Annotated in this window: 89 protein-coding genes, 1 other RNA gene and 1 other annotated feature (1 of these 91 only partly in view); of the genes, 84 read left to right on the top strand and 6 right to left on the bottom strand. The window is 48.0% G+C overall.

Features of this window, described 5'->3' with window-relative positions:
• The first annotated feature begins 227 nt into the window (after positions 1–227).
• From AB3N00_RS17470 to rnpB, 31 genes are all read left to right on the top strand, one after another.
• Entirely contained in the window at positions 228–1,607 is a 1,380-nt protein-coding gene (locus AB3N00_RS17470; protein ID WP_413035707.1) for a class I SAM-dependent rRNA methyltransferase, read from the top strand.
• A 181-nt stretch (positions 1,608–1,788) separates the two neighbouring features.
• Positions 1,789–5,292, top strand: a complete 3,504-nt coding sequence (addB, locus tag AB3N00_RS17465) for a helicase-exonuclease AddAB subunit AddB (RefSeq protein ID WP_413035706.1) — start codon at positions 1,789–1,791, stop codon at positions 5,290–5,292.
• 5 nt (positions 5,293–5,297) lie between these two features.
• Positions 5,298–9,554, top strand: a complete 4,257-nt coding sequence (gene addA / locus AB3N00_RS17460) for a helicase-exonuclease AddAB subunit AddA (RefSeq protein ID WP_413036066.1) — start codon at positions 5,298–5,300, stop codon at positions 9,552–9,554.
• Between the two features lie 201 nt (positions 9,555–9,755).
• Positions 9,756–10,940 (top strand): exonuclease SbcCD subunit D, encoded by a 1,185-nt coding sequence (locus AB3N00_RS17455; protein WP_413035705.1) that lies wholly within the window; start codon positions 9,756–9,758, stop codon positions 10,938–10,940.
• The gene (locus tag AB3N00_RS17450) at positions 10,937–14,356 is read left to right on the top strand and encodes an AAA family ATPase (RefSeq protein ID WP_413035704.1); all 3,420 of its coding nucleotides are present in this window, start codon (positions 10,937–10,939) and stop codon (positions 14,354–14,356) included. Before AB3N00_RS17455 ends, AB3N00_RS17450 begins: the two co-directional genes overlap by 4 nt.
• A gap of 374 nt (positions 14,357–14,730) precedes the next feature.
• A complete protein-coding gene (locus tag AB3N00_RS17445; RefSeq protein ID WP_413035703.1) occupies positions 14,731–15,081 on the top strand; it encodes a hypothetical protein in 351 nt (116 codons plus the stop codon).
• Between the two features lie 279 nt (positions 15,082–15,360).
• A complete protein-coding gene (locus AB3N00_RS17440) occupies positions 15,361–15,723 on the top strand; it encodes a histidine triad nucleotide-binding protein (protein WP_413035702.1) in 363 nt (120 codons plus the stop codon).
• Between the two features lie 175 nt (positions 15,724–15,898).
• Entirely contained in the window at positions 15,899–16,072 is a 174-nt protein-coding gene (gene rpsU, locus AB3N00_RS17435) for a 30S ribosomal protein S21 (protein ID WP_005547957.1), read from the top strand.
• Positions 16,073–16,087: 15 nt separating this feature from the next.
• The gene (locus AB3N00_RS17430; protein ID WP_413035701.1) at positions 16,088–16,531 is read left to right on the top strand and encodes a GatB/YqeY domain-containing protein; all 444 of its coding nucleotides are present in this window, start codon (positions 16,088–16,090) and stop codon (positions 16,529–16,531) included.
• A 324-nt stretch (positions 16,532–16,855) separates the two neighbouring features.
• Positions 16,856–18,196, top strand: a complete 1,341-nt coding sequence (locus AB3N00_RS17425) for an NfeD family protein (protein WP_413036065.1) — start codon at positions 16,856–16,858, stop codon at positions 18,194–18,196.
• Positions 18,197–18,357: 161 nt separating this feature from the next.
• Positions 18,358–19,365: a flotillin-like protein FloA gene (floA, locus tag AB3N00_RS17420; RefSeq protein WP_413035700.1), complete on the top strand. Its 1,008-nt coding sequence runs from the start codon at positions 18,358–18,360 to the stop codon at positions 19,363–19,365.
• A gap of 13 nt (positions 19,366–19,378) precedes the next feature.
• Positions 19,379–19,978 carry a hypothetical protein gene (locus AB3N00_RS17415; RefSeq protein ID WP_413035699.1) on the top strand — a complete coding sequence of 200 codons (600 nt, stop codon included), beginning with the start codon at positions 19,379–19,381 and terminating at the stop codon, positions 19,976–19,978.
• Positions 19,979–20,146: 168 nt separating this feature from the next.
• Positions 20,147–20,440, top strand: coding sequence for a sporulation protein YqfC (gene yqfC / locus AB3N00_RS17410; protein WP_413035698.1), 294 nt, complete (start codon positions 20,147–20,149; stop codon positions 20,438–20,440).
• Positions 20,437–21,630 carry a sporulation protein YqfD gene (gene yqfD / locus AB3N00_RS17405; protein WP_413035697.1) on the top strand — a complete coding sequence of 398 codons (1,194 nt, stop codon included), beginning with the start codon at positions 20,437–20,439 and terminating at the stop codon, positions 21,628–21,630. The genes yqfC and yqfD overlap by 4 nt, the downstream gene beginning before the upstream one ends.
• A 6-nt stretch (positions 21,631–21,636) precedes the next feature.
• On the top strand, positions 21,637–22,608 hold the full coding sequence (locus AB3N00_RS17400; protein ID WP_175397490.1) for a PhoH family protein: 972 nt from the start codon (positions 21,637–21,639) through the stop codon (positions 22,606–22,608).
• A gap of 15 nt (positions 22,609–22,623) precedes the next feature.
• The gene (locus AB3N00_RS17395; protein ID WP_413036064.1) at positions 22,624–24,873 is read left to right on the top strand and encodes an HD family phosphohydrolase; all 2,250 of its coding nucleotides are present in this window, start codon (positions 22,624–22,626) and stop codon (positions 24,871–24,873) included.
• Positions 24,874–24,907: 34 nt separating this feature from the next.
• A complete protein-coding gene (ybeY, locus tag AB3N00_RS17390; RefSeq protein ID WP_413035696.1) occupies positions 24,908–25,405 on the top strand; it encodes an rRNA maturation RNase YbeY in 498 nt (165 codons plus the stop codon).
• Complete coding sequence (locus AB3N00_RS17385) at positions 25,405–25,776, top strand: diacylglycerol kinase family protein (RefSeq protein WP_413035695.1); 372 nt, start codon at positions 25,405–25,407, stop codon at positions 25,774–25,776. The genes ybeY and AB3N00_RS17385 overlap by 1 nt, the downstream gene beginning before the upstream one ends.
• Before the next feature lie 44 nt (positions 25,777–25,820).
• Positions 25,821–26,234, top strand: a complete 414-nt coding sequence (locus tag AB3N00_RS17380; RefSeq protein WP_413035694.1) for a cytidine deaminase — start codon at positions 25,821–25,823, stop codon at positions 26,232–26,234.
• Between the two features lie 34 nt (positions 26,235–26,268).
• Positions 26,269–27,168, top strand: a complete 900-nt coding sequence (gene era, locus AB3N00_RS17375) for a GTPase Era (RefSeq protein WP_413035693.1) — start codon at positions 26,269–26,271, stop codon at positions 27,166–27,168.
• Between the two features lie 100 nt (positions 27,169–27,268).
• Positions 27,269–27,409, top strand: coding sequence for a YqzL family protein (locus AB3N00_RS17370; protein ID WP_175397496.1), 141 nt, complete (start codon positions 27,269–27,271; stop codon positions 27,407–27,409).
• Between the two features lie 33 nt (positions 27,410–27,442).
• Complete coding sequence (recO, locus tag AB3N00_RS17365; RefSeq protein ID WP_413035692.1) at positions 27,443–28,195, top strand: DNA repair protein RecO; 753 nt, start codon at positions 27,443–27,445, stop codon at positions 28,193–28,195.
• 140 nt (positions 28,196–28,335) lie between these two features.
• A complete protein-coding gene (locus tag AB3N00_RS17360) occupies positions 28,336–28,482 on the top strand; it encodes a hypothetical protein (RefSeq protein ID WP_413035691.1) in 147 nt (48 codons plus the stop codon).
• A 219-nt stretch (positions 28,483–28,701) separates the two neighbouring features.
• On the top strand, positions 28,702–29,589 hold the full coding sequence (gene glyQ / locus AB3N00_RS17355) for a glycine--tRNA ligase subunit alpha (protein ID WP_175397498.1): 888 nt from the start codon (positions 28,702–28,704) through the stop codon (positions 29,587–29,589).
• The gene (glyS, locus tag AB3N00_RS17350; protein ID WP_413035690.1) at positions 29,582–31,660 is read left to right on the top strand and encodes a glycine--tRNA ligase subunit beta; all 2,079 of its coding nucleotides are present in this window, start codon (positions 29,582–29,584) and stop codon (positions 31,658–31,660) included. The genes glyQ and glyS overlap by 8 nt, the downstream gene beginning before the upstream one ends.
• A 218-nt stretch (positions 31,661–31,878) precedes the next feature.
• Complete coding sequence (locus tag AB3N00_RS17345; protein ID WP_413035689.1) at positions 31,879–32,346, top strand: YaiI/YqxD family protein; 468 nt, start codon at positions 31,879–31,881, stop codon at positions 32,344–32,346.
• 48 nt (positions 32,347–32,394) lie between these two features.
• Positions 32,395–34,215 carry a DNA primase gene (dnaG, locus tag AB3N00_RS17340; RefSeq protein ID WP_413035688.1) on the top strand — a complete coding sequence of 607 codons (1,821 nt, stop codon included), beginning with the start codon at positions 32,395–32,397 and terminating at the stop codon, positions 34,213–34,215.
• Between the two features lie 43 nt (positions 34,216–34,258).
• Positions 34,259–35,398 (top strand): RNA polymerase sigma factor RpoD, encoded by a 1,140-nt coding sequence (gene rpoD / locus AB3N00_RS17335; protein WP_095289908.1) that lies wholly within the window; start codon positions 34,259–34,261, stop codon positions 35,396–35,398.
• A gap of 183 nt (positions 35,399–35,581) precedes the next feature.
• Positions 35,582–36,340, top strand: a complete 759-nt coding sequence (locus AB3N00_RS17330; protein WP_413035687.1) for a tRNA (adenine(22)-N(1))-methyltransferase — start codon at positions 35,582–35,584, stop codon at positions 36,338–36,340.
• A complete protein-coding gene (locus AB3N00_RS17325) occupies positions 36,316–37,431 on the top strand; it encodes a Nif3-like dinuclear metal center hexameric protein (RefSeq protein WP_413035686.1) in 1,116 nt (371 codons plus the stop codon). Before AB3N00_RS17330 ends, AB3N00_RS17325 begins: the two co-directional genes overlap by 25 nt.
• Before the next feature lie 82 nt (positions 37,432–37,513).
• Positions 37,514–37,922: RNase P RNA component class A (gene rnpB, locus AB3N00_RS17320), an RNA gene on the top strand.
• A gap of 177 nt (positions 37,923–38,099) precedes the next feature.
• Here the strand turns inward: rnpB and AB3N00_RS17315 are convergent.
• Positions 38,100–39,329 (bottom strand): PLP-dependent aminotransferase family protein, encoded by a 1,230-nt coding sequence (locus AB3N00_RS17315; RefSeq protein WP_413035685.1) that lies wholly within the window; start codon positions 39,327–39,329, stop codon positions 38,100–38,102.
• Positions 39,330–39,437: 108 nt separating this feature from the next.
• On the opposite strand from AB3N00_RS17315, the gene AB3N00_RS17310 reads away from it, so the two are divergent.
• Both AB3N00_RS17310 and AB3N00_RS17305 read left to right on the top strand, forming a co-directional pair.
• Complete coding sequence (locus AB3N00_RS17310) at positions 39,438–40,958, top strand: PLP-dependent aminotransferase family protein (protein WP_413035684.1); 1,521 nt, start codon at positions 39,438–39,440, stop codon at positions 40,956–40,958.
• An 85-nt stretch (positions 40,959–41,043) separates the two neighbouring features.
• Positions 41,044–41,301 carry a hypothetical protein gene (locus tag AB3N00_RS17305; protein WP_413035683.1) on the top strand — a complete coding sequence of 86 codons (258 nt, stop codon included), beginning with the start codon at positions 41,044–41,046 and terminating at the stop codon, positions 41,299–41,301.
• A gap of 115 nt (positions 41,302–41,416) precedes the next feature.
• Here AB3N00_RS17305 and AB3N00_RS17300 read toward each other — a convergent pair whose 3' ends face one another.
• The gene (locus AB3N00_RS17300) at positions 41,417–43,291 is read right to left on the bottom strand and encodes a S8 family peptidase (protein WP_413035682.1); all 1,875 of its coding nucleotides are present in this window, start codon (positions 43,289–43,291) and stop codon (positions 41,417–41,419) included.
• 285 nt (positions 43,292–43,576) lie between these two features.
• Here AB3N00_RS17300 and AB3N00_RS17295 point away from each other — a divergent pair, with 285 nt between their 5' ends.
• The 6 genes from AB3N00_RS17295 (at position 43,577) to thiI (ending at position 48,450) form a co-directional block, all read left to right on the top strand.
• Positions 43,577–44,083, top strand: a complete 507-nt coding sequence (locus AB3N00_RS17295; RefSeq protein WP_175397508.1) for a YpuI family protein — start codon at positions 43,577–43,579, stop codon at positions 44,081–44,083.
• Between the two features lie 167 nt (positions 44,084–44,250).
• Positions 44,251–44,469: a DUF1540 domain-containing protein gene (locus tag AB3N00_RS17290; RefSeq protein WP_095289916.1), complete on the top strand. Its 219-nt coding sequence runs from the start codon at positions 44,251–44,253 to the stop codon at positions 44,467–44,469.
• Positions 44,470–44,567: 98 nt separating this feature from the next.
• Positions 44,568–44,921: a hypothetical protein gene (locus AB3N00_RS17285; RefSeq protein ID WP_413036063.1), complete on the top strand. Its 354-nt coding sequence runs from the start codon at positions 44,568–44,570 to the stop codon at positions 44,919–44,921.
• Positions 44,922–45,146: 225 nt separating this feature from the next.
• Positions 45,147–45,893, top strand: a complete 747-nt coding sequence (locus tag AB3N00_RS17280; RefSeq protein ID WP_413035681.1) for a lytic transglycosylase domain-containing protein — start codon at positions 45,147–45,149, stop codon at positions 45,891–45,893.
• A gap of 160 nt (positions 45,894–46,053) precedes the next feature.
• Positions 46,054–47,202, top strand: a complete 1,149-nt coding sequence (locus AB3N00_RS17275; RefSeq protein WP_413035680.1) for a cysteine desulfurase family protein — start codon at positions 46,054–46,056, stop codon at positions 47,200–47,202.
• Between the two features lie 6 nt (positions 47,203–47,208).
• On the top strand, positions 47,209–48,450 hold the full coding sequence (thiI, locus tag AB3N00_RS17270) for a tRNA uracil 4-sulfurtransferase ThiI (protein WP_413035679.1): 1,242 nt from the start codon (positions 47,209–47,211) through the stop codon (positions 48,448–48,450).
• Between the two features lie 98 nt (positions 48,451–48,548).
• Here thiI and AB3N00_RS17265 read toward each other — a convergent pair whose 3' ends face one another.
• Complete coding sequence (locus AB3N00_RS17265) at positions 48,549–49,250, bottom strand: TerC family protein (protein ID WP_175397512.1); 702 nt, start codon at positions 49,248–49,250, stop codon at positions 48,549–48,551.
• 105 nt (positions 49,251–49,355) lie between these two features.
• Here AB3N00_RS17265 and AB3N00_RS17260 point away from each other — a divergent pair, with 105 nt between their 5' ends.
• From AB3N00_RS17260 to AB3N00_RS17235, 6 genes are all read left to right on the top strand, one after another.
• Positions 49,356–50,015 carry a TerC family protein gene (locus AB3N00_RS17260; protein ID WP_413035678.1) on the top strand — a complete coding sequence of 220 codons (660 nt, stop codon included), beginning with the start codon at positions 49,356–49,358 and terminating at the stop codon, positions 50,013–50,015.
• A gap of 301 nt (positions 50,016–50,316) precedes the next feature.
• Entirely contained in the window at positions 50,317–50,811 is a 495-nt protein-coding gene (locus AB3N00_RS17255) for a hypothetical protein (RefSeq protein WP_413035677.1), read from the top strand.
• A 178-nt stretch (positions 50,812–50,989) separates the two neighbouring features.
• Entirely contained in the window at positions 50,990–52,831 is a 1,842-nt protein-coding gene (gene typA, locus AB3N00_RS17250) for a translational GTPase TypA (RefSeq protein ID WP_413035676.1), read from the top strand.
• A gap of 306 nt (positions 52,832–53,137) precedes the next feature.
• Positions 53,138–53,434, top strand: a complete 297-nt coding sequence (locus tag AB3N00_RS17245) for a YlaH-like family protein (RefSeq protein ID WP_175397516.1) — start codon at positions 53,138–53,140, stop codon at positions 53,432–53,434.
• 91 nt (positions 53,435–53,525) lie between these two features.
• Positions 53,526–54,587 (top strand): LCP family protein, encoded by a 1,062-nt coding sequence (locus AB3N00_RS17240; RefSeq protein ID WP_413035675.1) that lies wholly within the window; start codon positions 53,526–53,528, stop codon positions 54,585–54,587.
• Between the two features lie 92 nt (positions 54,588–54,679).
• Positions 54,680–55,132, top strand: a complete 453-nt coding sequence (locus tag AB3N00_RS17235) for a pyridoxamine 5'-phosphate oxidase family protein (RefSeq protein ID WP_413035674.1) — start codon at positions 54,680–54,682, stop codon at positions 55,130–55,132.
• A 7-nt stretch (positions 55,133–55,139) separates the two neighbouring features.
• Here the strand turns inward: AB3N00_RS17235 and AB3N00_RS17230 are convergent, their stop codons facing one another.
• On the bottom strand, positions 55,140–55,835 hold the full coding sequence (locus AB3N00_RS17230) for a YhcN/YlaJ family sporulation lipoprotein (RefSeq protein WP_413035673.1): 696 nt from the start codon (positions 55,833–55,835) through the stop codon (positions 55,140–55,142).
• 241 nt (positions 55,836–56,076) lie between these two features.
• On the opposite strand from AB3N00_RS17230, the gene AB3N00_RS17225 reads away from it, so the two are divergent.
• Both AB3N00_RS17225 and AB3N00_RS17220 read left to right on the top strand, forming a co-directional pair.
• A complete protein-coding gene (locus tag AB3N00_RS17225; RefSeq protein WP_413035672.1) occupies positions 56,077–57,411 on the top strand; it encodes a PhoH family protein in 1,335 nt (444 codons plus the stop codon).
• A gap of 222 nt (positions 57,412–57,633) precedes the next feature.
• Positions 57,634–58,917: an ABC transporter substrate-binding protein gene (locus tag AB3N00_RS17220; protein WP_413035671.1), complete on the top strand. Its 1,284-nt coding sequence runs from the start codon at positions 57,634–57,636 to the stop codon at positions 58,915–58,917.
• On the opposite strand, the gene AB3N00_RS17215 is transcribed toward AB3N00_RS17220, so the two are convergent.
• Both AB3N00_RS17215 and AB3N00_RS17210 read right to left on the bottom strand, forming a co-directional pair.
• Positions 58,909–59,988, bottom strand: a complete 1,080-nt coding sequence (locus tag AB3N00_RS17215; RefSeq protein WP_413035670.1) for a coiled-coil domain-containing protein — start codon at positions 59,986–59,988, stop codon at positions 58,909–58,911. The genes AB3N00_RS17220 and AB3N00_RS17215 overlap by 9 nt on opposite strands.
• Before the next feature lie 200 nt (positions 59,989–60,188).
• On the bottom strand, positions 60,189–60,425 hold the full coding sequence (locus tag AB3N00_RS17210) for a DUF2626 domain-containing protein (RefSeq protein ID WP_095289941.1): 237 nt from the start codon (positions 60,423–60,425) through the stop codon (positions 60,189–60,191).
• 314 nt (positions 60,426–60,739) lie between these two features.
• On the opposite strand from AB3N00_RS17210, the gene AB3N00_RS17205 reads away from it, so the two are divergent.
• From AB3N00_RS17205 to ileS, 37 genes are all read left to right on the top strand, one after another.
• Positions 60,740–61,390 carry an RsfA family transcriptional regulator gene (locus AB3N00_RS17205; RefSeq protein WP_413035669.1) on the top strand — a complete coding sequence of 217 codons (651 nt, stop codon included), beginning with the start codon at positions 60,740–60,742 and terminating at the stop codon, positions 61,388–61,390.
• A gap of 142 nt (positions 61,391–61,532) precedes the next feature.
• Entirely contained in the window at positions 61,533–62,495 is a 963-nt protein-coding gene (locus tag AB3N00_RS17200) for a ketopantoate reductase family protein (protein ID WP_413035668.1), read from the top strand.
• Entirely contained in the window at positions 62,495–62,869 is a 375-nt protein-coding gene (locus AB3N00_RS17195; RefSeq protein WP_413035667.1) for a DUF3397 domain-containing protein, read from the top strand. The genes AB3N00_RS17200 and AB3N00_RS17195 overlap by 1 nt, the downstream gene beginning before the upstream one ends.
• Before the next feature lie 151 nt (positions 62,870–63,020).
• A complete protein-coding gene (locus AB3N00_RS17190; protein WP_413035666.1) occupies positions 63,021–64,721 on the top strand; it encodes a peptide ABC transporter substrate-binding protein in 1,701 nt (566 codons plus the stop codon).
• Between the two features lie 189 nt (positions 64,722–64,910).
• Positions 64,911–65,843, top strand: coding sequence for an ABC transporter permease (locus tag AB3N00_RS17185; RefSeq protein ID WP_413035665.1), 933 nt, complete (start codon positions 64,911–64,913; stop codon positions 65,841–65,843).
• A gap of 47 nt (positions 65,844–65,890) precedes the next feature.
• Entirely contained in the window at positions 65,891–66,772 is an 882-nt protein-coding gene (locus AB3N00_RS17180) for an ABC transporter permease (RefSeq protein ID WP_371859956.1), read from the top strand.
• A gap of 17 nt (positions 66,773–66,789) precedes the next feature.
• The gene (locus tag AB3N00_RS17175; protein ID WP_413035664.1) at positions 66,790–68,559 is read left to right on the top strand and encodes a dipeptide ABC transporter ATP-binding protein; all 1,770 of its coding nucleotides are present in this window, start codon (positions 66,790–66,792) and stop codon (positions 68,557–68,559) included.
• A 153-nt stretch (positions 68,560–68,712) separates the two neighbouring features.
• Positions 68,713–70,344, top strand: coding sequence for a bacillithiol biosynthesis cysteine-adding enzyme BshC (gene bshC, locus AB3N00_RS17170; protein ID WP_413035663.1), 1,632 nt, complete (start codon positions 68,713–68,715; stop codon positions 70,342–70,344).
• A 59-nt stretch (positions 70,345–70,403) separates the two neighbouring features.
• On the top strand, positions 70,404–71,669 hold the full coding sequence (locus tag AB3N00_RS17165) for an adenosylhomocysteinase (protein ID WP_413035662.1): 1,266 nt from the start codon (positions 70,404–70,406) through the stop codon (positions 71,667–71,669).
• A gap of 272 nt (positions 71,670–71,941) precedes the next feature.
• On the top strand, positions 71,942–72,379 hold the full coding sequence (gene mraZ, locus AB3N00_RS17160) for a division/cell wall cluster transcriptional repressor MraZ (RefSeq protein WP_249912229.1): 438 nt from the start codon (positions 71,942–71,944) through the stop codon (positions 72,377–72,379).
• Between the two features lie 18 nt (positions 72,380–72,397).
• On the top strand, positions 72,398–73,348 hold the full coding sequence (gene rsmH / locus AB3N00_RS17155) for a 16S rRNA (cytosine(1402)-N(4))-methyltransferase RsmH (protein WP_413035661.1): 951 nt from the start codon (positions 72,398–72,400) through the stop codon (positions 73,346–73,348).
• A 27-nt stretch (positions 73,349–73,375) separates the two neighbouring features.
• Positions 73,376–73,804 carry a hypothetical protein gene (locus AB3N00_RS17150; RefSeq protein ID WP_413035660.1) on the top strand — a complete coding sequence of 143 codons (429 nt, stop codon included), beginning with the start codon at positions 73,376–73,378 and terminating at the stop codon, positions 73,802–73,804.
• A gap of 12 nt (positions 73,805–73,816) precedes the next feature.
• Entirely contained in the window at positions 73,817–76,135 is a 2,319-nt protein-coding gene (locus AB3N00_RS17145; RefSeq protein WP_413035659.1) for a penicillin-binding transpeptidase domain-containing protein, read from the top strand.
• A gap of 92 nt (positions 76,136–76,227) precedes the next feature.
• Positions 76,228–78,192, top strand: a complete 1,965-nt coding sequence (locus AB3N00_RS17140) for a stage V sporulation protein D (RefSeq protein WP_413035658.1) — start codon at positions 76,228–76,230, stop codon at positions 78,190–78,192.
• A gap of 120 nt (positions 78,193–78,312) precedes the next feature.
• On the top strand, positions 78,313–79,800 hold the full coding sequence (locus AB3N00_RS17135) for a UDP-N-acetylmuramoyl-L-alanyl-D-glutamate--2,6-diaminopimelate ligase (RefSeq protein WP_413035657.1): 1,488 nt from the start codon (positions 78,313–78,315) through the stop codon (positions 79,798–79,800).
• Positions 79,800–81,215 carry a UDP-N-acetylmuramoyl-tripeptide--D-alanyl-D-alanine ligase gene (locus AB3N00_RS17130; RefSeq protein WP_413036062.1) on the top strand — a complete coding sequence of 472 codons (1,416 nt, stop codon included), beginning with the start codon at positions 79,800–79,802 and terminating at the stop codon, positions 81,213–81,215. The genes AB3N00_RS17135 and AB3N00_RS17130 overlap by 1 nt, the downstream gene beginning before the upstream one ends.
• 12 nt (positions 81,216–81,227) lie before the next feature.
• Complete coding sequence (mraY, locus tag AB3N00_RS17125; protein WP_095289967.1) at positions 81,228–82,196, top strand: phospho-N-acetylmuramoyl-pentapeptide-transferase; 969 nt, start codon at positions 81,228–81,230, stop codon at positions 82,194–82,196.
• A 3-nt stretch (positions 82,197–82,199) separates the two neighbouring features.
• Positions 82,200–83,621 (top strand): UDP-N-acetylmuramoyl-L-alanine--D-glutamate ligase, encoded by a 1,422-nt coding sequence (gene murD / locus AB3N00_RS17120; protein ID WP_413035656.1) that lies wholly within the window; start codon positions 82,200–82,202, stop codon positions 83,619–83,621.
• A gap of 48 nt (positions 83,622–83,669) precedes the next feature.
• Entirely contained in the window at positions 83,670–84,767 is a 1,098-nt protein-coding gene (gene spoVE / locus AB3N00_RS17115; protein WP_413035655.1) for a stage V sporulation protein E, read from the top strand.
• Between the two features lie 7 nt (positions 84,768–84,774).
• The gene (gene murG, locus AB3N00_RS17110; protein ID WP_413035654.1) at positions 84,775–85,884 is read left to right on the top strand and encodes an undecaprenyldiphospho-muramoylpentapeptide beta-N-acetylglucosaminyltransferase; all 1,110 of its coding nucleotides are present in this window, start codon (positions 84,775–84,777) and stop codon (positions 85,882–85,884) included.
• A gap of 140 nt (positions 85,885–86,024) precedes the next feature.
• Positions 86,025–86,930, top strand: a complete 906-nt coding sequence (gene murB / locus AB3N00_RS17105) for a UDP-N-acetylmuramate dehydrogenase (protein WP_413035653.1) — start codon at positions 86,025–86,027, stop codon at positions 86,928–86,930.
• A gap of 17 nt (positions 86,931–86,947) precedes the next feature.
• Positions 86,948–88,231, top strand: a complete 1,284-nt coding sequence (murA, locus tag AB3N00_RS17100) for a UDP-N-acetylglucosamine 1-carboxyvinyltransferase (RefSeq protein ID WP_413035652.1) — start codon at positions 86,948–86,950, stop codon at positions 88,229–88,231.
• Positions 88,232–88,296: 65 nt separating this feature from the next.
• Positions 88,297–89,064 (top strand): cell division protein FtsQ/DivIB, encoded by a 768-nt coding sequence (locus AB3N00_RS17095; protein WP_413035651.1) that lies wholly within the window; start codon positions 88,297–88,299, stop codon positions 89,062–89,064.
• 295 nt (positions 89,065–89,359) lie between these two features.
• On the top strand, positions 89,360–90,643 hold the full coding sequence (gene ftsA, locus AB3N00_RS17090) for a cell division protein FtsA (RefSeq protein WP_175397543.1): 1,284 nt from the start codon (positions 89,360–89,362) through the stop codon (positions 90,641–90,643).
• 148 nt (positions 90,644–90,791) lie between these two features.
• The gene (gene ftsZ, locus AB3N00_RS17085) at positions 90,792–91,904 is read left to right on the top strand and encodes a cell division protein FtsZ (protein WP_175397544.1); all 1,113 of its coding nucleotides are present in this window, start codon (positions 90,792–90,794) and stop codon (positions 91,902–91,904) included.
• Between the two features lie 251 nt (positions 91,905–92,155).
• Positions 92,156–93,136 (top strand): sigma-E processing peptidase SpoIIGA, encoded by a 981-nt coding sequence (gene spoIIGA / locus AB3N00_RS17080; RefSeq protein ID WP_413035650.1) that lies wholly within the window; start codon positions 92,156–92,158, stop codon positions 93,134–93,136.
• An 11-nt stretch (positions 93,137–93,147) separates the two neighbouring features.
• Positions 93,148–93,870: an RNA polymerase sporulation sigma factor SigE gene (gene sigE / locus AB3N00_RS17075; protein WP_095289983.1), complete on the top strand. Its 723-nt coding sequence runs from the start codon at positions 93,148–93,150 to the stop codon at positions 93,868–93,870.
• Between the two features lie 111 nt (positions 93,871–93,981).
• Positions 93,982–94,764, top strand: coding sequence for an RNA polymerase sporulation sigma factor SigG (gene sigG, locus AB3N00_RS17070; protein WP_095289985.1), 783 nt, complete (start codon positions 93,982–93,984; stop codon positions 94,762–94,764).
• 255 nt (positions 94,765–95,019) lie between these two features.
• On the top strand, positions 95,020–95,412 hold the full coding sequence (locus tag AB3N00_RS17065) for a YlmC/YmxH family sporulation protein (protein WP_413035649.1): 393 nt from the start codon (positions 95,020–95,022) through the stop codon (positions 95,410–95,412).
• Between the two features lie 51 nt (positions 95,413–95,463).
• Positions 95,464–96,363, top strand: coding sequence for a peptidoglycan editing factor PgeF (gene pgeF, locus AB3N00_RS17060; protein ID WP_413035648.1), 900 nt, complete (start codon positions 95,464–95,466; stop codon positions 96,361–96,363).
• A gap of 6 nt (positions 96,364–96,369) precedes the next feature.
• The gene (locus tag AB3N00_RS17055; RefSeq protein WP_413035647.1) at positions 96,370–97,071 is read left to right on the top strand and encodes a YggS family pyridoxal phosphate-dependent enzyme; all 702 of its coding nucleotides are present in this window, start codon (positions 96,370–96,372) and stop codon (positions 97,069–97,071) included.
• Positions 97,062–97,529 (top strand): cell division protein SepF, encoded by a 468-nt coding sequence (locus AB3N00_RS17050; protein WP_413035646.1) that lies wholly within the window; start codon positions 97,062–97,064, stop codon positions 97,527–97,529. Before AB3N00_RS17055 ends, AB3N00_RS17050 begins: the two co-directional genes overlap by 10 nt.
• 7 nt (positions 97,530–97,536) lie before the next feature.
• On the top strand, positions 97,537–97,800 hold the full coding sequence (locus AB3N00_RS17045; protein WP_281366150.1) for a YggT family protein: 264 nt from the start codon (positions 97,537–97,539) through the stop codon (positions 97,798–97,800).
• Positions 97,801–97,819: 19 nt separating this feature from the next.
• Positions 97,820–98,602 carry an RNA-binding protein gene (locus tag AB3N00_RS17040; protein ID WP_413035645.1) on the top strand — a complete coding sequence of 261 codons (783 nt, stop codon included), beginning with the start codon at positions 97,820–97,822 and terminating at the stop codon, positions 98,600–98,602.
• A gap of 121 nt (positions 98,603–98,723) precedes the next feature.
• Complete coding sequence (locus tag AB3N00_RS17035; RefSeq protein WP_413035644.1) at positions 98,724–98,876, top strand: hypothetical protein; 153 nt, start codon at positions 98,724–98,726, stop codon at positions 98,874–98,876.
• Positions 98,848–99,357, top strand: a complete 510-nt coding sequence (locus AB3N00_RS17030) for a DivIVA domain-containing protein (RefSeq protein WP_056696170.1) — start codon at positions 98,848–98,850, stop codon at positions 99,355–99,357. The genes AB3N00_RS17035 and AB3N00_RS17030 overlap by 29 nt, the downstream gene beginning before the upstream one ends.
• 58 nt (positions 99,358–99,415) lie before the next feature.
• Positions 99,416–99,706, top strand: a binding site (T-box leader).
• A gap of 84 nt (positions 99,707–99,790) precedes the next feature.
• Positions 99,791–102,551, top strand: partial view of an isoleucine--tRNA ligase gene (gene ileS / locus AB3N00_RS17025; protein WP_413035643.1) — the 5' portion only. The gene runs 338 nt beyond the window's last position; the window shows 2,761 of its 3,099 coding nt (coding positions 1–2,761); its start codon is at positions 99,791–99,793; its stop codon lies off the right edge, out of view.

Below are 102,551 nucleotides of genomic sequence, written 5' to 3'. Positions count from 1 at the left end.
ACAATTCAAACGATACGGTGATTCGTGCAAACGGAGCGGAGGGGACGGAATTGGATCTGAAGAAGCGAAGCGTTCGCCTTTATCCCCGGATTTTCCCTTAGAGAAAAGGGGATCGAAAAAAAATCTGGGGATAACAGCGATCGGAAGACCAAGCCGACCCCGTAGCGTCTCCCTTTGCACTAAACCTATCTTTTCAACTAACTAACAACAAAGGAAGTGGATTTACCTTGCCATCGGTTACACTGGAACGCAGTCGCAAAAAGCGGCTTGAACATGCACATCCATGGATATATAACAACGAAATTGCCTCAGTTGACGGGAACCCGGAACCGGGAGATCTGGTCAATGTACTGAATCATCAAGGCCGCTATCTGGCAACGGGGTACTACAACCCGGCATCACAAATTACAGTGAGAGTCGTCTCCTATCAACCGCTGGAGTTTGAACAAATGGACACGGCTTTTTTCGCTGCTCGTTTCAGTGACTGCTTGCGTCACCGGGAACGCTTTATTCGGGATGGTGAGGCCTATCGTCTGGTTTATGGCGAAGCTGATTTTCTGCCGGGTCTGATCGTTGATCGTTTTGGCAGTATTCTCGTTGTGCAGCTGCTTACGCTGGGAATGGACCGCTGCCGTGAAGCCATCGTACAGGCTCTGATCGAAGTGATGCAGCCGGAGGGGATCTATGAGCGCAGTGACGTGCCTATTCGTGAGTTGGAAGGTTTGGAGCAGACGAAAGGACCGCTGTATGGGGACTGTCCACGCCATGTGACGGTAACCGAAAATGGATTACTCATTAAAGTGGATATCGTAGAAGGTCAGAAAACGGGTTATTTCTTCGACCAGCGTGAGAATCGGGCAGCGATTGAACCTCTCATGAAGGGCTGGGGTTACAAAAGCGGAATCACCATGCAGCACGTGGAACAAGATGGAAGTGAGCAGCTGTTACCCGTGAATAAAAGCGGTAAAGTGGTGACCTTCCCGTACTGGGACGGCGCTACAGTACTGGAATGTTTTTCACACACAGGCAGCTTCACATTGAACGCTTGTAAATATGGGGCCAAAAAAGTGACATGCCTTGATATTTCAGAGCATGCTATTGAAAGTGCCCGCACCAATGTAGAATTAAACGGCTTCACAGATCGGGTAGAGTTTGTTGTCGCTGATGCATTCCAATACTTACGTGAACAGGTCAAAGGAATAGATGATCGCTCCGTACGCGCACGGGCAGCTGAACAGAAAGTGGATACCTCCAAAGCGCTTGCAGCCGGCGGCGGTAAAACATTTGATGTGGTCATCCTTGACCCACCTGCCTTTGCCAAAACGAAATCCGCAGTTAAAGGAGCATGCCGTGGCTACAAGGATATTAACCTGCATGGCATGAAGCTTGTTAATGAGGGTGGATATTTGGTAACGGCAAGCTGTTCGTACCATATGCGCCCTGATCTCTTCCTGGAAACGATTGCGGATGCAGCCGAAGATGCAGGCAAAGTGCTGCGTTTGATCGAATGGAAAGCTGCAGGTAAGGATCACCCGCAAATTCTGGGTGTTGATGAGGGCCATTACTTGAAATTTGCCATTTTTGAAGTGCGCAGCAAAACAAACTGATTCCTCCTGGTTTATTAGATTACATCACGAAACAAGTCCACGGTTATAAGCTGTGGGCTTTTTCTTGTTACAGGAGATCATCTTGGCTTTACCGGATTGTGGCAAACGTATGTTCCGAACCAGGTCAGATATGTTATACTGAGAATTAAAATCTTGTTCGTGACGGTTTGGAGGATTAAACATGTCCGTACGCTTTATTATTGGCCGGGCAGGCAGCGGGAAGACGACGCTGATTACCCGGGAAATTACGTCTCAGCTTCAACAGGAACCCCAAGGTAAACCTCTCATTTGGCTGGTTCCGGAGCAGAGTTCGTTTCGTTCTGAGCAGGCCTTGGTTTCTTCGGGTGCGATCAAAGGTACCATGCGCGCCGAAGTGCTGGGTTTTCGCCGATTGGCCTATCGTGTTATGCAGGAAGCTGGTGGTTCTGCACGTATTCCAATCGGAGCCGAGGGGAAAAAGATGCTGCTCTATAAAGTGCTTCAGCGGCGCAAGGAAGAGTTGAAGCTTTTTGGTGCCTCTGGCAACCAGTTGGGATTTATCGGGCATTTGAATGATTTATATAGCGAATTTAAGCGATATGAACTTGATCCCGGTTCATTGGAAGTAGGGCTTTCTACATGGAGTTCATCTTCTTCGGCACCAATTTTGGGGGATAAGTTACATGATCTGCTTCTTATATATCGTGACTATGAACAGGAACTAACGGAACTCTACATCGATGATGAAGACACGCTGACAGAATTGAATGATCGTTTGTCAGAAAGTGCGCTTCTTCAGGATGCTCAGATATGGATCGATGGTTTTCAGGGGTTTACCCCGCAGGAAATGAGTGTGATTGGACGGTTGATGCTTCAGGCTTCTTCCGTAACCATTACACTGACCCTGGATCGACCGTATGATCATGGGGCACTGCCCAGTGAACTGGATCTCTTCCATCCAACCGCGAGTGCTTACGCGCGGCTCAAAGGTATGGCGGATGATCTGGGCGTTGGGAGCGAGACGTCAGTGCTTGAGCCGGATGTTTTACCAAGATATGAGGAAAGTCCGGGTCTTGCCCATCTGGAATCAGGATTCGACCGCCGAATTCGTTGGAGAAGCGATGGCCGTGATGCTGGCATCAAAATGTACGCAGCTGAAAACCGCAGGGCAGAGATGGAAGGGGCCCTGCGGGAAATGCGCAGATTAGCTCAGGATGAAGGTGTGCGTTACCGTGACATGGCGGTGCTCGTTCGTCAGTTGGATGCCTATGCCGATATCGCTGAACCATTGTTCAGAGACTATGACGTGCCAGTCTTCCTGGATCGCAGAAGAAGTGAGCTTCATCACCCGCTCGCCGAATTCATTCGTTCTGCAATTGATGTCGTTCGTCGTCGCTGGCGTTATGAAGATGTATTTCGCTGTGTTAAAACGGATCTGCTGCTTCCTCGTGATGGCTCCATTACCCGTGAAGATATGGACCAGCTCGAAAACTATATTCTTGCCTGTGGGATCCACGGATACCGCTGGACAGACGGAAAACCATGGAAATATGTTCCGAGTCTGTCCCTGGAAGACAACGGCCAGGAAGGTCGAAGCCGAGGCCGTGAACAAATGCTGTCGTTGATGGAAAAATGCCGAACGGTCATTACGGATCCGATGGGTGTTTTTGAAAAACGCATGATGAAGGCCAAGACTGCCAGAGAACAGTGTGCTGCCCTGTATGGATTGCTGGAAGATGCAGAGATTCCATGGAAGCTGGAAGTGATGTCTGCTGAAGCAACAGCGCAGGGTGATCCGGAACGTTCGCGGGAACATCGTCAGATGTGGGGAGCAGTCCTGGATCTGCTGGACCAGATGGTGGACATGATGGGAGCCGAACGACTGGATATCAATTTGTTCGCTGGTCTGATGGAGACAGGTTTAACCGAACTGAAGCTCGGACTCGTTCCGCCGGCGCTGGATCAGGTGCTGGTCGGTTCCATGGATCGGACGCGGCTGCAGGATATCCAATATGTATTTATTCTGGGTGCCGTGGATGGTGAACTGCCGGCTGTACCGCAGGAGGATGGGGTATTAACCGAGCAGGAACGGGAGCTGCTGACCGAACGGGGCCTGGGCCTTGGACCGGGAACAACAAGACGAATGCTGGACGAGCGTTTTCTGATATATACCGCCCTGACTGCGGCCAGCAGGCAATTGTGGCTAAGTTACCCTGTGGCTGACGATGAGGGGAAAACGCTGCTGCCATCGGAGATTGTAAGGCATGTACGCAAAATGTTTGGTTTGAATGAATCACCATTGCTTGCCCAGCCACCGGTAACGGATTCAGAAGAGACCCACTGGCCTTATGTCATTCATCCGGAGCAGAGTCTGTCTGTTCTGATTGGACAATTGCGTAGATGGCGCCGTGGTGAGGAGATTCCTGAACTCTGGTGGTCGGTCTACAACTGGCATCTGTCCGATGAGGCTCGAAGACCCCAGTTGGAACGATTGTTGGGATCGATTTTTTATCGTAATCGGGCTCTACCATTGCGTACTTCGACGAGTCGCCGATTATATGGTACAGAGGTACGGACGAGTGTTTCGCGGATGGAACGATTTGTGGCGTGTCCGTTCTCCCATTTTGCCTCCCATGGATTACGTTTAAAAGAACGGCAATTATATCGACTTCAGGCACCGGATATTGGGCAGTTGTTCCATGCAGCTCTAAGTCAATTGGCTATACGGCTGCGCGAAGAGAACCGAAGCTGGGGCAGCCTCTCTCCGGAACAATGCCGGAAGGAAGCAGAGCAGACCGTGGAGCAGATTGCGCCACAGCTGCAGGGAGAGATTTTGCTCAGCACGAAGCGATACGGTTATATTTTCCGTAAGCTGAAGGATATTGTTAGCCGGGCTTCGATCATTCTGGGTGAGCAGTCCAGGCGGGGAAGTTTTGAACCCATTGGGCTTGAACTGGATTTTGGGCCAGGGAAACCCCTGCCGCCACTGCGGTTCGAACTTGAGAATGGATGTGTGATGGAGATTGTGGGCCGAATTGACCGGGTTGATGTGGCTGAAGGGGAGAATGGTCTGCTGCTGCGGGTCATTGACTACAAATCGAGCCAGACCGATCTCAAATTGCACGAAGTGTACTATGGACTGTCCCTGCAGATGCTTACGTATCTGGAAGTGCTGCTTAGTGCGGCCGAAGAGTGGCTGGGAGAATCGGCGATGCCTGGAGGAACGCTGTATTTTCACGTGCATAATCCGCTGCTGCAATCAGCGAACGGCATGACGTCAGAACAGGCGGGACAGGAATTGCTGAAACGATTCAAAATGAAGGGCCTCCTTCTGGCAGACCGCGATGCCATTGCACAAATGGACAACACCCTGGATAAAGGCTACTCGGCAATTATCCCTGTCGCACTCAAGGCTGATGGCAGCTTCTATAGCAGTGCTGCTGTAGCTACGCCAGACCAGTGGGATACACTGCTTGCATCGGTTCGCAGTAATATCCAGGAGATCGGGACCCGGATTACGGATGGGGATGTGGCTATTGAACCTTATCGCATTCAGCAGGAGGTTGCGTGTACGTTCTGTCCGTATAAACCAGTTTGTCAATTTGATGAAAATATTGAAGGCAATGAATATAATCTGTTGTCCAAGCCGGGCAAACAGCAAATCTGGGACATGCTGTCACACAACAAGGGAGGGGATACGACGTGACGAATATGCCAAAACCGGAAGGCAGCTTCTGGAGTGATGACCAGTGGAGTGCGATCTCCCAGAGTGGGGAAGACATTCTGGTTGCCGCTGCAGCAGGTTCAGGGAAAACAGCTGTGTTGGTTGAACGGATTATTCGCAAAATAGCAGATCCTTCCCGTGGTTTCAGCGTGGATCGATTGCTGGTGGCTACCTTTACAAAGGCAGCGGCTGCTGAGATGAAACAGCGTATCCGGGAGGCACTCGAACAGGCGCTTGAGGAGCAGCCTGAGGAAGAGCATCTGCGCAAGCAGTTGTCGCTGCTCGGGAGAGCTTCGATAACAACTCTCCATTCATTTTGTATGGAAGTCATCCGTCGTTACTATCAGCAAATTCCGCTTAACCCGGCCTTCCGGATATTGAACGAGAATGAAGCCGAAATGCTGCGTCAGGAACTTCTGGAAGAGCTTTTTGAAGATAAATACGGAGAAGAAGGCGAAGGCAGTACATTCCGTGAGCTGGTGGATTGGTTCAGTGGGGAAAGGAACGATGATGCCATGCACCGGCTTGTGCAGCGGTTGTATGACTTCTCGCGCAGTCACTCCTGGCCTGATCACTGGCTCTCGGAAATGGCGTCTGCTTTTCAAGTTGAAAGTGTGGAGGCGCTGGGTCATTCAGCATGGGTACAGAGCATTTTACGCGATGCTGCACTGACTCTGAGCGGGGCGGCCGGACTACTGCGTCAAGGTATTGGCATTGCCATGCAGCCGGAAGGACCAAAACCGTATGCAGATACGCTGAAGGAAGATCTTGCAATGGTCGAGGATCTTCTGTCAGCAGTGGAGGTTATGCCTTGGGAGAGACTGCCTGAAGCATTTCAGCCAGCCGCTTTTGGCAAGCTGAAACCCTGCAAAAAGGACCAAACGGATGCGGCGCTTCAGGAGCAAGTGAAGGAGCTTCGGGAAGCAGCGAAAAAAGCAGTCACCGACCTGAAAGGTTCACTTTTTGGCCGGAGCGCGTTTTCGTTCTGGCAGGAGCTGGAGCAGGCTGCTCCGCTCATGCAGGAATTGTCCAAACTTGTAAGTGAGTTCGGTGAACGTTACAAGCTGGCCAAACAGGAACGTGGTCAGGTTGATTTCAGCGACCTGGAACACTACTGCCTTCACATTTTGCGTCATAAGGACTCCACGCCAGGGCTGTCAATGCCGTCAGATGCTGCGATGGAATACAGAGCACGTTTCGATGAAGTGCTGCTGGATGAATATCAGGATACCAATACCGTTCAGGAAGACATTGTCAGGTTGATCTCGAGGGAAAATCCGGGCAATCGCTTTATGGTAGGAGATGTCAAACAGAGTATTTACCGTTTTCGCTTGGCTGAGCCAGGGCTGTTTCTGAACAAGTATCGTCAATATGAGTCCGGCATCCAAGCGGATGGAGGACAAGAAAGTACACCGCGTACGGGTAGACGCATTGATCTGGCACGGAACTTCCGCAGTCGTGCAGAGGTGGTGCATTCCGTGAACATGCTTTTTCGTCAGCTCATGAATGAAGGAGTGGCCGAAATCGCCTATGACGAACGGGCCCAGCTCGCCTATGGGGCTTCGTTTCCACCGGAAACAGAGGGAAACGAAGCATATACGCCGGAATTAATGCTGATCGATCGACAAGGCGGAGGTCCTGATCTGAGCGAAAGTGTGGATGAAAATGGAGAACATCTCGCATCAGCTGAACTGGAAAGTGTTGAACTTGAAACGGCTCAATTGGAGGCCCGGGCCATGGCTCGCCGTATCCGGGAGATTGTAGGCGATACGGATCAGCCTGCGCTGAATGTGTACGATAAAGCATTAAAAACAATGCGTCCGGCCCGTTACGGTGACATTGTCATCCTGCTGCGTTCTGCCCTGATGTGGGCTCCACTGATGATTGAGGAATTCAGACAACAGGGAATTCCAGCCGGAGGAGAGCAGAGCAAGGGTTATTTTCAGGCAACGGAAGTGGAGATCATGTTGTCCCTGCTTCAGATTGTGGATAATCCGAGACAGGACATTCCGCTTGCTTCAGTGCTTCGTTCACCAATGGTTGGTCTGGATGAAGAGGATCTGGCACAAATCCGTCTGGGAGATAAAAGGCAGTCTTTCTATGACGCTGTTGTATCTGCTATTGAGGCCGAACAAGTGCGTGATCATGACTCATCCGCAATCCAGATGCAATGGCCGGAAGCATGGTCAGAGATTCAGCAGGCGGAGCGAGAGGCAGCTGTTTCGGCAGAGGCCCAGGTGCCGGAACCGAAATCTGGCGACAGAGAAACAAAAAACGATGAATATAAAGTGGGTGAAGAGCTTCCGGAAGATGCAGGCTCGGAATTAAAGCAAAAATTAATTCGTTTTATGCGCCAGCTGGAGCAATGGAGGCTCGAGGCACGCCAAGGCAGTCTGAGTGAACTCATCTGGCGTATATACAGGGAAACGGGCTATTTGGACTGGGTTGGTGGTCTTCCGGGAGGAATGCAGCGTCAAAGCAATCTGAAAGCTCTGTATGACCGTGCACGTCAATATGAAGAAGCGACGGCGAACCGGGGCTTGTTCCGCTTTTTGACCTACGTCTCCAGATTGCGTGAGAATGGCGGAGATTTGGGAACGGTGGCGGGATCAGGTGAACAGGATAATGCGGTACGAATTATGACGATTCACCGGAGTAAGGGGTTGGAATTTCCGGTTGTATTTGTGGCAGGCATCTCCAAGATGTTCAACCAACAAGACCTGAATGCACCATTTCTGATGCATAAGGAGCTTGGATTCGGTCCAAGGTTTGTGGATCGGGAGAACCGGGTGGCTTACCCCACACTGGCCAATCTGGCCATTCGCCGCCGCGCCCAGTTTGAATTGCTGGCGGAAGAGATGCGGGTGCTCTATGTGGCCCTCACCCGGCCCAAGGAGAAAATGATTCTGGTTGGGACGGTAAAAGATGCTGCCAAAAAAGCAGCGGCCTGGTCGCAGATAAAAGACAGTTCCGAACAGATTTTGCCTGATTACCTGCTCGCGGCAGGAAGGAGTTATCTCGACTGGATCGGACCTGCTTTGATTCGCCATCCGGCAGCTTCTTCATTGCGTGAACTGGCTGGTGTGCATGATTCATATGCTGCTTGCCTGATGGAGGACAAATCACGCTGGAGCATATCCGTCATTTCTGCCGATTGGGTATCCAAGGAGATCTTTGTGGATTTGAAACATGGTGACGAAGACGGGATGACGGAGATTCGTCAAGAGCGCATGAGTGCACTGCAAGCAGCGAAGCCGGTAAATCTACTCCCTTCTACAATCCACATTAACGAGATGGATGAGAGTACTCAAGATGGAACGTCACAAGAAGGCATGGATATCGATCAAGTCTCACTGGAAAAGCAATGGGTCCAAAAGGTTGATCAGCGACTGTCATGGACATACCCATATGAAGCGGCTACTCGGATCGCTGCAAGCACGTCTGTTTCGGAATTGAAGGCAGTGCTTGCCATACAGGACCATCAGCCTCTTCAGGTGATGGAAGAGCTTGAAAGACAAATGGATCATGCTGTCGTTCTTGAAGATCCGCAGCCAGAAGATAAAATTAGTGAAGTCTTTAATGATTCAACGGATAAAGCTAGAGAAACGTCCTTTAAGTTGCATTTGCGTCGTCCGAAGTTTATGGAAGAGAAACAATTGACGGGGGCTGAGCGAGGTACAGTGTACCACACGCTGATGCAGCACTTGCCATTGGACGGAGCGAATGTGGATGCCGCGGTGATTGAAGAGACACTGGCAAGACTGGTCACACTTCAGATTTTGCTGCCTCATCAGGCAGAAGTGATTGAACCTGCACATGTGGCGCAATTTTTCCATGCGGCACCAGGAACTGACCTGTTGCGTGCAGACTGGGTGAAACGGGAGATTCCGTTCATCTATGGACTGCCAGCAGATCATTCTCCAGCCGAGTGGCTCCGTAATCTGTCATCAAATTCAGGGATGCAAATGCTGGATGAAGGCAGTGGACTCCAGGCATCTTTGGATAACGAAACGGTCCTTGTACAAGGGATCATTGATTGCCTGTATGAGGTGGAAGGCGAGCTCACGCTGCTGGATTACAAAACCGATCGGGTGCTTGAACATCGCGGAGGTTTAAAAGTATTGACGAGTAACTATCGCTTTCAGCTGGAACTCTATGGCCGGGCGATTGAAGATATTTTGGGACGTAAGGTAGATCGGAAGTGGCTGTACTTCTTTGATGGCGGACATGCTGTAGAGCTTTAAAGAAATAGGTCAGGGTTAGGGTTTATGTAAGGTGTTTGATTTAGAACGGATGACATGAAGGGGACGGAATCGATTCTGAAGAAGCGATGGTGTCCCCTTTTGTTCCGGATGTTTAGCCGTAGAGAGAAATGATTCACAAAAGTTTGGAGACAGCAGAGATCTAATATAGAGGTCTTGCAGGGGAGAGGGGATGAACGGAACATGCGTATTTTGCACACAGGTGACTGGCATTTGGGGAAAACGCTGGAAGGACGAAGCAGGCTGCGTGAACAGGAGGATTTCGTCGATGAACTCGTCAAACTGGCGGATGAACAGCAAGCGGACGCAGTGTTAATGGCTGGTGACGTATATGATTCTGTCAATCCGCCTGCATCGGCAGAACAGCTGTTTTATGAAGCGGCTGCCCGGCTCACCGAGGGCGGAAGACCGCTGGTAGTCATCGCAGGCAATCATGATCAGCCGGAACGGGTAGCTTCTGTAACGCCACTTGTAAACAGACAGGGCATTACTCTGGTAGGCATGCCAACGGCAGAGGCAGTGACCATTCATGCACAGCGAACGGGCGAGACTGCCCGGATTGCAGCCTTGCCCTATCCATCGGAGGCACGACTGAATGAACTTCTCACAACCGATGGGGATGAAAATGTGCTCCGTCAGGCATACAGCCGCCGGGTAGGAATGTTGATGCAGCGGCTGGCGAGCTCATTCCGTCCGGATACGGTCAATCTGGCGATGAGTCACATTTACGTGCTGGGCGGGGTGGAAAGTGATTCGGAGCGCCCCATTCAGGTGGGTGGTGCCTATACGGTGGATCCATCCTCGTTATCAATCGGTGCGCAATATACAGCGCTTGGACATCTTCATCGGGCCCAGGCTGTAAAGGGGGACGGTGTGATCCGGTACAGTGGATCGCCACTAGCTTACAGCTTCTCGGAAGCGGGACAGAGCAAATCCGTTACGATGGTGGATCTGGCGCCAGGCGGGACTGCAAATGTGGAAGAAGTTCTGTTAACCTGTGGACGTCCACTTGTACGTTGGAAGGCACGCGGAGGACTGGCCGAGGTATATCGCTGGCTGGAAGAGGGGCGAGATGCCCAATCTTTTATCGATATGGAAGTATGGTTGGACGATGCCATGTCACTGAAAGAGATCCAGCAGCTGCGCAAGTCGCATGACGGCATCATTCATATCCGACCGGTTTATCCGGAGATGGCCGCAGCAGGATTGCTGGAACAGCGTTCCGAGCTGCCCGTGCACGAATTGTTTCGCAAGTTCTACCAGCGTCAGACAGGCGGGGCACAGCCGGAAGACAGTCTGGTGCAGCTGTTTCTGGAACTCGTGGATGAGGACGAACCGGGCGTGCGTGAGGAGGTTGAAGGAAGATGAAGCCGATTTTATTAAAAGTGGCCGGTCTGCAGAGCTACCGGGAGGCACAGGAAGTTGATTTTACGGTGCTGACGGAAACCGGATTGTTCGGCATCTTCGGTCCAACGGGGAGCGGGAAATCTTCCCTGCTGGATGCCATTACCCTTGCAATGTACGGCAAGGTGGAACGGGCGGTTAACGGGACGCAGGGCATCATGAATCACGCTGAGGATGCGCTCTCGGTGGCTTTTACCTTCGAACTGTCATCGGCTGAAGGAACACGGAGATTTCGGGTGGAACGGCGTTTTAAACGTAACAATGAAATATCTGTAAGCAATACGATCAGCAAATTCATTGAGACTGTAAACGGAGAGGAACAGGTGCTTGCTGATAAGCTGGCCGATGTTAACCGCTGCGTTGAAGAAGTGATTGGGCTTAAAATGGATGATTTTACGCGAGCTGTAGTGCTGCCGCAGGGTAAATTCGCCGAGTTTCTGTCCCTGAAAGGCAGTGAACGACGCCAGATGCTGCAACGTCTGTTCCATTTGGAAAAGTACGGAGATCAACTTGCCATTAAGCTGAGCCGGCGAGTGAAAGATAACGATATGGTTCATCAAGCTCTCCTGGCAGAGCAGCAGGGTCTTGGCAATGCGAGCAAGGAAACGTTGGAAGAAACCGGACGTCTTCTCCAAGAGGCTGTAAAGAATGCAGAACTTTCCCGGAAGATTCTGGATGAAGCAACGAAGGAAGCTGAGCAGCTGGGGAAAATACGTGAATTGAGTCATGAGCGCCAGAAGCGTCTGGAAGAACAGCAAAAGCTCAAAATCCTGGAACCGCAGATCGAAACAGGTGAACAACGGTTGAAACAGGCTGTTGCAGCAGAGGCCATATTGCCTGCACTTCAGACGATGCGGGATGCTGTAACAGAGCAGAAGCTGCGACAAACTGCTGCTGTGACTGCCCATGAACAAGCTGTGGAACACGAACGGTTATCTGTCCTTGAAGCAGAGAAGGCTGAAATGGCACGTAAGCAAATGGCTGAGGGTGAACCGAGACTATTGCTCCGGCTGGAACAGTTGGAACAGGCCAAAGAGCTGCAGCGGGAACGGGACGGTCTGCAAGAGGACGGTGCCCGCCTGAAACGGCTCCTGGAGCAGGGGCAGGCTGAGCAGGCTGCCCTTGGCCAGCAGCTGGAGAAGGAAAAAGAACTGCAGCAGCGTGGACGCAAACGCCGAGAAGAATTGCAGGAAAGTCTAAAGCCGAATGAAGTCAAGGCTGAAGAGCGAAGACAGCTGCAAGCTGCACTGGAGCTTCGGCATCGACTGGATACGGCAGCAGAACAGCTGCGACAGAATCAGGCTGAAATGGAAACCTACAAGCAGTCTGCGAATTTGGCAGCCGAGAAGCTCCAGACGGCGGCCGGCGAAGAGAGCCGCCTGAATGAACGGCGTCAGCTTCTGGTCGAACAGGCGTCAGCGGGTCTTGAGGCCCTGCTGGCCTGTGAGCAGGACATCGGCCGCGAACAGAGCCTGCTGGCCGGGGCGGAGGAGCAGTTGCGCGGCTCGATGCGCGAGCAGGAGCTGCACCGGCTATCCTCCGCCTTGCGCGCCGAGCTGCGTGACGGCGAGCCATGCCCGGTGTGCGGCTCCGCACACCACCCCCTCCCGGCTGCGCCGCCGGGAGAAGGTCCGCACGCAGGCGATGCGGACCTGGAACTGCTGCGCAGCCTGCAGGCGGAGCTGCAGGAGCTGCGCTTCGGGCTGCGCCAGCAGCTGCACGAACGTCGCAGCTTGCTGACGCAGCTTGGCGCTGCGGCCGGCGAAGCTCCGGCCGCAGCCGAGGCCGCGCCTGCGGCAGCGGAGCAAGAGCCCGCCGGTTCGCCCGCACACGGGCGAACCCCGGCGGACTGGGCAGCGCGTGCCACCGCACTGCGCGAAGCCGCGCGGGCGCTGGCTGACGCTGCAGCGCAAGTGCAAGCGGAAGCCGCTGCGCTGCAGCAGGCGGCTGTGGGTGCGCAGCAGCGCCGCATGGAAGCGGCTGCCGCGCAGGAGGCCGGCCGTACCGGGCTCGTCCAGGCGGAACGCAAGCTGGCCGAGAGTGAGGCGGCTGCCGCTGCACTGCAAGGCCGCTGGGCCGCCGAACTGCCGGGCATCGCCCAGGAGGAGGCTGTCGCCCTTCATCAGGCGATGCAGGAACGCGATGCACGTGCTGAAGACATTAAGGAACGGCTGAACAAAAGTGTCACCTTCCTGGAAGAGAAGGAGCAGTTGGTGCAGTCCCTTCACCAGAAACTTGTTGAACTGGACAAACAGCTGATCCAGTGGCAGACCGAGTGGCAGGGGAACAACAAACAGCTGGCTGAAAAGGAAGAACGACTGCGCCAGTGGGTCGGCGAGCAACGAGTGGAGGATTTGATAGCCACTGCCCAGTCCCATCTGGACGGATTACGGCAAGCAGCTGCCGACTCGGCCCAGCGTTTCAAAGAAGCGGACGCCCTGAAACAGGAGTCCGCCAAAAAAGACGTTATGGCTGGGCAGGCCTTGGCATCAGCGGCGGAACATCTGGAACAGGCAATTGCACGCTGGCAGCAATTGCTGGTTCAATCTCCATTTGACTCTGAACGAGACGTTCTGGAAGCGGCCATTCCTTCGGACGAGGCTGAGCGTTTGGCAGCACACATTCAGCATCATCGTGAACGCGAACGTGAACTGGCATCACAGCTGTGTGAACTTGAGCAGAAGCTCGGTGGAGCAGAAGTGTCCGAAGAGCAGTGGGTAGCCTGTACGGAACGTCTGAAGTTGAGACGCGCCGAGGATGAAGCGGCACTAAGTGCCAAGGCTCGTGCAGAACGGGATCTGGAGGACGTTCAGCAGCGTCATGTTCGCTGGACCGAACTGGAGAATAAACGGGTAGAAGTAAGTCATCAAGGGGAGCTGCTCAGCAAACTTCAGGCTGCCTTCAGGGGAAATGCTTTTGTAGAGTATATTGCTGAAGAACAACTCATGCAGGTGAGCCAGGCTGCCTCACAGCGCTTGCGATTTTTGACCAAACAGCGGTATTCGCTCGAAGTGGACTCGGGCGGGGGATTTGTTATCTGTGATGATGCAAACGGTGGGGTTAAACGTCCGGTATCCACCTTGTCAGGCGGCGAAACATTTTTGACCTCCTTGTCCCTGGCATTGGCCTTGTCTGCCCAGATTCAACTGCGTGGCCAGTATCCACTGCAATTTTTCTTCCTGGATGAAGGGTTTGGAACGCTGGACCCTGAACTGCTGGATACCGTAATTACATCGCTGGAGAAATTGCATGATGACCGTCTCGCTGTTGGAGTGATCAGCCACGTGCCGGAGCTGCGGGCTCGTCTGCCACGCAAGCTTGTCGTGATTCCTGCAAACGAAGCCGGGGGCGGCTCCCGCGTGGTGTTGGAAAGCCTGTAAAACGCGATATGCCTTTCATCCTAAGGTATGGAATGATGGAGTGACTTTCACTACATTAATCGCTCTTCTTCAGTTGACTTAATTTCATAGCGGAACTAGTAATTATATTTTTATGCTCTTCTGAACTGGAGTGAGATACCTCACAGATACAGGTTCAACCTGCTGTTATACTACAGTCAAGCCGACATACCTTATATTAAGTACCCCGGCGGACGTTTGATCAGGAAGCTTCCTGATTAGACGTCCGTGGCAGCAGATATCATTCGAAATCTGCTCACGGGGTACTTCTTTTTTGCGTGATCCTTGAGTGTCAATTCGCCCAGATCTGAATACCATGGAAGGGTGATGAAGCACAATAAGGGAGGCGTACTGAAGTGGAAAAGGTGGAAGCGAAGAAATTATGCAAGGAACACATGCATCGTTATGTTTGTGTGCAGATGAAGGACGGAAGCCATTATGATGGAATCATGGAAAATGTGGATGACGACATGATTTATTTGGCTGTCCCTGTCGGTCCTGAAGCCGCAGCGAATCATGCAAACTGGGGACCAAACGCAATGCCAGGAGCAGGCTATCCTGCCCCTCATGCTCGCGGATTCTATCCGGGATACGGGTACCCGTATCCATATCCCTATCCATACTACGGTTACGGTCGGAGACGTTTTAACAGACTGGTCCTTCCTTTGTTCGGGCTGGCCGCATTAACTTTACTGCCATATTATTGATAAGTGATTGCATAGCAGGGAATGTAAAACAATTCCTAGAACCTTTCTCATCCTTAAGGACATAACACGGTCCGCCGGGGTGCAGAAAGGTTTTTTATAATATTCATTGAAGGATCGAAGCATGAGGAATGTATTCAGCATTCGATGGCATGCTGGATGTTGTTATAGTTTGGTTGATTATAAAATGATTTTTTCATGTGAGATTGGACGTCACTTTTCACTTCCGGTATGATGGAGGAGTATACATAAATCTTTAAAAATCAAAGGAGGGTATGAACAATGGATTGCTTGTTTTGCAAAATTGTAGAGGGCAGCATTCCCTCCAACAAAGTTCTGGAGAATGACCATGTGGTTGTCTTTCATGACATCCAGCCCGCTGCACCGACACATGTTCTCGTTATTCCGAAGAAACATATTGCTTCGATGAATGATGTGACACCAGCTGATACACCGCTGATTGGCGAGATTCATCTGGCAGCACAGGAAGCAGCGAGACGTCTTGGGGTCGATGAGTCCGGTTATCGTTTGATTAATAACTGCGGCAAGGATGGAGAACAAACTGTCCATCACCTGCACTATCATCTGCTTGGAGGCACCAGACTTGGTGCACTGACAAGCCTGTCGGATTCGCACAAACAATAATGGGTCGATTGCTATGCTTTTTTTCCTCAAATGAGATTGAGATAGCACTGTGATTCGTTTAAAATAAAGTGATCATTACGTTAAGGTTGACACGTTTATTACCTTTCGCCTATAATGAAAGGTGATGAACCGTGTTATTGCTCTTGGACGGTCTGGTCGGAGGGAGGGAAAACTGGTGTCTGAAACTAAAGTTCGCAAAAACGAGACTATTGATGCTGCACTTCGTCGCTTTAAACGTTCCATCGCTAAAGATGGCGTCTTGGCTGAGGTGAAGAAACGTAAGCATTATGAGAAGCCAAGCGTAAAGCGCAAGAAAAAGTCCGAGGCTGCTCGTAAGAGAAAGTTTTAGGAGGATTTGAACAACATGAATCTTAGCGAACGATTGAACGAAGATATGAAGCAAGCGATGAAGAGCAAGGACAAGTTCAAGCTCTCCACCATTCGGTTGATTCGTTCGACGATCAAGAATCTTGAAATAGATTTGAAAAGAACTTTGGATGACAACGAAGTGCTTGATATCCTGAGTCGTGAAATCAAACAGCGCAAAGATGCCCTCCAAGAATTTGACAAAGCGGGCCGTGAAGAACTCGCGGCAAATGCAAAAGCGGAAATTGATATAATTGGTCAGTACCTTCCCGTACAGCTTACCGAAGAAGAAATTAAAGTTATTGTACAGCAGACCATCCAGGAAACCGGTGCTTCTTCGAAAGCCGAGATGGGGAAAGTCATGGCGGCCCTTATGCCGAAAGTGAAAGGCAAAGCGGACGGCAAACTGGTTAATCAAGCAGTTCAACAATTTCTGCAATAAAGCAAATCAATAAACACCTCCTGACTTGTCAGGGGGTGTTTTTTCCTGTTTACCGTTTTGATAAAATTGGTTCATTATTAAAACGAAAGAGTTAACATAATAGTCTGTGATACACAGCGCATGTTTGAAAAGAGTTCAAAATTTTACTTTAAAATGGTTATAATACATAATTTTAGATTTAATTTCTTGCAATTCCTCCGACTTTCAAATATAATTTTAAGATTTTGAAACGAAATGTTGCATTGTACGTAATAAATACCATAAGCTGGACAGTATAACAATAATGGAAAAGGGGGGATTATTGTGAAGGGAAAGCGCCGGAAGATGCTTGCGGGGCCATTGTTGCTCATGATGCTGCTGACGCTGCTGCTTCCTGTCTTGGTTGGATCGCCGTCTGCACATGCAGCTGAAAAGAGCGGCGCCGTATATATTATTCCGGTTGATAAACCAATCGAGCAGGGTTTAGGCAAGTTCATGGAGCGTGGTTTCAAGGAAGCCGAAGCGATGAACGCTGGCCTGATTGTTCTCGATATCAATACGCCGGGAGGACGTGTCGACACTGCGGAAGAACTGGGTAACCTGATTAAGGGAAGCCCTGTTCAGACTGTTGCTTTTGTCCGTGGAGATGCTGCTTCGGCTGGAAGTTTTCTGGCCTTGAATGCAGATAAGATCGTAATGTCGCCAGGCAGCATGATTGGTGCGGCAGCGATGGTAGACAGCACGGGCAAACATGTCGATGATCCGAAGCTGGTTGCATTCTGGAAGAGCAAAATGCAGGGAGCAGCGGAACAGGGCGGCCGTGACGGCAATATTGCAGCGGGAATGACCGATGTGAACATGGTTGTGGAAATGCCGGAGATCAATAAAACGAAGCAGAAGGGTGAAATTATTGCTTTGTCTGCCGAGGAAGCGCTGAAAGTGGGATATGCGGACCATATCAGCGAAACTCCGGAAGAAGCGGCAGCCTGGCTTGGTTACAGTCAGGATGATGTATTCACTGTAGAGAGAACTGCAGCAGAGAATATTTCTGCTTTTCTGACCAATCCTGTTGTCATGACTGTACTTCTGTTTTTGGGGATTGCCGGCGTGGTCATTGAATTGATCGTACCTGGATTTGGAGTGCCTGGTATTGTGGGTATCGTCTGCTTCATTCTCTACTTCTCAGGGAACTACATTGCCGGTTTTGCTGGAGCAGAGACCTGGATACTCTTTACTGTTGGACTCATCATGATGATTCTGGAGATGTTTATTCCAAGCTTTGGTATTCTGGGGATACTGGGATCCATTGCGCTTGTGGCCGGTGTTGTGCGTGCGGCATATGACACAAGTGATGCGTTTGTATCACTGGGGATTGCTTTCGGAGCAGCGCTAGTGGTTATAGCCATCGTGGTGATTCTGTTTAAGGACAGGGGCATATGGAATCGATTTATACTGAGTGACAAAATGTCTGCTGATCGAGGTTATTCATCTGCGACAGAACGTAAAGAACTGATTGGTCTTCAGGGGATCAGCCTGACTCCGCTTCGTCCATCTGGAACAGCATTGTTTAATGGGGAACGGGTCGATGTGGTTTCGGACGGAGATTTTATTCCAGTTGATACACCGATTATTGTGGTTAAAGCCGAAGGTACCCGGATTGTGGTCCAGCAAGCTTTGCCGGTGTAAACCGCTTGTTTTGCCGGAGTTCTTGTGGGCTTCGGCAGTGTACATAACCATGTGGCAGTGCTGCTTGCTGAATGGTGATTTTCTAAAATTAGCAGCATAATATCTGAGATCTGTTATGATGATTTTTACAAAATTAAAGTGCAAATGGAGGAATTTTGTCTATGGAACCAACCTTGATTACGGTTTTGCTCGTTGCGGTAGTTGCCATTATCGTATTGAGCGTATTCTTCAGCTTTTTCCCAGTAATGCTCTGGATCTCGGCTATTGCATCCGGTGTGCGTGTCGGAATTATTACACTGGTAGCGATGCGACTGAGACGTGTAACACCTAGCCGAATCGTAAATCCAATGATTAAAGCAACCAAAGCCGGTCTTCAAATCTCTATGAACCAACTGGAAAGCCATTTTCTTGCCGGTGGTAACGTGGACCGCGTTGTCAACGCTTTGATTGCCGCACAGCGTGCAAACATTCCACTCGAATTTGAGCGTGCTGCTGCGATCGACCTTGCGGGTCGAGATGTTTTGCAGGCTGTACAAATGAGTGTCAACCCGCGTGTCATTGAAACTCCAGTTGTATCTGCGGTAGCCAAAGATGGTATTGAAGTCAATGTAAGAGCTAGAATTACAGTTCGTGCAAACATTGATCGACTCGTCGGTGGTGCTGGTGAAGAGACAATTATTGCCCGTGTCGGTGAAGGTATCGTCAGTACGAATGGTTCCTCCAATTCACACAAAGAGGTTCTGGAAAACCCGGATCTGATCTCCCGTACCGTATTGTCTAAAGGTCTGGATTCAGGGACTGCTTTTGAGATTTTGTCCATTGATATTGCGGACGTAGATGTAGGTAAAAACATTGGTGCATTCCTGCAAACCGAGCAGGCTGAGGCGGATAAACGTATTGCACAGGCAAAAGCCGAAGAACGCCGCGCGATGGCCGTAGCCCAAGAACAAGAGATGAAAGCGCGCGTAGTGGAAATGAGAGCGCGTGTGGTTGAATCTGAATCCGAAGTACCACTAGCAATGGCAGAAGCTTTGCGAAGCGGTAAAATTGGCGTAATGGATTATATGAACCTGAAAAATATTGAAGCAGACACACAAATGCGTAACACATTAGGAAAACCTGGTGAAGGTAACTCCAATAATCAGGGTGATTCCAAAAACGAAAGATAGGCGGTGAGTATACATGGGCCTATTTGAATGGATTTTTGATAATCTGTATATTGTGGCAGTCGTTGGGTTTGCGCTCTTTTCCTTCCTTGGAAAAGCAGCCAAATCGGCTGACCCAAACAAGAGGCGTCCCAATAACGGAATGCCTACTTTCGGAGGAAGCGGAGAAGTGGACCGGAATGATCGCTCCCCGTCACAAACAGCGACTCAGCAATCTGCTGGTGATACCCGTTATGATGAGTCTTATGACGACGATAATCCGTACGAGGATGACCAGTACGATGATCGATATGATCAGCCGTATCCTGAGCCTGCGGCATCATCTCGCCAAGGCAACGATTTTGGTGGGAAAAACTTAATCGGTGGGATGGAAAGCTCGCTTGAACGACAAATGGAAGAAATGGAAAGACAGCAGCAATTGATCCAAAAGAGGCTGAATCGCTTTTCTTCTGCTAAAGCACCTGTAGTGTCAGATACCAGTTGGGATGAACCCTCAATTGGTGAATCGGGGCAGTCGCTTTTACGCAAAGAAGATATTCGAAGCGGTGTGTTATGGGCTGAAGTGTTAGGTCCTCCGCGTTCGAAGCAGCCTTTTGGCTCGAGGGGTAAGTTGTAATAAGAAATTAACAGGAAAAAGCCGTTTCTGGTGAGCAACATGCCGGAGACGGCTTTTTGCTGTGTCCTCCTTTTTTTTAGAATTTATGATCTAACACAAGCCGTAGTTTTCATAAAATCATGTCTCTCCGCATAAGTTGAACTGTAGAGGAAGGGGGAAGACCTTCGTATGACCCGGATCAGCCGCAAGCTGCGCAGATGGACCAGTGAGGTGCTGGATTTGCCGCAGGATGTGCTTTATGATATGCCACGGTTAACCCTGATCGGCAGCAAACAATTGTATATAGAAAATCATCGCGGTGTGATCCATTTTACGCCGAATCGCATTGTTCTGGCGTTATCCCAAGGACAATTAGAAATTAAAGGGGTCGATTTGATGATTCGTAATATTTTGCCGGATGAAGTGGCGGTTGAAGGAACGATTCTGGATATACATATGAATGGAGCGGAGGGGAACGGATGAAACAGCCCAGTCTGTATAAACTGCGAGGTGCAGTCCGAATCACGGTCACTGGGGGGGACATCGAAGCGCTGATCAACATGGTGGCAGAGCAGGGACTGGAAGTGTGGAACCTGCGTGCCCATGATGGACGCAAGGCAGAAATGAACATTCTGCTGCCGCATTTTTTTAGGCTGCGTCCTTTGTTGAAACGGACAGGCTGCAGGGTGAAAGTGACGCATCGAAGCGGGATTCCTTTTTTTATAGCCCGATTACTCAAAAGAAAGTTCTTCCTTGGGGGCATGGTGTTGTTCGTAATTGCGATGTTTGCACTATCATCAATGATTTGGAATGTGGAAGTGAAAGGAAATGTGAAAATTCCAACCGATGTGGTGCTTGCTGCAGCTAAAAAAGAAGGGATCTACCCTTTCCAATGGGGTTTCCGGCTGCAAAGTCAGGACAAGCTCTCCAGGCAGCTGGCATTGGCAATACCGGATGTAACCTGGATTGGTGTGAGCAAAGAGGGGACAACCATTACCATTCAGGTCGTGGAATCTGCACAGCCTCAGCGTGAACCACTGTTGAATCCTAGACACTTGGTGAGCAAGTCGGATGCGGTCGTTACCCAAATCTACGCAGAACAGGGACGTCCGGTTGTACAGAAGGACATGCGCGTCAAGAAAGGGCAGGTATTGATATCGGGTATTCTGGGGGATGAAGAGAATACGGAGAATGTGGTGGCCAAAGGCGAGGTTCGCGGGCTCGTATGGCGTGAATATGAGGTGGAAGTCCCCCTGGTTCAGAAACATAACACGATGACAGGAGAGAGTAAGGAACGTTTCTATATTGTGCTTGGCAATTGGGCTGTGCAGCTCTGGGGATATGGCAAGACTCCGTTCAGTTCCTTTAATACGGCAAGTGACCATAAGCCGCTGACGTGGCGGTCTTTCACGCTTCCTATGGGATGGTTGACCGAGACCGATATGGAGACCAGGGAACAGGAAGAGCAGCAGACGGTGGAATGGGCCAGAACAAAAGGACTAGAGGGAGCCAGAAACGATATAATCGCCAAAAATGGCAAGGGGACAAAAATTTTAAGTGAAAAAATTTTGCATGAGAAGAAAGAGAATGGTAAAGTTTATATGAAAGTATTATTTGAAGTGGAAGAAAGCATTGCGGAAGAACTTCCGCTAGTCCATAGTCAAGGAGAATGAGGCTATTTGTCAGAGCAAACACGCAGCATACGAATCTCCCTCCAGAGTGCGGGAGAGGGTCAATCTCTTTTTGGACCCCAAGATATTTTTCTGAAACTGATTGAATCCGAGATTCCCGCACAGATCGCTTCTCGTGAAGCGGAGATTGTCATTCATGGCAGCACGAAGCATGTGGAATCGCTTGAACAATTATTCGATGTGTTACTGCAATTGGTACGTAATGGGTATGTGTTAACCGAAAGGGACGTCAGCTATGCAATTGAACTGGCGAAGGATCTGCGTGCAGACCAGCTTCTCGACCTGTTCAAGGGTGAGATTACAACGACCTATCGTGGCAAACCGATCCGTGTCAAAACCATTGGACAGAAACACTATGTAACGACAATTAAGAAACGCGACGTCGTATTCGGGATCGGTCCTGCCGGTACAGGCAAAACCTACCTGGCGGTTGTGCTGGCGGTTGCAGCACTCAAGGAAGGAAGCGTCAAACGTATTGTGCTTACAAGGCCTGCTGTTGAAGCGGGTGAGAGCCTTGGTTTCCTGCCTGGAGATCTTCAGGAAAAGGTTGATCCTTATTTGCGGCCTTTGTATGATGCCTTGTACGATGTGATGGGGCAGGAGCAGACGGCCAAGGCACTGGAACGCGGTTTGATTGAGATTGCGCCACTCGCATATATGAGGGGACGTACACTTGATGACTCATTCATCATTTTGGATGAAGCTCAGAATACGACACCTGAACAGATGAAAATGTTTTTGACCCGTCTTGGTTTTGGCTCCAAAATGGTCATCACCGGAGACGTGACACAAATTGATTTACCTCGCGGCAAAAAGTCCGGGCTTGTGGAAGCGAAAACGATACTCAGTGAAGTTGAAGAGATTGGATTTGTCTATTTTGCCGAGCAGGATGTTGTACGGCATTCCCTTGTCCAAAAAATTATCGTTGCATACAACCACGCCGCAGAAAATCAAGAATAGAAGGGATTGTCTAAGGTGACCTCGAAGGAACTGTCAAAAGGCAAATCTTTTCAGAATAGAGCTACAGGATGGAAGTATAGCGTGTGGGCACGCTATCTTCTGTTTTTGTTTCTGGTGATTCTCTTCTACGTGAGTCTAGCTTCGAAGCTGCTCCCCGAGCGGTATGATATTCAGGAAGGCACACGGAGTGAAGTGGATATTGCTGCGCCGATGCAGATTCCAAATACGAAGGCTACACTAAAAGCGCAGGAAGAAGCTGCTGAACGTGTACAGCCGATCTTTCAGATTGTGCAGCTGCGAAACGAAAATTTGATGACCACCCTGCTGGATCGTATTGATCGTCTGAATCAGGATGATCAGATTTCCAGTCAGGACAAGATTGACATCTATCGTGATGAGATTCCGCAGCGCCAGAAGGACTTTGTGTCCAACTTTATCAACAACAATCGGAAAGCGGGTACATACTCCGAAACTCTTTTGGAAGAGATCAGAAACGTGGTGCAGGAGCAAAGTTACCGGATTCCGGAAGAAACCTATATCAAGATTTCACGCTTGACCTCCGATGATATCCAGGAGATGAAGTCCGTTGCCCGGGATATTGTCTCCAGGTTAATGACGGATCAGATCAGCGATGCTACAACGGCACGAGCAAAAGTGGCAGAGATGGTGAGTGTCAGCTCTCTAAGCAAGCGCACACAGCGTGAGGTGGTTCAGGAGCTTGCTCGTCTCGTGGTGACATCCAACCGCTTTTATGATGAAGAGGGAACGAAGGAAGCCAAGGTGCAGGCTCGTGAGAATACACAAACGGTCTATATCAAGCAGGGGGAAACTTTGGTTGCCAAAGGTGAAACGATCACTCCCGAGATCTATACGCTGCTTGATGAGAATGATTTGCTGAAAAACGAAGTGAACTACTGGCCGCAGTTGGGCCTGCTCATGCTGTCTTGTCTGTTATCGGCAGCAATTCTGATGTATATTCAGCAATACAGCGGAACCCATTTCAAATATAACAACGCACAGCTGCTGATGCTTGTACTTATCTTCATTATTACGATCGTGGTTATGCATGTGACAGCATTCATCCAGACAGCAGACAGGTCCTACGTGGGCTTTCTTGCACCGGTCGCGGTTGGTGCGATGTTAATTGCTTTACTGCTGGATACATCACTTGCTTTTGTTTGTTCAATCATTGTTGGCATGTTGTCAAGCATCATCTTAAATACACACCAGGGGCAGATTTTTGATTTTGAACTCGGTTTCTTCGCGGTGCTGGTTTCTTTTGTTTCCATATTTGCGACATACCGGGCAAGTCAGCGATCCACCATTTTAAAAGGTGCCATTATGGTCTGCCTGTTTGGTTCAATTGCCGTGTTTACACTGTCATTGATCGACACAGGCGACTGGAACCGGACAACTACGCTGTACGGTGTCGGATTTGCGTTTGCAGGCGGTGTATTAACGGCGATCCTCGTTATCGGGCTTATGCCGTTTTTCGAAACATCGTTCGGCATATTGTCAGCGTTGAAGCTGGTTGAGCTGTCTAATCCGAACCATCCGTTACTGCGCAAATTGCTGACAGAAACGCCGGGCACTTATCATCACAGTGTGATGGTAGGAAACCTGTCTGAAGCCGCAGCGGAAGCTATAGGAGCAAATGGTCTGCTCTGTCGGGTAGGTTCGTATTATCATGATATTGGCAAGACCAAGCGACCGATATATTTTATTGAAAATCAGAACAATATGGAGAACCCGCATGATTCCATTGATCCCAAACTGAGCAAATCGATTATCGTTGCACACGCACGGGATGGTGTGGAAATGCAGAAGGATTACAAGCTGCCAAAACCAATTCGGGATATCGCCGAACAGCATCATGGTACGACCTTTCTCCATTACTTCTATCACAAAGCGCTGCGCCAAGCCGAGGAAGCGGGAGTCCCGCCTGATTTTACGGAAGAGGATTTCCGTTATCCGGGTCCAAAAGCTCAATCCAAGGAATCTGCTATTGTCGGAATCGCGGACAGCGTAGAAGCTGCAGTACGCTCCCTGCGCAAACCGACCGTGGAACAAGTGGAATCCATGATTGAGAAAATTATCAAGGGGCGTCTCGATGATCATCAGTTCAACGACTGTGATCTGACAATGCGTGAGCTGGACATCGTAGCTAAGACGCTGAAAGAAACGGTAATGGGTATTTTCCACTCCCGAATTGAATACCCGGAAGAGATCAAGAAACCGAAACCGACTTCACCTGAAGCGGGTTGACTTACTATTATGAGCAGACAGGAGTTATGAAAGAATGAGTCTTAACCTAACATGGAATAATGAACAACAGGATAAAGAAATTACGGAGCCGATGATTGCAATGCTGGAGCAGCTGCTGAACCTTGCCGGGGAAGCAGAGGGCGTTGCGGACGGAGAGGTTGCCCTGACTTTTGTGGATGATGCACAGATTCATGAGCTGAACCGGGATTACCGCGGAATCGATCGTCCGACAGACGTGTTGTCTTTTGCGATGAATGAGACGATGGACGAGGAACTGGATATCATCTATGAACTGGATGAGGATGAAGAGATGGAAGAGATGCCTGACGTTCTTGGTGACATCATTATTTCCGTTCCTCGCACGATCCTGCAAAGTGAGGAATACGGGCATTCATTTGAACGTGAGCTTGGTTTCCTGTTTGTGCATGGTTTCCTGCACCTGCTCGGATACGACCATCAGGACGAAGCAAGTGAAGCTGAAATGATGGGCAAACAAGAAGCTGTATTGGCCCAGGCCGGGTTGACACGATAATGAAAGGGCGCTCCTGGAGTCTGGTGTTCCGCAATGCGGCAGAAGGAATCGTATACGGTTTTCGGACACAGCGAAATGTTAGGGTTCATTCGGGAGTAGCCGTCATCATGTGTTCGGCCGGATTTGTTTTCGGAATTTCCAGGACAGACTGGATGTTTGTACTGGCAGCCATCTTTTTGGTAATGGTGACAGAATTAATGAACACTGCCGTGGAGGCAGCGGTGGATTTGGCACATCCGCATATTCACCCGCTTGCAAAAGCGGCGAAAGACACCGCGGCTGGCGCAGTTTTGCTGGCTGCGGTGTTCGCCGTAGTCATCGGATGTATGGTGTTCGGCAAACCGGTGTTGAACTGGCTTGGTTTGCTATAAATACAAGTTTAATTTCAGATTTAACCTGAGGGAGAGATTGGATTATGGATAACAAACTGCTCATGCAAGAAGCCATTAAGGCACGTGCAAAAGCATATACACCTTATTCCCATTTTGGCGTAGGAGCGGCACTGCTGGACAGTGAAGGCAATGTGCATCACGGATGCAACATTGAAAATGCTGCCTATACACCGAGCAACTGTGCTGAACGAACAGCCCTTTTCAGTGCGATCGCAGGCGGGCATCAGCCCCGCAGCTTCAAGGCGATTGCTGTTGTCGGGGATACAGAAGGCCCGATTGCTCCATGTGGTGTGTGCCGTCAGGTCATGATTGAGTTGTGTGAACCGGATATGAAAGTCATTATGGGCAACCTTAAGGGTGATCTGCAGGAGACTACAGTTGCTGAGCTGCTGCCATGGGCTTTTGGTCCTTCGGATCTGGACTTTGCTAAAAAATAATACATTCCAGGCCTAGGCGCCTGAGGAGGAACATATGAAAAAACAAGCATTTAAATCGGGTTTTGTAGCCATTGTTGGACGTCCCAATGTTGGTAAATCAACCTTGATGAATCAGGTCATTGGACAAAAGATAGCAATTATGTCAGACAAGCCGCAAACCACTCGAAACAAAATACATGGAGTGTACACCTCCGAAGACAAACAAATTGTATTCCTGGATACACCAGGGATTCATAAACGTCAATCGAAGCTGGGCGACTACATGAATCAGACTGCTCTGAATACGCTCGGGGAAGTGGAAGCAGCCTTGTTCCTGATTGACGCTTCCGAGGGAATGGGGGGTGGTGATCGTTACATCGCTGAACAGCTTAAAAATGTACGAACACCTGTCATTCTGGTCATGAATAAGATTGACAAAATCGAACCGGAAGCGCTGCTGCCGCTTATTGAGGAGTATCGCAAACTGCATGATTTTGCTGAGATCGTGCCCGTCTCCGCCAAGCTTGGCAGCAATGTGAGTACATTGTTGGAACAGCTCGGCAAGTACTTGCCGGAAGGGCCGCAGTACTATCCGGAAGATCAAATTACCGACCACCCGGAACAGTTCGTTTGTGCGGAGCTGATTCGGGAGAAAATTCTGCAAATGACTCGGGAAGAGGTTCCACACTCCATTGCTGTAACCATTGAGGATATGAAAGTTCAGGACAACGGGGTTGTGTACATTTCGGCAGTTATTTTTGTCGAGCGTGATTCGCAAAAGGGGATCATTATCGGCAAGCAGGGTGCTCTATTGAAAGAAGTAGGCAAGCGAGCCAGAACGGATATTCAAAACCTGTTGGGTTCAAAAATCTTCATGGACCTATGGGTTAAGGTGAAAAAGGACTGGAGAAATCAGGATCGCGTGCTGCGTGATTTAGGCTTCGGTCGCGAATAAATAATTCAGTATCCATTAATTGCAACACATAGTTTGCCTTGCAAGACTCCATCCTACAGGTAGATGCAGACGTCATTTCTGATGAGAGGATGAAATTCTGATGCGAGATTTTTCGTGGAAGGTTTTTGCAATGACGGGGGATGTGGAGTCCTATTTGTTATATACCGAGGCTTGTGCTTCAACAGGACAGGAGTCTGATACTGCAGGGGAAGTGATAGAAGATGAAGAAGCCGAAGGTTAATTGGCTAATTCGGGAATGGTTAGGTGACGAGGCATGCTATACAGGGTGGAAGGGATTGTCATCCGCAGCATGGACTACGGCGAGGGAAACAAAATTATTACGCTTTGCACCGAAAGCGGTGGAAAAGTAGGTGTGCTCGTCCGTGGTGCCAAAAAGCCCAAAAGCCGACATGCTGCATTAGTGCAGCCGTTTACGTATGGCCAATACGTATATTTTCGGAACACGGGCCTCGGAACACTGAATGCGGGCGAAATCATCGAGTCGTATCATGAGCTGCGGGAAGATCTGGTCAAAGCCGCTTATGCATCCTACGCATGTGAACTGCTGGATCGGGTTCTGCAGGATGAGGAGACAGGTGCATTCTGGTTCAAACAGTTAAAGGCTTGTCTACAAGCGTTAAAGGAAGAGAAGGATCCGACCGTCATTACTAGTCTTTATGAGATGAAAATATTACAGGCGGCGGGCTACGGCCCGTCACTTGATGACTGCATTTCATGTGGTCAAGAGCGGCCGGATGAGCAGTTGTTTGTTAGCCCGAGGTTGGGTGGGGTTCTGTGCAGAGCATGTAAACACTTTGACCCGCCGGCTTTGTCTGTAAGTCCCAAAGCTCTGAGATTACTGCGATTGTTTGCACAGCTGGATTTGCAGCGATTGGGCAACATATCTGTCAGCGAGAGCACAAGAGATGAAATGAAGAAGATTATGAGAGCCTTCATGGATCATCAGCTCGGTCTCAATTTAAAAACCCGTTCTTTTCTCGATCAGATGGAGAAATACGGGATTTAACAAGTTGTTTTCAGTGGATCACAATTATCTTGACTTTGCAATCTTTTTTGTTTATTATGGATTATAATTTCTCTTTTTGGAGACATGCATTGAACGAGAAAGTAGGAGACTTGATTTAATGTTCTTCGTAGGTAGGCCGCATGGCCTTGAATACGGTGATTGAGCGAGCCTGGGATGGTGAAAGCCGGGATGAATCGGTCTGTGAAACGGCACTCGGGAGCATGAATGGACACGGAAAAGTGGGCTTGCGTGAACAGGTTATCCTGTTTTGTACACAAGCCAAGTAGGGTGGAACCGCGGGAATAGCTCTCGTCCCTACGTCTGGACAACAGGCGTAGGGCGAGGGTTTTTTGTATTGTGGAATTGTTTTCCCTGGAGAACAGGCCTCAAACTTAAAACACTCGCAAAAACGTAGCTTTGTCCATCCAACATCGGGCTTCGATTGATCTTGTGCTATTCGAAGCGTTCTAAGCTTGCCAACAATCCCATTGAAAAGGAGCATGATTATGAATTTTCAGCAGATGATTTTAACGCTGCAGCAATTCTGGGCCGAGCATAACTGTATTATTGTTCAGCCTTATGATACGGAAAAAGGGGCAGGTACGATGAACCCAATGACCTTTTTGCGTTCGCTTGGACCAGAACCTTGGAAAGTCGCTTATGTAGAGCCTTCCCGTCGTCCTTCGGATGGACGTTACGGAGAGAATCCGAACCGTCTGTACCAGCATCATCAGTTCCAAGTCATTATCAAGCCTTCACCGGACAACATTCAGGAAATTTACCTGGAAAGTCTGAAACGCCTGGGAATTGATCCACTGAAGCATGATATCCGTTTTGTTGAAGATAACTGGGAGAATCCTTCTCTTGGCTGCGCTGGTCTGGGCTGGGAAGTCTGGCTGGATGGTATGGAAATCACGCAATTTACATATTTCCAGCAAGTCGGTGGAATTGAGACAAATCCGGTAGCCGTTGAAATTACGTATGGTATGGAGCGTCTTGCTTCTTACATCCAGGAAAAAGAAAATGTGTTTGAACTGGAATGGGTAGAGGGAATCTCCTATGGTGATGTATTCCTTCAGCCTGAATTCGAACACTCCAAATATACGTTTGAAGTATCTGATGTGAAAATGCTGTTTACCCTCTTCAACATGCATGAAGAAGAAGCTAACAAAGCTATGGCACAGCATTTGGTATTCCCGGCATATGACTATGTGCTGAAATGTTCCCATACCTTCAACCTGCTGGACGCGCGTGGAGCAATCAGTGTAACGGAACGTACCGGTTACATTACCCGTGTCCGCAATCTGGCACGGCAAGTGGCTGCAACATATGTGGAAGAGCGCGAGAAGCTTGGCTTCCCGCTGATCAAGAAAGGGGGAGCCGAGCATGTCTAAGGATCTGTTGTTTGAAATTGGTCTGGAAGAAGTTCCTGCACGCTTCATGCGCGCAGCGATTGAACAGCTGCAGGATCGTATCGTGAAATGGCTGGATGCATCCCGCATAACACACGGTGAGGTAAATGCTTACGCTACACCGCGTCGATTGGCAGTCTTGATTCAGGATGTTGCCGAGAAGCAGGAGGATGTGGAGGAAGAAGTAAAAGGCCCATCCCGTAAAATTGCACTTGATGACAGCGGCAACTGGAGCAAAGCAGCACTGGGATTTGCCCGCAGTCAAGGAGTTGAACCGGATCAGTTTACGTTCAAGGAACTGAGCGGTGTCGAATATATCTATGCAACGAAGAGCAGCAAAGGCGTGGAGACTTCATCCGTGATTGGTGAAGGCTTGCTGTCTATATTGCACGCGATGACATTTCCAAAATTCATGCGCTGGGCTTCCTATGATTTCAAATTTGTGCGCCCGATTCGCTGGATTGTCGCTCTGCTCGGCAGTGAGGTCATCGAGATTGAAGTTGCTGGAGTGAAATCTGGCAACGTCACTCGTGGACATCGTTTTCTCGGCAAAGAGACCGTGATCTCTAATCCTGCCTCTTATGTTGAAGTGCTGCGTTCCGAACATGTTATCGCAGATATCCAGGAGCGCGAGCAGATGATTGTATCCCAAATTCAGACACTTGCTGCTGAGAAAAATTGGGATATCGCGATTAAGGAAGATTTGCTGGAGGAAGTACTGTTCCTCGTGGAAACACCAACCGTATTGTTCGGAACATTCGATCCTTCTTTCTTAAATATCCCTCAGGAAGTATTGATTACTTCGATGCGTGAGCATCAACGTTATTTCCCTGTCCTGGATAGTGAGGGTCAATTACTGCCTTACTTTGTAACAGTTCGTAATGGTGGCAGTGATTCACTTGATGTGATTGCCAAAGGTAACGAAAAAGTGCTGCGTGCACGTTTGTCCGATGCCAAGTTCTTCTATGAGGAGGACCAGAAGCTTGAAATCAAGGACGCACTGTCCAAACTGGAAAGCATCGTCTTTCAGGAAGAACTGGGTACAGTGGGTGACAAAGTGCGCCGCATTCGCAAAATTGCGGATGGTCTCGCAGCCAAACTGCAAGTTTCTGCGGATGTTGCCGAATCGGTGAGTCGCTCCGCTGATATCTGCAAATTTGACCTGGTTACACTGATGGTGGGTGAATTCCCTGAGCTGCAAGGTGTCATGGGTGAGGATTATGCCCGCAAGGCAGGCGAAAAGGAAGAAGTGGCCAAAGCGGTATTTGAACACTACCAACCGCGTTTTGCCGGGGATCAATCTCCTGCTTCGCTTGAAGGTGCTATCGTGAGTGCTGCCGACAAGATGGATACCATTGTAGGTTGTTTCTCCATCAATATCATCCCAACCGGATCTCAGGATCCTTACGCACTTCGTCGTCAGGCCGCAGGTATTGTACAAATTTTGCTGGATCACAATCTTCCGCTGACATTGTCCGATGTGTTTGGTGTTGCGCTTAAGGTACATGCTCAGATGAATCTGTTGAAACGTGCGGACGAAGAGGTTCGTAAAGATTTGCAGGACTTCTTCGGACTTCGTGTGAAAAAACTGTTGTCCGAGACGGTTCGTTATGATGTCGTTGATGCGGTGATTTCTGCCGGATTCGATGATATTAGTGCAATCGTTCCGAAAGGTGAAGCCTTGATGGCGGCTGTTCAAACCGGAGACGCGTTTAAAACGACAGTCGAGTCCTTCAATCGTGTTGGCAATCTTGCTGCCAAAGCTTCCAATTCTTCTGTGCATCCTGAACTATTCACCGAAGAGGGAGAGCGGCAGTTGCATGAGGCATGGAGCAGAACCAATGAGGAGTATCGCAATGCCCTTTCGCAGCACGCTGCTGCTGAAGCGCTGGCGATCGCATCGGCTTGGAAGGAAGCTATAACGGCATTCTTTGATTCCGTAATGGTAATGGCTGAAGATGAGGCTGTGCGTGCAAACCGTCTGGCTCTGCTTGCAGCCATCGACCGTGACTTGAAAGGATTTGCCGATTTCTCCAAATTGGTGGTAGTATAATAACCCCGTCCCCATCGGGTTAGAGGGTACGCATAAAATTCAGTATTAAAGAAGGATATATGAGGGTATAAATATACGGAACGGGTTGTGAGTTTTATTTTTAACAGCCGTTCCGTATTTTAGCCTTTGATTTACCTTGACTGGTCAGAAGGAATTTGGCTGGCGGAAGTCGTATATTACAATATGCAGCTATTTTATGAAACCGGGTGATCCTGAGGTTGAGTGAGTTGAATGTACGCCACATTGTTGTGGACGGTGATGCTTGCCCGGTGAAAACCGAGATTGCGGAAACGGCCCGCCGTTTTAATATCCCCGTACTGTTGGTATCTTCCTTTGATCATTTGCTTCAAGGCGGAGAAGGGGTACGTACGGTGCAAGTGGACCGCAGTGATCAGAGCGCGGATCTGTACATCGCCAACCATATCAAGCCCTGTGATGTAGTCATTACACAGGATTATGGACTGGCTGCGCTCGCGCTTGGCAAACGTTGTTATGTTTTATCATTTCGTGGTCGCGAATTTAATGATCGTGATATTGATTTTATGCTCGATTCCCGTCATACTGCCGCCAAAGCACGAAAAAGAGGGCATTATGGGAAGGGCCCAAAGCCTTTCACAGAGCAGGATCGGGAAATTTTTCAACATAAACTGACAAAACTTTTAAAAGATTTGCAGGAGAATGTGTAAGTTTAGCGAATTATATTTACGTGTTGAAAGAGATGAAGGTGGACCTAGATGAGTACCGGACAAGGCGGTATACCCGAAAGCATTATTGAATCGGTGTTACAGCAGCATGATATTGTCGATACGGTGAGCAGATTTGTGCATCTGACCAAGCAGGGGAAATACATGAAAGGCCTCTGCCCTTTTCATTCGGAGAAGACGCCTTCGTTCACAGTCACACCAGAGAAACAAATTTTCTATTGCTACGGTTGCGGCACGGGTGGAAATGCCATCAAATTCAGGATGGAAATCGAAGGGTTATCCTTTCCCGAGGCTGTCAAAACGATGGCAGAAGAAAGTCACATTTCCATGGGAGACTGGCAGGGGCGTGAATCCGCTCATGTGAATCCGGAGACCGAACGTCTGCTGGAGGCGTATGAGCTTACTGCAAAACTGTATCATTTCTTATTGAAAAATACAGAGCATGGAAAAGCAGCCATGGATTATTTGCGCTCACGCGGCTTTAGCGACAAACTGATTGACCAGTTCCAGATTGGCTATGCGCCGAATCGCTGGGACACGCTGGTGCAATTTCTGGAGAAACGCAACTTTCCACTTGAAGAGATGGAAAAGGGCGGCCTTCTGTCACAGCGGAATGAAGGTCAGGGCTATGTGGACCGCTTCCGAGACAGGGTCATGTTCCCGATTAATGGCAGAAGCGGAAAACCGATTGCATTTGCAGGTCGCATTTTGGGAGACGGGCAGCCGAAATACCTAAATTCACCGGAAACCCGGTTATTTAACAAAAGCCGTGTTCTCTATAATCTGCATCAGGCCAAAAATGCAATTCGCAAACAAAGACAAGCTATTTTGTTCGAAGGTTACGGGGACGTGATCTCCGCTTGGGATCAAGAGATCCAGAACGGAGTAGCGGCCATGGGTACAGCGCTAACCGAGAATCAGGCCCTCATGCTCAAGGGCATGTGCGACGAAGTCATTATCTGTTATGACGGGGACCGGGCGGGACAGGCTGCTGCACTCAAGAACTTTCCCATTCTGGAGGAGGCCGGGCTGCAGGTTAAAGTTGCTCTTATACCGGAGGGACTTGACCCGGATGACTTTATCCGCAAGTACGGCGGTGAACGGTTTCGCAACCAGATTGTAGATGGTGCTGTAACCACAACAAAATTTAAGCTTATAAACCTTAAAAAAAACCATATACTGCTAGAAGGCGGCGGTCTAATCGCCTATTCCAAGGAAGCGGTAAAGCTGATTGCTCCATTATCTTCCCCAACAGAACGCGAAGTTTACTTACGTGAACTGGCTGCTGAAGTGGATGTATCTTTTGAGACACTCAAGCAGGAGTGTAATGAAGAGCGCCAATCCATGAAAAATAACGAGCAGTATGGGGATAATAACCCGAAAAGGTGGAATAATGGTAGGCAACAAAATAGGCAGGTGCCTACACCCAATCTGTTGCCGGCTTACCATGCTGCTGAGCGTAAACTTCTTGCCTGGATGCTTCAGGATGACGAGGCTGCGCAGTATGTGAATGAGCATCTTGGTGAAGCTTTTAACTTGGATGATCATGCAGCTATTGCTGCTTATCTATATGCCTACTATGCGCAAGGCAAATCGCCGGATACAAGCCGTTTTATGTCCTCATTGCATGATGACCGATTGGAGAAAACCGTCAGTTCAATCTCAATGATGGATGGCCCGGGTGAATGGAACGTTCAGGTGCTCGATGATTGTATCAGGGAAGTGCTGAAATATCCGCGCAAAAAAGAGTACGATCTAAAAAAAGAAGAAATGATTGCTGCAGAGCGTGCAGGGGATTTTGTACGCGCGGCGCAAATCGCAACTGAAATGATTGCCCTAGAGAGACAGTAAATGTCCGTGAGTTGGATGTTTCTAGGGAGGAGGGAGTCGAGTTATGGCGAATGATCAGCATACTGAACTAGAAACAGAATTGACGCTGGATCAGGTTAAAGATCAACTGATTGAATCAGGCAAGAAAAGAGCTTCGCTGAATTACAAGGAAATTATTGAGAAACTCTCCCCGTTTGAGCAGGATGCAGAGCAAATGGATGAGTTTTACGAACAACTAAGTGACCTGGGTATCGACGTTGTAAACGAAAATGATGAAGAGGTTACACTTCGCCCTAATGATGACTCAGAAAACAACAGCAGAGAGGGAGACGACGAATTCCACTTTGATGATGATCTGAGCTTGCCTCCAGGTATCAAAATCAATGACCCTGTTCGTATGTATCTGAAGGAAATTGGTCGTGTGCCTTTGCTGTCTGCGGATGACGAAGTGGAACTGGCTAAGCGGATTGAGAACGGGGATGAAGAAGCGAAGCGCCGACTGGCTGAAGCCAACCTCAGGCTTGTAGTCAGTATCGCCAAGCGTTATGTGGGACGCGGTATGTTGTTCCTTGACTTGATTCAGGAAGGAAACATGGGTCTGATCAAGGCTGTTGAGAAGTTTGACCACAAAAAGGGTTACAAGTTCAGTACGTATGCTACTTGGTGGATTCGTCAAGCGATCACACGTGCCATTGCCGATCAGGCGCGCACCATTCGTATTCCTGTTCATATGGTCGAAACGATTAATAAACTGATTCGGGTATCCCGTCAGTTATTGCAGGAGCTTGGACGCGAACCAACGCCGGAAGAGATCGCAGCCGAAATGGATCTGAGTGTGGAGAAAGTGCGTGAGATCACGAAGATTGCACAGGAGCCGGTTTCTCTGGAAACACCAATTGGTGAAGAAGACGATTCCCATCTGGGCGATTTTATCGAGGATCAGGAAGCGTTGGCTCCAGCAGATGCTGCTGCTTATGAATTGCTGAAAGAACAGCTCGAAGACGTGCTGGATACGTTAACAGAGCGTGAAGAGAATGTGCTTCGTCTTCGTTTTGGTCTGGACGATGGACGGACGAGAACGCTGGAAGAAGTGGGCAAGGTATTTGGGGTTACGCGTGAGCGTATTCGTCAGATCGAAGCCAAGGCTCTTCGCAAGTTGCGTCACCCAAGCCGCAGCAAACGGCTTAAGGATTTCCTCGAATAACAGAACTATGGGAGACTTTTCGCAGGCCGCTCAGGCGGCGGCGAGGTCTCCTTTATTTTTAAATGAAACATCTTAATTGCTTGGTTTTGGTAATTAATCCTTGAAATGTTTGATTGGATTTCATTTTATCGCTTTTCGTTGTCCAATGCAAATCAATAAATCAAATGAATGTGCAGGTGCTTCATGAAACTTTCAAATCGATTACAACAAATACATGACCAAATCCCTGAAGGCAGCCGTATAGCGGACATTGGCTCAGATCATGCATTGCTTCCTGTTGCGGCAGTTCGCAGCGGAAAGGCTGCAAGTGCTGTGGCTGGTGAAGTTAACCCGGGACCTTACGAGGCTGCACGCAAGCAGGTGAGTGATGCAGGGTTGCAGGAACAGATCACTGTGCGCCGTGGAGATGGACTTGAGGTCATCACTGCAGGTGAAGTGGATGTTATTACGATTGCAGGAATGGGCGGGGCATTGATTGCCTCCATACTGGATCGTGGCCTTTCCAAGCTGGAAGAGGTGAAGATGCTTATCCTTCAACCCAATGTGGGTGAAGATATTCTCAGACGCTGGTTGCTGGATCATCAGTGGGTAGTCGTAGCCGAACAATTGCTCGAGGAAGATGGCAAGATCTATGAGATCATAACAGCAATGCCGCAAGCATCAAGTCCCATTGCCAATGAGGAAGTGTACATGTCCCGGCCGCTTGAAGGTGGAGTTGTTTTGACGAAGGAACTTTTGCTGCGTATGGGTCCGTATCTGGTAGATCGACCAACGGACGTATTTTTTGCCAAATGGGAAAGTGAGATCGTTAAACTGAATGGCGTGGTGCAATCCATCTCGAAATCCGATCAGGACTCTTCCCGTGAGAAGGCTGCTGAGGTGGAACGTCTGATTGTAAATCTGAAGGAGGTACTCGAATGTTTGCCAAAGGTCAAACTGTAATCCAACTGATGGAGCAGCTGGCTCCCAAACATCTGGCTGTACCCGATGACCGCATTGGTCTGCAGCTGGGCAGCCTGCAAAAAGAGATAAATCACGTGCTCATTGCGCTTGATGTGACAGATGAAGTTGTCGAAGAGGCCATTCGGATTGGTGCCAATCTGATCATTGCACACCATGCTATTATTTTCCGTCCGGTAAAATCATTCAATACGGATACACCGATGGGAAAATTGTATGAGAAACTGATCAAGCATGATATTGCCGTATATATCAGTCATACGAATCTGGATGTGGCCGAAGGCGGAATGAATGACTGGATGGCAGAGGCGATTGGTATCGAGAGCAAGGAATCACTGGAAGATGTACATACAGACCATCTGTACAAGCTGGCTGTATTCGTCCCGCGTACGCATCATGAGCAGGTGCTTCAAGCCATTCTGGAAGCAGGAGCCGGTAGCATTGGCCAATACAGCAAATGCAGCTTCAACACGGAAGGAACGGGCACTTTTGTACCCGGAGAAGGGACACAGCCTTTTATCGGTGCACAGGGTCAGATGGAGCGTGTAGAGGAGATGCGTATTGAGACCATTGTGCCGCAGAGCCTGCGCAGCAAAGTTGTCCAAGCGATGCTGAAGGCACATCCTTATGAAGAAGTGGCCTATGACCTGTATGCGATGGATCTAAAGGGCCGTACACTCGGTCTGGGACGATTGGGGCCCCTTAAGCAGCCCAAGACACTGGGTGAGCTCGTCGAGGTCGTGAAGGCCCAATTGGACGTGCCTTACGTTCGTGTAGTAGGGGATCTGAATCGACAAATCAAAAAAGCGGCAGTCCTTGGCGGTTCAGGAAGCCGTTACACCATGACCGCCCGATTCAAGGGAGCCGATGTCATCGTTACAGGAGATATTGATTATCATACCGCTCACGATGCGCTGATGGCAGGCATGTGCATCATCGATGCCGGACACAATGCCGAGAAGATCATGAAACCCAAAACAGCCGACTGGCTGCGTTCACGCTTGGCGGATAAGCGCTATGATACGCAAGTGACCGCCTCGGAGGTCAACACGGAAGTGTTCCGGTTTATTTAATTAATATCCGGGTCTTCCGTTTCCAGTAATATTAAGCTTGTTTGTGAACCCAAATGCCTGTATACTATGTAATGTTGTTCGGAAAGCTTGACAGACAATCGCTGGTGGCCTTGTTGCCACGAGAGGAAAGTCCGGGCTCCACAGGGCAGGATGCTGGATAACGTCCAGTCAGCGCGAGTTGAAGGATAGTGCCACAGAAATGGACCGCCGATGGCCGGATCTTCCGGCACAGGCAAGGATGGAACCGAGGTGTAAGAGACCCCGAGGAACGCTGGTGACTTCGTTCCTGGTAAACCCCATCTGGAGCAAGACCTAATGGGACACAGTCGACTCTTCGGAGGAGGCAGCCTTAGCCCGAGGTGTGTCTAGGTTGGTCGCTTGAGCTGTGCAGCAATGCATGGCCTAGATAGATGATTGTCGCTTGTGGTGGGAGGGTAGTTCCCGTCTGAACCACGAAGAGCACAGAACCCGGCTTACGGTAAGCTTTCCTAACTGCAACAACATGAAGGTATTAATGAACTACTTACCAAGAAGTTGGAATAGTACTTTTAATTTAAAACATCAATAAGGCGACAGAAACCGATGATTTCGGAATCTGCCGCCTTATTTTTTTGTACTCATTCGTTTTGAAGTTGTAATTCAGTCATAATACAGCTAATGACAGTTTATTACAGTGTAACAGCTGTATCTGATTGTACTGAGGCATGCCAGCGCTGAATGGCACGATCCATGCGTTCTACCGCTTCAGGAAGCAGTTCAGGGTCGGTGTGCGTGAAATTGATCCGCATCCGATTCAATTCAGGGGTTCCCGCGTAGAACGAATCACCAGGGACAATGCATACTTTTTCCTGAATACCATAGGTAAACAAATTGCTGGCTGACATCGCTTCAGGCAGTTCCAACCACAAGAACATTCCACCTTGTGGAGAATTCCAGCTGATGCCCTCCCATGCTTTCTCTGTCATGAGTGAAGTCATTGTGTTCATCCGTTTCGCGTAATCCTTCGAGATACTGCGAATATGTCCATCCAGGTCAAACGTTTCGAGCAAGGCATGAAGAGCTCTCTGGTCAATGCTGCTGGAATGCAGATCGGCTCCCTGTTTCGCACGTGCTGCGATCTTGATAATATCCGGAGAAGCAAGAATCCAACCCGTGCGAAGACCTGGGGCTACAGTTTTGGAAAAAGTGCTGGTATAAATGACATTGGTCGGTCCTTCATAAGATGCTGCGTCCAGTTCCGCCAGTGAAGGTGCATCCAACTGTTCCGGATTAAATCGGATTTCGCCATACGGATCGTCCTCCAGAATCAGTACTCCATATTTACGGCACAGATCAACGGCCTGCTGTCTTCTGGCGCGACTCCATACTTTACCCGATGGGTTGGAGAATGTCGGATTAATGTACACCAGTTTCGGACGATGGAGTTTTAATTGTTCTTCAAGGGACTCGGGAAGCATGCCTTCTTCATCACAGGCTACACCGTGAGATTCCGCCTGGTAAGAATGAATGACTTGAAGAGCAGCCAGGTAGGTTGGAGACTCCACGAGTACACGGTCACCGGGATCGAGCAGAATGCGGCAGACCAGATCTATGGATTGCTGTGATCCTGTAGTCAGGAGCATATGGTCGGGGGAAGCGGGAATGCCCTTGGATTCCAGACGCTCGGCAATTTTGGCACGCAGCGGTCTGAATCCTTCCGTTTCAGCATATTGAAGGGCAGAGGCGCCGCTCATAAACACCTGATGGTACGCGTCACGTATGGCTTCCACAGGGAATGACGACTGCGCTGGCAAACCTCCGGCAAGTGATATCATTCCAGGCGCCTGAGCGGCCTGAAGCATGTCGCGAACGACAGAGGACGGGGTGTTTAAAGCCATTTTGGACCAAGGGATATTCATCTGTTCTCATCTCCTGTTATTCACTGTTATACTGATATTATAAACTATAATAGACGGAATGCTATATAACAGTAAAATGTGGATGATAACAGTTGGGGGAGCGGGCATATGCACATTGAATTGAAACGAGGAAGCAGCACCAAGTTGTATATTCAGATCGCGCTCACACTGGCAGACCGAATTCGTTCCGGCCTGATCGAACCTGGAACACGCCTGCCGTCTGTCCGGAAAATGACCGCAGACCTGGGAGTGAGTCTGGTTACCGTGTCCAAGGCGTATGCCGAACTTGAGGCCATTCAACTAATAACCTGCTCACAAGGGAAAGGGTGTTATGTACGAGGGGCACAAGAGCTGGGAAAAACGGGGGAAATCGAGAAAAATCAGCTGGGGGAGCGAAATCATGATGCCAACACCCCATGGAACTGGCAGATGGCACTAGTGGATTATTTGCCACGGGCACAGCTCTGGCGTCATTTTGATGCTTCTCCACAGGTTCAATACGAATTACATATGTCGGCCATCCAGCCCGAACTGCTGCCTACGAGTGAAATTATTGATAGTGCATACCGGCTGTCTTCCGACCATCCGGAACGTATGGCAGCGTACGGTTCATTTCAGGGGGATCGGGAGCTTCGCCAAACTTTTGCAGGCCATTTTACCGAAAGGGGACTCCATGTTGCTCCTGAGCGGATGCTGATTACAAGCGGCACACAGCAGGGGATTGATCTTGTCGCTCGCACGTTCGTTGGACCTGGGGATGTGGTGTACATGGAGGCTCCTACCTACACGGGGGCAATTGATGTATTTACAAGCAGGGGTGCCAAAATCATTACCGTACCGATGGACGGTGAAGGGATGCGTATTGATCTGTTAACACGTCTCTGTGACACATACCCGCCGAAGTTGATCTATACCATCCCTACGTATCACAATCCGACAGGCATTACGATGAGTGCCAGAAGGCGGGCGCAATTGTTGAATTTGGCCCAAAGTTATCATTGTCTCATTTTGGAGGATGACCCGTTTGCCGATCTTTATTTCCGCGAATCTCCACCGGCATCCATTAAATCGCTGGATGGTACCGGTCATGTCGTTTATATCAAAAGTTTCAGCAAAGTGCTGTCTCCAGGTTGCCGTGTCGCCTGTGCAATCGCTGACGGAAGCGTGCTGACCCGTCTGGTGGCAGCCAAATCCACGGCAGATCTGGGGAGTCCTCTGCTTACTCAAAAGGCTCTTCAATCCTTCATTCAGTATCAGTACAGCTCCTACATTCCTCGATTAAGGGAAGAATTGTACACCAGACTCCGGGCAGCATCCGATGTTTTGGAGAAACACGGTGTACCGGGTATGTACTGGACTTTGCCTGAAGGCGGGTTGAATCTGTGGATTCAGCTTCCGGATGGTCTGGATATGCGGGAACTGCACCGTCAGTCCCTTGCTGCAGGAGTTTCTTTTCTGCCGGGATCAGCCTGTTATGTAGGTGAGACGGATACAGCGAGTCTGCGTATCTGTTTTACGGTGACGAATCTGGAGCGCTTGTGTGAAGGGCTTCGGGTATTGTGCAGCGTAATTGAGAGGGTTATGCCTAGGAAGGGTGGGACAACGGCGGACAGGCTGCCGCTTATTTAATTTTCGGAACAAGGACATACATCCAATCCACTTTCGTCCTGATGCAATACGTTATAGTATCACTTGAAAGGGAGTTGGTTTTGAAATGAACCATTACTGTCCACCGCTTTGCCCGATTGTCTGTGACCCGATCCAGGTTGTTGAGGATTACTACGTTCCGCAAATCGTACCGGTTATTCACCCGATCGAAGTTATCAAAAAAACGCACTGTGTGCCGGTTCATCACCATTTGTACCCTGTCGTTGTCAAAGAAGAAGATCCTTGTTATGTATCCAGCCATAACAGCAAGAAAAAATCCGTGAAAAAATCAGGCAAAGCCCGCACAACGTCCCGCAAACGCTAGTCGCAGCGGGTGCCCCGGGGGAATAGAGAACAGGTTAAAAAGCAGCATACGCCCCGGGGCGCAGCTGCTTTTGTTTTTTTTATTAACACAATCGAAGCAGAGTTACTGCATTCCGCTACTTGGTATATTTTTTCATCGTGTTATCCATCTGCTGCCTCACATGCTGAGGCCAAAACTGTAAGGGTGCACTGTTGCTTGAAGCAGCTTGAAGGGCTTTGTAAACATCGACCTGACCATAACCATAATATTTGTCGTGACCCGGATCACCAAGGTCGATGACGCTCTGACGCATCAGGTCCATGACCTCCGTATTGGTGAGATCCGGATTCAACGAACGAATTAAACCTGCAAGCGCAGCAACATGGGGGCTGGCCATTGACGTTCCTGATAAGGCAGCATATTGATTATTGGGGTAGGTGCTTGCGATGCTGGAGCCCGGCGCCATCACATCCACGTAATCCCCGTAGTTGGAGTACGAAGCTTTGTTCATATCCGGATCGGTTGCAGATACTGCGAACACTTCGGGATATGCGGCAGGGTATCCAGGTCGCTCGGTGTTGTCATTGCCCGTCGCAGCAATCAGGACAATATCCCGATCAAAGGCATACTTGATGGCATCATGCAGAAATTGGGCGTCGGCATAATTACCCAGACTCATATTGATGACCTTGGCCCCATGGTCTGCTGCCCAGATAATGCCTTCGGCAACAGCATATGTGGTTCCTGATCCCGAATTGTCCAGCACCTTCACGGGGAGAACCTTGTTATACCAGCTCATGCCGGCCACGCCTTCACTGTTATTGACTATGGCACCAATGATTCCGGCTACGTGAGTGCCGTGGCCCACATCGTCAAGTGGTTTGGTTTTCGGATCCACGACGTTATATCCCTCCAGCAACTTGCCCTTCAAATCTGGATGATTCAGATCTACCCCGGTATCCACTACTGCAACAATGACGTCTTCTTTCCCTTTTGTAATATTCCAGCCACGATTGGTTTCGATGGCGGGGAGATTCCATTGATAATCGGTGAACAAAATATCGTTGGGAATCGTGACATCCGTTTGTTCAGCTGCGGTCTCATTGGTTAAATACATGTAGTGGGGTTCCATATACAGCGGATTCCATTTGCGTTCGAAATAGGAATGCAGCTGCTCGTAATTCATGTGTTCTGAGCGAAATACGTAGGTGTATCCCAGCTTTCGGGCGGATTGGGTACGGAGATCGGATTTAATGATCCGCATATCCCGTTCACCCGGCTCCTGCCGGAAACGAATAACGATTTCATTTTCGTAAAAATGGCTGGCATTGGCGTTATCATGTCCTGTTTTTACAGTCACCTCGTTTAAGGTATCAGGATGCACGGATTCAATTTTGAATTTGCCCTCACGCGGGTAAGGAATCATGCGCAGGTTTTTGCGCTGATGCTGTTCCACCGCGTTCAGAACGTTTTGGCTAAAGAGTGCAATCACTGCTTTTTTTCCATCCTTGGATGGCACTCCCATCACGAAGTATTTTTCTTTGCCTAGAGGAAATGAGGAAGATTCAAAGCTTTTGCGTTTCATCACTGCTTTTTTGGCAAGGTTAAGGGAGTGCTCCAGTTTTTGCTGCTCCACCTTGCTTCCTTCACCAGAGGCTTTCGCGAAATGTTTGCTGGTGGAGCCTTTGGTATCCAGTACATCGATGGATCTGATGTGTTCGTGTGTATGCTGTACATCTTGAATGTAACGGCCAAACTCAGCTTCACTCATGGTGGCGCTCTTCTCAAGCATAGTGCTGAGATGCTGCCTGGCATCCATACGAGTCAATAAATCTGTTGCTTTCACATCCTGAACTTTCAGTCGCTGTTTATTCGCATGTTCCTCATGAGGAGCATCGGGCATGGCACTTGGCTCAGGTGCAGGACGGTTGGATGTCGGAAGCAGCAAGGTCAGCGCAAGCGCTCCCGCACCAGCGGCAATGGCCCAGTTTATCCATTTAGGTCTGGACATGGGGGATATAACCTCCTCTTTTATTTTGGACAGCAGCCATGAGTTCTGTATTCATCGTTGTCCTTGGCATAGTTCTATCGTTAGGAAAAGCGGTTATTTTTATGCAGGTGAAAACGGAGCAGACTTCGTATATTAGGTAAGGATCGTGGCAGTTATGTAAAGGATGATTAAGGGATACCGCTCGTCATCTTTTTATGGTAGGATAGTAGCTGAGAATTCAAGGTCAGGGGACAACCACCGTGGCCGGCCTATATGTAAGGACTTATTTAAGGGGGAGCTACCTTTATGTCAGCAGCCAATGTACAGAAAACTTGTGAGTCAACTAGGGAAAAGTTAAAACCTGCTATCGATCGGATCGAACAATTTTTGAATGAAAATGCCTTGCCTGAATTGGATCAGAATCAGACGGAAGAATCAACAACCTTCTACAAAGGATTTCTTTCGGATCTCCGTCATTTGCTTGTTTTTTCTGAAGTTTCTTACGAAAAACTTGGCGTTGTGCTGCGTCGTGCCAATTTTGATGTTGATTTTGCCGAAAAGGCTCTCTATAACACGTATCACCAATGTGTAAACAGCTTTTTCTATCCGAAAAATGAATGTTATTCCGAAGATGGAAGATATGCCTATACAGGTCAGGATGCCATTCGCTTCCGTGACAAGCCGGTTCGGGCAGTACGCGATGTTATTCTTGAAATTTCCAAAACATACGAAGAACTTCGCGATGATTTGGCCTATTATGAAAGTGACTATTTAACTCAGCGTCGGATGCAGAATCAACGCAATCACGCATAATTGTAATGTTTGTCTTATGATACAAAATGGATGAAACCGCCAGAAATGGCGGTTTTTTGGCGTTCTTTACTATAAAAACACATCCGAATGCATGTCATCATCTGACATCTCGCCAGAGAATAGCCGATTTACGTGGGGGAGACAATAGATGTCGAGGTGATAAATAAATGAGCCAAGACAAGCCAATTGTCAAATGCAGTGTGTCCAACTGTCATTTCTGGGGAGAAAACAATTTCTGCCATGCTGATGCCATCATGATTGACATTGACCAACATGCTACCCGCCGTTTGCATGAAGAATTTGCCGGGGAAACGTTTGATTCAGATCATCAGGATCATGCGCGTACTTCCTCAGCAACATGCTGTCACACATTCAAACCCAAGTGAGCAGTCATCCCTATTCATAATGGAGGTGCTTTGAAGTGAAGAATGACCACAAAGAGGATTATCCATTTCATCGATCCAAAACCGCCAAACCAGCAAATGTGAAAAAACGTGAACGTGTGGATTATCCACGACGTGAACATCGCGAGGAGTATGGTGCAGAAGTAGCTCCTCCGGCTTCCGTACGTACAGAACGCACGGAACGTGCTGCAGCAGCCCCCGAAAAGCATGAAGCTGACCGCGTCATGGAGTCAACCGGTAAAGTTTCCGGTTATATTGGACTTGCTTGCGGGATTGCATCCTTATTCATGTGGTCCATCGTACTTGGCCCGGCTGCAGCTGTGCTTGGTTACTATGCTTATGTGAACGGGCGTAAAACGACCGGAGCTTGGTCCATTGGACTTGGCGCACTCGCTACGATTAGTTATTTCTTCATGATTCCATTTGCCCGTTAAATTCATGTGCAGCAGCTGCGAAGAATAGATAAGCGTCTTCAAAATGATCTGTATTTTTAACCTTCTGCCTTCCCGTAAATACGGGCTTTGGGAGAAGGTTTTTTCATATTTACGCAAATGTGAGGATAATAATGGATTATTTTCTGAAAACAATGGAACCTTTTTGTAAAACGATGTAGAATATAGGCATAATATACGTTTATTTATACGGGAGTGGGATAACAGATGCAGATTGATCCAAGCGGGTCACGGCAATTACTGGAGTTGCAATTGTCCAATGTTGCCAATCAAACGAATGTATCAGGTGAAACGACTGGTTCATCTGTGGACTTCGCCAAAATGATGGACGGGCTGTTAAGTGCGGATACAAGCAGTAGCGAGACATCTTCTTCAACGTCCGTTGGGCTCTCCAAAAGATCAAGTGATGGCTTGTTGTGGTTACAACTGGGCAGTTTGTATAATTCGGATTCCAATACTATTTCCTCCAGCAGCAGTGAGAGTGTACCTTTATCGTCTCTTACGAACACGGGGCCCGTTGATTCTACATCATCCGTACCGACAGATTTTGAATCTTTGATTGCTACAGCGAGTGACAAGTATGGTGTACCTGAATCTCTGATCAAAGCTGTGATTGATACGGAATCCGGATTTAATCCGAATGTGGTATCCTCTGCTGGTGCTAAGGGTCTGATGCAATTAATGGATGGGACAGCTGCGGGACTGGGGGTAAGCAATGCCTTTGACCCTGCTCAAAATATAGATGCCGGAACCAAATATCTGTCCCTTCAGCTTCAGCGTTTTGGTGGCGAAGTGAAGATGGCGCTTGCGGCTTATAATGCGGGCCCAGGGCGCGTTTCCCGTCTGGGTGTGTCCAATGACAGTGAATTGATGAGCATACTTCACCTTCTGCCTGCCGAGACACAGGCGTACATTTCCAAAGTGGAAAAAGCACAGTCGAAATATACGGCTTAAGCAAAGACTATTATTTTACAGCGAGTTCAGGAAGAGATCAATTCAGGAGCATGCATGGGAAGCCGGCCTGTTCCTGATTGGTCTTTTTGTGTTGGGGCGGGATCGTGTTACAATGCTCACTGTAGGTTCATGAGAACATCGGAAGGAGGTCTGACCTCATTTGAAATATTTTGATTATGCAGCAACGACTCCTCCAGATTCAGAAGTGGTTCGAACGATGGCTGAAATTATGGAGGCTCATTATGGCAATCCGTCATCCATTCATGGGTACGGGGAGCGAGCCGATCAGCTGCTGAGACGGGCACGATCCGGTTGTGCTGATGCCATAGGTGTTAAGCCCGAAGAGATCGTGTTCACTTCCGGAGCAACCGAGAGCAACAATCTTGCGATCAAAGGGGCAGCATTAAGATATCAGTCGCGCGGAAAACATATCATTACCACGGCTACCGAACATGCTTCGGTATACGAAAGTGTTTTGCAATTGCAGCAGTGGGGATGGGACGTGACCTGGGTGCCCGTGGATTCCGATGGCCGCGTTAGCGTTCAGCAAATTATGGATTCATTAAGACCGGATACGGTTCTTGTGAGCCTGATGCATGTAAACAATGAAACAGGGGTCATCCAGCCCGTTGCAGAAATCGGCAATCGCTTAAAAAGCGAAGCACCGCGAATCCTTTTTCATGTGGATGGAGTGCAGGGATTTGGCAAATTGGAGGCGAAGCCCTCCTCGTGGGGTGCTGATCTGTATAGCCTGTCTGCTCACAAAATCCGTGGTCCGAAGGGAGCAGGGCTCCTGTATGTACGGAGTGGGGTCGAGCTTACTCCCTTGTTATCTGGTGGTTCCCAGGAGCAGGGCATGAGAGCTGGAACCGAAAATGTCCCCTTACTTGTAGGTATGGCCAAGGCAATGCGTCTTGCTGCAGAACGGCAGTTGGATTTTGCTAGGCGTACAACCTTGTTGAGAGATCGAATTATGGAGACCATCGAAACGATTCCAGGACTCGTCCTGAACAGCCGGAAAGATGGTGCTCCTCACATTATCCATTTTTCTTATCCCAGCATGAAGGCTGAGGTGGCGCTCCATACGCTGGAACAACTCGGAATTACCGTATCTACGCAATCGGCCTGCTCCTCCCGGTCTGCCGAGCCTAGCCGGGTATTGCTTGCGATGGGAAGAGATGCGGCTAACGCTTCAGGTGGACTGCGGATCAGTCTTGGGGATGAACATACAGAAGAAGATGTGGCCTTGCTGGAGCAGGCGCTGCATCAGATGGTGGCGCAGCTGCGCCCGTTGGAAAGGCGGATGTAAAGTCAAATGAAATACGATATGCTGCTTCTCCGTTTTGGAGAATTTATGTTAAAAGGTAAGAATCGTGCACGATTCGAGAAAACGATCATCACTCAGGTGAGAGCCCTGCTTAAACCATACCCCGGCGCAAGCCTGCGCAAGGAATTTGGGCGATTGTACGTGGATCTCGGTGGTGAATCACACACGGAATTGATCGCAGTGCTGAAACGGGTGTTTGGTGTCATGTCCATTAGCCCGGTTAAAGTAACTCCTTCAGTGCTTGAAGACATCGTGGAAACGGCCGTTGCTTTTATGGATGAGAGAGAGCATGAGTTCAAGGAAGGTACGACCTTCAAAGTGAACACCCGCCGGGTGTGGAAAGAGTTTTCGAATTCTTCACATGAAATGAATCACATGGTGGGTTCCCCGATTCTAAGAAAATTTCAACAGCTCAGCGTGGATGTACGTAACCCGGACATCGAACTGCGCGTGGAGATTCGGGATCAAGGAACGTACATTTTCAATGAAGTGATTCCTGCCGTTGGCGGGTTCCCTCTCGGTACAAATGGCAAAGCAATGATGCTGTTGTCCGGTGGAATTGACAGTCCTGTTGCAGCCTGGGCTTCCATGCGTCGTGGACTGGAAGTGGAATGTGTACACTTTTACAGTTACCCGTTCACCAGCCAGCGTGCGAAGGAGAAGGTGATCGACCTGGCCCGAGCCCTGGCTGATCATGCAGGTACAATAAAGCTGCACCTGGTTCCTTTTACAGAGATTCAAACGGCTTTTACCCAGTTGGGACAGGACAATCTCATCATTACACTGATGCGTCGCTCCATGCTGCGAATTGCGACGAAGCTGGCTGAACGTGAGCGTGCCCTTGCAATTATTACCGGCGATAGTCTTGGACAAGTGGCAAGCCAGACGCTGCCTAGCATGAATGTCATTGGACGTGCGACAGAACTTCCACTTCTGCGTCCGCTGGTGATGATGGACAAACAGGAAATTATTACACTGTCCAAACAGATTGGGACGTATGATATCTCGATTCTGCCTTACGAGGATTGCTGCACACTCTTTGTGCCGAAATCACCTACCACGAACCCGAACCTTCGTATCGTGGATAAAATAGAAGCGACAATGAGCCAACTGCCTGAATGGATAGAGGAAGCTGTGGCTCAGACGGAAACCATCGTTCTTCATGCAGGTGAATCAGCTCCTGCAACCGATGAGAACAAAGAGAACGAGATCAAGGAAGACTGGTTCTAACGATCTGATGATGGTGGATGACATAATAAGGACTATGTTACCTTAAATGGAAAAAGGACTGGCCGATGGAAAATCGGTCAGTCCTTTTTGATTGGTACCTATGAGTATGAACGCTGCTGTTCCCCGCTGCGTCTATTGTTGCTTGAGCGTTTACGGTATCCTGCAAACACCACACCTGCAACGACCAGAACGATAAACAGAATGCGCAGTGCGGGATGCTCGGTGAAGAATGGCACAAGTCGGTGTTCCTCGGTAATCATGTGGGAGGCGGTATAACCAAGTACAATAGCCCCAACATAAATAATCCATGGGAAGTGATTAATCAGCTTGATGAACAGGGTACTACCCCATACGATAATCGGGACACTGATCAGAAGTCCGATGATAACAAGCACCAAATGCTGTTCAGCCGCGCCTGCCACCGCAATGACATTATCCAGTCCCATGGCGGCATCTGCAATAACAATGGTGCGCACCGCAACCCATAGGGAGCTGCCTGCCTTGATATCATTATGCTCCTCACCCTGGTCGGCCAATAATTTATAGGCAATCCAGATCAGCAAGATGCCACCGACCAGCAGCAGCCAAGGTACCTTAAGCAGCCAGAGTACAACGACGGTGGCTACAATCCGGATCACTAGGGCGCCCGCTGTCCCGTAGAGAATCGCCTTTTTCTGCACTGAAGGGTGCAAATTACGTGCTGCAAGACCGATAACGATTGCATTATCGCCAGCCAGCATGAGATCAATAAATACAATTTTCAACAAAGCAAGCCAAAAAACAGCGCTAAATAGCTCCATATGCTGTCACTCCTTCTATATGTCCGAACCCTAAAAAGCTTGTTCAATCGTTAAGAATAGCATGGACAACTTTGACATACAAGTAAGAGTGGGGGGAGGAGAAGCATGGATACATTGTGGCTGTTGACGGAAATTTTAATGATCAATCTGGTTTTGAGTGGAGATAATGCGGTAGTTATTGCTCTCGCGAGTAAGGATCTGCCAGAAAAGCAGCGGAAGAAAGCCGTATGGTGGGGGGCTTTTGGTGCCGTCGTACTTCGATGTGTGTTGACATTTGCAGCGGTGTTAATGCTGGGGATTCCCTTCATACAGGCAGCCGGTGGGATATTGCTGTTCTGGATTGCCGTGAAGCTCCTGCTTCAAAATGAAGATGAAGTACATATTCGGGAAGCTTCCACGACTTGGAAAGCAGTTCAGACAATTTTGATTGCTGATTTTGTAATGAGTCTGGACAATGTACTTGCCATTGCAGCATTGGCTGATGGGGACTTAGCACTTATTGTCATCGGAATTGCGATTAGCATTCCCATTGTGGTGTGGGGTAGTGGTTTAATCGTCGGTTTGCTGAAGCGATTTCCGATACTGGTATTTGCTGGTTCAGGAATTTTGGCCTTCACAGCGGGCGAAATGGTGATGAGCGATCCGAAGCTGGGTCAATGGCTCGGCAGCTTGACGGCTGAAGCCCACACGCTGCTTCCGGTAGCGATGGCGGGGCTTGTCATTGCGGTCGGAGGAGCGCACAAGTTTGTAAGACGGAATGTATAAACTGGTGGTCTGAGTAGGCAGCAGAAAAACAGAATACAGTGGAGGACAACCGTCTGCCGAGGGCGGTTTTTTTTTGTTGAATTCAATCGTATCATGTTGTAAAAATTGGTGAATGAGGGATGATCCAGCCCCCTTGGGGTAATACATGATAGAACTGTGACGAAATGCGACATCAAGTATAGTTTTTTGCAAAAACATGGGCTACACTAGAGGCAGGATTACGAAAGCTGGTCATTATGAAAAAGGCTAATTTGTTTAGCTTACAACCTACATAGCCAAATGATATAAGAGGTGAGTGCAGATGAACATGAGAAATGAAAAAGCGATCGGAATATTTATTGTGGCCGCAGGTATTTTTATTTTGCTTGGCAAACTTGGGGTGTTTGGCTTTATTGGACGTCATTTCTGGCCTTTGCTTATTTTGCTGCCGGGAATTGCTCTCCACGCCCTGTATTATGCAAGAGTTACTCCTACGTGGTCCCTTGTTCCCGCAGGGATATTGACGGTGTATGGTATTTTGTTCGGAATTACGAATACTTGGGGAGGAGGGCTGATGAGCAGTCTCTGGCCGGCATTCTTGCTGGGAATTGCTGTTGGTTTACTCGAGTACGGACTTGCTGAACGCTACAAACCCGAATTTGTGCTGCCTGCAGCATGGGGCATAGGTGCTTTGTCCATTGTCTTATTCGGATTCACCATGCTTCATACCGGAATTATTTATGTGCTGGCGATCCTTTTGATTTTGGGCGGGGTCTGGCTGCTGCTTGGACGAGGACGTCCAAGGAGGGGCTGGTAACATTCCCAGATGCTCCTCCAAGCGAAATATCTTGATTTTTAGCTATGATCAACTATAATATAAGGGATAAAGACATGCGTCGGGATATCACCGACGCTTATTTTGGGTGAGTAACCTGCAGAAATGCGGGAAGTTTAGTAGATAAGAATTGAAATTGGAAAGGATATGGATACAAACCATGCATTCAAGAGAACACATTCGCAATATTGCGATTATTGCCCACGTCGACCACGGGAAAACAACGCTAGTCGACAAGTTGCTCCAGCAATCCGGTACTTTCCGTGATCACGAAACGGTACAGGAGCGCGCAATGGACTCCAACGATCTGGAGCGTGAACGCGGTATTACGATTTTGGCCAAAAACACGGCTATAACTTATAAAGATTACCTGATCAACATTGTAGATACACCAGGACACGCCGACTTCGGTGGTGAAGTGGAACGTATCATGAAAATGGTTGACGGCGTATTGCTCGTTGTTGATGCCTATGAGGGCTGTATGCCACAAACGAAGTTCGTACTTCGTAAAGCACTGGAGCACAACCTGACTCCAATCGTTATTGTAAACAAAATTGACCGTCCATCGGCTCGTCCGGCTGAGGTTATTGATGAAGTACTTGACCTGTTTATCGAACTGGGTGCCAGCGATGAGCAGCTTGAATTCCCTGTCGTATATGCTTCCGCATTGAACGGAACATCCAGCATGGAAGACGATCCTGCCAAACAAGATGACAACATGATGGCGATCTACGATACCATCGTAAGTCATATCCCTCATCCAACAGAGAACGTTGAAGAGCCACTGCAATTCCTCGTTACGCTGATGGACTACAATGAATACCTCGGACGTATCGCTATCGGTCGTGTAAACCGTGGTGTGATTCGTCAAGGCCAATCCGTTACTGTTATTATGCGTGATGGCAAAAGCAAAACAGCTCGTATCGAGAAACTGTTTGGTTTCCAAGGTCTGAAACGTGTTGAGACAGAGGAAGCTGGCGCAGGTGACATCGTTGCGATCGCGGGTATTAAGGATATCAACATCGGTGAAACGATTGCTGACCCGAACAACCCTGAAGCTTTGCCGGTTCTGAAAATTGATGAGCCAACACTGCAAATGACATTCCTCGTAAACAACAGTCCATTCGCAGGCCGTGAAGGTAAATGGGTAACTTCCCGTAAACTGCGCGAGCGTTTGTTGAAAGAGTTGGAAACTGACGTATCCCTTCGTGTTGAAGAAACAGAGAGTCCAGATGCATTTATCGTTTCCGGACGTGGTGAGCTTCACTTGGGTATCCTGATTGAAAATATGCGTCGTGAAGGATATGAGCTTCAAGTATCCAAACCAGAAGTTATCGTCAAAGAAATTGACGGTAAGAAAATGGAACCTCTTGAGCGCTTGTTGATTGATATCCCTGAAGAAAGCATGGGTTCCGTCATGGAGAGCCTGGGCGCACGTAAAGCAGAAATGGTGAACATGGTTAACACGGGTAGCGGTCAAGTACGTCTGGAGTTCCTGATTCCTGCACGTGGTCTGATTGGATACAGCACCAACTTCCTGACATTGACTCGTGGTTATGGTGTGATGAACCATGCATTTGACAGCTACGCTCCAGTAGTATCCGGTCAAGTGGGTGGACGTCACCAAGGTGTACTGATCTCAACTGAAACTGGCACATCTACGTTCTATGGAATGATGGGTGTTGAGGATCGTGGTACGCTCTTCCTTGAGCCTGGAACAGAAATTTACGAAGGTATGATCGTTGGTGAGCATACACGAGACAATGATATCGTTGTCAACATCTGCAAAGAAAAACAACTGACTAACGTTCGTTCTTCAGGTAAAGATGATACTGTTAAAATTAAAACTCCGATTATCTTCTCGTTGGAACAGGCGCTTGAATATCTGAATGAAGATGAATATTGTGAGATTACACCAAAATCTATTCGTCTTCGTAAGAAGATCCTGAACAAATCCGAGCGTGAGCGTGCAGAGAAACAACGTAAAATGGCTGCAAAATAACGCTTAATCATAACTAACAAAAAATAGTATGTATAAGTTAACGTTTGATGTCTTCCAAATGTATTTGGGTTAATGCTGCATATGTAGTGGAGGGAACGGAATCGATTCTGAAGAAGCAAAGCGTTCGCCTTTATCTCCGGATTTTCCCATTTGAAAAAATGGTTCGAAAAATCTGGAGATAACAGCGATCGAAAGAACGATCCGAACCCGAAACGGTCACTAATGCTCGCTTGAATTCCCAATTACGTTTTGTTAAATCAACCAGATAACTTATACAAGCATGATCACGAAAGGAGCTGACTGTGCATGCAAGCATGGTTTGCATCAAACCCGATCGTAGCCTACATCGTCATCTTTGTGCTGATTACTTACGTATATAACAAGGTGTTTCGGGTACGTCAGAAATTGCCGCTTGTGAAGGAAATCTTTCTTTATCTATTGATGGCGATGGGCACATTCATGCTTCTTATTTTTCAGATCGACAAGCTGCCCATTATTCAATGTTTGCTGGTAGCGGTTGGTCTGATGTTGTTAGTGCGAGTGCGCTATTTCATCGAAGGTCGTCAAAAGAAAAAGGCGGAAGCTGCCGCCAGAAACTCATAAAATCTGTCTTTGTACAGACCATCCGTTTTCCTTCGGGAAAGCGGTTGTCTTTTATTTGGACAAAAACAGATGTGATAAAGGTGTTGAAGATATGAACTCGAATTCGAACGGACTGCCCCCCCGTAGACAGGCACCGACCCAATCCGGTGCTTCAGGGTCCAGCAGCAGTAAAGGTAAACCATCCAAAAAGAAAAAGCGAATGCGTACTTTTGCTAAGCTCGTTTTGAGCATGTTGGTGATTGCCATTGTTGTAGGTGGCGGTTATCTCTACTGGGTATACAATCAGGTGGCAAACACCGGCGTAAACAAGCCAGTGCCTCCCGGGATGTCGGCTAAGACGAAGCCAATTACGATGCTGCTATTAGGTACGGACAACCGGCCTGAAACGGGAACCTATCTGTCCGATGTAGTCATGGTAGCAGCCATGAACCCGGATACAAAAACAGCCACGATTGTTTCTTTGCCTCGCGATACCCGGATTGAATTGGAAGGATACAAGGCAAATAAACTGAACTCATACTATCCCAAGTTTAAAGCCCAAGAGAAAACCTCCGGAAAAAACGCGGAGGATCAAATGAAAGAAATGATGGGCAAGTATTTCGACGTAGACATCAATTACACAACGGTGCTTAATTTTCAGGCATTCCGCGATGTGGTAGATGCTGTGGGCGGCGTGGATGTGACAGTTGATAAAAACATGTGTTACAGGGATACGGCTGATGGTACGGATATTAATCTGGTTGCTGGTGATCAGCATCTGGATGGCAAGCAAGCACTCGACTTTGTGCGTTACCGTAAATCAAACTGTGATCCCAAAACGGATGAATCCAACGACTTTGACCGGAATAAACGTCAAAATCAGGTTCTGAATTCCATGCTGGATCAGATGAAATCACTTGGTGGTGTGACGAAAATCAGCAAAGTGATTGGTGCTGTAGATGACAACATGACAACGGATGTGGAATCCGAACAGATGAAGAACTTCATCGCTACGTATTGGAATATTTCAAAATCGGATGTTCACTACACACCTGTGACTGGGGACTGGAGAAGTCCATATGTATATGTGAATGAGACGGAACTTGCCAATGCAAAGCAGGCATTACAAGATACGCTCTCAGGTAAAGTAACGACCTCTCCGGCGGCGGAATAGCTGGGGATTGGAAGCAAGTTTCCGGGTATGTTATAATAGCATAAATCATAGTATCAAGAATTGCATAAAGTAGGTTAAGGAGGGCTGGTTTAATGTCCGAAGCCGTCACACAATTGACTGAATCTCTTTTGCAGCAATTCAAGAATGAGACGTTTGTGCTCCTAAACACGGTTGACATTGAATCAGGAGGCCCGACGTCTACTGCGATCTCCTGGATTTACGCGGAGAATGCTTCTACGCTTCGGGTCGCTTTGGATCATCGTTCACGACTGGTGAACAACATGAAACAAAACCCGTTGATCACGGTCACGGTATTTGGAGAAGAGACGGTCTATGCGATCAACGGACGTGCTTCAGTTCGACAGGATCCTTTGCAGGATGTTCCCTTTAATATGTGCTGTTTCGACATTTCAATTGAAGCGGTCAGGAATGCCCTGTTTTATGGAGCCCAGCTATCTTCTGTGCCTCAATATGTCAAAATATACGATCAGCGTGCTGCTGAGAAATTGGATGAGCAGGTTTTTGCTGCCATGAAAAAAGCCTAGTGAGAAATCACTGGGCTTTTTGTTGCTTTTTGTCCGTGGAATGCTGCTGCATTTGCTGTTCTTCAGGAGCCTGTTCATCCGGATTTTGACGGACTTTGACGTCTTTCGGGAGCTGTGGAATAATTCGTCCCACCATGTCAGCAAGTTCGGAAGCAAAACCGGAAATTGGATGCCCTTGGCGGATATGTTCTCCGATTTCACGAATTCGTTCAGTGACATCCGCATCAGCAGTTACGATGGAATCAATGCCTTCGGGATCTTTGCGCAGAGCTTCAGCAACCGAGTATTTTATAGTGCCAACGCGTGCACGTTCCAGTTCACCATCCACATCAATGCCGACAACAGCTGTATTGCCTAAGATGACGCAGTTGGCATCTTTGACACCTTCCACTTGCTTGGCAAGTGCTTTGAGGTGGTTAATCCGATTATCGTTGGTCATCCGGCCTGTTTGGTTATCGTCAGCAACGTTCAGTTCATGAACTTCACCCGTATTTTCATTGAAGCGGTCGAGGCGTGAAGGATTCATTCGGTCATCCTCTGTATAGAGCATGTGAGATCCGTTTTGTTGATCTTGCCGAGTTGTGACATTTCCTCCGTAACCTCTCGCATGAGCACCTTGCTGCTCTTGTGAGGCGCTGCGTGAAGTGCTGTTGCAACCTGTAAGTATAAAGATCAGAAGCAGCGTGCAAACCCAATATTTCATAAATGTTCATCCTTTCCTGGAGTTTTTCAGAATGGTTGACAATTATTTTGTCCTAGACGAATACATTTATGTATGGGAGCATGATTGTCCATGCCGCTGCTGAAAGATCACACTATCACAGATGAACTCGGGAATGGAAAATACGGACTGCCTTTGCATCGAAATACAATGATTGAATCCGGCATTCCCGAGTTCACGTTCTAGCCCATGCCTTTAACGACGCCGCTTTGGAGGGGATTGAATGAAAAAGATTTTTGTATTGGATACCAACGTGCTTCTGCATGACCCCAATGCCATATTTGCCTTTGAGGAACATGAGGTAATCATTCCCGCGGTTGTACTGGAGGAAATTGACTCCAAAAAAAGAAATGCTGATGAAATTGGCCGCAATGCCCGAAATGTTTCCAGATTACTTGATGGTTTGCGTGAGCTGGGTCACCTGCACAGTGGCGTGCCTCTGGCGAATGGAGGGAACCTGAAAGTTGAACTCAATCATCGCAGTTTTGTGAAAGTACAAGAAATGTTCGGGGAAGTATCCAATGATAACCGGATTTTGGCGGTGGCCCTCAATTATCAAATTGAAGAAAATGAGAAAGAAGTCGTGGAACGACAGGTCGTTCTGGTCAGCAAAGATGTACTCGTTCGTATCAAAGCAGATGTGCTCGGTCTGTTCACTCAAGATTACCTGTCCGATCGGACAGCGGGACTCAGTGAATTATATCCAGGCTACACAGCCTTGAAAGTTCATCCGTCGGTAATCGATGAGTTTTACACATATCGTTTTCTGCCGATCAAACCATTGCAGTTGTCCTATAACCTGTATCCCAATGAATTTGTAATTCTCAAGGATGAGATGGGGACCAATAAATCAGCGCTGCTGAAGGTAAACACGGAGGGAACCAAGCTTGAGCCGTTGTTTCTAAGTAACGATAATGTATGGGGCATTAGTGCACGAAACGCACAACAGCGTATGGCTCTGGAATTGCTTCTAAACGATGATATACCACTCGTTACCATTACGGGAAAAGCCGGGACAGGAAAAACCTTATTGGCGCTTGCGGCAGGTCTTCTTAAGGTGGAAGACGATCATAAATATAAAAAGTTGCTGATTGCGAGACCGGTTGTCCCGATGGGCAAGGATATCGGTTATCTGCCGGGGGAAAAGGAAGAGAAGTTGAGACCATGGATGCAGCCCATTTATGATAATCTTGAATTTTTGTTTGATACGAAAAAGGCAGGAGATATTGATAAAATTCTAATGGGGCTTGGCAGTATTCAGGTTGAAGCACTAACGTATATTCGCGGACGCTCCATACCTGGTCAATTTATTATCGTAGATGAAGCACAAAACCTGTCCCGCCATGAAGTGAAAACCATTGTTTCTCGTGTAGGTGAAGGCAGTAAAATTATACTGATGGGTGACCCTGAACAAATTGACCATCCATATCTGGATTCCGCAAGCAACGGCCTGACGTATGTCGTGGAACGATTCAAGCAGGAAGGCATCAGTGGACATATTATGCTGGAAAAAGGGGAGCGTTCCAAACTGGCCCAATTGGCTGCCGATTTGTTGTAAGCTGAACGGGATATATTTCACGGGAAAATATAAAAAAATGCCGGCTCGGTTGAGCCGGTTTTTTTGCTGAAAAATTGAAAAAGAGTTATTACACAGAACTATGTATTCTCTTAGTATGCAAAAGCTCAAAAATCTGTTTTTTGGCAGGATAGGACAGGAGCACTACTAATTTGTTACAATAAATTTTACAGGAAAAATATAGGGAGCGAGGAGGAGAAGTTAATGAAGCGTAGGCATCAGGTCGTATTATTCGCAGTGCTGCTGCTTTCTTTGACCATTCTGTCTCCAAGCTTTGACTTTAGAGGGACACCTCAGAACCAGGAAGGGGATCAGGAAAATAGTACGTTTCCTAATACTTCATCCCGCAATGAGAATCAGCAAGTCCCGGTTGAGATCGTGGTTTCCATGTCTGAGAAGGAGTTTCAGGTCTTTTCCAAGATTGCTAACCAAGTAGCAGAAGCGCGTATGGTCGAAATTGATCTTCGAAATCTGGAAACGGATACATATAAAAATGTGCTGGAGGATGAACTTGCGGTAGGGGACAGTGGGGATATTATCCTGCTTGATAGTACGGAGGTGCAGGGTTACGCGAAAAGAGGGCATTTATATCCTCTCAATGCAACAACCCTATCCAAAACACTTGGTGAATCGGTATCCCGTTTACGGGAAAAGACAGAATGGAATGGATATCAATGGGCGATGCCATTTGATTTTGACCCCTACGTGCTTGCATCACGGTCTGATGCAGTTGCAGAAGCTGGTTTGGAGCGATTGCCACAAAATCTGGACGAGTGGACCAAGCTGCTGAATCAAATGGGGGAGAGAACTAGAGAAATGCTCACTATTAACATAAATGATCCTTGTGCTGCAGATGCATGGTTAAATGAATTTGGGCCAGGAGTTGCTCCATCTGCTCTAAAAAATACAACGGAGGCGTCTACAACGGGGGGATATGAACAGGCGTTGCAGGTGCTGAACCGGATTCAGCCTTATATAAAGCCTCTTAACGCTGACCCAGGGGTTAATGATACGGTTATGCAGGAACAATCAATATTGATTGTGACTCGTTTTTCGCAGCTGTTGGAGGGTGATCAAATGCTAAATGAGGATAAAGGATCACCTACAAACCAGATCATGTTTAAACCGCTTGCCGCTATAAAATCCAGAAGTTTTGTGATTACTTCCGGTTCTCATGAAGCGGAACAGGCAAGCCGATGGATCGAAGGCATGATATCCGCTTCAACGCAGTCGGATTGGTACCAACAAGCCCATCATCTGCCTGCCAAACAGCAGCAATTGAACCTGGAGTCCCAAAAGCTAACGGATGGAAGACAAATGATCGGTGGTCAGGAATGGTTTGTGTCCGAAACATCTGAGAAAGATGTTATTGAGAGCCCCATGCAGTTGTTACAGTACAAGAAGAAGATTCAACAGTTCCTTCAAGGAGAAATTTCAGCGAATCAGTATGTGAGTGGCATTCTTCAAATACATCATTCATCAAAATGAGATGGCAAGTTTTACTTCCAGTACACCTTTGCTTGTTGATACACCTGTAGCTTTCACAAAGGACAAAATTTTCTGTGGATAAAAACCGAGATCAAATTCCTTTTCGAGCATTCGTCGTGTCGTATCCGGTAGTTCCAACTGGTTAAAAACGAGTTTATCTACATGAAAACGGATGGAGTTTTGTGGCTCGTTTTCTACCGTATAGTGGCCTTCGATGCTTAATTGTAACTGATCACGTTGTCCGGAAGCCGTAATCCGGTCCTCGTCAAACTGAAAAGCGAAATCTTCAAAGATAGGGTTCTGCTCACGCAGGAATTGATTCAAATCATCTTGTTCAATTCGGATCGTGTAAGCTGTTCCAGTCGTGGAAATTCCACCATTCTGTTCTTGTATAAACTCTGGCAGATTCTGCATGGCTGCTGCTAATGCCCTGAAATAGCGTTTGACCTCATATATACCCACATTCTCCCAATAAATCGTCAACTCATCCATCAACTTTTGAATGGCCGCCGGATTTCCACTGGCTGATACTTGTCCGTCCACTTCCTTTTGCAAAGCGACTACACGCTCCCGCTGACTCTCCAAATTGGTTTTTAATTCGTCCAGTTCTGCTGTGGTCTTACTAATTTTGGCAGAGGTCTCCTGTATACTCTGATAACGATCCTGATATTTGGTCAGGACTGCCTGGTCTCTGCCAATGATAATTTGGTAGTAATCATAAAGGATAAAAAGATCTTTAAGCGATCTGGCTCCAAGCACAGTCATAAGAAGGTTGTCCCGTTCTCCCGTGTAATAGGACCTAACTACAGCACCTGCCCGATCTTGCTGGATATGTATTTGCTCTTCCTGTTCCTGGAGCTGGATCTGCAGCTCTTGTTGTTGTTGGTCAAGTTCTTTTTGCCTAACCGCAATACGTTCAATTTCATGATCGATCTCCACGATGGACAGACTCTTTTGCAAAATCTCACGAGTTTTCTCTGGTGATTGTTCTCCATAGGCATATGTCGATGTGAGCTGGACAAATAGTAGGGTGAAGATAAATAGGGCGCTAATGCTATATCGACGGTTCACCACATCATTCTCCTTTCCATAGTTCAATATCCATTGTACAGGCTTCTGTCTTTCAGACAATATATGAAATGAAATCTTGAAATATCCTTAGTGGATACATAACGCTGAAAACAATCATTTAATCAGATAAACTTATGTATTGAGAAACAACAAAAAAGCGAACCGGCCTATGGCCGGATCGCTTTGATGCTGTTGGCGGATTAAAGCGGCAACCCCATTTGGAACACAGTCCAGTAGCTGAACCCTGTGAAGGTAACGATCATATAACCCCAGAAGAGCAATATGTACGTTCTTTCGGTAAATTTTAAATACCCCAAAATGACGAAAAACGCAGTCTGCAGGAAAAAAAGTAAAGCCATCTCGACCAGATCTCCCGCAAAAGCCATCAGGCCAATCGTAAGCGTGAAGAACCCGAGTACCCGAAACATGCGTGCCACGGTTAGTCCTCCTCTCTATGTACGATCATAGATTGTCTACACAACATTATACCGGGAAAGGAAAAAGGTGTAAACAGAATTGGATATGAAAGCGAATTCTTTTTTTGCCCCTCAGGAGTGTTTATAGGGCATCTTTTGCATATATAACGTATGAGCACCCACGAATATGGAAATACATTTTAGTATGAAATCAATTCTATGAACTCTATGAGAGGCATAAGAATGAATAAAGCAGCTTTTATACCTAATTCACAAGCCGGGAAACCGGTAATGAGGACGGTTATTTTAGGATGTTGTTAGGAGGGTATTATAGCATGACTGCAGTGAGACAGGATGCTTGGAGTACAGAGGACGATTTGATTTTGGCTGAGGTAACTTTGCGGCATATTCGAGAAGGCAGCACACAACTCGCGGCATTCGAGGAAGTTGGCGAAAAAATAGGCAGAACTTCTGCCGCTTGCGGTTTTCGCTGGAACAGCTGTGTGCGCAAGAAGTATGAGTCAGCCATCAGCAATGCGAAGGCACAACGTCAAAAGAGAAGTTATCTTCGAAAACAACCGTCGTTGCTTGGACCACAGGTCGCAGCTCTATCCACACTCGATACGGAAGAAAACCTGTATAAGACCGATGGAGTGTCGGAAGACTCGCTTTCTATTGATGCTGTGATTCGCTTTTTGCGCCAATGGAAAGGCACGGTACAGGAAAGTGGACGACAACTCAAAATGTTGGAGAAGGAGCTTCGTGAGAAGGAAGATGAGCTCCATGAACTTCGCTGTGAGAATGACCGTCTGTCCAAAGAAGTGAATGAAGTACAAACCGATTATCGTGTGGTGAATGACGATTATAAAGCGTTGATTCAGATTATGGATCGTGCACGCAGGCTTGCTTTCCTGGCTGAGGAAGAAGAGGAACTCAAAACCCGTTTCAAAATGGACGCTAACGGGAATTTGGAACGAATTGAATAACGGATCAAGCTCTTTGAATGATGATTTTTGATCTGGCCCGTCACATCTCCGTTACAAACGGCAGGTAAGACGGGTTTTTTGTTTGAAGTTTTTGTTCTATTATATATAGAAGTAATTATTGAAAGTGGAAGAGGGATGTCCCATGGTTATTGACGTTGTAGGAGCAGGTTCACTTGGCCTTTTATATGGAGGAAAACTTCAGGCAGCTGGATATCCTGTGCGGTTTTGGACCAGGACGTCAGAACAAGCGGAAAAACTGCGTATGTACGGGTTAGATATCATCGAGCAGGGAGCGAAGTTAAAGTTGCTTCCCGAGTATATTCAGGCTTATCCGATATCGGAATTATCTGCTCGTTGGCATCATCAGCCCGGGGACTGGCTTATCCTCATGGTTAAGCAGACAAGTATAGATGATGTTGTTCATACCATGAAGACAATGAAGAATCATATCATTAACATAGCCTGTTTTCAGAACGGAATGGGCCATATAGAGAAGATACAGGCAGCCATGCCGTTATCCCGTCTATATCGTGCAGTAACTACTGAAGGTGCCAAAAGGGTGGAGAACGGGGTTATTCGTGCTGGTGAGGGGGAAACCTGGCTTGGCAGAGACGTACATCCTAGTGCACTAGAAGAAGACACAAAAGGAAATCTAAAAGACATAAGCTTGGAAGCCCTATTGCAGCAGGCAGGATTTAACTGTACAGTGTCGAATCAAATCGATAAGCTGATATACAGAAAGCTGCTAATTAATGCTGTCATTAACCCTCTCACGGCCATCTGGAGAATAACCAATGGGGAATTGCTTCAGAATGAGCAACGTATAACGGTTATGCGCCAACTCTATGATGAAGCTGCAGCCATTTATAAAGCCAATGAAATCATATTGGACATCGATATGTGGGAGGATGTTTTGTCCATCTGCCGATCAACAGCCACAAATACGTCCTCGATGCTTGCAGATGTTATGCATGGGCGACGTACCGAAGTGGAATCAATCAGCGGGCAAATAGTCAGCATGGCACATCGGTCTGGTTTGACTGCTCCGCTGCATGAAACAATGCTTCATCTGATCGAAGGAATTAGGCCGGAAGGAGTGAGTTAATGGGATTTTTTATTGTGCTGAGCATACTGCCGTTTTTTCCGTTTTTTATTGTCTATTGGGCCATGTATGGGTGGAAAAAGGATAAACGAGCTTCTCTTCGCACTGCAATGGATGTAACGACTGTATTTCTGATTTTCTCCGTATCGGCGTTATTCAACTTAACATTTGATTCGAATTTTGGTTTTTATTTGACGTTGATACTCATACTAATTGCACTCGGATTGATTGGAGGAGCTCAAAATAGGCTGAAAGGGAAGGTGGATGGGGGCCGAATGTTCCGGGCCGTTTGGCGCATGGCCTTTGTATTGATGAGTTTTGGGTATGTCTTGTTTACTATATTTGGCTTATTTAGATACTTAATGAAACAGATGTAAGGTTACATAACGTAAAAAGGCTAAAAAATGTGTCGATTTTGTCGAAAACTGAAAAAAACATTACTTTCTGAAAAAGTAATGTAGATTTTTTTGACCGGTGGTTGTATAATCTATAAACATAAACCACATCAATTTAGGGGGAAAGTGTTAGATGAAAAGGAAAAGTCTATTAGTCCTTTTGACGCTGATTCTGGCGTTCGGTACCGTACTTGCAGCGTGCGGATCGAAAAATGAAGGCACAACAAGTAACACGGGAACTGGCTCTGCAGGCGAGGGAAGCGGTCTCGCAAAAGATCAAGTGCTGAAAATTAACCTGACAGCTGAACCTCCTACGTTGGACCCGGCTCAGGCAAAAGACAGCCAAACCAACACTGTTCTGAAATTCTTGTATGAAGGTCTTGTACGCATCGACGAAAATGGTAAAGAAGCACCAGGCGTTGCGAAAGACTGGACAATTTCCGAAGATGGTTTGAAATATGTGTTCAACCTGAACCCGGATGCTAAATGGAGCAATGGTGATCCAATCACTGCTGAAGACTTCGTTCGTTCTTGGGAACGTGCACTGAAACCGGAAACGGCTTCCCCGTACGCGTACCAATTGTACTACATCAAAGGTGCTGAGGGCTTCAACCTGAGCAAAGACGAAACATACAAAGGTACTAAAATTACAGATTTCTCCCAAGTGGGTGTAAAAGCTACTGATGAGCACACACTGGAAGTAACGTTGGAAAACCCAACTCCTTACTTCTTGGGTCTGACAGCATTCTACACGTACTACCCAGTACACCAATCTGCTGACACAAATGATAAATTCTTCACAGACTACAAAAACATGATCGTTAACGGACCATTCACTATGGATCAATACGCTAAAGGTCAAAAAATCGTAGTTAAGAAAAACGAAGGCTACCATGCAGCTTCTGATATCAAATTGTCTGAAATCAACATGTCCCTGACAAGCAGCAGTGCTTCCGAGCTGCAAGCTTACAAGTCCGGACAACTGGATTACACAGGTGCACCTAACGGTGAGATCCCAACCGACCAAATTCCTTCTGTAAAAGCGGAATTGCCGGATGAGTTCAAAGCAACGGGTATCGCAAGTACTTACTACTACCAGTTCAACGTTAACGAAGCACCATTCAACAATGCTAAAATCCGTAAAGCTTTTGCAATGGCGATCGAGCGTCAACTGATCGTTGACAAAGTTACACAAGGTGGACAAGTTCCAGCTTACGGCTTTGTACCTCCAGGTATCCGCGGTGAAAACGGCGAGTTCCGTGATGAGCACAAAGACGACTACTTCACTGAAAATGTTGAAGAAGCAAAAGCATTGCTTGCTGAAGGTATGAAAGAAGAAGGATACACAACATTGCCAGCTGTTACACTGATCTACAACACTAGTGATGCTCACGCGAAAATCGCGCTTGCTGTTGCTGACATGTGGAAGAAAAACCTTGGTGTTGATGTAAAAACAGAAAACCAAGAGTGGGGCGTATTCCTTGAGAATCGTCAAAACCAAAACTTCCAAGTAGCTCGTGCGGGCTGGTCTGCTGACTACAACGATCCGTACAACTTCCTGGAAATGTGGACTACTGGTAACACAAACAATGACTCCAAGTTCAGCAACGAACAGTATGACAAAGATGTTAAAGAAACTGTGAAATCTGCTGATCCAGCTGCACGTATGGCTGCATTTGCTGATGCTGAGAAAATCCTGATCCAAGATGAAATGGGCGTAATGCCAATCTATTACTACACTAACGTATCTTTGACTAAGCCTTACCTTAAAGGTGTACAACTTGATTTCAGTGGAGCAATTGACTTCACTCGTGCATATCTGGAAGAGAAATAAGTTGTTCTGAAGTCTATATGATTACTTCGGGATATATATGTGGAATTCCATATATATCCCGATTTTTTTGTATGTGCACCGATTTTCCTTATAATTCTTGAAATTTCCGATAAATGGATTGGACTTTATTCATGTCTAATTCTACAATCGATTTGTATACAAAATATTGTTTTTGGAGGTGTGCAAGGGTTGGTTAAGTACGTGCTGAAAAAACTGCTATTTATGCTGCTATCGCTTTTCATACTCGCATCAGCAACCTTCTTCCTGATGAAGGCCATTCCGGGTGACCCTTTTACATCCGAGAAAAAAGTATCGCCTGAAATTCGGGCACTACTGGAAGAGAAGTATGGGTTGGACAAACCGATGTATGAACAATACCTGAAGTATATGGGTGGAATTCTCAAAGGCGATTTTGGTGTTTCGATGAAATACCTGAATCAAGAAGTAACTGACATGATCACTCAAACGTTTACAGCATCTCTTAAACTGGGGATTTTTGCAATTATTATCTCTGTAGTCGTTGGGGTTTTGCTGGGACTGATCGCTGCGGTTTACCATCGTAAACTGATTGATGACGTCACGATGATCCTGGCTGTAATTGGGATCGCGGTACCGAGTTTCTTGCTCGCTTCCCTGCTCCAATACGTTTTCGCCTTCAAACTGGGCTGGTTTAACGTTATGGGATTCGATGGTCCGCTTGACTATGTACTCCCGGTTGCAGCGTTGTCTGCATCCCCGATTGCCTTTATCGCACGTTTGACGCGTTCCAGCATGCTCGAAGTGCTGCACGCGGATTACATCAAAACAGCTAAAGCCAAAGGTCTGAAATGGCCTGCAATCATGTTTAAACACGTTATTCGTAACGGTATTCTTCCGGTTGTAACTTATGTGGGTCCGATGACAGCAAACATCATCACGGGTTCCGTAGTTATCGAACAGATCTTTAACATCGGTGGAATTGGTAAAGTATTCGTAGAAAGTATCACGAACCGGGATTACACAATGATCATGGGGATTACGATTTTCTATGGTATCCTCCTGATGTTGGCACGTTTCCTTACAGATATCGCATATGTGCTGATTGATCCTAGAATTAAGCTGGAAAGCCGGAAGGGGGCATAACGTTGTCTGGCACGAACAATAACAATAAAGAAACGGCGAACACTGCCCTGGATAGTCAGGCAGCGGTGAAATCGCAAGAAAGTGTATCGTTATGGAAAGACGCCATGTACAGACTTGCAACCAACAAGGCCGCGATGATCAGTTTGGGCATTCTGGTTCTTGTTGTCATTTTCTCTTTGATTGGTCCAACTTCGTTGTTTACAAGTTATAATTATTATTCTAATGATTTGCTAAATGCCAATGCAGCGCCAAGTGCGGAGCACTGGTTCGGAACGGACGAGCTCGGTCGTGATGTGTGGGTAAGAACCTGGGTAGGTGCGCGTGTATCCCTTACTGTAGGTTTGGCTGCTGCCTTGATTGACCTTGTCATCGGGGTAATCTACGGAGCGATTATGGGCTTCTACGGCGGACGTGTTGATGGAATCATGAACAAGTTCTCCGAAATCCTTTATTCCCTGCCGTACATGCTCGTTGTAATCTTGTTGCTGGTTGTTTTGGAACCAAGTCTTACGACCATTATCATTGCCCTTACGATCACAGGCTGGATTAGTATGTCCTGGATTGTACGTGGTGAGATCATGCAACTGAAAAACAGAGACTTTATTCTTGCAGCACGGTCCATGGGTGCAAGTACAGGACGTCAATTGTTCCGTCACTTGTTGCCAAATGCAGTAGGACCAATTCTCGTAACGCTGACGTTGTCTATTCCAAATGCCATCTTTGCCGAAGCGTTCCTGAGCTTCCTCGGACTGGGTGTTTCTGCACCGAAATCTTCCCTGGGTTCTATGATCAATGACGCATTGACAGGCTGGACGCTGTATCCTTGGCGGATGTGGTTCCCTGCAGGTCTGATGGTACTTACAATGCTTGCATTTAACTTGCTCGGTGACGGTCTGCGTGATGCACTCGATCCGAAATTGCGTAAATAGAAATAGGAGGTGGGATTATGGAGCCAATCTTAACAGTCAAGGACCTAAGCGTGTCGTTTACAACACGTTCTGGTGAATTTGATGCCGTTAAAAATGTAAGTTTTGAACTTGGCAAAGGAGAGACGCTGGGGATTGTTGGTGAATCCGGTAGTGGTAAGAGTGTTACCGCCCAAACCATCATGAAGCTGATTCCCTCCCCGCCTTCGAAGGTCAAAAGTGGAGAGATTACTTTTCATGGGCAGAGCCTGCTTGGAAAAACAGATAAACAAATGGAAGCCATCCGTGGTAAAGACATCGGGATGATCTTCCAGGATCCAATGACTTCATTGAATCCTACAATTAAAGTTGGTAAGCAAATTACAGAAGTACTTCGCAAACACCAAAATATGTCCAAAAAAGAAGCTGAGAAGCGTGCTTTGGAAATGTTGGAGCTTGTGGGTATCAAAAATGCGGCAATTCGCATGAATCACTACCCACACCAATTTTCCGGTGGTATGCGTCAGCGTGCAATGATTGCCATTGCCCTAGCGTGCCGTCCATCCCTTCTTATTGCGGATGAGCCGACAACTGCACTCGACGTAACGATTCAGGCGCAAATCCTGGATGTCATGAAAGATATGCAGCAAAAGCTTGGAACATCCATCATGCTCATTACCCATGATCTTGGTGTAGTAGCCGGCATGTGTGACCGCGTTGTTGTTATGAAGGAAGGCGAAGTAGTGGAGACGGGAACGACTGCTGAAATTTTCAGCAATCCTCAGCATCCATATACAATCAAATTGTTGAACGCTTTGCCTCGTTTGGACGAGCCTAAGAAAGAAAAACCTACTCCGGTTGGTATTATCAAAGGTGCCAACAAGCCGCTAGTTGAAGTGAAGAACCTGAAACAATACTTCAATCTGGGTAAAGGCAATATTCTCAAAGCGGTTAATGATGTCAGCTTTGATATTTTTGAAGGCGAAACTCTTGGAGTTGTTGGGGAATCCGGATGTGGTAAATCCACAACAGGACGTACAATTCTTCGCCTTTATGAGCCAACAGGCGGAAATGTTAACTTTAACGGAACGGATATCTATAAACTGTCTCCGCGCAAAATGAAAGAAATGCGCAAAGATATGCAAATGATTTTCCAAGATCCGTATGCATCCCTGAACCCACGTTTCAACGTTATGGATATTATCGGCGAATCGCTTGATATCCACGGCCTGGCTTCAAGCGGTAAAGAGCGGAAGAGACGTGTAGAGGAATTGCTGGATCTCGTAGGTTTGAATCCAAGCCATGCGCTCCGTTATCCGCATGAATTCTCTGGTGGTCAAAGACAACGGATCGGTATTGCACGTGCGCTGGCAGTTGACCCTAAATTCATCATTTGTGATGAGCCTTTGTCAGCACTCGATGTATCCATCCAAGCCCAAGTGGTTAAGTTGCTTGAAGAGCTTCAGCAACGTCTTGGTTTGACTTATCTCTTCATTGCGCATGACTTGTCCATGGTTAAGCATATCAGTGACCGTGTTGCGGTTATGTACATGGGTAAAGTGGTCGAGCTGGCTGAGAGTGAGGAGTTGTACTCCAACCCGGTTCACCCTTATACCAAAACATTGCTTTCTGCGATTCCAGTACCTGATCCGGAAGTAGAAGCAAACAAACGCCGCATTTTGCTGCCGGATGAACAGTCTGGTCCAATCCAAAATGCAGGCAGTGGTCCTGTAAACGATCCTTATAACCTGGAGAATGCTCAATTGATTGAGATTTCCAAAGGTCACTGGGTTTCAGAACCTTACGTATAAGAGATTATTACACCGTTTGAACTCATTAATGTTATCAAACCGCCGGCTTGTCCGGCGGTTTTTGTATTTTTCAGTTACTTTCTTTTGACGAAGAGGCCTGTAATTCGGTACAATCAAGAAAGGCTCTTTGAAGCAGAATAGGAGGCAGACCTCATGAAGGCTATTACCGAGGCACTCCGCAGTGGAACGCAACTTGCAGAAGATTATATCTGCTCACGTGATGCTGCGCGGGGCCTTTACGAGTATGACATTCACTGGGAGTCTGGACTTCATGCGCGTGCCGAATGGTTGAATCAATCGGAGAACACACGTGTGAACCGCCAGAACCTGGTAGAGTATTTACGCATATATAACAAACGTTTGAATGATCACGAAGCTGTACATCACTCCATCTCCCGTCTGGCTGAGGAAGGTACGTTTGTGGTTACGGGGGGACAGCAGAGCGGATTGCTTACAGGTCCGTTATTCGTTATCTACAAAGCTGCGAGCGTGGTTGCAGCTGCCCGTGAAGCGGAGGCCACACTTCAGCGTCCGGTAGTTCCTGTATTTTGGATCGCTGGCGAAGATCATGACTGGGACGAAGTGAATCACACTTATCTGCCTGATCGCAACGGAGAAATGACCAAAGTCAAGCTGCATGGTCGATTTGATGGCCGGAATTCGGTAAGTGGTGTCGAAATTGCAGCGGAACAGTGGATGAACGTACTTGAGCAGGTGGAGCACCTGCTGCCGGATACTGTACATAAACCAGGATTAATGGAGATGCTCACCCGTATCCATCAATCCAGCTCGAATCTTAGCGATGCGTTTGCCAGAATGGTGTCCGCTTTGTTCGGCAATAGCGGGCTTGTCCTTATGGATGCTGCAGATCCCGGATTACGCGAACTGGAACAGCCTGTATTTGAACGATTGATTCGTGAGAATGCCTCGTTGCGCGAAGCTTATTTGCAAGGGGCAAGCATGGTGCAGGAGTCGGGGTATTCCATGCCTGCCGAGGTTGCTGAAGACGGAGCAAATTTGTTTTATATCCACGATGGGGCTCGTTTGCTGCTGTTCCTGAAAGATGGCTTGTATACGGACCGAAAAGGGTTGGTTTCTTTTACGGAGGAACGATTACTTCAGGAGCTTGGAGAACATCCCGAGCGATTCAGTAATAATGTACTAACCCGGCCGCTAATGCAGGATTCCGTACTGCCTGTAGCTGCGGTAATTCTGGGACAGGGTGAGATTGCATACTGGGGATTAACCAGAACTGCATTTCGCCAGTTTGGTCTGCAAATGCCCATCTTGCTGCCACGGTTGTCTTACACCATCCTGGAAGATGTACATCACAAACATATGAACCAGTACGAGCTCTCTTTTCAAGATGTGCAATATCGTATGGAAGAAAAAAGAGAGCAGTGGCTCGCTGGACAGGAAACATTCCAAGTCGAGGAACAATTTGAACAGGTCCAGCAAACATTTGCTGAGCTCTATCGCCCACTGCTCGATCAACTTGCGCAAATTCACGCTGGACTTGATCGGATTGGAGAGACGAATCTGAGGAAGATTAATGAACAGATTCAATATCTCCAAAAGCAAACACAGAAAGCGATCATGGATAAACATGAGGTCGGACTGAGACATTGGAATGGCATCCAGATTTCCCTGTTTCCTATGAATAAACCACAGGAACGAGTGCACAATGCGCTCTTCTATTTGAACCGTTACGGAACAAAATGGATTGAGGAACTGATTGAGAGCGGGCGTGAATTCCGTGGACAACATCAAGTGATTACGTTATAACCATGTGCTTAGCAGAAGACCTTTATAATAGAAGAAACAGATAAACAAGGAGGATGTGCATGACTACACCTGCATTGCAAAATAGTATTGTTAAGGATATGGGACTTGCTTCTGAAGGTCATCTGAAAATTGATTGGGTTGAGGCACATATGCCGGTGTTGAACCGGATTCGCCGCCAATTTGAACAGGATCTGCCTTTCAAAGGTTTAAAGGTTGCCATTTGCCTTCACCTTGAAGCCAAAACAGCGTACCTGGCCAAAGTTATTCAGGCTGGTGGTGCAGAAGTTACCATTACACACAGTAACCCATTGTCGACCCAGGACGATGTATGTGCGGCTCTTGTGGAAGATGGAGTTACCGTTTATGCCAAATACAACCCAGGGGCTGAAGAATTCAAACAGCTGCAGCTTCGTGCACTGGAAGTTAAACCTGATCTGATCATTGACGACGGTGGTGACTTCGCTACCATTATTGCCTCTGAACGTCCTGACCTTGCTGCTACCATTCGTGGAGGCGCAGAGGAAACGACAACAGGGATTATTCGTCTGAAAGCATTGGCGAAAGAAGGACAACTGCAATTCCCGATGGTGGCAGTTAATGACGCTTATTGCAAATACCTGTTCGACAACCGTTACGGCACAGGGCAATCTGCTTTTGATGGCATCATCCGTACAACCAATCTGGTTGTAGCCGGAAAGAATGTAGTTGTAGCGGGATACGGCTGGTGTGGCAAAGGCGTGGCGATGCGCGCCAAAGGGCTCGGAGCAAATGTAATCGTAACAGAAATTGATCCAATCAAAGCGGTAGAGGCACATATGGACGGTTTCCGCGTAATGACCATGGTGGAAGCAGCCAAACTGGGAGATTTCTTTATCGCTGTTACCGGCAATAAGGATGTAATTACGGGTGAACACTATGATGTAATGAAAGACGGAGCGATTCTGAGCAATGCGGGTCATTTTGACGTGGAAGTCAATAAACCTGAGCTTGCCAAACGGTCGGAATCGATTCGTACGGTGCGTCGCAATATTGAGGAATATCGTTTCAAAGATGGACGCAAAATGTACCTCCTGGCAGAAGGTCGTCTCGTAAATTTGGGTGCAGCTGACGGCCATCCTGCTGAGATCATGGACACGACATTTGCATTGCAGGCTTTGGGTCTGCGCTATGTGAGCGAGAACTATGCAGGATTGGGTAAAACGGTTGTTAATGTACCTTATGAGATCGACCAACAGGTGGCCAGCTATAAACTGGAAAGCCTGAATATTTCGATTGATTCACTGTCAACCGAGCAAGAAAAATACCTCGATAGCTGGAAATTTTAGTGTGATCCAATAATTACAAGCTGTTGTATTGAGTCAAAGGGTATAGAATAGTGTATTGATGATATGGCTCATATGCGGTTGTATGTAGGATAACCATTACTGGGGAAACGCCTTTGATCCTGAGCGACAGGATCAAAGGCGTTTTTTAATGCTGCAAAATGAAAAAAAATAAGCTGGCAAGAAGGGTTTTGATTTTTTAGTCCGAATCTATTATGCTTAGGTGGTGGAAAGTGGGGCAAAGTGGGAGAAACGGGTGAGGAGTGAGTGGGCCAATGTTTATGGGGGAGTTCCAACATAGCATTGATGATAAAGGTCGGGTTATTATTCCGGCCAAATTCCGCGAATCTCTTGGAACGTCTTTCGTTGTCACACGGGGTTTGGACCAGTGTCTTTTCGTGTACCCCATGGAGGAGTGGGGGGTCATGGAACAGAAGCTCAAAGCGCTGCCTTTGATGAAGTCGGATGCACGTGCGTTTACCCGCTTTTTTTTCTCGGGTGCTACCGAATGTGAATTGGACAAACAGGGCAGGGTAAATTTGCCGGGCAATTTACGGGAGTATGCCAAACTGGACAAGGATTGTGTTGTTCTTGGCGTGTCGAACCGGGTGGAGATCTGGAGCAAAGGCATATGGGAGAGTTATTTCAATCAATCCGAGGAAGCATTCAACGACATTGCCGAAAAGCTGGTCGATTTTAATTTTGATTTATAAAGTCAGGAGGGGTGCAGGTTGTTTCACCACATAACCGTACTCAAAGAAGAGGCAACAGAGGGATTAAACATCAAGCAGGACGGTATATACGTGGACTGCACTTTAGGTGGAGGAGGACATAGTTCCGTCATAGCTTCCAAGCTCGGTCCAGGGGGAAGGCTTATCGCACTGGATCAGGATGATTGGGCTTTGGATAATGCACGCGAAAAGCTTGCTTCATATGGAGATCGTGTCACGCTTGTTAAAACGAATTTCCGCGATCTGGAACAAGTGCTGAAAGAACTGGACGTACCAGTGAAGGACGGCGTGCCACAAGTGGATGGCATTCTGTACGATTTGGGTGTGTCCTCACCTCAATTCGATGAAGGAGAACGTGGATTTAGTTACAATCACGATGCTCCGCTGGACATGAGGATGGATCAGGATGCATTCCTTACAGCCAAAGAAATTGTCAACGAATGGCCTGAAGAGGAGATTGCCCGGATTTTATACCGTTACGGTGAAGAGAAATTTTCAAGACGAATTGCACGTGTCATTGTGGAGAAACGAAGCCAATCTGTCATTGAGACCACAGGAGAGCTAGTGGAGTTAATCAAGGAAGGTATCCCCGCAGCTGCTCGCCGTACAGGCGGACATCCTGCGAAGCGTAGTTTTCAGGCTTTGCGGATTGCAGTGAATGATGAGCTGGGTGCGTTCGAGGAAGGATTGCATCAGGCGGTTCGGTGCCTGGCACCAGGTGGACGTGTATCTGTTATTACCTTTCACTCGCTTGAGGATCGGATTTGCAAACAAATATTCAGCAGTTATCTGGAGAAGTGTACGTGCCCGCCTGATTTTCCGTTATGTGTGTGCGGCGGTAAGGGCATATTGCGTTTAGTCAACAGGAAGCCGCTGATTCCGACGGAAACGGAACTGGCCGAGAACTCCCGTGCACGTTCAGCGAAGCTGCGCGTAGCCGAGAAACTGTAAACCAAGAGCGAAGGAGAGAGCCTTTGTATGGCATATACACGAGGTAACCTTGCAGTAAAAGAAAAAGCGACGCAGGAACGTGTGACGCAGCAGCGGTACAAGGAAACGACCAAAGTGGTCACTCGTCGTACCGGTCTTCCGGCACGTGAGAAATTCCTGTATCTGATGACGTTAATGGTCTGTATTGTTATAGGTGGTGCACTGATGTGGCGTTATGCTCATATCTATGATCTGAACAAGCAGGCTCAAGCTACGCTGTCCGAAATGCGAGAAGCCGAGAAAACCATTGCAGATCTGCAAGTTGAAAAAGAGAAGCTGAACAATCTGGTCATCGAAAATGCACGTGAACTGGGCTATGTGGAGGCATCCGGCAAGGATGTAATTTATGTGCCTCGTTCAACAAGTGCAACGAGCTCGCAGGATACAGAGTCGTCTTCGGATACAGCAAGTAAGTAAAGAGGTGTACCGATGGTAAAAAGAATAAAGATGCGCACGCTGCTTATAGGGGGATGTATTACCCTCTTTTTTCTTGTACTGATAACCCGAATCTTTTTCATTCAAGTTGTGAACAGCAGTACCTGGAAAGGTTATGCATCCGAGCTGGTGGAACGTGAACAGACCATTAAGGCAAGCCGTGGGTCCATTACGGATCGGAATGGTAACATTTTGGCTACGGATGCGCCAGCGTATACGGTATCGGTTAATCCCGAGATGATCAATGAGCTGGGGATTGAAGATGTGGTGACGACCAAGCTGTCTGCGATACTTGGCAAAAACGAAAGTGAAATGCGTGCTTTGGTGACTGCTAAAGATAAGGACGGTAAATTCTACAAACAGCGTGAAGTGCGGAGTGAGGGTTACAAAATAAGCCCGGAACTTGCTGCAAAAGTAACCGCACTTCGTGAGGAACTGAAGGAAGATTACAAGGCTCAGAATGCCATCGTGATGGCACAGGAGTCGAAGCGGTTTTATCCGGAAGAAACGCTCGCTTCGCATCTCCTGGGCTACATGAGCCGTGATGGAAAAGCTGTAAACGGGCTAGAGGTTTCTTATGATGAAGAGCTGACGGGCACGGATGGTTATCTGAACTATCAAAAGGATGCAAAAGGTGTCAAGCTTCCTGATTCCGAGGATAACTATCTTCCACCGCAGAACGGAAACACCCTGAAACTAACGATCGATGATACCATTCAGTTTTACATCGAAGATGCAATGAGAGAGGCGGTTGCCCAGTACAATCCGCTGAGTATGACTGTCATTGCGGCAGATCCCAACACGATGGAAATACTGGGCATGGCGAACTGGCCGAATTTTAATCCCAATACTTACTGGGAAACACCAGACCAGAAAAACTTTATCAACCATGCAACACAGTCCATCTACGAACCAGGGTCAACATTTAAAATTGTTACACTTGCTGGGGCTGTAGAAGAAAAGTTGTTTGATCCCAATGCAACGTTTGAATCCAAACGGATCTATATTGGTGGATATCCAATCAGTGATAATGGTCATGCCTATGGCCGGATTTCATATCTGGAAGGCGTTAAACGCTCAAGTAACATTGCATTTGTAAACCTGGGATACAACATGCTTGGTGGCGAACGTCTGCGTCACTACATAGACGAATTTGGATTTGGCCAAAAGACAGGCATTGATCTGCCAAGCGAGTCGGCTTCACCGATCAAACCATTGGTCTACAAGTCCGAAATTGCAACAGCAGCCTATGGTCACGGTCTGGTTCAGGTAACCCCAATCCAGCAGGTGGCAGCTATTTCGGCCATTGCTAACGGCGGCAAACTGATGGTTCCACATTTGGTGAAGGAAATCATCAATCCAAATGACGGAACGACTGAAGTGATTAAGCCCAAAGAGGTTCGCCAAGTCATTTCCAAGGAATCTGCGAAACTGGTAAGTGGATATTTGGAACAGGTTGTGGCTGACCAACAGATCGGCACTGGACGCAACGCTTACATTGATGGATATCGGGTTGCAGGTAAAACCGGTACGGCCAGAAAAGTGGTAAACGGGGAATACAGCAAATCCAAAGACGTTGTTTCGTTTATCGGATTCGCACCTGTGAACAATCCCAAAATTGCCATGCTGGTGGTGATTGACCAACCTAGTGGTTCCAATATAGGTGGAGGTACCGCCGCTGCTCCTGTATTCAAGAAAATTGTAAGTCAGACACTTCAGTACATGGGCGTTCCAAAAGATACAGCGAAGACGGCGGACAAAAAGGCATCTACGGTCATTCAGACGAAGACTCCTGACTTGACTGGTAAGACCGCCAAACAGGCCAGAAGCCAGCTTTTGAACGCCGGAATTGCCTATGAGACCCTTGGACAGGGTGAGAGTGTAATCCGCCAGTATCCTGCGGCAGGGGAGTTTATGAATCCCGGTCAGCGAATCTATCTGCTTACTGAAGATAGCAGCAAGATGAAGATCCCTGATTTGACAGGGGAATCGCTGCGGGATGCGCTTGAAGTCCTTTCACTTATGAAAGTGGGAGTGATTGTCAAGGGTGAAGGTTATGTTGTCAGTCAGAAAGAGCAGGTCTCGGGGGAACAGCGGACCATACAGCTCACATTGCAGACAGCCAAAGCAGCGGTTACAGGCATAGCGGATGAAGATCCCGATTCTTCGGATCCAGCATTGGAGAATGATGGTAAGGAGGCATCAGAAGAGTCAGGCGAAACAGAAGAAACGAGCAGTTCTGATGAAACCAAGACCTCAACCAATGAGACGGAACCGTCTACTGATGCCGCGGTCGATCCCGTTCTTCCATAGCAATCCTTTACAGCTTGTTCTAACCCCCGGTTGTCCCGAATATTCATGAATGAACGAGGTCATGATTTTGGGACGAGTGGGGGGATCTTTTCGTGAAGGGTTCAAGTGTAAATCTACGGCGCAGACTGTTATGGAGTTTGCTCATTTTGGTTTTGTTATTTTCGGCCCTGGTCATCAGGCTTGCTTATGTACAACTCGGGAAAGGCCCGGAATTGTCTGCAAAAGCGGAGGAGTCCTGGAGGCGTAATATTCCTTATTCAGCCAAACGGGGAGAAATTCTGGACCGCAATGGTACCTCTCTTGCCTATAATGTGACTACTCCGACAATTATGGCAATTCCTGCTCAGGTCAAGGAAGCAGAGACTACGGCGAAAGCGCTGGCGCCTTTGCTTGGAATGACGGAAGAGAAAGTGCTGGCAACCATCAAGAAAAGAGAACTGATTGTAAGACTACAACCCGGCGGCCGCAAAATTACGATGGAGAAAGCTCAGCGCATTCGTGATTTGAAGCTTCCGGGTATCGTTGTTGCAGAGGATAATAAACGCTTTTATCCTTATGATGATCTGGCTGCTCATATTCTTGGTTTTACAGGTATTGATAACCAAGGATTGACCGGAGTTGAGAAAAGATATGACGAGAAGTTGACCGGATTAAATGGCAGTGTGTCCTACTTGTCCGATGCGGCCGGAAGGCTTATGCCGGGCTCATCTGAGAAGTATGTGGAACCAAGGGATGGTCTAAACCTGGAGCTGACCATCGACAAATCAATTCAGTCCATCATGGAGAGAGAATTGGATCAGGCCATGGTCAAATTCCAGGCTAATTCCGCTCTGGCCATCGCGATGAATCCCAAAACGGGCGAAGTGCTCGGCATGGCCAGCAGGCCGGGGTATGAACCAGCGGATTACCAGCAGTACCCGTCTGAAATCTATAACCGGAATTTACCGATTTGGATGACATACGAACCCGGTTCAACCTTTAAAATTATTACCCTGGCAGCAGCGCTGGAAGAGAAAAAAGTGAATCTGCAGCAGGATCAATTTTTTGACCCAGGATATGTTGAAGTCGGAGGCGCCCGCCTGCGTTGCTGGAAGAAGGGTGGGCATGGCAGTCAGACATTCCTGCAAGTCGTGGAAAACTCCTGCAACCCCGGGTTTGTGGCCCTTGGTCAAAAGCTGGGAAAAGAGTCCCTGTTCTCTTACATCAAAGACTTCGGATTCGGAACCAAAACGGGTATTGACCTCAGTGGCGAAGCGAGTGGTATATTGTTTAAACTGTCTCGAGTGGGCCCTGTCGAACTTGCAACGACTGCTTTTGGTCAAGGTGTCTCCGTTACGCCAATTCAGCAAGTGGCGGCTGTATCAGCGGCCATTAATGGTGGCAAGCTCTACAAACCTTATGTGACGAAGGCATGGGTTCATCCTGAAACGGGAGAAGTCATGGAAGAAGTCAAGCCTGAACTTGTGCGGCAGGTCATCTCCGAGGATACTTCCAAGCAGGTTCGTGAAGCTTTGGAAAGTGTTGTTGCAAAGGGTACAGGAAGACCGGCTTTCATTGATGGATACCGGGTAGGTGGCAAAACAGGTACAGCCCAGAAGGTTATTAACGGACGTTATTCCTCTACCGAGCATATTGTATCCTTTATTGGGTTTGCTCCAGCAGATGATCCGCAGATCGTGGTGTACACTGCTGTCGATAATCCCAAAGGGATTCAGTTCGGGGGCGTCGTTGCCGCTCCAATTGTACAGAATATTCTTGAAGACTCGCTGCATTACATGAATGTCCCGGTACGTAAGGATCAAGTCGCGAAAGAATACAAGTATGGTGAAACGAAAATTGTCACCGTGCCCGATCTGACAGGTGCAACGGTTGAGGATCTGTACGAAGATCTCAACATGAACTTTATGCTGGCAAAGTCAGGCAGCGGGAAGTACGTAATTAACCAGGCTCCGAAGCCTGGAGCAAGGGTAGAGCAGGGATCAACCATACGAATCTACATGAGTGATGTGCTGAATGATGCACATGATCATACAGAGGAAGAAGGACAGGAGCCTTAACCGGCTCCAGGTCTAACCGCAACAAAATTCAAAAAGTTGCGTTTCATTAAATGGCTATATGGACGATATTAATAAAAATGCCTTGTGCAGTAGTAAACTTGGAGAAGTGAGGTTATTCATGTGCTTTTAAAACAACTTGCATCAAAGCTGACAACTGCCCGCCTGATTGGCGAGCCAAATACAGAATGCCAAAACTTACAGACAGATTCCCGCCAGGTACAACCGGGAGATCTGTTTATCTGTCTTCCGGGACATACCGTAGACGGACATGATTATGCAGAGAAAGCTGTTAACGCTGGAGCTGTAGCATTGGTAGTGGAACGACAATTGGAATTGCCTGTGCCACAGCTGCTGGTCAAAGACAGTCGTTTTGCAATGGCAGTGCTGGCGGATTCCTTTTTTGACTCACCAAGTCACAAGATGAATATGATTGGTGTAACAGGAACCAACGGCAAAACAACAACCACATATCTGATTGAAAAAATCATGAGTGATCATGGACAAAAAACGGGTTTGATCGGTACCATTCAAATGCGCTACGACGGCCGTACCTATCCGATGTCAGGAACAACTCCGGAAGCTCTTGATCTGCAGCGGAGTCTGTATGATATGGTTCAAGCAGGCACGAATTGCTGTGTAATGGAAGTTTCATCGCATGCTTTGGAGCAGGGCCGTGTAAAAGGAACTGATTTCCGTACCGCTGTGTTTACCAATTTGACCCAAGACCATTTGGACTATCACAATTCCATGGAAGAGTACCGCGCAGCCAAAGGTCTGTTCTTTGCAAGACTTGGCAACGAGTACACAGAGGATGCTTCCCGTCGCAAATTTGCAATTATTAACGCGGACGATCCTTCCGCAGATTATTTCAAATCTGTGACCGCAGCTGAAGTGATTACATACGGCATGGAAGAAAGCGCTGATGTTCGGGCATCCAAAATCTCGATCACATCGCAGGGCACGTCTTTCCATGTGGATACATTCGCAGGCAGTACAGACATTAGCTTGCGCATGGTAGGGAAATTCAACGTCTATAACGCCATGGCTGCAATCTCTGCTGCACTTGTGGAAGGCGTACCATTGGAAGAGATCAAACGCAGTCTGGAGACTGTGCCTGGTGTAGACGGACGTGTTGAAGCCGTAGACGAAGGCCAGTCATTTGCTGTCATTGTTGACTACGCTCATACGCCGGACGGCCTGGAAAACGTGCTGCGGACGGTAAAAGAGTTTGCTGAAGGGCGCGTCATCTGCGTGTTCGGGTGTGGGGGAGACCGGGATCGGACCAAACGTCCATTAATGGGGAAAATTGCAGCAAAGTACAGTGACATTGTTTTTGTCACTTCCGATAATCCACGGACAGAAGATCCGGATCTGATTCTCAAAGATATTGAAGTGGGTCTGGTGGAAGAAGGTGTATCATCGGATCGTTACCTCATGGTTGTAGATCGTCGTCAGGCGATTCATGAGGCTATTGAAATGGCAAGCCCAGCCGATGTAGTATTGATTGCGGGCAAAGGTCATGAGACCTATCAAATCATCGGAACAACCAAAACGGATTTTGATGATCGGATCATAGCCAAAGAGGCGATAAGGGGCAAATCCAATTGATAAAAAGAACATTGGCACAATTGGCCGAAATGTGCGGAGGAACATTAAGCGACCTTGCTGCTTATGGAGCAGTTCACGTTGAAGGTGTATTTACAGATTCACGCAAGCCTGTAGAAGGCAGCTTGTTCATCCCGCTTGTCGGCGAAAGGTTTGACGGGCACGAATTTGTGCAAGCCTGTTTAGAAAAGGGAGCCGCAGGGGCATTATGGCAAAAAGACCATGGTGATGCCCCGCAGGGCGGAGCCGTCATTGTAGTCGAAGACACGTTGACAGCTCTACAGGCACTTGCATCAGCTTATTTAGCTGAGTGCCAAACCTCTGTAGTTGGCATCACGGGAAGTAATGGCAAAACAACAACAAAGGACATTGTGGATGCCATTCTGTCTACCACCTTCAAGGTGCATAAGACACAGGGCAACTTCAATAATCATATCGGACTGCCGCTTACGGTGTTAAGCATGGAGCAGGATACCGAGATTGTGATTCTGGAGATGGGCATGAGCGGCCGAAGAGAAATCGAGGCATTATCTTTGATCGCCCAGCCTGACATCGCCATCATTACGAACATTGGTGAATCCCACCTCCTGCAGCTTGGCTCCAGACTGGAGATTGCCAGAGCAAAAGCTGAAATTGCTGCAGGCATGAAACCAGGCGGACTGTTGATCTATAACGGAGACGAGCCGTTGATCAAGCAAGTGCTGGCTGAAGCGGAGACGAAGCAGCCAGAGGGACTTGAGCGATTTACGTTTGGACTTCAAACAGACAATGATGATTATCCGACCGGACTCATGAATGCGCAGAACGGTGTTGTTTTCACCACAAAACAATCCGGGGAGCAGGCTCTTACGCTTCCTTTGCTCGGCACACACAACGTCGTTAATTGTCTTGCAGCGCTTGCAGTTGCACGTCATTTTGGCGTGAAAGCTGAACAGATTGCTTCCGGGTTGTCGCAATTGAAATTGACAGGCATGCGTATTGAGGTTCTTCAGGGGGTCAGCGGACTGACGATGCTCAACGATGCATACAATGCCAGTCCAACCTCAATGAAAGCTGCTATTGAGGTGCTGGATGGCCTGAAAGGGTATCGTTCCAAAGTAGCTGTACTTGGAGATATGTTGGAACTGGGGCCTCAGGAAAAAGAACTTCACCACGACATCGGAGAATATATTACTCCAGCAAAAATGGACTTGGTGCTGACCTATGGACCGTTATCAGCAAACATAGCTGAAGGGGCAAAACTTCATATGCCGGCAGAAGCCGTACATTCATTTGAAAACAAGGAAGAGATGACCCGTTATCTGCTGGAGAACTTGCATTCCAGAGACGTAGTCTTGTTCAAGGCCTCCCGAGGCATGAAGCTGGAGGACGTGGTCGAATCACTAAAAATAGCACCATTACAGAATCGAGTAGACTAGAGGGGTGAACCCATGGATTTTCAGGTATTACTGTTAACAATCGGTGTTTCATTTATTTTGGCGGTGATTGCCGCACCGCTTTTGATTCCATTACTGCGCCGAATGAAATTTGGTCAGCAAGTTCGGGAAGATGGGCCACAGAGCCATTTGAAAAAAAGTGGGACACCGACGATGGGCGGGGTTGTCATCCTGCTTGCCTTTACATTAGCCTTTTTGAAATTTTCAGCAGTCAAGAATACGGATTTTTACGTCCTGCTCGTAGCTACACTCGGTTTTGGACTGATCGGCTTCCTGGATGACTATATCAAAATTGTATTCAAACGTTCACTGGGACTGACCGCCAGACAAAAGATGCTGGGGCAACTGTTTTTCAGTGCAGTGATGTGTTTCTTGCTCATCCAGAATGGGCACAGCACAGCGATCTCCATTCCCGGAACATCTGTCTCCTTCGACTGGACGGGGTGGTTCTACTATCCGTTTGTGGTGTTCATGATGCTGGCTATCACCAATGCCGTTAACTTTACGGATGGTCTGGACGGTTTGCTGTCCGGAATTAGCGCTATTGCTTTTGGTGCATTTGCAATTGTGGCGATGCAGGCAACTTCCATGCCGGCAGCCGTGTGTGCAGCGGCAATGATTGGTGCTGTGCTTGGTTTTCTTGTGTACAACGCGCATCCGGCCAAAGTATTTATGGGAGACACGGGCTCGCTTGGCATTGGTGGTGCCATTGGTGCAGTTGCCATTGTTACGAAGACAGAGCTTCTCTTTGTCATCATTGGCGGTGTGTTCGTCATCGAGATTCTATCCGTTATTATTCAAGTGGTTTCCTTCAAGACTCGGGGCAAGCGTGTATTCAAAATGAGTCCCATTCATCACCACTTTGAATTAAGCGGCTGGTCGGAATGGCGGGTTGTTATTACCTTTTGGGCGGTAGGTGCTATTTTGGCCGCTCTTGGACTTTATCTCAACAAGGGGTTGTAAATCATGAACCATCCTGAATCATATCGCGGACAACAGGTTGTTGTGCTCGGACTGGCTAAAAGCGGCGTGCAGGTTGCCAAAGTGCTGGACCGTGCGGGAGCGAAGGTCACAGTTAATGATAAAAAAGAGAGGGAACAGTGTCCCGAAGCATCCGAATTGGAGGCTTTGGGAATTTCTGTTGTATGCGGAGGACATCCGGATGATCTCATTCACACGGGTGTAAAGCTGGTGGTCAAAAATCCGGGTATTCCTTATCAGGCGCCTCCAGTGCAGCAGGCCCTTTCATTAGGAATTGAAGTCGTGACAGAAGTGGAAGTTGCATACCATCTCTGTGCTGCGCCAATGATTGGCATTACAGGCTCCAACGGTAAAACAACGACAACGACATGGGTTGGAAAAATGCTGGAGCAAGCAGGTTTGAAGCCAATCGTAGCCGGTAATATCGGCACACCACTCAGCGAAGCAGCAGAACAGGCTGCTGCCGATAACTGGATGGTCGTTGAGCTCAGCAGTTTCCAGCTCAAAGGGACAGTTGACTTCCGTCCTCGGATCGCGAGTTTGCTTAACGTTGCAGAGACTCACTTGGATTACCATGGGGACATGGATGATTATGTAGCTTCCAAGGCCAAAATATTTGCCAATCAGCATCCCGACGATGTAGCCATTCTGAATTGGGATGATCCCGTATGCCGGGCACTGGTTCCTTATATTAAAAGCAGGCTGCTTCCGTTCTCCTTGACAGAAAAGCTGGAAGCTGGTGTGTACGCTGATCCTCCTTTCGTGGAAGGAGAAGATGATGATGTGAAGCGTCAGGTGATATATGCCGATGGGCAAGGCAATCATCACATTGTCATCGATGTGGAGAACATCGGCATTCCCGGACGCTTCAATGTGGGAAATGCGCTGGCCGCGGTAGCCATTGCTGTAGCGGCAGGAGCTGACCCTGCTGTGCTTGCGGCGCCCCTGTCCGAGTTCAAGGGGGTTGAACACCGTTTGGAGTATGTACTGCAACATAACGGTGCAACGTACTACAACAATTCCAAGGCTACCAATTCGAAGGCTACCGTGATGGCACTGAACTCCTTCAAGGAGCCGGTTGTATTGATCGCTGGAGGATTAGATCGAGGCTCAGACATGATGGAGCTGTTACCTGTGTTCCAAGAACGGGTGAAGGCGGTCGTTGCTCTCGGAGAAACACGAGAGAAAATCGCCAAAGTTGCTGAGCTGGCGGGATTAAAGCAAATTAAGGTCGTCGATAATGAGGATGATGCTGCCCGGACGTTAACCGCTGCAGTACAGGAAGCGTCGCGGCTTGCGGAACCAGGTGATGTTGTGTTGCTGTCACCAGCGTGTGCAAGTTGGGACATGTTTGCTTCTTATGAAGAGCGGGGACGCATTTTTAAAGAGGCGGCGCATAACTTGTAAGTAGGGGGGTGGAAAAGCCCCTACTTCCATGCAAGGGGTGGCCTCCTGATGAAACAGACGCGACCGGCGCCGGATATCTGGCTCCTGATTTGTATTGTGGCATTGCTTGCCATCGGCATTATCATGGTCTATAGCGCGGGCTCAGTGCTTGCCTTTCATGACTATGGCGATTCATTTTATTTTGTCAAAAGACAGCTGTTGTTCGCAGGACTTGGACTGGCTGCCATGTTTGTTACGGCCAATGTGGATTACCGGGTCTGGCGGAAATATGCGAAGCCGATATTGATTGCCTGTTTTATTATGTTGATCGCGGTGCTGATCCCTGGGATCGGTGTGGTTCGCGGCGGGGCGCGGAGCTGGCTCGGTATTGGTTCATTCGGTATTCAGCCTTCTGAATTCATGAAGCTGGGTATGATATTGTTTTTGGCTCATTGGCTCAGCAAGGAACCGGGGAAAATCAAAACATTCACAACCGGACTATTGCCCCCGCTTGGATTGATAGGTCTGGCCTTCGGAATCATTATGCTGCAGCCCGATTTGGGGACAGGCACCGTGATGATGGGTGCATCCATGCTGATTATTTTTACGGCAGGAGCGAGGATGAAACATTTGCTGCTGCTCGCCCTTGGCGGCGCTCTGGGATTCGCTGCATTGATTGCGGCTGCTCCCTACAGATTGCAGCGAATAACGGCTTTTCTGGACCCTTGGTCTGATCCGCTTGGTGCCGGTTATCAAATCATACAATCGTTATATGCGATCGGGCCTGGTGGACTGGCAGGATTGGGGCTGGGGATGAGCCGGCAAAAATACAGCTATGTGCCTGAACCGCAAACGGATTTCATTTTTTCCATTTTGGCTGAAGAGCTTGGTTTTATCGGTGGACTGATTGTACTCCTCTTGTTCCTGGTATTGGTCTGGAGAGGGATGCGTGTTGCGATGACTGTACCGGATCCTTTTGGCAGTTTGCTGGGTGTAGGCATTATCGGAATGGTGGCAGTACAGGTCATTATTAATATCGGCGTTGTCATCGGGCTCATGCCGGTTACCGGGATAACCCTTCCGCTGATCAGTTATGGCGGATCATCCCTAACCTTGATGCTGACAGCATTAGGCATATTATTGAACTTATCACGTTATGCGAGGTGACTATGCGATGCGAGTCGTACTAAGCGGCGGCGGTACCGGTGGACATATCTATCCGGCCGTTGCCATAGCAAGGCAATGTGAGGCGGAAAATCCCGACTCGACATTTTTATATATTGGAGGTACCCGCGGGCTGGAGAGCAAATTGGTGCCGCAGGAGAACATTCCGTTTCAATCCATTGATATTACAGGTTTTCGCCGGAAGTTGTCTGTGGACAATCTGAAAACGGTGATGAGATTTATTCAGGGCGTTCGTAAATCGAAAAAAATGCTGAAGGAATTCAAACCTGATGTGGTCATTGGTACAGGTGGCTATGTGTGCGGACCTGTGGTCTATGCGGCAGCCAAGCTTGGTATTCCAAGTGTTATTCATGAGCAGAATGCGATTCCAGGCTTAACCAATAAGTTTCTCACTCGTTATGTAGATACCGTTGCGGTTAGCTTTGAAGGTTCCGAGAAGGCGTTCTCCGGTGCCAAAAGAGTAGTGTACACGGGTAACCCGCGGGCAACCACAGTAGCCAAGGCCAGTCGTGATCGCGGCTTTGCCACATTGGGTGTGCCGATGGACAGCAGAGTTGTGCTGGTTGTTGGTGGCAGCCGGGGGGCAAAAGCGATCAATAAAGCGATGGTGGACATGGCTCCCATGCTTGAGAAACTGGACGATGTACATGTGGTTTATGTAACGGGCGAATCCTATTTTGACGAAACACGGGAAGCGATCCGCAGTTCACTTGGAACGATGCCAAACCATTTGCATGTGCTTCCTTATGTTCACAACATGCCTGAAGTGCTTGCCTGCACTTCGTTAATTGTGAATCGTGCAGGGGCTTCATTCCTGGCAGAAATTACATCGCTCGGCATCCCGTCCATTCTGATTCCGTCACCCAACGTGACAAACAATCACCAGGAAGCCAATGCGCGTACTCTGGAAGGTGGAGGTGCGTCGGTAACCATGCTGGAGAAGGATCTGTCGGGAAAGGTACTGTATGAAGCTATTGCCAGCATCATGAATGATGAAGCGGCACGCAAACGCATGGCAGCTGCTTCCCGGGAGCTTGGCAAGCCGGATGCGGCCGAGGTGCTGGTGAGTGAGATTCGAAGGCTTGCTGTACGCGGGTAAAGTGCGTTCTGGGCGATTGTCACACACAAGGCAGGACTGACATAAGATACCGTATAAATTGTGACAATCGTTCCATGGCGCCATATCACGGTTTGCTCAGAGACTGTGCTCGGCGGTTTGAGGCAAAGGAGGATTCAAGCATGCATCAGTGGATATCAATATTATCCCAGAATAATGTCGGTATAATCCTTGAAAACGAGCCGCTGGCCAAATACACCACATGGAAAATCGGCGGTCCTGCGGATGCGCTGGTTATACCGGAAAACAAGGAACAGATGGTTCATCTCGTTCAATTGCTGCATCATCATCAGATACCCTGGATGCAGCTTGGACGCGGATCAAACATGCTGGTGTCTGACAAGGGAATACGCGGCATTGTCGTGAAACCAGGGAATGGCTTCGATTACGCTGAGTTTCACAATGACGGCGTAACTGCAGGAGCAGCACATTCCTTTGTGAAACTCAGTGTGGTTGCTGCCAAAAAGGAGTGGACCGGACTGGAGTTTGGCAGTGGTATTCCCGGAACCGTCGGTGGAGCCGTGTATATGAACGCTGGTGCCCATGGATCGGATGTGTCACGCATATTTCATTCCGCTGAGATTGTGCTGGAGACAGGCGAATTGGTACGCTACAGCAAGGAGGACATGGGATTTGCGTATCGCCACTCTGTACTGCATGAACGGAGAGGCATTGTGCTTGAAGCTACATTTGTACTTCGGCAAGGCGAGCGCAAAGTCATTTCGGAAACGATGGCGGCTTACAAAGATCGCAGACGCCTGACCCAGCCACTGCAGATGGCTTGTGCAGGCAGTGTATTCCGAAATCCACCCGGTGACCACGCGGCCAAGCTGATTGAAGCAGCAGGGCTAAAAGGATTGACGCAGGGAGGCGCACAGGTATCCACCATGCATGCCAATTTTATTGTCAATACCGGCCAAGCAACAGCAGAGGACGTTATCACCCTTATGCAGCAAATTCAGAGCACTATATCATCTCAAAACGGTATTAACCTGGTACCGGAAGTCTTCGTAGTGGGTGAGCGGTAAACCCCGGAGGTGATACATTGGACAAATTGGTGATTGAAGGCGGGAAACCCCTCTCAGGATCCATACGCATCCATGGAGCAAAAAATGCCGCTTTACCGATCATGGCTGCAAGTTTGTTGGCAGATGGAGAGGTTACCCTGCACAACGTTCCGCACTTGCTGGACATTGAAGTAATGCTGTATATCCTGGAACGGCTTGGATGCACGTGTCGGCATGAACAGGGAACAGTGACGATAGATACGTCGTCCATCCGGTCATATGATGTGCCTGAGGATCTAATGAAACAGATGCGTTCTTCCATTTTTTTGATGGGGCCATTGCTGGCTAAGTTTGGGCAAGTATCCGTGTATCAGCCAGGTGGTTGTGCCATTGGAGAACGCAAGATTGATCTTCACCTCCGGGGCCTGGAAGCGCTCGGAGCATCGATTGAAGAGCAGGATCAACAGATCATCTGCCGTGGACCTGAGCTGGTGGGTACCGATATCCATCTGGACTTCCCAAGTGTGGGGGCCACGGAAAATATCATGATGGCAGCCGTTATGGCTGAGGGCACAACTACGATATTTAATGCAGCGAGAGAACCTGAAATTCAGGATTTGCAGCATTTTCTAAACGCTATGGGTGCAAGTATTATTGGAGCTGGTACCGATACAATCACGATTAATGGTGTGGATAAACTGAGTCCTTGTTCCTATGAGATCATACCTGATCGGATTGTGGCCGGAACGGTTATGATTGCAGCTGCAGCAACACGAGGTAATGTCACCCTGACGCACTGTAAACCGGCACATCTTACTTCACTTATACATGTGTTGAAGCGCACTGGTGTTCAAATCACAGTCTGCAATGATATAATGACGGTGAGCTGCATGAGCCGTCCCAAATCCGTGGACCGCATTGTGACATCACCATACCCTTCGTTTCCTACAGACTTGCAGTCGCAAATTATGGTTTTGCTTAGTCTGGCTGACGGTTTCAGCGTGATGAAGGAGACGGTATTCGAGGGACGTTTCAAACACGTGGATGAACTTAACGTCATGGGTGCAGATATTTCAGTCGATCTGAATGCAGCCTTTATCCGTGGTGTTCCCCGTTTATACGGAGCTACAGTGGAAGCAACCGACCTGCGTGCAGGCGCAGCTCTTGTTATTGCTGGCCTTGCTGCCCAGGGAAAAACGGTTGTCGAGCAAGTGCATCATATTGACAGAGGGTACGACCGCATCGAGAAGCTGTTCCAGAGTCTTGGAGCTTCGGTTGAGCGACAGTCCCCCGTTTCGAAACAGCTGGATTTTGCCAATTAACGTCCTTTGAGTCCCCTTCTTCGTGAGTTGCGGGAGGGGACCGAAGGCTTTGTGGAGCGCGACCTATGCCTAAAAGTCAAATTCCGGTTCTGAAGAAGAACCGGCCCAAAGGAAACACAAGCCGTAAAATTGTTCTTATTCTGTTACTTCTTTTTATTGTATTGCTTGCCGTTCTGTTCTTTCGCTCTTCCATGAGTCGGATTTCGAGCATTGAGATTACGGGTAATGTATACACGACAACTTCCGAACTGCTGGAGAAAAGTGGTCTGAAGGAAGGCGATCAGTTTTTCGGGACAAGCTCCGCCGAGGTGATCGAGCGTTTGAAAATGTTTAAGGCGGTAGCGAATGTAACGGTGGATAAACAATTCCCTGGCATTGTTCATATTAAGATTCAGGAGTACCCAACCGTTGCCTATGAACTTGGCTCGGATGGTACACTCCAGGCCATCCTGGCCAGCGGGACAAGCTTGACCGTCCCGGCCAATATCGGAATTGCTGTGGAGAAGCCCATTTTGACACAGTGGAAACCGGATGATCCGCTTAAGGAAAAGCTGAGTGAGACTCTTGCCGCGATTCCAAATGAATTGACGACTGATATATCGGAAATTATTCCTAACCCGACGCCTTCGTTCCCGGATCAGATCCGGTTGTATACCAAATCACAGTTTGAAGTGATAACGACGATCTCTAAGCTCCCGGACAAGGTGGAGTATTTGAACCAGGTTATTGAGACGGAGCGGCCAGGGAAGATCACGATGCTGGAGGCAGATACCTATGTGCCTTTCATCGCAGATGACCCTGAAGATGATGCAGAGTTGGGAGCAACACCCTGATTTTCTTGCTAATCAGCTGCGAGAGGTAATCAAAAGTCCAAGCAGGGTCGGGGTTTGACCCTGTTTCATCCGTGAAAGTTGTTCTTTCTGAGATGAAGAAAAAATGATACACTTGAACTTATGGCACATAAGTTGTCTCCTTCTTTTTTCTTCAAGGTTTTATGTCTCGCAACCAGATCTTGCCACCCAAAAAAATTGTAGAAAAAAGAGGGAAAGCCTAACGTGTGTTGAATATGTTTTAAGAGTGTTTAAACCCGAACGTATTTTACTATTGGAGTCAGGAGGTGCCACAGACTTGAGCAACAATGACATCATTGTTAGTTTGGACATCGGTACATCCAAAATTCGCGCTATTATTGGGGAAATTAATAATGGAACCTTTAATATTATTGGAGTTGGATCTGCCGACTCGGAGGGAATTCGCAAAGGTGTAATCGTAGATATCGATCAGACGGTGCAGTCGATCCGCAATGCAGTGGATCATGCAGAACGTATGGTAGGTATTCAAATATCCGAAGTATATGTTGGAATCTCGGGAAATCATATCGGACTGATGAGCAGTCACGGCGTCGTGGCAGTGTCTAACGAGGATCGTGAAATCGGAGAAGAAGACATGGAACGGGTGTTGAAAGCAGCCGAGGTGATTGCGGTTCCGCCGGAACGGGAAATTATTGATGTTGTCGCCAAGCAGTATGTTGTAGACGGCTTGGAGGGCATACAGGACCCCCGTGGTATGATTGGTGTTCGATTGGAAGTTGAGGCAACGATCATTACGGGTGCAAAAACCGCGATACATAATCTTTTGCGCTGCGTTGAAAAAGCGGGTCTGAAGGTAAGCGATCTGGTGCTCATGTCACTGGGAGCAGGTCAGCTTGCTTTATCCAAGGATGAAAAAACGATGGGGTCTGTTCTTGTTGATATTGGAGCAGGTGCAACAACCATCGCTGTCTTTGAAGAAGACAGTCTTGTTGCAACGTCAACGCTGCCTATTGGCGGTGAGTTTGTTACGAACGACATCGCATATGGATTGCGTACGCTAACAGATCAAGCCGAAAAGGTGAAGCTGAAGTATGGCTGTGCATGGCTTGATGATGCTGCAGCCGACGTCATGTTCAAAGTAACACGAATCGGTAGCAATGTGGACAAGGAATTCTCTCAGGAAGACCTCGCCGCCATTATCGAACCGCGTGTTCAGGAAATATTCCAGATGATTTCCCAAGAAGTGAAACGCCTGGGTTACACAGAGCTTCCCGGAGGTTATATACTAACGGGAGGGACCGTCTCGATGCCAGGTGTTCTGCAAGTAGCTCAGCATGAGCTTGCTGCATCGGTTCGAATTGCAGTTCCGGATTATATCGGTGTACGCGACCCGGGCTACACAAGCGGGGTCGGTATTTTGCACAGCGTAATTCGCAGTCTGCGTATTCGTCCATCGATCAGCAGCGGCGGTGGCAGCAACAACAACAATAACAACAACAAGAAACCGACCAACCGTGTTAAGCCGAGTGCGTCTCCGGAATCGGAGCAAAAACCGGGTTTGTTCGAACGGCTGAAAAATATGTTCAGTGAATTTATATAACAGGTTGAATCTATTTCATACTTCTAGAAGCCGTCTGAATGCGCTGGTATTAATATATACGCTTTCGTTCGTCGATATATGAAATTGATTCGGTTCAATCAAAAATTGGACGGGCCATCCATGCACATTGAGGGGGAGATGGAATAATATGTTGGAATTTGATTTCGAGATGGAGAGCTTGGCTCAAATAAAAGTCATCGGTGTAGGCGGCGGCGGCAGCAACGCAGTCAACCGTATGATCGAAAATGGTGTACAAGGTGTGGAATTTATAACGGTGAATACGGATGCGCAAGCCTTGCATCTGGCTAAATCCGAACATAAATTGCAAATCGGTGATAAATTGACCCGAGGTCTTGGCGCGGGTGCCAACCCGGACGTAGGTAAAAAAGCAGCGGAAGAATCCCGCGATCTGATCATGAACACATTGAAAGGTGCGGACATGGTATTTGTTACAGCCGGTATGGGCGGTGGTACAGGTACGGGTGCAGCTCCAGTTATTGCTGAGATTGCCAAAGAATGCGGTGCTCTTACCGTTGGTGTAGTTACTCGTCCATTTACATTTGAAGGACGCAAACGCTCCAGCCATGCAGAGCAAGGGATTGAGGCTCTCAAGGAAAAAGTCGACACGCTGATTGTCATTCCAAATGACCGTTTGCTGGAGATTGTGGACAAAAAGACACCAATGCTTGAAGCGTTCCGTCAAGCAGATAACGTATTGCGTCAAGCGGTACAAGGTATCTCGGATTTGATCGCTGTACCGGGTCTGATCAACCTTGACTTTGCAGACGTAAAAACCATTATGACTGAGCGCGGATCTGCTCTGATGGGGATCGGGGAAGCAACTGGTGAAAATCGTGCGGCTGAGGCAGCTCGCAAAGCGATCATGAGTCCTTTGCTGGAGACGTCCATTGAAGGTGCACGCGGGGTTATCATGAACATCACCGGTGGCATCAATCTGTCACTCTATGAAGTCAATGAAGCCGCTGAAATTGTCACGTCTGCTTCCGATCCGGAAGTGAATATGATCTTCGGTGCCATCATTGATGAAAATCTGAAGGAAGAAATCAAGGTTACGGTGATCGCGACTGGTTTTGAAGACAAGCCTGTTTCACCACCACCAGGACGCAAACCGACACCTGCGAGTGAGCCTGCTGAGAACCGCTCGCCGAATCTGCGCCCATTTGGGAATCAACCAAGTAACGATCAGCTGGATATTCCGACATTTTTGCGCAATCGTTCACGCAATAACAACAACGACTAAAACTGCATTTATTTTCAAACCAAACCCGGTTCTCCTTATGGAGATACCGGGTTTTTCTGTCTATATACAGCGTATCACACACGAATGAACAATTTCTGAACAATCGGCATGAGGAATTCCGACAAAAAAAGTTGAAACGATGCCCCCATGATTAGACAGACTTTGAACAGGGAGCTCCTTATACTTGTGTGTATGCTCATAGAATATCGGAATAACGTTAACCCGATATTTGGTACGAGGCAGGTGAAGAGTTGGTCGTTTATGTAGATCTTATTTTTTTGACAAACCTGTGTATTGACGGTGCACTCATCGGACTCACAGCCTGGATGCGCAAAACGAAGCTGGTCTGGTGGAGATGGCTGCTGTCTTCCATTGTGGGGGCCCTCTATGTCGTCATGATGTTTGTGCCGGAGTTTGATTTTTTGTTCACTTTTTTGATCAAGTTTGGTTTGTCACTGGTGATGCTGTTTATTGCATTTGGTTTTAAGGGCCTCCAGGTTTTCATAAGGAATTTGGGCACCTTCTATGTCATTAACTTCGTCGCTGCCGGAGGCATTTTGGGGATACACTATATGCTTCAGAGTACAGGCGAGCTGTTTAACGGTATCTGGTTTACAGCTTCGGGCGGAATGTCTTTTGATCTGAAGATCGCCTTCTGGTTTACCTTTATCGTATTCTTTGCCGTGCTGTTTTTATTCAAAGCCGTGCAAAGTTCCAAGCGCAAATCAGACCGTATGACAACCTATCTGGGACAAGTGCAGGTTTTTATCGACGATGTAAATATTTCTTGTACAGGCCTCGTGGATACCGGTAATCAACTAACGGACCCTCTGTCCCGTTTACCGGTTATGGTGATGGAGGTTTCACTGTGGCAAGACATGCTGCCAGCTTCCTGGAAAGGAAGGTTGAAGGAAGAATCGCCGGACAACCTTATCATGGAGCTGGATCAGGAAGACTTCCGCTGGCAGGGTCGACTAAGACTGGTGCCCTACCGAGGTATTAACAAAGGGACTGCATTTATGCTGGCGATCAAGCCTGATCTGGTGAGAGTGACATTGGATCAAATGTGTTACGAGACAACAAAGGTTTTAATCGGGCTGGATGGCGGAGTATTGTCGTCAGAAGGAAAGTACCGTGCGGTCATTCACCCTGAGCTTGTGCAAGACGCTGCCTCTGCGCAGTCTACGGCTCTCTCTGCGGGAGCAACAGAAAAGCCGCTGAATGTGGTATAGGAGGAACGTACATGCTTGTGAAATGGAAACTGGTGGCGCAGCTGCAGTATTACCGTCTGTTATTTCTGCTTGGTTTGAAAAGTGAGGAAATTTATTATATTGGAGGCAGTGAAGCCCTGCCTCCCCCGCTGACACGGGAAGAAGAGGAGTTTTTGCTGCAAAAACTCTCTTCGGGGGATGCGGCGATTCGTGCCATGCTGATAGAACGGAACCTTCGCCTGGTTGTGTATATCGCTCGCAAGTTTGAAAACACAGGCATTAACATTGAAGACCTTGTTTCCATCGGAGCCATTGGGCTCATCAAAGCCGTCAACACGTTTGATCCGGAAAAGAAAATCAAGCTGGCAACGTACGCCTCCCGTTGTATTGAAAATGAAATATTGATGTATTTGCGGCGTAACAGCAAAATTCGTACAGAAGTTTCTTTTGATGAACCACTGAACATTGATTGGGACGGAAACGAGCTGTTATTATCAGATGTCCTCGGAACCGAGAACGATACAATCTATCGGAATATTGAAGAGCAGGTAGATCGAAAGCTTCTGCACAAGGCATTGGAAAAATTAACCGAACGTGAGCGAATGATTATGGAGCTTCGCTTTGGCTTGACGGACGGGGAGGAGAAAACGCAAAAAGACGTTGCTGATCTGCTCGGAATCTCCCAATCCTATATTTCTCGTTTGGAAAAAAGAATCATTAAAAGACTCCGCAAGGAGTTCAACAAGATGGTCTGATGGAGAGTAATTTTTATAATGGGTATTAATGGCAAGGATGCCAAGGACGAATAAAAAAGCCTGCCCCGGAGATAATGTACATTAATGTTTCTCCTTGGGAGGTAAATCACGATGACCCGAAACAAAGTCGAGATTTGTGGCGTGGACACCGCAAAATTGCCTGTCCTCACCAACACAGAAATGCGGGAATTGTTTCATTCCCTTCAGCAGCACCATGATCGCTCAGCAAGAGAGAAATTAGTGAATGGCAACCTGCGGCTTGTACTCAGTGTCATTCAGCGCTTTAACAATCGGGGGGAGTTTGTCGATGATCTGTTCCAGGTTGGATGTATCGGCCTGATGAAAGCCATTGATAATTTTGATTTATCCCAGAATGTCAAATTTTCAACGTACGCAGTACCGATGATTATCGGTGAGATCCGTCGTTATCTGCGTGACAATAACCCGATCCGGGTATCCCGTTCTCTGCGGGACATCGCATATAAGGCGCTTCAGGTTCGTGACAGCCTGACCAATAAAAATTCTCGTGAACCGACAATATTCGAAATCTCCGAAGCATTGAATGTGCCCAAGGAAGATGTTGTTTTTGCACTGGATGCCATTCAGGACCCGGTATCACTCTTTGAGCCGATCTATCATGACGGTGGGGATCCAATCTATGTGATGGATCAGATCAGTGATGACAAAAACAAGGATGTGTCATGGATTGAGGAAATTGCGCTGCGTGAGGCTATGCACCGTCTCGGTCAGCGGGAGAAAATGATTCTGTCCATGCGTTTTTTCGAAGGGAAAACACAAATGGAAGTCGCCGATGAGATCGGAATTTCCCAGGCTCAGGTATCCCGTCTGGAGAAATCCGCAATACAGCAGATGCAGAAACACGTGAAGACGTAGACTTGCCTTTATTCATGAGGACGATCAAACGGGTGTAATACTCGGTTGGTCGTTTTTTTATTTTTAATGATTCGACATCAATAAGGAAGAAAATCAAAAACAAATAAACGATTCATAAACGGAACGCTCAATCTCAGATCACGGATTACTTATTTCAGTGAAGTGCCGAAAAACAGGACATTTTTCGCCCATAAAACATATATTGTATAGAAGCGGTGAACGGTATAAGCGGATTAGGCAGGGGGCGAGTGACAGATGAAAGTGAACACAGGTGAGTCGGCGGCAAGAGGAATGAAGATCTCGGATTTTCAGACCAAAGATGTCATTAACATAACGGATGGCAAACGTCTGGGTCAGATTAGCGATCTGGAGCTGGATTTGAAGCAGGGGCGGATTGAAGCTATCGTTGTGCCTGGATACAGCCGTTTCATGGGGTTGTTCGGAGGAGGCACGGATCTGGTTATCCCATGGAGGAACATAGTTAAGATTGGTTCGGACGTCATTTTGGTCAAAATGGATGAAGTCAGAGAAACGAGCTATGATGAGCGAGATCGAGAAGCCCGAATGTATGATGAGCAGCAAAGTAGCCGCGTGGAGCGGGTTGAACGGCTTGAACGATTGGACCGCGGCCAGCGCCGAACGATATAATCGAGACAGAACGTGGCTCATTTGGTACACTGGAAGCTGTGAGGTGAGATGATGGAACCCTTTATTCTGAATAAACAAAATTTTGAACGGGCTGAGGATCAACAGGCAAATGGAGGCCCAGATCCGTTGTTATTATATGTGGAACCGTGGAGGCAGCAGTTTAACCGGATGACGGCAGGATTCACCACAAGGCAGGGCGGGGTCGGCAGTCAACCATATGCCAGTCTAAACTGTGCGTATCATGTTGGCGATGATCCTTCAGATGTACTGACAAACCGCCGTCTTGTGGCTGAGAAGCTGGGTTTCTCCGTGGAAGCCTGGACGTGTGGAGAACAGGTGCACGGGAAACATGTGGCTGTGATAAGGGCTGAGGATCAAGGCAGAGGCTTGCTGGATCGGCAGTCAGCCCTGCAGGATACAGATGGTCTTGTCACCAATGTACCCGGTGTGCTGTTAACTTCTTTTTACGCAGACTGTGTCCCGCTGTATTTTTATGATCCGGTGCAACAAGCTGTAGGGCTTGCTCATGCGGGATGGAAAGGGACCGTTGCCGGCATTGCCCAGTCGATGGTAGAAACGATGGAGCGTGAATACGGAAGTCGGCAGCAGGATATCCGTGCAGCCATCGGTCCTTCAATCGGGGATTGCTGTTATGAAGTGGATGAAGCAGTCATGCAGCATGTAAGGGTTTGGTTTGAATCTTCCCCGGGTAATGATGAATACAATAATTCTGCGCAGGGCCGTGTATATCATTCATCTGGAAACGGGAAGACGATGTTAAACTTGAAAGAATGCAATCGACACATTATGATGAAAGCAGGAATATTGCCGGATCATATCGAATGTACAACGTGGTGTACAAGCTGCCACCCGGAACTGTTTTTCTCATATCGCAAGGAAAATGGGACAACCGGAAGAATGGCGAGCTGGATTGGGCTGGAAGAGAGGTGACCCTCTGTGTCATTGGAGGAGCGGATTCAACAGGTAAATCAGAAGATCGAAGCTGCGTGCCAGCGCAGCGGCCGTCAGCGCGAAGACGTGAATGTGATTGCAGTTACAAAATACGTCTCGCTTGAAACGACAGGCGCTGTGCTGGAAAGCGGCCTTGAGCATATTGGAGAGAATCGCTGGCAGGATGCACAAGCCAAGTGGGAAGCATTCGGTCAGCAAGGGACCTGGCACTTTATTGGTCATTTGCAGACCAACAAAGTGAAGGACGTTATTGGCAAATTTCGCTACATACATTCACTGGACCGTTTGTCCCTGGCGAAGGAGCTGGACAAAAAGGCAGCTGCCTTAGGTACACAGGTGGAAACATTTTTGCAGGTGAATATTTCGGGTGAGGAGAGCAAATATGGATTGCAGCCTGAACAGGCGAGTTCATTTTTGCGCGAGATCAGTAACTTCAGCAACCTGAAGGTCATCGGTCTGATGACTATGGCTCCCCATGAGGAAGATCCGGAGCTTACACGTCCCGTTTTTCGTGGACTTCGTGAGCTGAGAGACCATTTGAATGGACAAGCCCTGACATCGGAACCATTGACTCAGCTATCGATGGGAATGTCCAATGATTTTGAAGTGGCAATTGAAGAAGGGGCGACATGGGTACGGCTGGGATCAATTCTCGTAGGAAAAGAGGAGGGTTCACGATGGGCGTAATGAATAAATTTATGAATTTCCTTGGTCTTCAAGAAGAGGAAGAAATTGTGGAACGCGAACGTCTGGCTGCACAAGAGGACTCAGAGCCGGAACAACAGGAAGCTGAAACCTCCAGTCTTGATAAACGTAGAAACCAAAGGGGGAATAATGTTGTGAGCATTCATTCCCAGAAAAATGTTAAAGTTGTCCTATATGAACCGCGTTCCTATGACGAAGCTCAAGAAATTGCCGACCACCTTCGTTCACATCGTACAGTCGTTGTGAATTTGCAGCGGGTGCGCCAAGACCAGGCACTGCGTGTCATTGATTTCTTGAGTGGTACCGTATACGCTCTGGGCGGGGGCATTTCGAAAATTGGCGGCAACATTTTTCTCTGTACGCCGGATACCGTTGAAATTCAGGGAGCAATTACGGAAATACTGGCTGACAGCGAGCAAGATTACAACAGAATGAGGTGAGCCGCTTTTGTATCAACTTCAACTCGTAGTGTTTTACCTGTTTGAGATTTATTTCTACATGATTATTGGATATGTATTGATGTCGTGGCTTCCGAATGCACGGGAGAGCGTCATTGGTGAGTGGCTTGCCAAATTGGTGGAACCGTATTTGAGTCCTTTCAGACGTTTCATTCCGCCTTTGTTCGGCATGCTGGATATTTCACCAATTGTTGCGCTAATTACTCTTCAACTGGCGAGATCAGGTTTGCTCTCGATCATCAGCTACTTCTGATAGGGTAGGGTGAACATAGATGAGTGGTGAAATTTACGAACATTTTAGCCATGATGAGCGTGACTTTGTGGATAAGGCCTCGGATTGGGTGGAACGTGCAGGCAAGCTTCATGACATGAAGCTAACGGATTTCCTTGATCCAAGACAGGCTTTTATATTGCAAACGCTTGTCAATCGTCGCAATGACGTCCAGATTCGTCTGGACGGAGGCTACGAGGGAGCTGAACGCAAACGTGCATTGATTGCACCGGATTATCGGTATCTCGATGACGAGGATATGGGTATGCAGGTGCTCAGCATTACGTCAGACGATCAGAAAATTGTGGAGCTGGAGCATGGAGACTATATGGGTGCCCTGCTCGGGCTTGGACTGAAACGCGGCAAAATCGGAGATATCCAAGTGCTGGATGACGGGTGCCACACCGTGGTGGCGGCGGAAACCGGCGCTTTTTTATCGCTTCAATTGAATCAGGTCCACCGGGTTCATGTGTTTACAGAGCTTCTTCCCCTGAATCAGATGAAATGGTCTGAGAGCAAGCTGGAGACGATGGATATTACCGTTGCATCCCTTCGTCTGGACGGAATTTGTGCGGATGTGTACCGACTGAGTCGCAGTAAAGTTCTGATTCCCATCAAGGCCGGTCGATGCCGGGTGAATTGGAAAGTGGAGGAAGATCCATCCAAACCGCTGAAAGCCGGGGACGTGGTTTCCATTCAAGGTTTTGGCCGTTTCAAGGTACTGGAACAGGACGGCATGACCAAAAAGGGACGTTGTCGTGTAAAAATCGGCAAATTTGCTTAGCGGCGTTGCAGGAAAACCCGTTTTCTTGTCGAATTGTTTAAGATAAAGGTGTAAAAAACATTCGCTGTTTCCGATATACATTGAAGTACAAGGTTGATGTGACCGTATTGGAATCAGAGCGTTGATTCTGCAATTGCTAATCGTACAAGTTGCCAGGCGGCAACTTGTTCACGGCCCTTTGGGTGGTACCCATGTGCTGCAAACCTTCTCGGTACGGGAAGGAACTTTAACAGGAGGTGGACAGCATGCCATTAACGCCGCTGGACATACATAACAAGGAATTTTCCCGACGCTTGCGCGGGTATGACGAGGATGAAGTCAATGAGTTCCTGGATCAAGTCATCAAAGATTACGAAGGCGTCATTCGCGAGAACAAAGAGCTGAGCAATCAGTTGCTGTCCGTTCAGGAGAAGCTGGATCATTTTGCCACAATTGAAGAAACGTTGAGCAAAACGATTATCATAGCGCAGGAAGCAGCCGACGATGTGAAGAACAATGCGAAGAAAGAAGCACAGCTCATTGTGAAGGAAGCAGAGAAGAATGCTGACCGGATCGTGAACGAGTCTTTGGCAAAGTCCCGCAAGATTGCTCTGGAAGTGGAAGAGCTGAAAAAGCAGGCTTCCATCTATCGTGCCCGTTTCCGCACACTTGTTGAAGCTCAGCTCGAGCTGTTGTCCCAGGATGGATGGGAAGCACTGGAGAGCCGGGAGCAGGAAGTCCGTGACCGTGAGCGAGAAATGAAGGAAATTTATTAGTCTGCCTGCCCGGTTGACTTTTGCCTCTAAAGAGGCTATAACTATATTCATAATGAATAATGATTCCATGACGGGTTCAGTACGTTATGATCTCATCCCTCAGAGAGTTGGCGTTTTGGTGCAAGCCAATGGATGAGTTATAGCCGAATATCTCCCCGGAGAAGTGACGCTGAAGCGGTAATGTATTGCCGTGCGTAAGCGAAACCGTAAGCCGAACGTTATATCGGCACCCTGCTGTAGTGAGTGCGGGGCATAAGTGCTGTTGATGACAAAGCCTACCCATGTGATTGGATATGGTTTGTGATGAACAGAATTAGGGTGGTAACGCGAGCACAACCTCGTCCCTTTCCAGGGATGAGGTTTTTTTGTGTCCAAAAAAGAAGTGATGTGAATGTGGGCGGTCCACAATCCATTTATTGAAAGGAAGATCATGATGCAAAGAGTGGATGTCAAAGAGAAAGCACGTGCCAGAGAACTGCGCATGTTAAACAAGTGGAAAACGGAAAATACGTTTAAAAAATCGATCGAAAACCGCGAAGGCAAACCGAACTTCGTCTTTTACGAAGGACCGCCAACCGCGAACGGCAAGCCGCATATCGGCCACGTGTTGGGACGCGTCATCAAGGATTTTGTGGGACGTTACAATACCATGAAAGGTTACCGCGTTGTTCGTAAAGCAGGCTGGGATACACACGGTTTGCCAGTCGAGCTTGGCGTGCAGAAGAAGTTGGGCATCTCCCACAAGTGGGAGATCGAAGATTATGGTGTGGAGAAGTTCATTAACGAGTGTAAAGCGAGCGTATTTGAATATGAGCAGCAATGGCGTGATCTGACAGAAGGCATTGCTTACTGGACGGATATGGATAACCCGTATATCACGCTGGACAACAATTACATCGAAAGCGTATGGAACATCCTGGCGACGATTCATGAGAAAGGACTTCTCTATCGGGGACATCGTGTTAGTCCGTACTGCCCATCTTGTCAGACTACCCTGAGTTCCCATGAAGTTGCACAAGGATACAAGGATGTCAAAGACCTCAGTGCCACAGCCAAATTCAAGCTGGACGACAGCGGCGAATTTGTGCTTGCCTGGACGACTACACCTTGGACACTTCCTTCTCACGTTGCACTTGCCGTTAATCCGGACATGGATTATTCCCGTGTACGTCAGGACAATGAAGTATACATCATGGCAACAAATCTCGTGGAGAAAGTCATGAAAGACTCCAAAGGCGAGTATGAAGTCATCGGGGCACTGAAAGGCTCCGATTTGGTTGGTAAAACGTATGATCCTCCATTCAACTACGTACAGGCTGAAAAATCCAATGTAATTCTGGGTGCAAGCTTTGTAACGGATGCAAGTGGTACAGGGATTGTACACATGGCTCCGGCACATGGTGAGGATGACTACCGCGTATGTCGTGAAAATGGCATCAGCTTTGTCAACATGGTGGACCTTGAAGGTAAGTTTGTGGCTCAGGTTACTGATTTTGCGGGACGTTTCGTGAAGGATTGCGATATTGATATCGTGAGATACCTGTCCGAGAAAGGGCGCTTGTTCAGCAAAGAAAAATATGAGCACAGCTACCCGTTCTGCTGGCGTTGTGATACTCCACTTCTCTACTATGCAATGGACAGCTGGTTTATCCAAACTACAGCGATCAAGGATCAGCTGATTGCCAATAACAGTGAAGTGGAATGGTACCCAGGACACGTCCGTGAAGGGCGTTTCGGGAAGTTCCTTGAGGATTTGGTGGATTGGAACATCAGCCGTGACCGCTACTGGGGTACACCGCTGAACATCTGGGTATGTGAAGAAACAGGAGAACAATTTGCTCCGCACAGTATTGCTGAACTGCGTGCGCGTGCTGTAGGAGAGGTACCAGAGAACCTTGAACTCCACAAACCTTATGTTGACGAAGTCAAGGTACTCAGTTCCTGTGGCAAATATGAAATGAAACGTACACCGGAAGTGATTGATGTCTGGTTTGACAGTGGTTCCATGCCGTTTGCCCAGCAGCACTATCCGTTTGAAAATAAGGAAACATTTGAACAGCAATATCCGGCTGACATGATTTGTGAAGGGATTGACCAAACCCGCGGCTGGTTCTACAGCTTGCTGGCAGTGTCTACCCTTTTGACAGGCAAGGCGCCTTACAAAGCAGTTATGGCAACAGGACACGTCCTAGATGAAAACGGACAGAAGATGTCCAAATCGAAAGGAAATGTTATCGATCCGTGGGAAGTCATTGAAGAATATGGAACAGATGCGTTCCGGTGGGCCTTGTTGTCTGACAGTGCACCGTGGAACAGCAAACGATTCTCCAAAGGCATCGTTGGCGAAGCCAAATCCAAAATGGTGGACACGTTGGTTAACACGCATGCGTTCCTGACGTTGTACGCAACCATTGATGGATTTGATCCACAGGAGCATCCGTTCAAGCCATCAGCGCATAAGCTGGATCGCTGGATTCTGTCCAGATTGAACAGCCTGATTCTGGTTGTGGAAAAGGCACTGTCCGTTAATGACTACCTGAACTCTTCCAAAGCGATTGAAGCATTTGTTGATGAGCTGAGCAACTGGTACATCCGTCGTTCCCGTGACCGTTTCTGGGGCAGTGGATTGACGGAAGATAAACTGGATGCTTATCGCACACTTACAGAAGTGCTGGTGACTACAGCCAAACTGGTTGCACCATTCACACCAATGCTCGCGGAAGATATCTATCTCAACCTCACTGCAGGTGAGAGTGTGCATATGGAAGATTACCCGGCAGCGAATGAAGCATTGATCGATCTGGATCTGGAACAAGATATGGAGACAGCTCGCCGAGTGGTTGAGCTCGCACGTAACGTGCGTAACGAAACCGGCATCAAGAACCGTCAGCCGCTGTCCGAGTTAATCGTATCGCTCGATAAAGGATTTGATCTGGCGAGCTATGAAGAGATCATTAAGGATGAAATCAATGTCAAAGGTATTCGTACCGAGCATAACGATGCTGAATTCGTTGATTTTACATTGAAGCTGAATCTGAAAGTAGCAGGGAAAAAATACGGCAAGAACGTAGGGTTCCTGCAGAATTTCTTCAAGGGAATGTCAGCGGACGAGACACGCAAAGTGGTGACGGAAGGTGTGCTGAACGTGGTTTCCCCGGAAGGAGAAGAGCTGCAAGTGACGAGTGAAGAGCTGC

This window comes from Paenibacillus xylanilyticus, assembly GCF_047246825.1.
Classification (GTDB): domain Bacteria; phylum Bacillota; class Bacilli; order Paenibacillales; family Paenibacillaceae; genus Paenibacillus; species Paenibacillus xylanilyticus_B.
The sequence above is the reverse complement of the archived record's forward strand: the minus strand, read 5'-3'. Positions and strand labels throughout refer to the sequence as shown.

Coding starts and splice junctions, on each gene's coding strand:
- addB (WP_413035706.1), top strand. CDS start 1,789: ATGTCCGTACGCTTTATTATTGGCCGGGCAGGCAGCGGGAAGACGACG.
- addA (WP_413036066.1), top strand. CDS start 5,298: ATGCCAAAACCGGAAGGCAGCTTCTGGAGTGATGACCAGTGGAGTGCG.
- AB3N00_RS17455 (WP_413035705.1), top strand. CDS start 9,756: ATGCGTATTTTGCACACAGGTGACTGGCATTTGGGGAAAACGCTGGAA.
- AB3N00_RS17450 (WP_413035704.1), top strand. CDS start 10,937: ATGAAGCCGATTTTATTAAAAGTGGCCGGTCTGCAGAGCTACCGGGAG.
- AB3N00_RS17440 (WP_413035702.1), top strand. CDS start 15,361: ATGGATTGCTTGTTTTGCAAAATTGTAGAGGGCAGCATTCCCTCCAAC.
- AB3N00_RS17430 (WP_413035701.1), top strand. CDS start 16,088: ATGAATCTTAGCGAACGATTGAACGAAGATATGAAGCAAGCGATGAAG.
- AB3N00_RS17425 (WP_413036065.1), top strand. CDS start 16,856: ATGCTTGCGGGGCCATTGTTGCTCATGATGCTGCTGACGCTGCTGCTT.
- floA (WP_413035700.1), top strand. CDS start 18,358: ATGGAACCAACCTTGATTACGGTTTTGCTCGTTGCGGTAGTTGCCATT.
- AB3N00_RS17415 (WP_413035699.1), top strand. CDS start 19,379: ATGGGCCTATTTGAATGGATTTTTGATAATCTGTATATTGTGGCAGTC.
- yqfC (WP_413035698.1), top strand. CDS start 20,147: ATGACCCGGATCAGCCGCAAGCTGCGCAGATGGACCAGTGAGGTGCTG.
- yqfD (WP_413035697.1), top strand. CDS start 20,437: ATGAAACAGCCCAGTCTGTATAAACTGCGAGGTGCAGTCCGAATCACG.
- ybeY (WP_413035696.1), top strand. CDS start 24,908: ATGAGTCTTAACCTAACATGGAATAATGAACAACAGGATAAAGAAATT.
- AB3N00_RS17385 (WP_413035695.1), top strand. CDS start 25,405: ATGAAAGGGCGCTCCTGGAGTCTGGTGTTCCGCAATGCGGCAGAAGGA.
- AB3N00_RS17380 (WP_413035694.1), top strand. CDS start 25,821: ATGGATAACAAACTGCTCATGCAAGAAGCCATTAAGGCACGTGCAAAA.
- era (WP_413035693.1), top strand. CDS start 26,269: ATGAAAAAACAAGCATTTAAATCGGGTTTTGTAGCCATTGTTGGACGT.
- AB3N00_RS17370 (WP_175397496.1), top strand. CDS start 27,269: ATGCGAGATTTTTCGTGGAAGGTTTTTGCAATGACGGGGGATGTGGAG.
- recO (WP_413035692.1), top strand. CDS start 27,443: ATGCTATACAGGGTGGAAGGGATTGTCATCCGCAGCATGGACTACGGC.
- AB3N00_RS17360 (WP_413035691.1), top strand. CDS start 28,336: ATGGCCTTGAATACGGTGATTGAGCGAGCCTGGGATGGTGAAAGCCGG.
- glyQ (WP_175397498.1), top strand. CDS start 28,702: ATGAATTTTCAGCAGATGATTTTAACGCTGCAGCAATTCTGGGCCGAG.
- glyS (WP_413035690.1), top strand. CDS start 29,582: ATGTCTAAGGATCTGTTGTTTGAAATTGGTCTGGAAGAAGTTCCTGCA.
- dnaG (WP_413035688.1), top strand. CDS start 32,395: ATGAGTACCGGACAAGGCGGTATACCCGAAAGCATTATTGAATCGGTG.
- rpoD (WP_095289908.1), top strand. CDS start 34,259: ATGGCGAATGATCAGCATACTGAACTAGAAACAGAATTGACGCTGGAT.
- AB3N00_RS17330 (WP_413035687.1), top strand. CDS start 35,582: ATGAAACTTTCAAATCGATTACAACAAATACATGACCAAATCCCTGAA.
- AB3N00_RS17325 (WP_413035686.1), top strand. CDS start 36,316: ATGTTTGCCAAAGGTCAAACTGTAATCCAACTGATGGAGCAGCTGGCT.
- AB3N00_RS17315 (WP_413035685.1), bottom strand. CDS start 39,329: ATGAATATCCCTTGGTCCAAAATGGCTTTAAACACCCCGTCCTCTGTC.
- AB3N00_RS17310 (WP_413035684.1), top strand. CDS start 39,438: ATGCACATTGAATTGAAACGAGGAAGCAGCACCAAGTTGTATATTCAG.
- AB3N00_RS17305 (WP_413035683.1), top strand. CDS start 41,044: ATGAACCATTACTGTCCACCGCTTTGCCCGATTGTCTGTGACCCGATC.
- AB3N00_RS17300 (WP_413035682.1), bottom strand. CDS start 43,291: ATGTCCAGACCTAAATGGATAAACTGGGCCATTGCCGCTGGTGCGGGA.
- AB3N00_RS17295 (WP_175397508.1), top strand. CDS start 43,577: ATGTCAGCAGCCAATGTACAGAAAACTTGTGAGTCAACTAGGGAAAAG.
- AB3N00_RS17290 (WP_095289916.1), top strand. CDS start 44,251: ATGAGCCAAGACAAGCCAATTGTCAAATGCAGTGTGTCCAACTGTCAT.
- AB3N00_RS17280 (WP_413035681.1), top strand. CDS start 45,147: ATGCAGATTGATCCAAGCGGGTCACGGCAATTACTGGAGTTGCAATTG.
- thiI (WP_413035679.1), top strand. CDS start 47,209: ATGAAATACGATATGCTGCTTCTCCGTTTTGGAGAATTTATGTTAAAA.
- AB3N00_RS17265 (WP_175397512.1), bottom strand. CDS start 49,250: ATGGAGCTATTTAGCGCTGTTTTTTGGCTTGCTTTGTTGAAAATTGTA.
- AB3N00_RS17260 (WP_413035678.1), top strand. CDS start 49,356: ATGGATACATTGTGGCTGTTGACGGAAATTTTAATGATCAATCTGGTT.
- AB3N00_RS17255 (WP_413035677.1), top strand. CDS start 50,317: ATGAACATGAGAAATGAAAAAGCGATCGGAATATTTATTGTGGCCGCA.
- typA (WP_413035676.1), top strand. CDS start 50,990: ATGCATTCAAGAGAACACATTCGCAATATTGCGATTATTGCCCACGTC.
- AB3N00_RS17245 (WP_175397516.1), top strand. CDS start 53,138: ATGCAAGCATGGTTTGCATCAAACCCGATCGTAGCCTACATCGTCATC.
- AB3N00_RS17240 (WP_413035675.1), top strand. CDS start 53,526: ATGAACTCGAATTCGAACGGACTGCCCCCCCGTAGACAGGCACCGACC.
- AB3N00_RS17235 (WP_413035674.1), top strand. CDS start 54,680: ATGTCCGAAGCCGTCACACAATTGACTGAATCTCTTTTGCAGCAATTC.
- AB3N00_RS17230 (WP_413035673.1), bottom strand. CDS start 55,835: ATGAAATATTGGGTTTGCACGCTGCTTCTGATCTTTATACTTACAGGT.
- AB3N00_RS17225 (WP_413035672.1), top strand. CDS start 56,077: ATGAAAAAGATTTTTGTATTGGATACCAACGTGCTTCTGCATGACCCC.
- AB3N00_RS17220 (WP_413035671.1), top strand. CDS start 57,634: ATGAAGCGTAGGCATCAGGTCGTATTATTCGCAGTGCTGCTGCTTTCT.
- AB3N00_RS17205 (WP_413035669.1), top strand. CDS start 60,740: ATGACTGCAGTGAGACAGGATGCTTGGAGTACAGAGGACGATTTGATT.
- AB3N00_RS17200 (WP_413035668.1), top strand. CDS start 61,533: ATGGTTATTGACGTTGTAGGAGCAGGTTCACTTGGCCTTTTATATGGA.
- AB3N00_RS17195 (WP_413035667.1), top strand. CDS start 62,495: ATGGGATTTTTTATTGTGCTGAGCATACTGCCGTTTTTTCCGTTTTTT.
- AB3N00_RS17190 (WP_413035666.1), top strand. CDS start 63,021: ATGAAAAGGAAAAGTCTATTAGTCCTTTTGACGCTGATTCTGGCGTTC.
- AB3N00_RS17175 (WP_413035664.1), top strand. CDS start 66,790: ATGGAGCCAATCTTAACAGTCAAGGACCTAAGCGTGTCGTTTACAACA.
- bshC (WP_413035663.1), top strand. CDS start 68,713: ATGAAGGCTATTACCGAGGCACTCCGCAGTGGAACGCAACTTGCAGAA.
- AB3N00_RS17165 (WP_413035662.1), top strand. CDS start 70,404: ATGACTACACCTGCATTGCAAAATAGTATTGTTAAGGATATGGGACTT.
- mraZ (WP_249912229.1), top strand. CDS start 71,942: ATGTTTATGGGGGAGTTCCAACATAGCATTGATGATAAAGGTCGGGTT.
- AB3N00_RS17150 (WP_413035660.1), top strand. CDS start 73,376: ATGGCATATACACGAGGTAACCTTGCAGTAAAAGAAAAAGCGACGCAG.
- AB3N00_RS17145 (WP_413035659.1), top strand. CDS start 73,817: ATGGTAAAAAGAATAAAGATGCGCACGCTGCTTATAGGGGGATGTATT.
- mraY (WP_095289967.1), top strand. CDS start 81,228: ATGGATTTTCAGGTATTACTGTTAACAATCGGTGTTTCATTTATTTTG.
- murD (WP_413035656.1), top strand. CDS start 82,200: ATGAACCATCCTGAATCATATCGCGGACAACAGGTTGTTGTGCTCGGA.
- spoVE (WP_413035655.1), top strand. CDS start 83,670: ATGAAACAGACGCGACCGGCGCCGGATATCTGGCTCCTGATTTGTATT.
- murG (WP_413035654.1), top strand. CDS start 84,775: ATGCGAGTCGTACTAAGCGGCGGCGGTACCGGTGGACATATCTATCCG.
- murB (WP_413035653.1), top strand. CDS start 86,025: ATGCATCAGTGGATATCAATATTATCCCAGAATAATGTCGGTATAATC.
- AB3N00_RS17095 (WP_413035651.1), top strand. CDS start 88,297: ATGCCTAAAAGTCAAATTCCGGTTCTGAAGAAGAACCGGCCCAAAGGA.
- ftsZ (WP_175397544.1), top strand. CDS start 90,792: ATGTTGGAATTTGATTTCGAGATGGAGAGCTTGGCTCAAATAAAAGTC.
- sigE (WP_095289983.1), top strand. CDS start 93,148: ATGCTTGTGAAATGGAAACTGGTGGCGCAGCTGCAGTATTACCGTCTG.
- sigG (WP_095289985.1), top strand. CDS start 93,982: ATGACCCGAAACAAAGTCGAGATTTGTGGCGTGGACACCGCAAAATTG.
- AB3N00_RS17065 (WP_413035649.1), top strand. CDS start 95,020: ATGAAAGTGAACACAGGTGAGTCGGCGGCAAGAGGAATGAAGATCTCG.
- pgeF (WP_413035648.1), top strand. CDS start 95,464: ATGGAACCCTTTATTCTGAATAAACAAAATTTTGAACGGGCTGAGGAT.
- AB3N00_RS17050 (WP_413035646.1), top strand. CDS start 97,062: ATGGGCGTAATGAATAAATTTATGAATTTCCTTGGTCTTCAAGAAGAG.
- AB3N00_RS17040 (WP_413035645.1), top strand. CDS start 97,820: ATGAGTGGTGAAATTTACGAACATTTTAGCCATGATGAGCGTGACTTT.
- AB3N00_RS17030 (WP_056696170.1), top strand. CDS start 98,848: ATGCCATTAACGCCGCTGGACATACATAACAAGGAATTTTCCCGACGC.